General features: G+C 43.2%; 89 protein-coding genes, 1 tRNA gene and 1 pseudogene (1 of these 91 running past the window's edge). 41 read left to right on the top strand and 50 right to left on the bottom strand.

Features of this window, described 5'->3' with window-relative positions; translation table 11 throughout:
* Together AC1DO4_RS11440 and AC1DO4_RS11445 are read left to right on the top strand one after the other, a co-directional pair.
* Window positions 1-472, top strand: the 3' portion of a protein-coding gene (locus tag AC1DO4_RS11440; RefSeq protein WP_477415833.1) for a hypothetical protein. The gene continues 167 nt to the left of window position 1, outside the view; the window shows 472 of its 639 coding nt (coding positions 168-639); the start codon falls outside the window, past its left edge; the stop codon is at window positions 470-472.
* Between the two features lie 82 nt (window positions 473-554).
* Window positions 555-1,355 (top strand): hypothetical protein, encoded by an 801-nt coding sequence (locus AC1DO4_RS11445; RefSeq protein WP_477415835.1) that lies wholly within the window; start codon window positions 555-557, stop codon window positions 1,353-1,355.
* 356 nt (window positions 1,356-1,711) lie between these two features.
* Here the strand turns inward: AC1DO4_RS11445 and AC1DO4_RS11450 are convergent, their stop codons facing one another.
* The 3 genes from AC1DO4_RS11450 to AC1DO4_RS11460 all read right to left on the bottom strand — a co-directional run bounded on the left by AC1DO4_RS11450 (window position 1,712) and on the right by AC1DO4_RS11460 (window position 3,737).
* Window positions 1,712-2,473: a LytR/AlgR family response regulator transcription factor gene (locus tag AC1DO4_RS11450; RefSeq protein WP_477415837.1), complete on the bottom strand. Its 762-nt coding sequence runs from the start codon at window positions 2,471-2,473 to the stop codon at window positions 1,712-1,714.
* On the bottom strand, window positions 2,454-3,473 hold the full coding sequence (locus tag AC1DO4_RS11455) for a sensor histidine kinase (protein ID WP_477415839.1): 1,020 nt from the start codon (window positions 3,471-3,473) through the stop codon (window positions 2,454-2,456). The genes AC1DO4_RS11450 and AC1DO4_RS11455 overlap by 20 nt, the downstream gene beginning before the upstream one ends.
* A 114-nt stretch (window positions 3,474-3,587) precedes the next feature.
* Complete coding sequence (locus tag AC1DO4_RS11460; protein ID WP_477415841.1) at window positions 3,588-3,737, bottom strand: hypothetical protein; 150 nt, start codon at window positions 3,735-3,737, stop codon at window positions 3,588-3,590.
* A 129-nt stretch (window positions 3,738-3,866) separates the two neighbouring features.
* Between AC1DO4_RS11460 and AC1DO4_RS11465 the strand changes: the two genes are divergently transcribed.
* The 5 genes from AC1DO4_RS11465 (at window position 3,867) to AC1DO4_RS11485 (ending at window position 6,594) form a co-directional block, all read left to right on the top strand.
* Window positions 3,867-4,667 carry a DUF1223 domain-containing protein gene (locus AC1DO4_RS11465; RefSeq protein ID WP_477415843.1) on the top strand — a complete coding sequence of 267 codons (801 nt, stop codon included), beginning with the start codon at window positions 3,867-3,869 and terminating at the stop codon, window positions 4,665-4,667.
* Window positions 4,668-4,675: 8 nt separating this feature from the next.
* The gene (locus tag AC1DO4_RS11470; RefSeq protein ID WP_477415845.1) at window positions 4,676-4,864 is read left to right on the top strand and encodes a hypothetical protein; all 189 of its coding nucleotides are present in this window, start codon (window positions 4,676-4,678) and stop codon (window positions 4,862-4,864) included.
* Window positions 4,865-4,986: 122 nt separating this feature from the next.
* Complete coding sequence (locus AC1DO4_RS11475) at window positions 4,987-5,214, top strand: OsmC family protein (RefSeq protein WP_477415847.1); 228 nt, start codon at window positions 4,987-4,989, stop codon at window positions 5,212-5,214.
* Window positions 5,211-5,444, top strand: a complete 234-nt coding sequence (locus AC1DO4_RS11480; RefSeq protein WP_477415849.1) for an OsmC family protein — start codon at window positions 5,211-5,213, stop codon at window positions 5,442-5,444. Before AC1DO4_RS11475 ends, AC1DO4_RS11480 begins: the two co-directional genes overlap by 4 nt.
* A 103-nt stretch (window positions 5,445-5,547) precedes the next feature.
* A complete protein-coding gene (locus AC1DO4_RS11485; RefSeq protein WP_477415851.1) occupies window positions 5,548-6,594 on the top strand; it encodes an alpha/beta fold hydrolase in 1,047 nt (348 codons plus the stop codon).
* A gap of 196 nt (window positions 6,595-6,790) precedes the next feature.
* Here the strand turns inward: AC1DO4_RS11485 and AC1DO4_RS11490 are convergent, their stop codons facing one another.
* From AC1DO4_RS11490 to AC1DO4_RS11500, 3 genes are all read right to left on the bottom strand, one after another.
* Entirely contained in the window at window positions 6,791-9,379 is a 2,589-nt protein-coding gene (locus AC1DO4_RS11490; protein ID WP_477415853.1) for a TonB-dependent receptor, read from the bottom strand.
* Window positions 9,380-9,482: 103 nt separating this feature from the next.
* Window positions 9,483-9,827: a winged helix-turn-helix domain-containing protein gene (locus AC1DO4_RS11495; protein ID WP_477402112.1), complete on the bottom strand. Its 345-nt coding sequence runs from the start codon at window positions 9,825-9,827 to the stop codon at window positions 9,483-9,485.
* A gap of 137 nt (window positions 9,828-9,964) precedes the next feature.
* A complete protein-coding gene (locus tag AC1DO4_RS11500) occupies window positions 9,965-10,297 on the bottom strand; it encodes a hypothetical protein (protein ID WP_477415855.1) in 333 nt (110 codons plus the stop codon).
* Between the two features lie 388 nt (window positions 10,298-10,685).
* On the opposite strand from AC1DO4_RS11500, the gene AC1DO4_RS11505 reads away from it, so the two are divergent.
* Window positions 10,686-12,170 (top strand): aldehyde dehydrogenase (NADP(+)), encoded by a 1,485-nt coding sequence (locus AC1DO4_RS11505; protein ID WP_477415857.1) that lies wholly within the window; start codon window positions 10,686-10,688, stop codon window positions 12,168-12,170.
* A 157-nt stretch (window positions 12,171-12,327) separates the two neighbouring features.
* Here AC1DO4_RS11505 and AC1DO4_RS11510 read toward each other — a convergent pair whose 3' ends face one another.
* The 3 genes from AC1DO4_RS11510 to AC1DO4_RS11520 form a co-directional block, all read right to left on the bottom strand.
* On the bottom strand, window positions 12,328-12,714 hold the full coding sequence (locus AC1DO4_RS11510) for a VOC family protein (RefSeq protein WP_477415859.1): 387 nt from the start codon (window positions 12,712-12,714) through the stop codon (window positions 12,328-12,330).
* A 105-nt stretch (window positions 12,715-12,819) separates the two neighbouring features.
* The gene (locus AC1DO4_RS11515; protein ID WP_477415861.1) at window positions 12,820-13,434 is read right to left on the bottom strand and encodes a Crp/Fnr family transcriptional regulator; all 615 of its coding nucleotides are present in this window, start codon (window positions 13,432-13,434) and stop codon (window positions 12,820-12,822) included.
* 497 nt (window positions 13,435-13,931) lie between these two features.
* Window positions 13,932-15,923, bottom strand: a complete 1,992-nt coding sequence (locus tag AC1DO4_RS11520) for an alpha-L-arabinofuranosidase C-terminal domain-containing protein (RefSeq protein WP_477415863.1) — start codon at window positions 15,921-15,923, stop codon at window positions 13,932-13,934.
* A 958-nt stretch (window positions 15,924-16,881) separates the two neighbouring features.
* On the opposite strand from AC1DO4_RS11520, the pseudogene AC1DO4_RS11525 reads away from it, so the two are divergent.
* The 3 genes and pseudogenes from AC1DO4_RS11525 to AC1DO4_RS11535 form a co-directional block, all read left to right on the top strand.
* Window positions 16,882-17,388: pseudogene (locus AC1DO4_RS11525) on the top strand (Ig-like domain-containing protein); the annotation flags it as partial.
* 45 nt (window positions 17,389-17,433) lie between these two features.
* The gene (locus AC1DO4_RS11530) at window positions 17,434-18,060 is read left to right on the top strand and encodes a fibrobacter succinogenes major paralogous domain-containing protein (RefSeq protein WP_477415989.1); all 627 of its coding nucleotides are present in this window, start codon (window positions 17,434-17,436) and stop codon (window positions 18,058-18,060) included.
* A gap of 246 nt (window positions 18,061-18,306) precedes the next feature.
* Complete coding sequence (locus AC1DO4_RS11535; RefSeq protein WP_477415865.1) at window positions 18,307-19,185, top strand: TIR domain-containing protein; 879 nt, start codon at window positions 18,307-18,309, stop codon at window positions 19,183-19,185.
* A 175-nt stretch (window positions 19,186-19,360) separates the two neighbouring features.
* Here AC1DO4_RS11535 and AC1DO4_RS11540 read toward each other — a convergent pair whose 3' ends face one another.
* Together AC1DO4_RS11540 and AC1DO4_RS11545 are read right to left on the bottom strand one after the other, a co-directional pair.
* Window positions 19,361-20,401, bottom strand: coding sequence for a hypothetical protein (locus tag AC1DO4_RS11540; protein ID WP_477415867.1), 1,041 nt, complete (start codon window positions 20,399-20,401; stop codon window positions 19,361-19,363).
* A gap of 383 nt (window positions 20,402-20,784) precedes the next feature.
* A complete protein-coding gene (locus tag AC1DO4_RS11545) occupies window positions 20,785-22,803 on the bottom strand; it encodes a M13 family metallopeptidase (protein ID WP_477415869.1) in 2,019 nt (672 codons plus the stop codon).
* Between the two features lie 138 nt (window positions 22,804-22,941).
* Between AC1DO4_RS11545 and AC1DO4_RS11550 the strand changes: the two genes are divergently transcribed.
* Window positions 22,942-23,124, top strand: coding sequence for a hypothetical protein (locus AC1DO4_RS11550; RefSeq protein ID WP_477415871.1), 183 nt, complete (start codon window positions 22,942-22,944; stop codon window positions 23,122-23,124).
* A gap of 270 nt (window positions 23,125-23,394) precedes the next feature.
* Complete coding sequence (locus AC1DO4_RS11555) at window positions 23,395-23,811, top strand: acyl-CoA thioesterase (RefSeq protein ID WP_477415873.1); 417 nt, start codon at window positions 23,395-23,397, stop codon at window positions 23,809-23,811.
* Window positions 23,812-24,770: 959 nt separating this feature from the next.
* On the opposite strand, the gene AC1DO4_RS11560 is transcribed toward AC1DO4_RS11555, so the two are convergent.
* The 4 genes from AC1DO4_RS11560 to AC1DO4_RS11575 all read right to left on the bottom strand — a co-directional run bounded on the left by AC1DO4_RS11560 (window position 24,771) and on the right by AC1DO4_RS11575 (window position 29,746).
* Entirely contained in the window at window positions 24,771-24,983 is a 213-nt protein-coding gene (locus AC1DO4_RS11560) for a hypothetical protein (RefSeq protein ID WP_477415875.1), read from the bottom strand.
* Window positions 24,984-25,654: 671 nt separating this feature from the next.
* Window positions 25,655-27,058, bottom strand: a complete 1,404-nt coding sequence (locus tag AC1DO4_RS11565) for an aminopeptidase P family protein (protein ID WP_477415877.1) — start codon at window positions 27,056-27,058, stop codon at window positions 25,655-25,657.
* A 194-nt stretch (window positions 27,059-27,252) separates the two neighbouring features.
* Window positions 27,253-28,740 (bottom strand): 1-hydroxycarotenoid 3,4-desaturase CrtD, encoded by a 1,488-nt coding sequence (crtD, locus tag AC1DO4_RS11570; RefSeq protein WP_477415879.1) that lies wholly within the window; start codon window positions 28,738-28,740, stop codon window positions 27,253-27,255.
* Window positions 28,733-29,746, bottom strand: a complete 1,014-nt coding sequence (locus AC1DO4_RS11575) for a dipeptide epimerase (RefSeq protein WP_477415881.1) — start codon at window positions 29,744-29,746, stop codon at window positions 28,733-28,735. Before AC1DO4_RS11575 ends, crtD begins: the two co-directional genes overlap by 8 nt.
* Before the next feature lie 27 nt (window positions 29,747-29,773).
* Between AC1DO4_RS11575 and AC1DO4_RS11580 the strand changes: the two genes are divergently transcribed.
* Window positions 29,774-30,790 carry a hypothetical protein gene (locus AC1DO4_RS11580; protein ID WP_477415883.1) on the top strand — a complete coding sequence of 339 codons (1,017 nt, stop codon included), beginning with the start codon at window positions 29,774-29,776 and terminating at the stop codon, window positions 30,788-30,790.
* Here the strand turns inward: AC1DO4_RS11580 and AC1DO4_RS11585 are convergent.
* The 4 genes from AC1DO4_RS11585 to AC1DO4_RS11600 form a co-directional block, all read right to left on the bottom strand.
* Window positions 30,759-31,388 (bottom strand): rhomboid family intramembrane serine protease, encoded by a 630-nt coding sequence (locus tag AC1DO4_RS11585; RefSeq protein ID WP_477415885.1) that lies wholly within the window; start codon window positions 31,386-31,388, stop codon window positions 30,759-30,761. The genes AC1DO4_RS11580 and AC1DO4_RS11585 overlap by 32 nt on opposite strands.
* Window position 31,389: 1 nt before the next feature.
* On the bottom strand, window positions 31,390-33,135 hold the full coding sequence (locus AC1DO4_RS11590; protein ID WP_477415887.1) for a M14 family zinc carboxypeptidase: 1,746 nt from the start codon (window positions 33,133-33,135) through the stop codon (window positions 31,390-31,392).
* Window positions 33,136-33,263: 128 nt separating this feature from the next.
* Window positions 33,264-33,620 carry an MmcQ/YjbR family DNA-binding protein gene (locus AC1DO4_RS11595; RefSeq protein ID WP_477415889.1) on the bottom strand — a complete coding sequence of 119 codons (357 nt, stop codon included), beginning with the start codon at window positions 33,618-33,620 and terminating at the stop codon, window positions 33,264-33,266.
* Window positions 33,617-34,384: a hypothetical protein gene (locus AC1DO4_RS11600; RefSeq protein WP_477415891.1), complete on the bottom strand. Its 768-nt coding sequence runs from the start codon at window positions 34,382-34,384 to the stop codon at window positions 33,617-33,619. Before AC1DO4_RS11600 ends, AC1DO4_RS11595 begins: the two co-directional genes overlap by 4 nt.
* Window positions 34,385-34,463: 79 nt before the next feature.
* On the opposite strand from AC1DO4_RS11600, the gene pepT reads away from it, so the two are divergent.
* The 3 genes from pepT to AC1DO4_RS11615 all read left to right on the top strand — a co-directional run bounded on the left by pepT (window position 34,464) and on the right by AC1DO4_RS11615 (window position 36,908).
* Entirely contained in the window at window positions 34,464-35,714 is a 1,251-nt protein-coding gene (gene pepT, locus AC1DO4_RS11605) for a peptidase T (protein ID WP_477415893.1), read from the top strand.
* Between the two features lie 69 nt (window positions 35,715-35,783).
* Window positions 35,784-36,278, top strand: coding sequence for an N-acetyltransferase family protein (locus AC1DO4_RS11610; RefSeq protein ID WP_477415895.1), 495 nt, complete (start codon window positions 35,784-35,786; stop codon window positions 36,276-36,278).
* 102 nt (window positions 36,279-36,380) lie between these two features.
* Window positions 36,381-36,908, top strand: coding sequence for a DinB family protein (locus AC1DO4_RS11615; RefSeq protein WP_477415897.1), 528 nt, complete (start codon window positions 36,381-36,383; stop codon window positions 36,906-36,908).
* Window positions 36,909-37,067: 159 nt separating this feature from the next.
* Here AC1DO4_RS11615 and AC1DO4_RS11620 read toward each other — a convergent pair whose 3' ends face one another.
* The gene (locus AC1DO4_RS11620) at window positions 37,068-38,726 is read right to left on the bottom strand and encodes a dihydrolipoamide acetyltransferase family protein (protein WP_477415899.1); all 1,659 of its coding nucleotides are present in this window, start codon (window positions 38,724-38,726) and stop codon (window positions 37,068-37,070) included.
* 45 nt (window positions 38,727-38,771) lie between these two features.
* Window positions 38,772-39,767, bottom strand: a complete 996-nt coding sequence (gene pdhA, locus AC1DO4_RS11625; RefSeq protein WP_477415901.1) for a pyruvate dehydrogenase (acetyl-transferring) E1 component subunit alpha — start codon at window positions 39,765-39,767, stop codon at window positions 38,772-38,774.
* 505 nt (window positions 39,768-40,272) lie between these two features.
* Between pdhA and AC1DO4_RS11630 the strand changes: the two genes are divergently transcribed.
* Window positions 40,273-40,857 carry a C40 family peptidase gene (locus AC1DO4_RS11630; RefSeq protein ID WP_477415903.1) on the top strand — a complete coding sequence of 195 codons (585 nt, stop codon included), beginning with the start codon at window positions 40,273-40,275 and terminating at the stop codon, window positions 40,855-40,857.
* Between the two features lie 101 nt (window positions 40,858-40,958).
* A complete protein-coding gene (locus tag AC1DO4_RS11635; protein ID WP_477415905.1) occupies window positions 40,959-42,053 on the top strand; it encodes a CapA family protein in 1,095 nt (364 codons plus the stop codon).
* Window positions 42,054-42,127: 74 nt separating this feature from the next.
* Here the strand turns inward: AC1DO4_RS11635 and AC1DO4_RS11640 are convergent, their stop codons facing one another.
* The 3 genes from AC1DO4_RS11640 to rlmD all read right to left on the bottom strand — a co-directional run bounded on the left by AC1DO4_RS11640 (window position 42,128) and on the right by rlmD (window position 44,705).
* Window positions 42,128-42,637 (bottom strand): phosphoribosyltransferase family protein, encoded by a 510-nt coding sequence (locus tag AC1DO4_RS11640; RefSeq protein WP_477415907.1) that lies wholly within the window; start codon window positions 42,635-42,637, stop codon window positions 42,128-42,130.
* 133 nt (window positions 42,638-42,770) lie between these two features.
* Window positions 42,771-43,172 (bottom strand): hypothetical protein, encoded by a 402-nt coding sequence (locus AC1DO4_RS11645; RefSeq protein ID WP_477415909.1) that lies wholly within the window; start codon window positions 43,170-43,172, stop codon window positions 42,771-42,773.
* A gap of 129 nt (window positions 43,173-43,301) precedes the next feature.
* Window positions 43,302-44,705, bottom strand: a complete 1,404-nt coding sequence (gene rlmD / locus AC1DO4_RS11650; RefSeq protein WP_477415911.1) for a 23S rRNA (uracil(1939)-C(5))-methyltransferase RlmD — start codon at window positions 44,703-44,705, stop codon at window positions 43,302-43,304.
* A gap of 629 nt (window positions 44,706-45,334) precedes the next feature.
* On the opposite strand from rlmD, the gene AC1DO4_RS11655 reads away from it, so the two are divergent.
* The gene (locus AC1DO4_RS11655) at window positions 45,335-45,613 is read left to right on the top strand and encodes a hypothetical protein (RefSeq protein ID WP_477415913.1); all 279 of its coding nucleotides are present in this window, start codon (window positions 45,335-45,337) and stop codon (window positions 45,611-45,613) included.
* Here the strand turns inward: AC1DO4_RS11655 and AC1DO4_RS11660 are convergent.
* The 4 genes from AC1DO4_RS11660 to kbl all read right to left on the bottom strand — a co-directional run bounded on the left by AC1DO4_RS11660 (window position 45,610) and on the right by kbl (window position 48,901).
* Window positions 45,610-46,191, bottom strand: coding sequence for a TetR/AcrR family transcriptional regulator (locus AC1DO4_RS11660; protein ID WP_295718190.1), 582 nt, complete (start codon window positions 46,189-46,191; stop codon window positions 45,610-45,612). The genes AC1DO4_RS11655 and AC1DO4_RS11660 overlap by 4 nt on opposite strands.
* 3 nt (window positions 46,192-46,194) lie before the next feature.
* Window positions 46,195-46,608: a Rieske (2Fe-2S) protein gene (locus AC1DO4_RS11665; RefSeq protein WP_477400765.1), complete on the bottom strand. Its 414-nt coding sequence runs from the start codon at window positions 46,606-46,608 to the stop codon at window positions 46,195-46,197.
* Complete coding sequence (gene pheS / locus AC1DO4_RS11670) at window positions 46,605-47,639, bottom strand: phenylalanine--tRNA ligase subunit alpha (protein WP_477415915.1); 1,035 nt, start codon at window positions 47,637-47,639, stop codon at window positions 46,605-46,607. The genes AC1DO4_RS11665 and pheS overlap by 4 nt, the downstream gene beginning before the upstream one ends.
* A gap of 71 nt (window positions 47,640-47,710) precedes the next feature.
* Entirely contained in the window at window positions 47,711-48,901 is a 1,191-nt protein-coding gene (gene kbl, locus AC1DO4_RS11675; RefSeq protein ID WP_477415917.1) for a glycine C-acetyltransferase, read from the bottom strand.
* A gap of 132 nt (window positions 48,902-49,033) precedes the next feature.
* Between kbl and AC1DO4_RS11680 the strand changes: the two genes are divergently transcribed.
* The 8 genes from AC1DO4_RS11680 to AC1DO4_RS11715 all read left to right on the top strand — a co-directional run bounded on the left by AC1DO4_RS11680 (window position 49,034) and on the right by AC1DO4_RS11715 (window position 64,699).
* Entirely contained in the window at window positions 49,034-51,514 is a 2,481-nt protein-coding gene (locus tag AC1DO4_RS11680; RefSeq protein ID WP_477415919.1) for a DUF5686 family protein, read from the top strand.
* Window positions 51,515-51,837: 323 nt separating this feature from the next.
* Window positions 51,838-52,797 carry an oxygen-dependent tRNA uridine(34) hydroxylase TrhO gene (trhO, locus tag AC1DO4_RS11685; protein ID WP_477415921.1) on the top strand — a complete coding sequence of 320 codons (960 nt, stop codon included), beginning with the start codon at window positions 51,838-51,840 and terminating at the stop codon, window positions 52,795-52,797.
* Between the two features lie 187 nt (window positions 52,798-52,984).
* Window positions 52,985-55,879: a ligand-binding sensor domain-containing protein gene (locus AC1DO4_RS11690; protein ID WP_477415923.1), complete on the top strand. Its 2,895-nt coding sequence runs from the start codon at window positions 52,985-52,987 to the stop codon at window positions 55,877-55,879.
* Window positions 55,880-56,139: 260 nt separating this feature from the next.
* Entirely contained in the window at window positions 56,140-59,166 is a 3,027-nt protein-coding gene (locus tag AC1DO4_RS11695) for a SusC/RagA family TonB-linked outer membrane protein (RefSeq protein WP_477415925.1), read from the top strand.
* 11 nt (window positions 59,167-59,177) lie between these two features.
* Window positions 59,178-60,662 carry a RagB/SusD family nutrient uptake outer membrane protein gene (locus tag AC1DO4_RS11700; protein ID WP_477415927.1) on the top strand — a complete coding sequence of 495 codons (1,485 nt, stop codon included), beginning with the start codon at window positions 59,178-59,180 and terminating at the stop codon, window positions 60,660-60,662.
* 19 nt (window positions 60,663-60,681) lie between these two features.
* Complete coding sequence (locus AC1DO4_RS11705) at window positions 60,682-61,557, top strand: LamG domain-containing protein (RefSeq protein WP_477415929.1); 876 nt, start codon at window positions 60,682-60,684, stop codon at window positions 61,555-61,557.
* Between the two features lie 94 nt (window positions 61,558-61,651).
* Window positions 61,652-63,322: a glucoamylase family protein gene (locus AC1DO4_RS11710; RefSeq protein ID WP_477415931.1), complete on the top strand. Its 1,671-nt coding sequence runs from the start codon at window positions 61,652-61,654 to the stop codon at window positions 63,320-63,322.
* A 21-nt stretch (window positions 63,323-63,343) separates the two neighbouring features.
* A complete protein-coding gene (locus AC1DO4_RS11715) occupies window positions 63,344-64,699 on the top strand; it encodes a glucoamylase family protein (protein ID WP_477415933.1) in 1,356 nt (451 codons plus the stop codon).
* A gap of 79 nt (window positions 64,700-64,778) precedes the next feature.
* On the opposite strand, the gene AC1DO4_RS11720 is transcribed toward AC1DO4_RS11715, so the two are convergent.
* From AC1DO4_RS11720 to AC1DO4_RS11740, 5 genes are all read right to left on the bottom strand, one after another.
* The gene (locus tag AC1DO4_RS11720) at window positions 64,779-65,762 is read right to left on the bottom strand and encodes a hypothetical protein (RefSeq protein ID WP_477415935.1); all 984 of its coding nucleotides are present in this window, start codon (window positions 65,760-65,762) and stop codon (window positions 64,779-64,781) included.
* A gap of 80 nt (window positions 65,763-65,842) precedes the next feature.
* A complete protein-coding gene (locus AC1DO4_RS11725; RefSeq protein ID WP_477415937.1) occupies window positions 65,843-66,058 on the bottom strand; it encodes a DUF2442 domain-containing protein in 216 nt (71 codons plus the stop codon).
* 95 nt (window positions 66,059-66,153) lie between these two features.
* Complete coding sequence (locus AC1DO4_RS11730) at window positions 66,154-66,879, bottom strand: YebC/PmpR family DNA-binding transcriptional regulator (protein ID WP_477400747.1); 726 nt, start codon at window positions 66,877-66,879, stop codon at window positions 66,154-66,156.
* A gap of 130 nt (window positions 66,880-67,009) precedes the next feature.
* Window positions 67,010-67,960 carry an NAD-dependent epimerase/dehydratase family protein gene (locus tag AC1DO4_RS11735; RefSeq protein WP_477415939.1) on the bottom strand — a complete coding sequence of 317 codons (951 nt, stop codon included), beginning with the start codon at window positions 67,958-67,960 and terminating at the stop codon, window positions 67,010-67,012.
* A gap of 880 nt (window positions 67,961-68,840) precedes the next feature.
* Window positions 68,841-69,257: a hypothetical protein gene (locus tag AC1DO4_RS11740; RefSeq protein WP_477415941.1), complete on the bottom strand. Its 417-nt coding sequence runs from the start codon at window positions 69,255-69,257 to the stop codon at window positions 68,841-68,843.
* A 907-nt stretch (window positions 69,258-70,164) separates the two neighbouring features.
* On the opposite strand from AC1DO4_RS11740, the gene AC1DO4_RS11745 reads away from it, so the two are divergent.
* The 3 genes from AC1DO4_RS11745 (at window position 70,165) to AC1DO4_RS11755 (ending at window position 73,049) form a co-directional block, all read left to right on the top strand.
* Window positions 70,165-71,172, top strand: a complete 1,008-nt coding sequence (locus tag AC1DO4_RS11745; RefSeq protein WP_477400744.1) for an aspartate-semialdehyde dehydrogenase — start codon at window positions 70,165-70,167, stop codon at window positions 71,170-71,172.
* A gap of 179 nt (window positions 71,173-71,351) precedes the next feature.
* A complete protein-coding gene (locus tag AC1DO4_RS11750; protein ID WP_477400743.1) occupies window positions 71,352-72,137 on the top strand; it encodes a hypothetical protein in 786 nt (261 codons plus the stop codon).
* Window positions 72,138-72,146: 9 nt separating this feature from the next.
* Entirely contained in the window at window positions 72,147-73,049 is a 903-nt protein-coding gene (locus AC1DO4_RS11755) for a LysR substrate-binding domain-containing protein (protein ID WP_477415943.1), read from the top strand.
* Window positions 73,050-73,166: 117 nt separating this feature from the next.
* On the opposite strand, the gene AC1DO4_RS11760 is transcribed toward AC1DO4_RS11755, so the two are convergent.
* The 5 genes from AC1DO4_RS11760 to AC1DO4_RS11780 all read right to left on the bottom strand — a co-directional run bounded on the left by AC1DO4_RS11760 (window position 73,167) and on the right by AC1DO4_RS11780 (window position 80,610).
* A complete protein-coding gene (locus AC1DO4_RS11760; RefSeq protein ID WP_477415945.1) occupies window positions 73,167-75,431 on the bottom strand; it encodes a Tex family protein in 2,265 nt (754 codons plus the stop codon).
* A gap of 140 nt (window positions 75,432-75,571) precedes the next feature.
* Complete coding sequence (locus tag AC1DO4_RS11765; protein WP_477415947.1) at window positions 75,572-76,384, bottom strand: hypothetical protein; 813 nt, start codon at window positions 76,382-76,384, stop codon at window positions 75,572-75,574.
* A 57-nt stretch (window positions 76,385-76,441) separates the two neighbouring features.
* Complete coding sequence (locus AC1DO4_RS11770; protein WP_477415949.1) at window positions 76,442-77,218, bottom strand: GDSL-type esterase/lipase family protein; 777 nt, start codon at window positions 77,216-77,218, stop codon at window positions 76,442-76,444.
* An 11-nt stretch (window positions 77,219-77,229) separates the two neighbouring features.
* Entirely contained in the window at window positions 77,230-78,411 is a 1,182-nt protein-coding gene (locus AC1DO4_RS11775; protein ID WP_477415951.1) for a DmpA family aminopeptidase, read from the bottom strand.
* 78 nt (window positions 78,412-78,489) lie between these two features.
* Window positions 78,490-80,610, bottom strand: coding sequence for a prolyl oligopeptidase family serine peptidase (locus AC1DO4_RS11780; RefSeq protein WP_477415953.1), 2,121 nt, complete (start codon window positions 80,608-80,610; stop codon window positions 78,490-78,492).
* Between the two features lie 315 nt (window positions 80,611-80,925).
* On the opposite strand from AC1DO4_RS11780, the gene AC1DO4_RS11785 reads away from it, so the two are divergent.
* Window positions 80,926-81,681, top strand: coding sequence for a hypothetical protein (locus AC1DO4_RS11785; protein ID WP_477415955.1), 756 nt, complete (start codon window positions 80,926-80,928; stop codon window positions 81,679-81,681).
* A 227-nt stretch (window positions 81,682-81,908) separates the two neighbouring features.
* Here the strand turns inward: AC1DO4_RS11785 and AC1DO4_RS11790 are convergent, their stop codons facing one another.
* A complete protein-coding gene (locus tag AC1DO4_RS11790; protein WP_477415957.1) occupies window positions 81,909-82,127 on the bottom strand; it encodes a hypothetical protein in 219 nt (72 codons plus the stop codon).
* Window positions 82,128-82,314: 187 nt separating this feature from the next.
* On the opposite strand from AC1DO4_RS11790, the gene AC1DO4_RS11795 reads away from it, so the two are divergent.
* The 3 genes from AC1DO4_RS11795 (at window position 82,315) to AC1DO4_RS11805 (ending at window position 85,199) form a co-directional block, all read left to right on the top strand.
* On the top strand, window positions 82,315-83,082 hold the full coding sequence (locus AC1DO4_RS11795; protein WP_477415959.1) for a UDP-2,3-diacylglucosamine diphosphatase: 768 nt from the start codon (window positions 82,315-82,317) through the stop codon (window positions 83,080-83,082).
* Window positions 83,083-83,280: 198 nt separating this feature from the next.
* Window positions 83,281-84,354: a peptide chain release factor 1 gene (gene prfA / locus AC1DO4_RS11800; protein WP_477400731.1), complete on the top strand. Its 1,074-nt coding sequence runs from the start codon at window positions 83,281-83,283 to the stop codon at window positions 84,352-84,354.
* Window positions 84,355-84,503: 149 nt separating this feature from the next.
* Window positions 84,504-85,199 (top strand): sulfite oxidase-like oxidoreductase, encoded by a 696-nt coding sequence (locus AC1DO4_RS11805; RefSeq protein WP_477415961.1) that lies wholly within the window; start codon window positions 84,504-84,506, stop codon window positions 85,197-85,199.
* 51 nt (window positions 85,200-85,250) lie between these two features.
* On the opposite strand, the gene AC1DO4_RS11810 is transcribed toward AC1DO4_RS11805, so the two are convergent.
* From AC1DO4_RS11810 to AC1DO4_RS11825, 4 genes are all read right to left on the bottom strand, one after another.
* Complete coding sequence (locus tag AC1DO4_RS11810; protein ID WP_477415963.1) at window positions 85,251-85,760, bottom strand: hypothetical protein; 510 nt, start codon at window positions 85,758-85,760, stop codon at window positions 85,251-85,253.
* A gap of 378 nt (window positions 85,761-86,138) precedes the next feature.
* A complete protein-coding gene (locus tag AC1DO4_RS11815; RefSeq protein ID WP_310504195.1) occupies window positions 86,139-86,357 on the bottom strand; it encodes a zinc ribbon domain-containing protein YjdM in 219 nt (72 codons plus the stop codon).
* 111 nt (window positions 86,358-86,468) lie between these two features.
* Window positions 86,469-87,452 carry a pyruvate dehydrogenase complex E1 component subunit beta gene (locus tag AC1DO4_RS11820; protein WP_477415965.1) on the bottom strand — a complete coding sequence of 328 codons (984 nt, stop codon included), beginning with the start codon at window positions 87,450-87,452 and terminating at the stop codon, window positions 86,469-86,471.
* Window positions 87,453-87,761: 309 nt separating this feature from the next.
* Window positions 87,762-88,316: a hypothetical protein gene (locus AC1DO4_RS11825; RefSeq protein WP_477415967.1), complete on the bottom strand. Its 555-nt coding sequence runs from the start codon at window positions 88,314-88,316 to the stop codon at window positions 87,762-87,764.
* Window positions 88,317-88,514: 198 nt separating this feature from the next.
* Between AC1DO4_RS11825 and AC1DO4_RS11830 the strand changes: the two genes are divergently transcribed.
* The 3 genes from AC1DO4_RS11830 (at window position 88,515) to AC1DO4_RS11840 (ending at window position 90,638) form a co-directional block, all read left to right on the top strand.
* A complete protein-coding gene (locus AC1DO4_RS11830; protein WP_477415969.1) occupies window positions 88,515-89,444 on the top strand; it encodes an NAD(P)-dependent oxidoreductase in 930 nt (309 codons plus the stop codon).
* 240 nt (window positions 89,445-89,684) lie between these two features.
* The gene (greA, locus tag AC1DO4_RS11835) at window positions 89,685-90,158 is read left to right on the top strand and encodes a transcription elongation factor GreA (RefSeq protein ID WP_477415971.1); all 474 of its coding nucleotides are present in this window, start codon (window positions 89,685-89,687) and stop codon (window positions 90,156-90,158) included.
* An 87-nt stretch (window positions 90,159-90,245) separates the two neighbouring features.
* Window positions 90,246-90,638: an HIT family protein gene (locus AC1DO4_RS11840; protein ID WP_477415991.1), complete on the top strand. Its 393-nt coding sequence runs from the start codon at window positions 90,246-90,248 to the stop codon at window positions 90,636-90,638.
* Between the two features lie 73 nt (window positions 90,639-90,711).
* Here AC1DO4_RS11840 and ruvC read toward each other — a convergent pair whose 3' ends face one another.
* The 4 genes from ruvC to AC1DO4_RS11860 are packed head-to-tail and all read right to left on the bottom strand — an operon-like array spanning window position 90,712 to window position 95,845.
* A complete protein-coding gene (ruvC, locus tag AC1DO4_RS11845) occupies window positions 90,712-91,293 on the bottom strand; it encodes a crossover junction endodeoxyribonuclease RuvC (protein ID WP_477415973.1) in 582 nt (193 codons plus the stop codon).
* A gap of 19 nt (window positions 91,294-91,312) precedes the next feature.
* Window positions 91,313-91,951 carry a leucyl/phenylalanyl-tRNA--protein transferase gene (aat, locus tag AC1DO4_RS11850; RefSeq protein WP_477415975.1) on the bottom strand — a complete coding sequence of 213 codons (639 nt, stop codon included), beginning with the start codon at window positions 91,949-91,951 and terminating at the stop codon, window positions 91,313-91,315.
* Window positions 91,952-91,962: 11 nt separating this feature from the next.
* On the bottom strand, window positions 91,963-93,903 hold the full coding sequence (locus AC1DO4_RS11855; protein ID WP_477415977.1) for a DUF3857 domain-containing protein: 1,941 nt from the start codon (window positions 93,901-93,903) through the stop codon (window positions 91,963-91,965).
* Between the two features lie 7 nt (window positions 93,904-93,910).
* Window positions 93,911-95,845, bottom strand: a complete 1,935-nt coding sequence (locus AC1DO4_RS11860) for a DUF3857 domain-containing protein (protein ID WP_477415979.1) — start codon at window positions 95,843-95,845, stop codon at window positions 93,911-93,913.
* A 236-nt stretch (window positions 95,846-96,081) separates the two neighbouring features.
* On the opposite strand from AC1DO4_RS11860, the gene hflX reads away from it, so the two are divergent.
* Window positions 96,082-97,266: a GTPase HflX gene (gene hflX / locus AC1DO4_RS11865; protein ID WP_477415981.1), complete on the top strand. Its 1,185-nt coding sequence runs from the start codon at window positions 96,082-96,084 to the stop codon at window positions 97,264-97,266.
* A 19-nt stretch (window positions 97,267-97,285) separates the two neighbouring features.
* On the opposite strand, the gene AC1DO4_RS11870 is transcribed toward hflX, so the two are convergent.
* On the bottom strand, window positions 97,286-98,884 hold the full coding sequence (locus AC1DO4_RS11870; protein WP_477415983.1) for an FAD-dependent monooxygenase: 1,599 nt from the start codon (window positions 98,882-98,884) through the stop codon (window positions 97,286-97,288).
* Window positions 98,885-98,887: 3 nt separating this feature from the next.
* Window positions 98,888-99,598 carry an SAM-dependent methyltransferase gene (locus AC1DO4_RS11875; RefSeq protein WP_477415985.1) on the bottom strand — a complete coding sequence of 237 codons (711 nt, stop codon included), beginning with the start codon at window positions 99,596-99,598 and terminating at the stop codon, window positions 98,888-98,890.
* 56 nt (window positions 99,599-99,654) lie between these two features.
* Here AC1DO4_RS11875 and AC1DO4_RS11880 point away from each other — a divergent pair, with 56 nt between their 5' ends.
* Entirely contained in the window at window positions 99,655-100,371 is a 717-nt protein-coding gene (locus tag AC1DO4_RS11880; RefSeq protein ID WP_477403196.1) for a hypothetical protein, read from the top strand.
* A gap of 171 nt (window positions 100,372-100,542) precedes the next feature.
* Here AC1DO4_RS11880 and AC1DO4_RS11885 read toward each other — a convergent pair whose 3' ends face one another.
* Window positions 100,543-101,019 (bottom strand): Lrp/AsnC ligand binding domain-containing protein, encoded by a 477-nt coding sequence (locus AC1DO4_RS11885; RefSeq protein ID WP_076373882.1) that lies wholly within the window; start codon window positions 101,017-101,019, stop codon window positions 100,543-100,545.
* Between the two features lie 154 nt (window positions 101,020-101,173).
* On the opposite strand from AC1DO4_RS11885, the gene AC1DO4_RS11890 reads away from it, so the two are divergent.
* A tRNA-Asp gene (locus AC1DO4_RS11890) sits at window positions 101,174-101,285 on the top strand.
* Window positions 101,286-101,738: the final 453 nt, after the last annotated feature.

Here is a 101,738-nt window from a genome sequence, read left to right on the forward strand (position 1 = left end):
CCTGCCGCCTGCACCCGCTGTTCAAATGCCGGTTTTGGCCGCAATTGCCACAACAGCACCGCTAATAAATGCCCCCGGCCAGCCGGTTATATTGGATGCTGATGCCGGATTGCCCGAAATTCCATTGCCTTCCGCGCCTGATGCCCCGCCACTGCCAAAGCAATCTTCCCAGGACGCACAGGTTTCACCTATTGCTGACCTGCCTGTTCCGCCATCGCCGGAATTGCCTGCTTTTCCTGCTGAGCCAAAACCTTCAAAACAAACAACAGTTGTAAACGGGCTTATACCTGTAATGCCGGATGTGATCAGTCCGCTTACTATTTCACTGCCCACTGGTGGCGTCCTCATTGCCTGGCCAACACCCGGCATTCCGGAAAATATAAGTTTTAAGCTGGTAATACCGGCAGGATCAAAGGCCATTAAACCTCGCGGTAAAGGCGTAAAAAAAGTAAAATCTAAATTAATAAAATAAACCGGCTTTAATTATGAGTCGGAACAGTAATCATGGCATAATGTCAAAATATACCAGCAGGCATTATAACAATAGCACTAAAATGAAAACTACCCCAGGCGGTTTAAAACATATATTAATTATAATGTTGACGTTTATCAGCAGTGTTACCTGTGCGCAGATCAGATTTAAAGCGGGGGACGAATTTCAAAGACAGGTAATTACAAAATCAAATTGTGTGTTGCAGCGCGGCAGCCAAACGCTGCACGTTGGTTCGGTTTCAATTGTTGTAAAAACTTACAAAGTAGCCGATGCTTCTGAAAATGGAGCTTTTTTTATAATTACAACAAATAAGCTTATCGACACTATAAATGCAATGGACCAAAATTTGGTATACAGTTCGGGTAAACCGGCCGACCCGAATTCGGCTATCCAGGTTGGTTTGCAGAAGATGGTAAATGCCCCATCATCGGTTTCGGTGAATAATAAAGGAGAAATATTGCGTTTAAAGCGTTCAGTAACTGTAAACGACACGTTGTTGTCATTCACCGGGATACAGCCAGAGCGTTTATTGCCAGGTACTACCTTACAATTCATGGTGAATTTTCCGGTAAACCCAACGCTAAAAAAGGGATATTCATGGACAGATACCACACCATTAGCCGAAACCAACTATACAATTTATGCTATAAACGGCCGCACAACTACAATAACATACAAAACATCTGTTTTGGGTGGTAATTTAAATAGCCGCATTAACGGATCAATATTAATAGATAACAATACCGGTATTATTTTAAAACGCTATTCACAAAGCGTTTCTACCGGGTACGAAATGGTAAATGGCATAGTTTACACGGCAACCCGCAGATCGGCCATTACCGAGGTGAGCACTAAAAAATAAAAGTAAATATCCGCCAAACATAGCGTACAAATTTCAACGACGTATTCAAGAGTCGGTTAAAGCCCCTAAGCCGAGATGGCATAGACCTTCGCTTCCCAGGGAAAAATCGGTTCCCGCCCGGCCCATTCCGGCGGCACCATCCTGTCTTGCGAAATTTCTTTCCAATGTTTACCATCAGGCAATAAGGGCCAATTGTTTACGCGGTATTCTGCGTTTGGATTTCCCGCATCGGGTGTGCCATAATCCGAAAAGTTAGCTACTACAACAACAAAATCACCGGTGCCGGTATCTCCCCGTTTTTTGCAATTTAAATGCTCCGTTCGCTTTAAGCCGTAATATTCATCCCCTTTTTGTTGCTACCTGTTTTCGAGCCAGCTTAAAAAAACGCTTGTCTTTTCTTTTCCAATCAATAACTTATCGGGACTGGGGATAACAAGCTTAACAAATAACTTCCGGGCAAAATAATGTTCAACTTCCTTAATAGCGCTAAAATTAACGAGGTATTGCCTGTTTAGCCTGAAAAATTGTTTGGGAGATAACAGATCCTGTACCTGGTCAAGCGATTGCGTAATGGCATATTCCTGCTCCTGGAAGGTCATGATGGTAGCAGAATCATTCCTGATATAGATAAAGGCTATATTATCTGTTTGTACAGTACTGTATTTATTATGCTTAAAAACTAAAAAGCTTTTTTTGCCCTCATCCTGGCCAATCATTTTTAATAGCCCGTTCAGGTCGGGCGGCGTATTTTGCTGGAAAAAATTTTTAAAGTTTTCCACCTTCGTAAAAGCATCCTGTAATTCTTCTTTCGAAAAAGGCTTTAGTAAATAGTCAATCCCGTTGGCCTTAATAGCGTCCATTGCGTATTCGCCATATGCAGTACAAAACACTATGGGGCAATGAATTTTAACTGCCTTAAATATCTCGAAGCACAAACCATCAGAAAGCTGGATATCCATAAAGATAAGGTCGGGCTCTTCATTTTGTGACAGATAATTAACTGCGCCTTCAATGCTTTGTAACTGTGCCATGATTTGAGCTGCAGGCCTGAGTTTGGAGATCAGGTTTGCCAGCGACTTTGCTGCTTTTAGCTCGTCTTCAATAATGAGGATTTTCATGAATGATTGGGAGTTTTATGGTAAACAATGTTTCGCTGGCCTGGATTTCGATTTTTTTATTTAAAAGATGAATATAGCGCTGGTTGATGTTTTCGAGTCCCATTCCCATAGAAGCCTCGGGGGTTCTTTTCAGCTGAAGCCTGTTTTCAACAACCAGGAAATCTTTGTTTGAATACAGGCTGATACGCAACGGATAATCTAACGACACCACATTGTGCTTAATGGCATTCTCCACCAGGAGCTGCAGCGTAAAAGGTGGTATAAGCGATTGATAATGATCCGGGCTGATATTGATAAAAAGATCGATACCATCCTCAAAACGCGCCTTTAGCAGGAAAACGTAGGCATTAAGTATTTCCAGTTCTTCGGCAAGTTTTATCAGGTCCTGCTTTCGGCTTTCCAGCGTGAACCTGTAAAAATCCGAGAGCTTTAAAATAAAATCTACCGTATGTGTATCATCGCTCTCAACCATATATTTTAAAGTGTTTAAACTATTAAACAAAAAGTGTGGATTTACCTGCTGCTTAAGCAATTCATACTGCGCGCCCAGGTTATCTGATTTAGTTCGTTCCAGTTCAATACCTACCTGCTGGTTTTGGTAACTCTGGTACGCCATATTTAAAAACATATAAAACATAATGTTTACCAGGATACCCCTTACTTCGAACATGAGCATTACCGGGCCAAAATTTAAACGCGAGAGCAGGAATTGCTGTATGCAGGCTAAAATAAACATCACCACTATACCAAAAAACAAGCCTTTTATTAGCCGTGTGATGGAAAAACCATTGGCAACATCCCTTGAAGTATAGGCCGGAAGCGTAATAATATTATAATACCATATAAAAACCGCGAATAAAAATGTTACGATTGAATCGACAAGTGCCTCGTAAGGATTAAAATGATGCTCGGCAATTTTGGGTACCGAGGTAAGCACACCCAGGAAAAAGGAGCTTAACCAGATTATTTTATTGGAAATTTTAAATGATTTCTTGTTCATACTGCAGATTAAATGTAGCATTTTAATAATTGTTAGCCAGGTTGACATTGCAGATATGCAAATAGCATACAATATCCTGGTACCGTCGCTAAATTAAGATACAGGAACCGTCATTCAGCACATGAAATAGCCGAAATAGGCAATATTATACCTGGGGCGGGCATTTTGAGCTATGGTATTGCTCTGTAACACCGATACCCCTGTAGCCGCACATCCCTGGTCTGTTTGAGTCGCTCTTGCCGCGTGTTTCTGAGCCGGATTCATGACACGTATGGTTGTCCGCTTCAGCGTCCGATTTACCTGGCTCCCCGGGGGTTATGTCCAACCCAACCAGTTTGAGCTAACCGAACGTCCGCTTTCAAAATAGTTTTGTGGTACAAATCAAAAAGAAAAATGAAATCTATCAGAATGTTAGCAATTGCTACAGGATTTATTATCAGCGTCTTATCCGTCATGGCCTTTATGGGTGAGGATAAGACCCCGACTAAAAAAAATACAGCGAAGACTGCCGGAAATGGTTTCGTGGTATTGGAGCTGTTTACATCAGAAGGCTGTTCAAGCTGCCCGCCTGCAGATGAGCTGCTGGCCAAAATACAGCAGGAAGCACAGGGCAAAGCTGTTTATTTACTGGCATACCATGTGGATTACTGGAATCGCCTGGGCTGGAAAGATATTTTTAGCAGCGCAGATTTTTCGAAAAGGCAAATGCAGTACGGGCACTGGCTTAGCGCACAGATTTATACACCACAGGTTGTTGTAAACGGAACGGCAGAATTTGTAGGCTCGGATGAGCCGGCGCTTCGCAACGCCATCTCAAATCAACAGGCAATTAAACCTTCTGCAAGCCTGGCACTCCAGGCCCGCCAGGAGGGAGAAAAGCTTATAATACAATACCAGTCAGGCAAGGGCCTTAAGGATATTAGTTTACTTGTGGCAATCGTACAAAAAGCCGCTCAAAGTAAAGTAGAACGTGGTGAAAACGCCGGTCACACACTCTCTCATGTACAAATAGTCCGCAAAATACAGCGTGCCGCGCTTGATGCCACCGGAACCGGCAGTAGCACCCTCATATTGCCAAAAGAGTTCAACGCTCAAAACTGGGAAGTATTAGGGCTGATACAAAACCAAACCAACGGCGAAATTTTAGCCGCCACCCGGGCCAGTTTCAACACCGCAACAGGTACAGCAAAATAATAAGCATCATGAACACTCTTAGCAAATACGGGCAAAACAGGTTAATTATCGGCCTGATATCGTTACTGTCGATGTCGTTTCTTGCAAGCGCTCCTTTTGAAAGTAACCCACAGGATTGCCAGATGATCAGCGCGATAAAAAGGAAGAACAAGAACTCTGCACAGCGTTCAAATCTTTACGCTAACCAGGATGTATAATTCGGCTTTAAAAATGTCTAACTCAGGATCAATCTGGCCAACTTAAGCCATTTGATGATAGGCCGCAGGGCAATACAGCAGTACTTTTGACTAACAATAAAAACAATTTTAAAAATAAAACAATGGAAAATAACAAAATAGGAGATGCATCAGCAATCGCCACAACTCAAACCGAAAAAGTATTATACACAGGTAAAACCCACACTACAGGTGGCCGCGATGGCGGCTCGTCACGCAGCTCTGATGACCGTTTGGACATTAAGCTTTCTGTTCCCGGCACCCAGGGCAGCGGCACCAATCCAGAGCAACTGCTTGCCGCTGGCTGGTCGGCCTGTTTATTGGCGCAATGAAAATTGCAGCCGGTAAAATGAACGTAAGGTTCCCCGCCGATGGGGCTGTTGACACCGAAGTAGATTTGGTTTCAACCGGCGATGCTTACTCCCTCCAGGCTCGCCTCAACATAAACCTGCCGGGTATTGAACGTGAAATTGCCCAGGCCCTGGCAGATGCTGCTCACCAGACATGTCCGTATTCTAAAGCTACACGGGGCAACATCGCCGTTGAGATTAACGTGATCTAAGCCGCCCCTTTTATAAAAACAGCCCAACCGTGTTTACCGGGCAGGCTGTTTTTAACCATGAAGAGTGATAAAATATTAATGGAAATTGAATAAATAGAAATATATGTCAGAAGAACTCAAATATGATCGCCGCCGCTTTTTGGGGGCCGCGGCCATCGCCATCGCTGCAGGTCCGCTTGTTATGCTCGGTTCTGCCAGCGCAAAACCCAACCAGGTAAACACGGCAGAAACAACCGTTGTTAAACGCAGTGCAAGTACCTCATTTAGTACGCTGAAGCAAATAGATGCAGGTGTTTTAAATGTTGGATATGCCGAAGCCGGTCCGGCTAATGGCCCGGTTGTAATTTTGCTGCACGGCTGGCCTTATGATATTCACAGCTTTGCAGATGTTGCTCCTTTGCTGGCAGCCAAAGGTTACAGAGTGATCATTCCTTATCTGCGGGGTTTTGGGACTACCCGTTTTCTTTCAGACAAAACATTTCGAAACGGCCAGCAATCTGTAATTGCTGCCGATATCATCGCTTTAATGGATGCGCTTAAAATCCCAAAAGCAATCATTGCGGGTTTTGACTGGGGAGCGCGTACGGCCAACATTATGGCAGCACTTTGGCCCCAACGCTGCAAGGCGCTTGTTGCTGTGAGTGGCTACCTTATTGTCAATCGTATAAAAAATTTACAGCCATTGCCGCCAAAGGCCGAGCTGGGCTGGTGGTACCAGTATTACTTTGCCACCGAACGCGGTCGCACGGGTTATGATGCCAACCGCCACGATTTTAACAAACTCATCTGGAAGAATGCGTCACCAAAATGGGATTTCGATGATGCAACTTTCGATCGCTCTGCAGCATCATTCAACAACCCGGATCATGTTGACATCGTGATCCACAATTATCGCTGGCGGCTGAGTCTTGCTGAAGGCGATCCCCGATACGATCAACTGGAGAAAAAACTTGCCGAAGGCCCTGTCATCACCGTACCTACAATTACCATTAGCAGTGATTTTGACGGTACAGCCGCAGACGGGACTTCCTATGCCAAAAAATTCGCGGGCAAATATTCGCACCAGATCTTAAATGGCATAGGTCACAATGTGCCTCAGGAGGCCCCGCAGGCATTTGCTAATGCTATTGTGGAAGTAGATGGTTATTGATGTTAAATAAAAGCTAAAAGCAGAATGCACAAAGCAAAAAGTCAATGCTTTGATTATTATTCAGGCCAGATTGATTTATGTGAAATTATTTAACAGACTTAATATAATAAACTTCCCAGGCTATCCGGATAGCATAAAATTGGGCTCAAATGAGTTAAGACAGATAGCGTCCTAAAAATCACATATGAACCCAATTTTACTTTATATTCAGGGTGAGCGTAGTATAGTAGAAACCGCCTATAGCTGGTCCGCCTAAATACGAGTAATAGTATTTATTGGTTAAATTACTTGCCCCAATTTTAACGTTAAGCCCGGTTTTCATGAAATCGTAATTAACCTGCGCATCAATAGTACCGTAAGCCTGCACATTACCATTAACTAAAAACGACTGCCAGTAAAAACCACTTTGCCATTTATAGGTAGCATTAAACCCGAAATTGCCTATTACCCGGTTACCCCCGAATGAATAATTGGTAATCCATTGCGGGGTATTAAAGCCATCCTCCAAAGCATCCTCATTGGCAGTACGTTGTAGTTTGGCGTAGGATACATTGCCCGACAGGATAAACTTTTGCCATATTTTATACTGCAAGCCCAAACTTCCGCCAATGTTGTAAACTGTACTCTGCGAGTTTGTCCAGGCGCGGTAGCGGGCTTGTTTGGTTTTGTCGTTAAGGTAATACGGGATGGAATCTGGTTTTTGGGTATTAGGTACGTTGATCTCAATCTGCCCGATGAAATTGTTATACCTGTTGTAGTAAAAATCAGCATCCACACTTAAATCGCCCTCAAAAAACAGGGATTTATAGCCTGCCTCAAACGAATTGATATGCTCGGGCTGCAAATAGGTGTAAGTATTTTTTTTAAGCAGGCCTTTCTCCTTTTCAATGGCCGCGCCGGTAGTGCTCCCCGCATTGAAATCATTTTTTACAGCCGCCTGGAAAGCATCGATAGAGGTACGGATATATGAGTTTTCAAAAACCCCGCTCGATACCACCCTTAAACCACCTACCCGTTTTACCCCACCGCTGTTTACATTGGAGAAGGCCTCAAAAAGGCTCGGGAAACGGTAGCCGCTTTGGTACGACACCCTGAAATTTTGTTCGGGTACAGGCGAATAAACCGCGGTAAAGCGTGGGTTTAATTTCAGGCTGAAATAATCGTTCCTGTCGGCGCGCAGGGTGGCAGATAGTTTTAGTTCATGATCAAAAAATTCTTTGGCAACCTGTACAAAACCACCGGTTTTGCTGTAATCAATATTGCTGTACTCTTTACCCTTCACATAATTAATAAAGTAGTTACCATCCGGATGAATAATGTAGGTACGGTGATCGAAGCCGGCTAACAGATCGAGCCCGGTTTCTTTTTTAAAGGTTGATGAAATGGCATTGGAGATATCAACCTGCCCTTCTACATGCCACATATCATCCTTTACCCGCAGGGCCGAACCAACATCCCAGTTATTGATGTCGGCCAACTTATCAAGCGTTGCTTTAAAAGCTGCTGTTCCGGGTTGGTACCTGCCTGCATCTGCCAGCTGGCGGGCCTGTTGCAAAGCCTGCTGTACCGTTGCTCCGCCGGTTGTTGCGGTATTAAAGCCTTTGGTAAAATCGGCATACCAGGTATTATCATCTTTATAGTTACGATCTTCGTTTTCGGCGGCCGAACGAAGGTTGTATGATTTGCCCGTGTTCTCGCTCGTCCAATAAGCACGTACCTGGTAAATATTGTTTTTTAGTTCGAGCGCGTGTTGCTGTAAAATGTAGCCCGATAGCCTGAAACGGTTTGCGCGCTGGTAAACGTTATCCAAATCGGCAAAGCGATAAGTATAGGTAAGGCGTGTGTTATCATTTATTTTATAAGCCAGGCCCACATCAACTTTCACGTTGTGCAAATTGTAGCTGGTTACATCCTTTTCGGCATAACCGGTACGGGCAATGGAGTATTGCTTACCACCAAGGGTAACCGTTTTCCTGTCAGATGATTCATTGCCGTAACCATTTACCGGGTCGTAGCCAGGATTATCCGGCCCCCCGGGAATGCCTAATTTAGCATTTGCAGCTGCGTTCAGGTCGGTGCGGTTATCGGCAATCCAATCGTAGCCAGTGGTATAGGTTCCGTTTATTTTAAAGGCGAATTTTTTGGAGATCGCTTTCGCCAGCCTAAAACTGGTTTCTGAAAATAATTTGGTCGAGGTTTCAGAATCGCCAATGTGGTTGATGCCCGTTTTTTGCTGAATGCTGACCCCCTGGCTGGTAAAGGGGTCTTTAGTGATAAAATTAGCCAGGCCGTTAATGGCATTGAGGCCATATAAAGCCGAAGCCGTACCGGGGATGATCTCCACACTTTCGATATCCAGGTCGCTGGGGCCCATGGCATCGCCAATTGGTGCGCCTATATGCGGAGCCTGGTTATCAACCCCATCAACCAGTTGGGTAAAGCGTACGTTGGTGGTATTGGCAAAACCCCGGGTGTTAATTATCCGGAAACCAAGGCTCGGGGTTATCAGTTGCACACCTTTTACATTCTCCAGCGCATCAAAAAATGATGGTGCTGCCGACCGTTTAAAATCAGCTGCAGTTATTTTTTCGATACTTATCGGCGACCGTAAAATACTTTCGCTGATGCGTGATGCAGATACCACAACCTCGTTAAGCTCCTGCTTTTTTATCTGTGCAGTATCGTTTTTTTTGGCAACCGTATCTTTTGCTTTTTTGCTGCCCTGCGCAAACAGGTAGCTGCAAGCTAACAACATCAATAATAATAAGTAATAGTTTTTATGCATGCGGCTGCAAGATACAATTCGTTATGCTTTTATTTATATAACGATAAATAAAAAACAAACCGATTTGTTTTACCGGTTTATGGAATTGCGCTTATTTGATCAATCAGACCTGGATAAGTGAACTATTTTCTTTTAAAAACTCCTGGAACTTTTGCTGAAACAATTTAAACTGTTCAATAGCTTTAAGGCCTTTTTCGGTAAGCTCGGCGCTACCGCCTCCTTTACCGCCCCGGTGCGAAATAACCACCGGCGACCCAAAATGCTCATTCATATAACTGATCATTTCCCAGGCCTGCCTGTACGACATTTTCATTTGTAAAGCCGCCTGTCTTAATGAACCCGATTGCTGAATGCGCTCCAGCAGCTCTACCCGGCCACGACCTAATAACTTACCATCAGGCGTTTCAAACCAAATCCTGCCGTTTAAACTCAATGCTTTGTCTACCATATTATAAATTACAACTAAACATTGCACAAATATATCATTAACAAAGCAGCAAAATTCATTTCACAAAAAAGCGCCCCCTCATTTTAAAAAGGAAGCGCAATCGGTTATTTTAAAACCACAAAAGGGGTAATGCTTTATTAGGTCCTCGGTCTTTTAGGGTTAAATGCAACCAGGTAATTAAGGTCCTCGGTTACAGCCCCGCCACGTCCATCATTCCTGGGTTCTTCTTTATGGAACGTCTGGTTAAGTCGTGCTTTGATAGTGTGAAACACCTGCAACAAAATTTCCGGCCCTACTTTGGCGGCTATAGTTGGATAATAATCTTTCTGGATCTTTATTCTTTCAGTATTGGTTACCATGCTCAGCTCCCAGCTGTCCTCTCCCTTAAAGCCAAATTCTTTGGCGGTGTTCAGCAGGTCGTACATATACATGCGGGTTTCGGTTTCAATGGATTGTTTAGCGACTATCATATGAATTTTTTTACGGTTACTGCAGCCTGTAAAAGGCTGATATTATGTTAAAGCTTAACTATCACCGTATTATAAAATGGCAACGCTTAAGGTATGCGGTATTTGCTTGGGATGGAATTTCCTAAAGGTAACTTTAATTTACCAGAAATAAGTATATATTAAATATTAATTAAAAAAGGCTGTTCATAGATCGAAAGGTCATAGCCGAACTTGTTTCGGCACGCTATGAAGCCGAAAACAAGTTCGGCACAACCTGGAAGGACTACAAAAAAGACAAAATCCTGTTACTACCAGATAGAAAATACCCACAGCTTTCGGCTCACTTTAGATATATTTGCTTAAACATATTAACGGATCAAACCGTTCTTAATCCAAACAAATATCTGCTATGGCAAATAACTTTAAAGAAGCGAGCGTTGAAGAAATAAACCAGGTAATGCTGCAATCGCAGGCAGCGTTTGAGGCTTACCAAAAAACAAGCATCGAAGAAAAAAGCCTGTTTCTGGAGGCAATCGCCACCGAAATTGAAGCTTTGGGCGATGCCTTACTTCAAAAAGCATCCGAAGAAACTAACCTGCCAATCCCGCGCCTGGCCGGCGAACGCGCACGTACAACAGGCCAGTTGCGCATGTTTGCAACCATGCTGCGCGAAGGCAGCTGGGTAGAAGCAAGTATCGATACCGCCATCCCCGACAGGGCTCCGCTCCCCAAACCCGATCTACGCAAAATGTTGATCCCGCTGGGGCCGGTGGTTGTTTTTGGCGCCAGTAATTTCCCCTTCGCTTATTCAACCGCGGGTGGCGATACCGCAAGCGCTTTGGCAGCAGGCTGCCCGGTAGTAGTAAAAGCACACCCTGCACATGCCGAAACATCCGAAATGGTATACAGCGCCATCAAAAAAGCTATTGCAGGCAGCAATATGCCGCAGTTTGTTTTTCAGCATGTGCATGGCACTTCGTTCGAGAGCGGTAAGGCTTTAGTTCAGGCACCGGATACAGCAGCCGTGGGCTTTACCGGCTCAACCGTAGGCGGCAAAGCTTTATATGATTATTCCTCGCAACGCAAAAACCCTATCCCGGTATTTTCTGAGATGGGCAGCATAAACCCGGTTATATTTTTACCCGATACATTAAATAAAAACGCGGCTAACCTTGCCGCACAATATGCCGGTTCCATTACCTTGGGTATGGGCCAGTTTTGCACCAATCCCGGCCTGATGATAGCCATCGAAAGCGACGGGCTTTACAGCTTCCTGGATGGCCTGGGCAAAGGTATTGAGGCCGTGCAGCCTGCAAAAATGCTGCATGCCGGTATCCATTCGGCATACCAAAAAAAGAGCCATGCCGCCCTTGAGCAGGATGGTGTAAAAGTGATACAACAATCGGCCACCGCGACCAGTGATATTGAGGCCCTGCCAACCGTTGCTTTGGTTAGCGGCGAAACATTTTTGGATAACCCTTTATTGCACGAAGAAGTTTTTGGTCCATACTCTTTAATGGTGAGCTGCAAAGATGAGCAGGAGCTGATCAAAGTATTAAAATCAGTATCGGGTCAGCTAACCACAACGGTGATGGGTACCGATGAGGATTTTGCAGGCCATGCAAGTCTGCTGCAATTACTTCCGTCTGTTGCCGGCCGCATCCTGTTTAATGGTGTACCAACGGGTGTCGAAGTTTGCCACAGTATGGTACACGGTGGCCCTTATCCGGCTACAACCGATAGCCGCTTTACCGCGGTAGGCACTAATGCCGTAAAACGCTGGGTACGCCCGGTATGTTATCAAAACTGCCCGGATAGTTTGTTGCCTTTGGCCCTGCAAAATGCTAACCCAACAGGGATTTGGCGATTGGTAGATAATGAGTGGAAGAAGTAATTTCATCGCTTTATAAGCAATGACGTGATTGCAAAAACTTACGAAGTTTCAAAAACTTCGTAAGTTTGGTCATAAACGTCATCGCGTCATTTTCCCTTCAGTGTTTCGCGAAATTTTATCTCTCGTATCACGGTATTTCACAGCCTCATCAACCCACTCACTTTTTGTTATACCATTGAATATATTCAAGTACATTATGATCGGGGTCCGAAAAATACACCCAGGTTTCTTCATTTTCGATAGTTAACGGACCTCTTAAAATTTGAATATTCATTAATTCAAGGCTCGTAAGGGCCGCTTTCATATCGTCAACTTCCATACACAGGTGTGGGCAGTATGGTTTTTTCAATGGTCCAGGTTCATAATTGTTAGTTAAATCCTTTATCAGTTCAATCCTAACGTCTCCAGACGAAATAAAGGCATATTCCTCCTGCTCATCTTCGTTTATGGCCCTATGATTTAAGCCGAAACCTAATTTTTCGGTATAAAAAGCTATCGCGCCATCCATATTTTTCACCTGTAAGGCTGCATGATCAAGTTTCATAACGTTAGTATTATGTTTAAATAATTGCACAGGTCAAATATGGAAACAGAAAAATTATCCCGTGTTCAATTATTTTAATATTTAACGTTAAAATAGTTGAACGGATTAACTGTTTCTCCTGATCATGCTTAAAAATACCGGTGTAATACCCAGGTAAGATGCTATGTGTTTTTGAGGCATGCGGTTTTCAATAGCCGGGTATTTTTTACGCATTGCCTCGTACCGCTGAGCGCCGTCCATTGAAATAGCGCTCAAAAGCCGCTCGTTTTGTGCTATATTAAAATTCTGGTTCAAAATCCTCCAGAATCTTTCAAAAACCGGGAAATCCTTATATAGCTGGTCGATACTTTTTTTGTCGATCTGCAATACGATAGACAATTCCTGCGCGATAATATTTATGGAGGAAGGGGTTTCCCGGAGAAAGCTTTTGGTATCCGAAATCCACCAATCCTCCATAGCAAAATTGAGGGTATGCTGGTTTCCCTTGTCGTCTATAAAAAAAGATCTGAGGAACCCCTTCACTACAAAAAATTCATACTTACATACATCTCCTTCCTGCAATAAATACTGCCTCGGCAAAATTTTCCGAACTGTCATCAATGAGCAAAAATGCTCCTGTTCAATCGCCGAAATTGGTATTCTTTTCAGCAAATGAGCTATTATAAATGCATCAATTTCCTTCCTGTTCAAAATATAAAAGTTAGCGTATTGGTTTATCATTGGTAAATCTATAAATAAACCGTCATTGCGAGGTACGAAGCAATCCCGAACTGTACAGGGTCGTGAACTATGCACAACGGGTGTTGGGTTTTAACGTTATGCAGTTGTAAATGACAACATCGGCCCGCTCAATTGCCGCGGGAGGGCTGTTACTTTGTCTTGAAACAAAGTAACCAAGACCGAACGCAGTGAGATAATGAGCCCCAATAAAAAACAAATAACAAGCGAATAATTCAAGTCAGCAGGAATGCTTCTTTGCCGCACGGGGCCTTTGCCCTGCAAAACGGGCAGAACCACGGGTGGCGAATTTTGCCCCGCCCGCTCTTGCCTCCTACGCAAAATTAGCTAATTCCCTTTGCCCACGCACCGCTCAGCATCGTTCTGCCCGTTTTCGCCCGAAGCTGCCCTGCCGACACTTCGGGGAAAACGAAAGCTTTTGATTCCTAAATAATTGAAACAAATAACCCGCCGTCATTATCTCGGAGGCTAAAAGAGCATTAATTTCCTTTTAAACTGATGCGTATCACACTTAAAGAATAAGGCGGTACGGCGTAACTGCCCAGTTGCGCTACACTGATTTCAGCGTGTGACGGCACTATATTTTGGGGTTGATCGATGGTGTTTTTGTCAGTAGGCTGGCCTTGCAGCACATCAATTGCAGCCTTAGCGGCTACCACGCCGAGGCCAGACAGATTTGCACTGGCAGTTACAGCCTGCGGACCGGCATTAACTATTTTTAAAATAATATCGCCGGTTTTGCTGTTTTGCACGCATGAGGCAGCCAGGGTTGAGTCGGTGGGGGCGCCGGGCTGGTTAAATGATACTATACCGGGAATATACGCATCGCCCTGGTTAACGGAGAATAATTGCTGAACATAGTAATTTACTGTAGGCGCCAGGGTTTTGTTATTAAAATAAATGAGGTTGGGGTTCCAGGAAGTATGTTTAAGATTGGCAAGCAGCGGCGCGTAGGATGCCATTTGCACAATATCGCCATTACGTTCAAGGCTGGTCATAAAAGCGGCTTCCGAAAGCGCGTTGATAAGGTTGTTACCCCTGGATGCATATTCGCCGATATATACTTTTGATTTTGGCCTGCGGTAGCTGTCATACCGGTTATTGTTTTTCAGAAACCATTCGGGGTTTTCGTAAAAGTGTTCATCAACAACGGGCACCGATAACTGGTCGGCAAACTTCCATCCAAGATCATAATCTTCGCCCGAGGGTGCGGGACCTACCGTCCCCACGATGGTAATTTCGGGATGTCTTGCGCGTACTGCATCGTATATCATTTTAAAGCGGTCCCTGAAATCATTGGTTTGCTTATCCTCGTTGCCAATACCCACATACTGCAGGTTAAAAGGTTTTGGATGGCCTGCTGCCGCCCTTTTAGCACCCCAAACCGAGGTGGCAGGTCCGTTGGCATATTCTATCAGGTCGAGCACATCCTGGATATAGCTTTTCATTTCGGTCAAAGGGATTCCTTTTTGGCCAGTTCCCCCTATTCGCCAGGTTCCGCCCGAATTTTGGCAGCTTACCCCGGCCGCCACTACAGGCAGCGGTTTGGCGCCAATATCCTCGCAAAATCTAAAATATTCGTAAAAGCCCAGACCGGTGCTTTGATGGTAGTTCCAGATGTTGCGCTGTTGTAGGCGCTGCTCAACAGGGCCTATGGTATTTTTCCAGCGGTATATGTTATTAACGCCATCGCCGTGTACCAGGCAGCCACCCGGAAAACGGAGAAACTTAGGCTCAAGACCGGCTATGGCCTGGGCAAGGTCGGCCCGCAGCCCGTTTGGCTGGTTTTTAAAGGTATTATGCGGAAACAGCGAGACTTCGTCGATAGCCAATACCGAACGCTGCCTGCCAAGCACCGTAAGCCTTGCCGAATCGGCGCTTTCTGTGGCGGTAATAGTTCCTGTATACTTTTTCCACGCGCCGGCCTGGGTCTGGAATGAAAATGTACCATATACCGCGCCCTTGTCTCCGCACAGTTGCACTTGCATGCCAACAGGTTTGGCCGATATTTGCCTTACGTAGATAGAGAAATCATATTTTTGGCCTGCTTTGATGCTGATACCATCGTAACCGGCATTGGTAATGCCCACACCCTGCTGCCCGGCATCGTCGATATTCAGCAGCACATAGTGCGGGTTATTGGGGTGCACGGGTTTAGCTGTTTCTACAGATATTGTACCGTAGCCATAGCCCTCGGTAGTATACTCCCAGGCGGTTAGCGGGTTCCATGTTTTCCTGTCGCTCGCGCTGTACTCAAATGAACTGTTCTGAATAAGTTCGGCGTAAAGGCCGCCATCGGCCGCGTAGCTCAGGTCCTCAAAAAACACTCCGAAAAGATTCTTACTAATGGGTTTTGCGGCAGGGATTTTCGCCTTTTGAACACCTAAAACGGAGCTACCCTGGCCATGGGCCAAATCAGCAACAAACAACATCGCCAGGCATAGTGCCGGCAAAACACGCTTAACAGACATCAGGTTTAATTTTTTGAGGTTAATAATTAATAATTGTTTTTTTAACAATTATTAACAAATATATATCTTTTTAATAAAAATAAAAATTTGTTATTCTTTTTGGGGCCCAATCTCGTGGTATGGCTAACGCATTTCGATATCATTATAATTGTTTTTTTGACAATTATAAACAGGTGTTAAATAACCGGAGTAACATTATGTAGTTGTAATTGAAAACATCGGCCCGCTCAGTTGCCGCGGGAGGGCTGTTACTTTTGTCGCCACAAAAGTAACCAAAAAGGCTGTCAGCAGGAATGCTTCTTTGCCGCACGGGCCTTTGCCCTGCAAAACGGGCAGAACCACGGGTGGCGAATTTTGCACTGCCCGCCCCTGCCTCCTACGCAAAATTAGCTAATTCCCTTTGCCCACACACAGTCCACCATCGTTCTGCCCGTTTTCGCCCGAAGCTGCCCTGCTGACACTTTGGGGAAAATGAAAGCTTTTGATTCCTAAATAATAAATAAACCCTCATTGCAGGCGGCCACACAACACCTTTCGCCAAGGGGGGCGGTAATTATCACCGCATCACTTTCAAAAGTTAACAACAGTTGAAAGAAAAAAATTATATACACACGCAATATCTTTATCTTCGCACAAAATATTGTTAATGAAACCTTTATCACATACCTGCCTTATCTTATTTATTGCCATACTGGCCGGCTGCTCCAAAAGCGCCGAAAAAGTAAACTTTACCGACATTTCGGTAAAAACCAACTTTGCCGCAGGCCTTCCCGCGCCAACTTTAACAGCGTTCACTATTCCCAATAAAAAAACAACAGATGTGCCTTTTTTACCTCCTTATCCAAAAAGCAACAGTACAGGGGTATTCACTTTCAAAAGCCGTAACCCAAATGTGGCTGTTACCGTAAGTAGTTATAAAATAGTGATTAAGGGGCCGGGCACCTGTACCATTGTAGCTATGCAAGCTGCAACCGCCAACTTCAGGGCCGACTCCATACAAACAACTTTTACTGTAACCGGCTTAGCTAAGCCAACTATTACCGGTTTTACCGTGCCAAACAAAAAACTGGGCGATCCTTCTTTCACGCTTGTTAAACCAGCAAGTAACAGTACAGGCGCGTTTACTTATAAAAGCAGTAATCCGGCCGTAGCAACAGTCTCGGGTAATACGGTAACTATTAAAAGAGCCGGAAACAGCACTATAACCGCTGTGCAGGCGGCAACCAGCACTTATAAAGCCGATTCGGTACAGGCAACGCTCATTGTGCTTGCCAAAGCAGCAACCCCAACACTTTCAAATTTCACGGTGCCGGGTAAGTACCCCGGCGACGCACCTTTTACATTGATAAAGCCCAATAGCAACAGTGCCGGTACATTTACTTATACCAGCAGTAATACAGCTGTAGCTACCATATCGGGCACTACGGTTACTATTAAGGCTAAAGGACAAACTACCATAATCGCCACGCAGGCAGCCAATGGCAATTACACGGCAGGAAGCATCAGCGCGGTGTTAACCGTTACAGTTCGCCCTGCTACGGGTACCGTTACCGATGTTGATGGCAATGTTTATCGTACCATAAAAATTGGCACGCAAACCTGGATGATAGAAAACCTTAAAGTAACGCATTACAGTGATGGTACCCCGGTACCTAACGTAACCAACGACAACACCTGGAAAGGACTATCAACCGGGGCTTATTGCAATTACAAAAATGACGCGGCCACAGGTAAAATTTACGGCAAACTATATAACTGGTATGCCGTAACCAACCTGCACCAGCTTGCGCCTGCCGGCTGGCATATCCCTACCGATGCGGAGTGGAACACCCTGTATACCTACATTGGCGGCACCCGCGAGAGTGGCCCAAAAATACAGGAGCAAGGCACAACCCACTGGACAGCCAACACCGGCGCTACCAACAGCACCCTGTTTACAGGCCTGCCCGGCGGCGCCCGTGATTTTGATGCATTCAGTGGTGTTTTTACAGATCTGGGATACGACGGAAAATGGTGGAGCACAACCCGAACCGGCAACGCTAACGCCATATATATGGACCTGTATGTAAAAGGTTATTTTGAACGCCATGACGACCTTAAATACTACGGCTACTCGGTAAGGTGTATAAAAAACTAATAAACATCATTGCCTCCGTTGGGTGCACGTGCCGCATTTGCCCGGTGGAGTAAAACCCATTGTTAGCGCAGGTCTTGTGTCGGGACAGGAGCGGTAGCAGACCTGTGCTTACGATGGGTTTACAAAAGTCACAAGTGATCCTCCCGCTTGCAGCCGCACAACACTTGCGCCAAGGGGGGCTTAAATCAAAAAAAATCGACGAAATATCATTTATTTATTAAGTTTGTTTTGACCTAGCCCATAAAAATGACCAAGAGCAGAACTTCTTCCAACCAAGAATCAGCAAAAATTTCAAGCCTGACAGTAAAAAAGGATTTTTTTGAGGAACAATTAAAATCTAGAATACTTATTGGTGACCAGCTGTTTAACAGAATTATACAGACAGCCCCTGAAATAGAAACTCTTAGAGATGACTACTATGATTGGAATGATTATAATAATGAATTATTGAAAGTATCGTTTGATAATCCGGAAAACGAATATCGAAAAAGCTACGCCACTGCTACGGAGAAATATATTTATATTCCTTTCAATACCCCCCAAGATGAGTTAAACGATTTAAAGAACGATATTAAAATAAAAAAAACTAATCTTGAAAGGCTAATATCCAAATTGCCGCTCATCAATTCAAAAATCATAGAATCTAACTTGCCGATACATAACAATCGCGAGAAACACTCTGAAAACAAAAAAATCTTCATCGTACACGGTCAAAACAATGAAAAAAAATTGGAGACTTTTAATTTATTAAAAGCACTAGAGTTAGAGCCCATAATTTTACATGAGCAGCCTAACGGTGGTAGGACGATCATAGAAAAATTTGAAGAATACTCCGATGTTGGTTACGCAATTATTCTACTTACTGACGACGACGAAGGAAAATCAAAAAAAGAAGATGACTATAAATTAAGAGCGAGACAAAATGTAATACTTGAGTTAGGTTTCTTTATTGGAAAACTAGGAAGGTCGAGAGTTTGTGCATTGTACATTGATAAAGTTGATTTACCCAATGACATTTCTGGACTAGTATATATTCCCCTTGATTCGAGCGGAGCTTGGAAATTTGCCTTGGCAAAAGAGCTTAAATCGGCTGGATACAATATCAACGCAAATAATTTATTGTAATTATACAATAAGGTGCTTATCTTCAGAGCCGTGTTTCGCATTAATTGCAATCCGTTTTTAGCGCAGGTCTTGTGTCGAGCCATTTGAACGATGGCTGACTGTGTTTTACAACATATTTGTCATAAAGTTACAAGTGATCTTTCCCGCAGCCACACAACACTTGCGCCAAGGAAGGTTACTTTTTGGATTTACTTAAGCGCCAAAGTAGATACTCTGGGATATCCTTTAACTGCGCGATAGCACTTTGGTACTCCGTTTCATTTTTTATGAAACCAACGGTACCTAAGCCAAATGAAATGAACTGTGACATTGATGCTGCAAGCCCCGTCTGCGCAAGGGATATCAGACCCAGCCCGACAGCGCCAACCGTTGCACCGGCGACTTTCAATTTATGCATATTTGCTATCTGATTAAACTTTCTACTGATCTGATCAAGTTTTGGCTGTATAGTGTCACGCCTGAATTCAGCAGCAGTAACATCGCCCGAACCTAACAATTTCATATAGGCTTTTGTCTGTACTCTGAAAGAAGACAAGATATCCCCCTCATCTTCAATTATTTTAGCAAAATCACTAATGCTTGTCCCAGAAAGAAAAGGCAATAATATGTCAGCCACCTGCCGATGCTGGTCGATGCTGCTTTTTCTATCAAAAATAGGATAAGAAGACTGATCATGATTATCGACCATTGCCCGCCACTCGTCGGGAGCCCCGTTTGCATCAGCCGGGTGGATTAAAACCCGGTTCTTGTCATCCATAATAACAATAATCTTTTCCGGCCTGATTATAATCTTTCCGGCTTCGATCAAGGGAGACAATTCATTAAAAGTATCTTCCAACAATTCCTCTGAAATACTTCCATAACCGCCGAAAAGCTTACTCTTTGGCAACTGTTTTTTTAAGAGGCGGAGATACCCCGGATCGCCAGTAACGTTATGTCCCATCTTTTCTGGATGGAAAGTATATAGGAAATGTTTAGGATGGTAAGGATAGACCGAGGTAAAATCAGAAAGCAGGACAGACATCTTAACCAGTTCGTAGTGATCTTTGCTTTCCGCTTTAACCCGAATTTCCGTCTTTAAACCATCGTATTGATGGAACCAATCCAGAAACTCTTTTTCCTTTGTCTGGAAATGGGGACTGAAATCGTGTGAATTCTGTAATACTAATTCGTGCAACTTCCGGCCGATCAAAGCTGGTTCTTTCAATATCGTCATATTTTAGTTTGTATGTTGTTCAGGGTAAGTAAAGATACGGCAGCTACTAGCTTGATTGGCAGGATGAATATAGATTTAGTTTATCATAAAATCAATCCCGTGAGCGCTTCTGAACGCTACCGCAAGGGTGCCCCCTTGTGGTCGGCATACTAAGTATTGAATATACAAATCCAAGATGTTTAATTCTACCCTTTGCTCCCGCTGCCGCAAGGGTCGTCCCTTGTGGCCCGCTGTACAGAGACACTTTACAGAGCATACGTACAGGGCACCCGCTGATAAGTATACACTATAATAAGTAGCTTACTCTGCCGCGATGTATAGGTCCACTGGAGCTTTTGCGCGTAGTTGGCTAATTTTGAAAAAATGATCTTCGGGCCACCTCCCTACCAAATCTTAACCCTCTGCTCTTCCGCTTTATAATTTTTATCACCAGGCTGCACGTTAAATGCTTTATAAAACGGCGCGAAATTCATCAATGGCCCATTTACCCGCCACATGGCCGGCGAATGCGGGTTGGTGTTTACGTAGGTGCGCAGGAACTCATCTCTTGTTTTTACCCTCCAGATGCGTGCAACAGATAAAAAGAAACGTTGATCTGGCGTAAACCCATCAATTTTTTCAGCGCCTTTTCCCTGTTCCGTCATTTTAAATGCGTCGTAGGCAATAGCGATGCCGCCATTATCGGCAGTGTTTTCGCCCAGGGTAAGCGCCCCCTTTATATGTACTGTATCTAAAACTGTAAACGAGCCATATAAATTAGCTACCTGTTTTGTTTTCTCCCTAAACTTTTGATAGTCTTCCTTTGTCCACCAGTTTTTTACGTTACCGTTCTTATCAAACTGCGCGCCCTGGTCGTCAAAGGCGTGCGTCATTTCGTGGCCAATTACCATCCCTATGCCCCCGTAATTGATAGCATCATCTGCCGAAAAGTCGAAATAAGGAAATTGCAGGATACCCGCCGGGAAAACAACCTCATTAAACGACGGATTGTAATAAGCGGTAACCGTAGATGGCGTTGTGCCCCATTCTGTTTTGTCAACCGGCTTGTTCAGTTTGGCTAATTGAAATTGATAGTCGTTTTGTTTAAGCCACAGGATATTTTCAAAGTATTTGGTCCGGTTTATCTGCACCTTATCGTAATTACGCCATTTATCCGGGTAGCCTAATTTTTTGGTGATGGCGTATAATTTTTCTTTGGCTTTTTGTTTGGTGCTGTCGCTCATCCAATCCAGGTGATTGATCCTGTTTTCGAAAGATTTTTGCAGGTTGTTTACCAATACCAGCACACGTTTTTTTGCATCCTCGTTAAAATATCGTTTTACATACAATTGCCCCAAAGCCTGCCCCAAATAATTATCGACGTTTTGAGTCATGATCTGCCTGCGGGTTTTTTGTATGGCCTGCCCGTTTAACACTTTATTAAATTCAAATGAGGCATCTACAAATGGCTTACTCAATATTTCGGCGTAGTTTTGGAGGGTGGCGGCTTTTAAATAAATTTTCCAGTTGGTTATGGATACTGATTTCAACAGTCCATTTAACTTATCGTAATAAGCGGGCTGGCCCATATCAACCGAGTCGGTTGTTGCACCCAGTTCGGCAAGCAATGTCGGCCAGCCGATATTAGCTTGTGTTTTGCTGATGGATGCAATGGCTACCTTATGGTAATTTGCATTAACATCCCTTAATTCGATATTTGTTTTATGCGATGCTGCATTTTGTTGCTCGATGCTGTAAGCAATAGCTGCATTTTTTGTGGCGGTAGCAGGACTGCTCCCGGTTAACTGAAACAGGGTGCCTAAGTATTTTTTATAGGCCTGCTGGATGCCGACCGTAGATGAATCTGTTTTAAAATAATAATCCCTTTCAGGTAAACCAATGCCGGTTTGCGAAACATGGGCAATATTGATGCTGCTGTTTTTGTTATCCGGGTAAATATCAAAGCCAATAATGAGTCCGTTCCCGGCTTTTAATTGCGCCGCTACAAATTTGATGAGTGAGGGTACGTCGGCGATGGCATCAATTTGTGCCAGTATTGGTTTAATGGGCTGGTATCCGCGTTGGTTAATAGTTAGGGTATCCATGCCCGAAGCGTAAAAATCGCCTACCTTCTGGTCAATGCTTCCCATAGGGTTCTTAGTTTTTGAAACACTATCCAGGATGTTTTGCAGCAGTTGCTTTTGCGGAATGTTCATGAAACTATACGAACCCACGCCTGATTGGTCGGCGGCAATTTTTGCGGTATCGTACCAGCGCCCGTTAACAAAGCGAAAGAAATTATCGCCGGGTTTTATTAGGGAGTCGATTCCGGCAACGTCAACGAACCCTTTTTTGTGATCGTCCTGATATTTCCAGGCGCCCAAAACGATTAACGCTACACACAGATAAAATACTTTATTCATAAACAGTCAATTTGCTTAAAGGTAATAATTTAGCAATATGTAGCAGAATGAAACTTTGAAGTTGTAATATCTTACAACAAAATAATTATCACTAACTTTATAATGCAAATGAAAATTGCTGTTGTATAAAATATTGATATGGAGAGACTTACTATAGAATTAACCAATCAAAAGGCTTACAAAATTTTGAAAGACCTTGAAGAACTTAATATCATTAAGCTGATAAAAAAGCCTTCTACCTTATCTTCGTTGCGCCAAAAAATCCAAACCAAAATGAGCAATGAAGAGATTGATAAGCAACTTCACAATCTTCGTAGCTGAAAGCATACGTATATTAAAGAATTTACCCGGCCCGGATGTTCCATACACCGGGCTTTTTAGCACCCCAATTTCGCGTAAGTGATTGTACCGGATACCGGCCAAGTGGCTAAGGCCTGTGTAGTATGAGGGGAAAGCACGACCCCGCTTCTACCGGCGGGGGTACGCCCTGTTTAGATGTGAGATATGAGATTTGAGACATGAGACAAAAATGGTGGGCACCATACAGCAGATTGGTATATATTTGCCTGCTACCTGTTAAAATAGACTACAATGGAATACTCAAAAACTTACGTTGCAAAGGAAGAGCACATAGATGTGCAGGAAATTATGGATGGCTTATACTATCCGTTTTATATGGAATACTGCCGGCATGATTATATCAGGGAAGTGCTGGGTTTTGATTTTGAAACCGAGGCTAAAAACGGTGTTCATATGGTGCTATCAAACTACAGCATCAGTTTTTTACGGTCATTAAAAAAAGGCGATGAATTTTCGGTTACCTGCACTTTATATACTGATAAGGCAGGCCTGCCCAAACTACACTTCAAACAGTCCATCATTTTTAATAATAAGGTAATGACCAAAGCCGTATTCACCGGCACCTGCGTACCCGCAACCGGCGGACGGCCTTACCTGCCTGCATCAATACTCGAGAAAATTAAAGACGCTCCTGTAATGGAGGGGTAGATTTGAGATGTGAGATTTGAGACATGTATGTTAAACATCTTTTAGATTCTATTGGTATTTAAAACCTGTTGTCATTTCGAACGAACAGAGGTGTTTTCCCCTAAACCGTCAGCAGACAAGCTTCGGGCGAAAACGGGCAAAACGATGCGGGGCTGTGCGGCTGCAGGGCATAGGAAGTTTTTGCATGTGCGGGGATATGCGGGCAAGGGCAAAATAATTCCAGCCCAGGTTTTGCCCGTTTTGCAGGGCAGAGGCCCAGAGCGCAAAGAAGCATTTCTGCTGACTTGAATTTTTTGGTCCTTTTTGTTTCAAGACAAAAAGGACTAGGCCCTCCCGCGGCCATGAGCGGGACGATGTTGTCGATTACTACAAAGTAAAGTAAGCACCCAAATAGCTGCTCTGTACAGTTTGGGATTGCTTCGTTCCTCGCAATGACGGTGGTTGTTGGGTTCTAAAACCAACGCGTCATTACCGTTTTTTCCAGCATAATTCGCGGGTGCTTCGTTCCTCATAAGCGCTCGTTTTCCCCTAAACCGTCAGCAGACAAGCTTCGGGCGAAAACGGGCAAAACAATGCGGAGCTGTGCGGCTGCAGGGCATAGGAAGTTTTTGCATGTGCGTGGATATGCGGGCAAGGGCAAAATAATTCCAGCCCTGGTTTTGCCCGTTTTGCAGAGCAGAGGCCTGTGCGGCAAAGAAGCATTTCTGCCGACTTGATTTTTTTGGTCCTTTTTGTATCAAGACAAAAAGGACTAGGCCCACCCGCGGCCATGAGCGGGCCGATGTTGTCCGTTACAACAAAATGAAGTTAGCACCCAAATAGCGGCTCTGTACAGTTGGGGATTGCTTCGTACCTCGCAATGACGGTGGTTGTTGTTAGGTTCTAAAACCAACGCGTCATTACTGTTTTTTCCAGCATAATTCGCGGGTGCTTCGTTTCTCATAAGCGCTCGTTTTCCCCTAAACCGTCAGCAGACAAGCTTCGGGCGAAAACGGGCAAAACAATGCGGGGCTGTGCGGCTGCAGGGCATAGGAAGTTTTTGCATGTGCGTGGACTAAGCGCACCGGGGCAAAATAATTCCAGCCCAGGTTTTGCCCGTTTTGCAGGGCAGAGGCCTGTGCGGCAAAGAAGCATTTCTGCTGACTTGATTTTTTTGGTCCTTTTTGTATCAAGACAAAAAGGACTAGGCCCACCCGCGGCCATGAGCGAGCCGATGTTGTCGATTACCACAAAAGTAATTTAGCACCCAAATAGCTGCTCTGTACAGTTGGGGACTGCTTCGTGCCTCGCAATGACGGCAGTTGAGGTTGGTTATGTTAACACGAAAAATCCAGACTTGTGAAGTGGCTCTGCACAGTTTGGGATTGCTTCGTTCCTCGCAATGACGGTGGTTGTTGGGTTCTAAAACCAACGCGTCATCTCTGTTTCTTCCAGTATAGTTCGCGGGTGCTTCGTTCCTTATAAGCTCTCGTTTTCCCCTAAACCGTCAGCAGACAAGCTTCGGGCGAAAACGGGCAAAACGATGTGGGGCTGTGCGGCTGCAGGGCATAGGAAGTTTTTGCACGTGCGTGGACTAAGCGCACCGGGGCAAAATAATTCCAGCCCAGGTTTTGCCCGTTTTGCAGGGCAGAGGCCCCGAGCGCAAAGAAGCATTTCTGCTGACAGCCCTTTTGGTTACTTTTGTGGCGACAAAAGTAACTAGGCCCTCCCGCGGCCATGAGCGGGACGATGTTATCGATTACCACAAAGTAATTTAGCACCCAAATAGCGGCTCTGTACAGTTGGGGATTGCTTCGTGCCTCGCAATGACGGTGGTTGTTAGGCACATCGTTGTTGGGCCAGTTTATCCCTTCAACCCTTCTATTTCCTTCAAACTCTTTGGCAAATACTTACCCAGCAGGTGACTGCCGGTGTCGGTTATCAAAAAGTTGTCCTCGATACGGATGCCGCCGAAATCGCGGTAGGTGTTCAGTACGTCGTAGTTGATGAAGTCGGCGTATTTCTTTTCGGCCTGCCAGCGGTCTATCAGTTCGGGGATAATGTAGATACCCGGTTCGATGGTGAGCACGTAGCCGGCTTCCAGCTCGCGACCGAGGCGCAGGGATTTAAGGCCGAAAACGGTGGTTTCTTTTTTAAGGGTATCGGTGTAGCCAACGTAGGGTTCGCCAAGGTCTTCCATATCGTGGGTATCCATGCCCAGCATGTGGCCCAGTCCGCACTGAAAAAACATGGTATGCGCGCCTGCGGCAACCGCCTCTGCCGCATCGCCTTTCATGATGCCCGCCTGACTTAGGCCTTCAACCAGTTTCTGGCAGGCTGTAAGGTGAATGTCCTTGTACCGCACACCCGGTTTCAGCATGCTGATGGCGTGGTCCATGGAGTTTAATACCACTTCGTACAATTCGCTTTGACGGGCGGTAAACCTGCTGCCAACCGGAACGGTACGGGTAAGGTCGCCGCCATAATGCATGGCATTTTCGGCGCCTATATCGCAAAGCAGCATCTGGCCGTCCTGCAGGGTGTGCCCGTAGTAATGGGTATGCAGGGTTTCGCCCCTGGGCGTTATAATGGCGGGGTAACCCAGGCGCGAGTCGGCTGCTATGGCTACTTCATTTGCCTTAGCCACCAGCTCGTAACCTTTAATGCCGGGGCGGGTGTTTTTAATAACGGCCAGCTGCATATCCACGCTTGTGGATACCGCTTTTTCCATTTCAGCAATTTCCAGGGGAGTTTTGATCACCCGCTGGGCAATTACCGCTTTTATAAGTTTAACAGAAACATGGTCGGCCACGTCCTGCAGACTAACATTGAGCCAGGCGGCCAGTTTAATTTTATTTTCGGGGCGGTAAGGCGGCAGTATATGCGCCTTGCGACCGGTGGTTTGCGCTTTGTGGATGTAATGAGTTACTTCATCATACGGGCGGGTTTTGGCAACGCCAACCATGGCGGCCATTTGGCTAACGGTGGGCAGTACGCCGGTCCAGATGATGTCGTCGATACTGAGCTCGTTACCGAAGATGACCTCTTCGCCGGTATCGGTATCGATGATGGCTGCCAGCCCGGCAACATCCAGCCCGAAGTAGTACAGGAAGCTGCTATCCTGGCGGTAGCTGAAATGATTATCCTTATAGTTCATGCTGCTTTCCTCGTTGCCCAGGAGCAGGATAAGGCCATCATTGGCCATGCTGTTTTTTAGTACCTGCCGCCTATCGGCATAAACCTGCTTATCGAATAGTTGAAGATTCATGGCGCAAATATAAGCCCCCCGGACTCCTGAAAGGAGAGTTTTGATTGGATATTTTTTAACAAAAGCAGGGGCACTTCTTAAAGTGCAAAAAATCTCGATTTTTCTCGATTTTTTCTGGATAAATCCCCTATTTTTCCCGTTTTTTTTGTGCTTTTTCCCCTATAAATCTGCATTTTTTTTCTCAAAAACGGCCTTTAAGAAGTTTTAGGGGCGTTTTCGCTAATCCAGCCGCTCACAATTTTTGCCGAGAGCAAACAAAGCGGAATCCCACCGCCCGGATGAACACTCCCCCCGCAGAAATACAAATTTTTAATTTTGGACGACCGGTTGGCATGCCTCAAAAATGCCGCGAACCGGCTGTTGCTGCTGTTGCCATAAAGCGCCCCCTGATATGATGAAGTTTTACTTTCGATACCCCGCGGATCGAGGATACTTTCGGATACAATGAGCCGGCCGATATCGTCGCCCAAAATGCGGGTAAGCTTTTTGAGGATGTTTTCGCGGGCTGCGGCTATTAGGCTATCCCAATCCTGCCCGGTGTTGGCAGGCACATTGATCATGGTGAACCAGTTTTCGCAGCCTTCGGGGGCATCATCGGTTTTATATTTCGAGCTGATATTGAGGTAGATAGTGGGATCATCAAAGAGATTCTTGTCTTTCCAGATGTGGTCAAACTCGGCCTTATAATCAATACTGAAAAATATGTTGTGCAGGTCGAGCTCCGGAAACTGCCTGTTGATACCCCAGTAAAATATCAATGCCGAACTGCTGCGCTCCTGCCCCAGGATCTTTTTGGGGAACAAATGCCCGTGCCCCTTTAATAGTTTATGATAGGTAAACCAAACATCCATGTTGGAAACAACCAGGTCGCCGGTTACTATGCCGCCGTTAACGTTCAAGCCAATCAGCTGCCGGTTGTTTACCAATATCTGCAAAACAGGCGTGTTGAAATGGAATTTTACATCCAACGATTTTGCCAGCATTACCAAACTTGTAATAATGCTGTACATGCCCCCCTCTGGAAAGTATGCGCCAAAGTGCTGCTCCAAATGTGGGATTACGTTAAGCGTTGCCGGTGCCTCGTAAGGGCTTGAGCCATTGTAAGTTGCATAGCGATCATAAAACTGCACCAGCCGTTCGTCCTTAAAAAAACCTTCATTAGCCTTATGCATGGTCTTGAATGCATCTATCTTTGAAAAGCTGAAAACAGACTTTATAGTATCCAGGTCCAAATAAGTTTTAAGCCTGTGCAACGACTTCTCCAGGAAAACATGGCTGGTAACCCTGTAAATATCAGCGCTTTTGGCCAGGTATTTTTTTATAGACCCCGCAGGTTCGCCCGTATTTTTATTTACCTCTTCGGCAAACAGATCGGCATCTGCAAAGGCATTTAGCTTTGTGCCGTCTTCGTAAAAGTATTGGCATACTTTATCAAGCTTTCGGTACTTAAAAAAATCGGAAGGGGTTTTTCCGGCAAGCGTAAACAGCTCATCAACATAAGCCGGCATGGTGAACAAGCTCGGCCCGGCATCAAACCTAAAGCCATCCTGTTCAAATTCAGATAGTTTACCGCCGGGACAAGTGTTCGCCTCAAAAACTTCAACCTGGTGTCCCTGTACCGCAAGCCTTATCGCTGTCGCGATGCCTGCAATACCCGCGCCGATGATTAAAGCCTTAGGCATTGCGTATTCCCAATCCCGGGTCGTTATTCAATATATACTTACCATCGGCAAAACCGGGCATCTGGTATGGGTTATTGCTTACCAAAAATGGTCCGTCCAGGTCAACCCAATCGCATTGCGGAGCTAAAGCCAAACCAGCTAAAGCGGCGCAGCTGGTTTCTGTCATACAGCCTATCATAATCTGCAGTCCAAGTTCACGTGCTTTGGTTATCATCCGCTTTGCCTCGTACATCCCTGCCGATTTCATGAGTTTGATGTTTATGCCGGTATACACGCCATTGGCTTTTTCCACGTCCTCAAAACGCTGTACAGCCTCGTCGCCTATAATAGGAATAGGGCTACGCTCCGTGAGCCAGGCATTGCTGTCGGGGTCGGTTTTAAGCATAGGCTGCTCTATAAGCTGCACGCCTTGCTCCTGCAGCCAGTAAGTCATATCCAGGCTTTGCTGCAGGTCCGTCCATCCCTGGTTGGCATCAACATATAAAGGCACGTCGGTAACCGAGCGTATGGTATTAATGAGCTCTTTATCCGTATCCCTGCCAAGCTTCACCTTTATCACTTTAAAACCTTCGGCCTCCTTTACTTTTTTGATGATCATTTCGGGCGTATCAATGCCGATGGTGAAACTGGTTATCGGCATCAGGGAGGGGTTGCTACCTAATAATTGCCAGCAGGACTGTTGCTTTATTTTACCAGCCAGGTCATACAGGGCAATATCGATGGCGGCTTTTATTGCCGGGTTGCCGGGGGCAATGCTATCCAAATAGCTGATTATCGACCCAAAATCAAATGGATAGCCGAACTGATTGATATCAACCTTACTCAAAAACTCGGTTGCGCTTTGGTGACTTTCGCCCATATAGGGCACCATAGATGCTTCACCGTAACCGGTATAGCCTTCGTGTTTTAGCTGCACCAGCATAACCGGGGTTGTGGTGCGCGAAAACTTAGCTATGGTAAAAGCGTGCTTTAATTGCAGTTCGAAGGGTTGATATGTCAGTTCCATGTTAAAAACCAAAGCTAAAAGTTTAGAATGAAATTCGTGCTTATCTTTGCGGCCATGCCGGCACAAATTTATTCACCGTTTGAGAGTTTTAATTTCAGTAACAGCAAATGCTTCCTTACGGGAGAGGCTTTAAATTCTGAAGAAGAAAAGATCCAGGTTTTTCCGCAATGGCTCATGAGCCGTTACAAGCTGGAAGATCAGCCCTTTAAACTGCTTGATGAAAGCATGGCCACCTACAAGGACCTAAAACTACCTTGCAGCGCCATTGTGAACGAGCAATATCTTGAACCGCTTGAAGCAGAAATAGCCGCGGCCTTTGAAACCGGCTACGATGCAGTAAAAGAACTTGATGAGTTGAAATTGTTTCAGTGGGCAGGCAAACTGCTTTATGGGATCATTTTTAACGAGATCCAGGCTGGCATACGGCAGCAGCACGCGCAGGGTGAAGAGTTTAATATTTCGCAGTCCATCATCCATAAGTTCAGCAACCTGCATTTAATGCTGCAAACTCTTAACCTGCCTATCGAACTGGATGGCTTTAAGCCCTTTAGCCTGAATTTATTTAAGGTGGATAATGCGGATGATGTGTTTGGCTATCGCGATGAGGTCAACACCCTCACATTTTCTTTAAGAATAAAAGATTTTGGATTGATCATTTGCCTGCAGGATAATGGTGCTAATAGCAGCTATCATAAAAAAATGCTGGAAAAAATAAAAGGCCATACCCTGCACCCCATCCAGTTTGAAGAAGTGAACGGCCGTTTTTTCTACTCGGCGTACCTGTTTAACCGCCTGCCCGAGTACAATATTATGCCAGTTGGCGATACTATTTATATAGAGGCTATGCCCCTACGTGGCACCAGCAGCAAGCCATTGTTTGACGACTGGGTAAATAAAATTTATGGCCAGGTATTGGAAAACTTCTGGAAAAACTGGGGCTTCCTGCTGTTAGAGATCATCAAAAACCCCGAAAAACCCATGAGCTTTTTGTTTAACGCCGAGGGTGATTTTATTACTGCAGCAACGATTGAACTTTCCCGGTAATTTGCTGAAAAAAGAAAGGTACAATACCTGGATGAAACAGGATAGTGATCATCAAACCGCTAAGCGCGCCGTAAAAGTGAGCATCGTGGTTAATGTTATCGCGTGAATATTTAGTTGCATAGCTGCAATATACGAGGTACAAGACACCAAATACAACCGCATAAATTGGTATGGGTAAAGGCAGTATCATCATTTTATCAAGTGGATTATACAATATCGCGCTAAAAACTATGGCGCTTACCGCACCTGATGCACCAAGGCTATAGTAGCTGTAATTTTCCTTATGTTTTATTACCGATGGCATGTCGCTTAATATCAGGCTTAAAACGTACAATACCCCAAACTGCCAATGCCCCAATACAGGCTCCAGCTGAAAGGCGAAAAAGTAGTACGACATCATGTTAAAAAACAGGTGCATCCAGTCTTTATGAATTAACCCGCTGGTGATGATGGTATAAATATAACGCCCGCGCGAAACGTTGTAAGGATGCAGCATCAGCCTGCCATACAGGTTTTGATTACCAAAAGCGATTAACGAGGTAATAATAGTTATTACAAATATTATTGAAGCCACGGGGGCCAGTGTAAGATATTCCATATTATTTAAGATCGAGTTTGAGATTGGTTAAAAGGCGGCCTACCGGGTAGCGCATATATGTTTTTTCGAAGTATGGCGAATTACGGTACACAAAGAAAAGCTGAGCCTGGGCACTATTGGCCAACTGCGGGTCTTTAGCTTTGGCATCGTCCAGTTTTTGCTTCAAGGCCGGATCTTTTTTTAACAGATCGGCAGCTTTATCTTCAAAAACGTAATCAGAAAAGTATTCCTTTTCGCCCAGCACCGAATCAAAAAAATTCCAGGCAAAAAATGAATCTATACCCTGCGGCTCCAGTGTTTCCACAATATAGCGGTTTATAGGTTGATTGGTAGATACAACGAAATCACCCGCATAAAATTTTACAGCCATATCAACCGGGTTTAACTGTACGCTGTTATGCAGGTAATGGCCCTCAAACGGGCGGGTTGGCGTTTTAATATCGCCAAAGTAATACATTTGCAAGGTAAGCGTAGTGTCATGCGCCAATTGCTGCATTTTTACACCGTTTAGTTTAAACAGGTCTATCACTTTACCCCATGCCTGCGGAATCACGTAGGCAACGGGTTTATCAGCCGTTATTGTAATTTTATAGGTATTATAAAACTTAATCACCCTGGTATAGGGCTTACCCCTATCGTAATATAAACGCTTAAGCCCGCTTACTTCGCTGGTTTTGCAACCTGCTTCATAACCTTTAAAGGTAATGGTATCTACCTTTTGCATATCCACCTCCCATTTAAGGGCAAATGTTTTTTGCCGTGCAACTGCTGCATCTGCTTTCTGCTTTAGCTCACCAATTAGTTTGGCATCGCGCTGGCTAATATCAATAAGATGCTGCATAAAATCATAAGTGGCATATACCCTTTTATCAAATGCTTTCAACATATGCGTTTCGGTAATATAGCTGATGATGTTATGCTGAGCGGTAAAGCCGGTTGCAAACCGCGGCGTTTCCAAAAAGCTAACGATACCAGAATCCGGCAAACCTTCTTCGCCTGCACCATAAGGTATCATCTCGTAGCCGCTTTTTTTCATATGACTGTACAGGTAGGGCGTAAGTATTTTAGTGGTATAATCTGCCAGTATAGGGGTTTGTTTGTCCTTTTGGGTTTCTATCAGCGTCATTACATACTGGTAATCGGCACCGTCGCTGGTATGGTTATCCAGGAAAATCTCGGGTTTCCAGGTGGTTAATATTTGCGTAAAAGCAAGCGCGTTGCGGCTATCGGCCTTTATAAAATCGCGGTTCAGGTCGAGGTTGCGGTAATTACCCCTGAAACCATAGGCCACCGGCCCGTTTTGGCTTACCCGGCTTTGGCCGCGATTAAGGTTACCGTCGATATTGTAAAGTGCTATAAAGCAAAGCACAACATCTTTAGGTACCTCGTTCTTTTTTAGCAGATCGCGTACCAGCATCATACTGGCATCAATGCCTTCCGGCTCGCCGGGGTGGATGCCGTTATTGATAAGCAGCACCCGCTTGTCCTGTTTTTTTATCAATGCCGGATCAAAAACCCTGTCTTTTGAAAGTACAATCAACGTCAAAGGTTTGCCTGCGTCGGTAGCACCATAATTGATCATTTTCATTTGCTGCGGGTACAGCTTGCTGAGCTTTTGGTAATAGCTAATTACCTCAGCATAAGTAGCAGTATAGTTTTTATCCTTACTTAACTCAAATGGCGTAAGCTGGGCTTTTGCAATTATACAGATGAAAAAGAAAACTATAGCTGATAAAAATGCTCTCATGAAATTGCTTTGGATCAAAGATAGAGCCAAGAGATTAGAATCAAGAGATAAGATTTAGAAAAATTCTGTTACAAACCCGCAGTATCGATCATTATAGTAGAAAAATCCTGATTTATCGATTTTGCTTCTTATCCTAATCCGGCAATCTCAGCCTGCACTTTTTTGGGCAGGCTTTTTACCACCTGCTCATAAGAGTGGTCTATCATTTCGCAAAGCTGTTTACGGGTTAATGAGCCATCCATGTAAACGGTATTCCAAAGTTTTTTATTCATGTGGTAGCCAGGGATTACTTCGGTATAGCGTTCGCGCAGGTCAACGGCCAATTCAGGGTCGCATTTTACGTTAAAACGATTACCCGCTGTAAGGCCTATCAACAGGAATATTTTATCGCCTACTTTAAAAACCAAAGTATCTTCTCCAAAGGGGAAACCCTCTGTTGTACCTGGTTTTTGCAGGCAATAATCACGTAATTCTTCTATGTTCAATATTGAAATTTCCTGATAAGTTTGTTGTATGATGTTAGATGAGTATAAAAGTTATACTTTATACCTACTGATACAAATACATACTGGTCAAGTGCATTGTTTTTGTATTTCGAGACCGGATCGTTATAGCCATCAAGCCCTTCTCCAATATCATAGTAATGTTGTATGCCAATGTCAATTCCATAACGGGGCATATTATAGTCATCATAAATTTTAAATTCATAACCAAACCTAAGAGGGATAATGAGGTTAAATCCTTTATCTTTTCCGCGAAAGCCTTCAGCAGACCCGGGATCTGGAAAAACATGTACATCATTTTCCGGGAATCGGTTATAGCGCTCAATCCTGGTTATTTTATTATATATGAACCCAATACCTGTACCCACGTAAAAGTTTTTAATTTTATCTAAAAACCAACTATCCGAGTAATCAATTATTTCGCCGGCCTGCAGGTCGGCATGAAAGTTCAACGAAATGTAGGAATTGGTAAAATACCTGCCAGACGCGTCTTCCGCACGAGTTGGACCACCGCCCGAAAAGGTTCCTTTTTGCAGTTCGAGAACGATGGGCAGGAATGGGCTATAATTGTAAACAAGATTAAAATTAAACGCAGGGTGATAATCCTGCTTTTTAAGATCGGCCTCCGCTTTGCCATAGCTTGCACCTGCGGCTATGCCAAATTCGTAATAGTTATATCCACTTTGTGCCTTAACCGTAACAGCACCTGAGCAAGCCAAAACAAAAAACAGAATATATTTTTTCAATGTTAAATTTTAATCAATATTTACAAATGGCAACCAACCGGATTTATTACCGGTCATAAAAATTTTACTAATATAGCTTATGAGTTTTAATTCGCCGCTAAATTTTACAGTAACAGAACGCTTTTTGCGTTATGTTACCATTGATACGCAATCTGACCCTGCTTCGGTTACATTTCCCTCAACAGAAAAACAAAAAAACTTAAGCAGGCTGTTAGTTGATGAGTTGCTGGCAATAGGTGTTACCGATGCCCATTTAGATGAGTTTGGATATGTATACGCTACCGTTCCCTCAAATACCCATAAACCTGTGCCTGTAATTTGTTTTTGCTCGCATGTGGATACGGCGCCCGATTGCAGTGGGGCTAATGTAAAGCCCATTGTTCATCAAAATTACCAGGGGCAGGATATTATTTTGCCGGATGATACTGCACAGATTATCAAACTGGCCGACCACCCCAACCTTAAAAATCAGGTAGGCCATGATGTGATCACCGCCAGCGGCCTTACTTTATTGGGAGCCGATAACAAAGCCGGAGTAGCCGAAATTATGGATGCCTGTTACCAGCTGATAAACCATCCGGAAATAAAACATGGCGACATCCGCATATTATTCACCCCCGATGAAGAGGTGGGCCATGGTGTTGATCATGTGGATATTGCCAAACTGGGGGCCTATGCTGGCTATACCATTGATGGCGAAAGCGCCGGGAACATGGAAAATGAAACATTCTCTGCCGATGGTGCAAGACTGACCGTACAGGGTGTAAGCGCTCATCCCGGCTTTGCTAAAGGCAAAATGGAAAGCGCCATAAAAATTGCAGGAGAGATCATCGCGGCTTTGCCAGATGAGTTATCGCCCGAGCATACCGAAGAAATGGAGGGTTTTGTACACCCGGTAAGTATAGAAGGACATGTTGAAACCGCCGGCATTGATTTTATTATCCGCGATTTTGACGAGGATAATTTAAAAGTCCATGCAGATGTGATCCGTAAAACGGCAGATGAAGTATTGAAACGCTATCCAAATTCTGCTTATACTTTAGTCACCAGCCAGCAGTACCGTAATATGAAAAATATACTGCAACAGCACCCAGAGATAGTTGACAATGCCATGGAAGCCATTAACAGAACCGGCCTGACTGCCAAATTATGCAGCATCCGGGGCGGCACAGATGGTTCAAGACTATCGTTCATGGGTTTACCCTGCCCTAATATATTTGCAGGCGAGCACGCCTTTCATAGTAAGCAGGAATGGGTATCGGTACAGGATATGCAAAAGGCGGTAGAGACCATCCTACACCTTTGCATGATCTGGGAAGAAAAAGCATAATAAGCTTAAAGCAGAATGCACAAAGCTTAAAGCCAATCAACTTATTTGAGATTAACAGACAATAAAAAAATGTATACTATAAGGAAGGCCACAGTTAACGATGTTGACACCATATTGCAAATAGCCGATACCACCTGGTGGGAAGCATATTCGCCTATATTGGAGAAAGAACAAATAGAATTTATGCTGAATGAAATTTATTCGGCAGATAAGATCAGTAAACAGGTGGCGGAAGACCTGCAGACTTACCTGCTATTAGAAGAGAAGGGGATACCCGTTGCTTTTGCCGCCTATTCGCCACGCGAGGAAAATGCAGATATTTTTAAGCTTCACAAGCTGTACTGCCTGCCGCAAACCCAGGGCAAGGGCTACGGTAAAATACTAATTAACGCAGTAGCGCAAAAAACCAAAGATGCAGGAAAGCACATTTTGGAACTTAATGTGAACAGAAGTAATAAGGCCCTGAATTTTTACGGGAAGATGGGCTTTGCAATTGCTTATGAAGAGGATATCGCTATAGGGCCATATTGGATGAATGATTACGTGATGCGGAAGGAACTATAAGCCTAAAATTCATTTGTCGCAAATCGCCCTCGAAAAAGTCTTTATTGCCACCCAACCAGGTATTTACTTTTGCCGATATTTGAGTCAATAAAAACCAACGAGATGAAAGATCAATCACAAACAAGCGCTTTACCACAACCCTTAGCTGTTCAGTTTGAATCTACCGCTGATGAATTTATGCAGGTAATAACATCCATTAAACAGGATGAGATTAACCGCATCCCATTTGAGGGAAGCTGGACGGCAGGACAAGTGATTGAACATATCAGACTATCGGTTTTGGGTACAATATCAATAATAAATGCCGCGGTTAAAACAACAGAAAGAAGCCCGGATAAATTTGCCAAAGCAATAAAAGACCTGTTTTTAGATTTTGATGCCAAATACCCTACTGCACCCATGCTGGTCCCTGCCGATAAACACTATGACAAGAATGTTTTAATGACAGAACTGGCATCAGTTTTTAAAGAATTACAAGAAAATATACAAACCAAAGATCTGACAGATACCTGTGTTGCTTCCGAATTTACCGGCATAGGTTACCTTACCCGGCTGGAATGGATTACTGTCGCCATTTATCATACACAAAGGCATGTGCATCAATTGAAGGAGATTATCGGGAAGCTTTAAGCTGTTAAGGCAATCACTATAAACAATTCTTTTTGTCGCCGTTAAGCGTAACAATGGATTTTAGTGTAAATAAAAAAGAGCGATAAGTATAAACCCATCGCTCTTTGTCTTTTATCTTTTGTCCTTTGTCTATCGTCTATTAGTCCTTAATCCAAAGACTTATATCAACAACCTTACCGGTTCTTCCAGTAATGATTTTAGCGTTTGCAGGAAGGCTGCGGCCGTTGCGCCATCAACCACACGGTGATCTGCGCTTAGCGTAACCTTCATAATGTTGCCTGGTACCACAGCGCCATTTTTAACAACCGGAACCGCTTGTATTCCGCTTACAGCAAGGATACAGGCATTTGGCGTATTAATAATAGCAGTAAACTCATCAACACCAAACATACCTAAGTTTGATATGGTGAAGGTTGAACCTTCCATTTCGGCAGGCTGTAATTTTTTAGCTTTCGCTTTGCCGGCAAATTCTTTCACTTCAACCGAGATGTGGCTTAATGATTTACCATCAGCAAATTTAATAACCGGTACCAGCAAACCTTCGTCAACAGCAACCGCAACACCAATGTGGATATGTTCGTTGGTGCGAATCTTATCGCCCATAAATGCCGAATTAATAGCAGGGTGTTGTTTTAAGGCAACTGCGCATGCTTTTAATACAAAATCATTAAACGATATTTTAACCGGGGCCACATCATTGATGCGGGTACGGGCTGCAATAGCCTGGTCCATATCGATGCTCATGGTTACGTAAAAATGCGGTGCGGTAAATAAGCTTTCGCTTAAACGGCGGCTTATTGCTTTACGCATTTGTGTAACCGGCCTTTCGCTGAATTTTTCTTCGCCTGTGTAAGTTGGCAAAACAACAGGAGCTTTTGCAGCTGGTGCAGAAGCGGGAGCAGCGGTTGCCGGTGCGCTTTCTGCAGCTGGTTTTGCACCTGGTGTATAATCTTCAATATCCTTTTTAATGATACGGCCGCCTTCTGCGCTGCCTTTTACATCATTAAGGTTAATGCCTTTATCTTTAGCAATTTTACGCGCAAGTGGCGATGCTTTAACACGGCTGTCATCTGCAGATGATGAAGCAACAGGGGCAGCATCAGTGCTTGCCGCTTTGGCTTCTGGTGCAGCTTCTTCTGCAGGCGCGGCAGCTGGGGCATCGCCTGTATCCTGCAATAACGGCGTAATATCGGTACCTTCTTTTCCTACAATGGCTATAATGCCATTTACAGGAGCGGCCTCGCCTTCTTTAGGGCCAATATATAAAAGTGTACCCGCTTCGTAACCCACAACTTCCATAGTAGCCTTATCGGTTTCCACATCAGCTAATGAGTCGTCAGATTTTACTTTATCACCAACTTTAAAGTTCCATTTATTGATAACGCCCTCGGTCATGGTATCGCTAAGCGCAGGCATACGTATTACAGTAGCCGGTATGCTTGAAAGGTCAACCTTTGGCGCAGCAGTAGCGGCAGGTTTTTTATCAGCAACCGGTGCCGCTTCCTTAGCCGGTGTTGCTTCTTTAGCCGGCGCAGCAGATTCTCCTGCACCATCGGCAAGGGCTGCTTTGTAATCTTCACCATCTTTACCTAAAACGGCAATTACAGCATCAACCGGAACGGCGCTACCTTCTTCAACACCTATATATAATAAGGTGCCATCCTGGTACGATTCAAAATCCATGGTAGCTTTATCAGTTTCAATCTCGGCCAATACATCGCCGGATTTTACTTTATCGCCAACTTTCTTATGCCATTTCGCCAATACCCCTTCGGTCATGGTATCGCTCATTTTAGGCATTCTAACTACTTCGGCCATATACTATTTATATGTGTTATAAAAAATTTGGTATAAATATAACGGTTAGTCCCTAATGTAAGGGTAATCGCTTTGAACGTAAACGTCGGTATATAATTCAGAAGCCTCCGGCCATGGTGATTCTTCGGCAAACTTAACCGATTCATCAACCAATACTTTTACCCTTGCATCAACTTCTTCAAACCATTTCTCGTCGGCATAAGCTTTTTCAACAATAGCCTGGCGGGTTATTTCAATCGGATCTTTTGCTTTGTAGCTTTCCAATTCCTCTTTAGTGCGGTATTTTTGAGGATCGGACATAGAGTGACCCTTATAACGATAAGTACGCATTTCCAGGAATGTAGGGCCTTCGCCGGCACGTGCACGTGAAATAGCCTCATCCATTGCTACGTGTACTGCGGCAGGGTCCATACCATCAACAGCTGATGAGGGGATACCATAAGGTAAGCCCAATTTATAAATATCAGTTTGGATAGTAGTACGGGCCACAGAAGTACCCATGGCATAACCATTGTTTTCGCAAACAAAAATTACGGGCAGTTTCCAAAGCGCAGCCATATTAAAGGTTTCGGTAAGTGCACCCTGGCGCACCGCTCCATCGCCCATATAGGCTATGTTCACAAACTCAGTTCCCTTATATTGCTCGGCAAAAGCGATACCTGCACCCATTGGCACCTGTCCGCCAACTATACCGTGGCCACCGTAAAAGTGTTTTTCTTTATCAAACATGTGCATTGATCCACCTTTGCCTTTTGAGCATCCGGTTGCTTTACCATATAACTCGGCCATGATGGCATTTGGTGTTACCCCTTTTGCCAAAGCATGCGCGTGATCGCGGTAAGCGGTGATCATACTGTCTTCCTGTTTCATTACAGACATGGCTCCGGCCAGCACGGCCTCTTGCCCAATATACAAGTGGCAAAAGCCCCTGATCTTTTGTTGTCCGTATAGTTGTCCTGCTTTTTCCTCGAACTTACGCATCAACAGCATTTGTTCGTACCACATCAGGTAAGTGTCCTTTGTTATTTCGATTGAACTCATGTAATTAAACAATCTTTTTCTTGGAGTAAAGCGCAAATCTAATTATATCCTTTAAATTATCGAAACCGCAACCAATTTGTTATGCAGATTTATTTTTTATTTTATATTAGGATGTTTTATAAGCATTATAACGCCTGTTTTGCTTGTTTAACCAAACTTTATAATGCTATTTTACGGTTTTACAAAAGCATTTCGACCAATTTTCTGCGTCCGAACCGTCAAAAAGACATGATTGTCCTTAATTTCAGACTTTTTTTTACACCAATCCTGTAATAAATAATACATTAAGAATCGCGCCTCACAACATTATGTAATCGTTCTTCGTAATAGTAACAGCGTTAAATTAATAAGATTTTTAGTTGAGCGTGTTTATTTATATTTTTTGAAAAAAAAGTGCGTTTTATTTGCAAATTTAAAAAATATGGATAGTTTTGTATTCAACGATAGACAAAGTGTCTAATTTAATAAACAATTTGTTGACCCTATCAACAATTCAACTGATTAAATGAAGAAATTTGCCCTGGCTATTGCCCTTATTTTCACTGTTTTAGCTTCGCAAGCTCAAACAAAAAATGTTACAAGTGTTGCTGAGGATAAAACCGATGAACAGGACGGTTTAGCAAAAACATACTTATCTCAAATTATGGGTGTCGCGTTATCCGCAACCTCAAACATGAAACTTTTTCACTTTGTTTATGATTGGATTGGTACCCCCTACCACTTTGGTGGCAGCTCCAGAAAAGGTATCGATTGCTCGGCATTTACCAAAGAATTATACAGCGAGGTTTTTAACCTTGATATCAAAAGAAATTCACGCGATATTTTCAGCATGGTTAATCCTGTTAACAAGGATGAGCTTAAAGAAGGCGACCTGGTTTTCTTTAAAATACATAGCCGCAGGATATCGCACGTAGGTATTTACCTTGGTGGCGGCAGATTTGCACATGCATCATCAAGGGGCGTAGCTATCAGCAGCCTTGATGACGAATACTATAGCCGCTATTTTTACAGGGGAGGCCGCATGCTTGCTTCGTTTAAAGATGAGTTGAGCAATACCCCTGCAACCAACGACGAAGAGGATAATAATTAAAAGAAATTCAATTAAATACCTAAATTAGTCCTTTCATGAACATGAAGGGACTTTTTTTTTCCGCACGATTTTTTTTATTGCCTATAACCTTTTGCACTGCAATGTTTTTTCAAGCCTGTGAAAACCCCGCGCTTATTAAACATCGCCTGGCGCGGCATAAGGAGAAGGCGGTGATAACCCAACCAATAAAAATCATTCCTGTTCGGCCCGATTCATTATGCATTGCCGCAGTAGGTGATATTATGCTGGGCACATCATACCCAGACAGCACTACCCTGCCGCCAGACAGTGCCATCAATAGCTTTAGAGCCGTAAAACCTGAATTGAAAGGTGCAGATGTAATATTTGGCAACCTGGAAGGCTCGCTGCTTAATAATGGCGATCCTGCGCATTTTAAATTACACCAAAAAAGCAAGGCCTTCCTGTTTCGGATGCCTACTAAATATGCCTCGGTTTTAAAAGATGCCGGCTTTAATGTACTTAGCTTAGCCAACAATCATATTAACGATTTTGACGTAAACGGTCGCAAAAGCACCATTCAAACGCTGGATAGCCTGGGCATTAATCATGCGGGACTGCTGGTTAAACCTTCAACCGTTTTTCAATTGAATGGCGTTAAATATGGCTTTTGCTCATTTGCTCCCAATGCAAACACGGTACCAATACTCGATCTGAAAGGCGCGGCCCGCATCATCAGCGAATTGAAACAACGTTGTGATGTCGTTATTGTATCTTTTCATGGCGGCGGCGAGGGTGTTGATTTTGAGCATGTGCCCTGTGCAATGGAAAGCTACATTAATGAAAAACGGGGCGATGTGCATGCTTTTGCGCATAATGCTATTGATGCAGGGGCCGATCTGATCCTTGGCAATGGGCCTCATGTTAACCGCGCTATAGAACTTTATAATAACCGGCTGATTGCTTATAGCCTTGGTAATTTTTGCACCTATCGTTGTGTAAGCGTGGCCGGTATTTGCGGCCTGGCGCCTATGCTGAAAGTATATGTAAATAAAAAAGGCGAGTTTTTGAAAGGCCGGATTTTATCGTTCAGGCAAGCCCATGATACCGGACTGGTTAAGGACACCCTGAACCGGGCAGCTATAAGGATCAGGACACTTACCGAATCAGATTTTCCGGGGAGCGGGTTGAGCATTTCTGATGAGGGAGAGATAGCGGCAACAGTACCGGCAACATAATAGCTTTGGTACTAAAGCCGCAAAGTTTTTGACAATTGTACTGCATTAACCTTCGTAAAAGAAAGTTAATGCTATTACCTCAAATAAACCGCATCCTCTTCGCCCTCTTCATCAAGCACAACATCAACATGCTCTTTAATTACCGTGGATAAAGCCATGCCTGCAAAATCGGTTGTTACAGGGAAGCTTTTGTGGTTACGATCTACCAATACTGCTGTACGCAATTTTTTGAGGGGTACATCCAGGAAAACACCAAAGCCATACGCAAGGGTTTTACCGCTATTGAGCACATCATCTACCAGGATCACTACTTTGTTACTGCACTCCGTTACATCAAAATTAATTTTGGCCTGCAGGCTGCTGCTTTGCTTATCCAGTTCAATAGATAACAGTTTACAGCTAAAGGGAGCTATTTCTTCAAGAATGGCTTTCAGCCTTTTGGCAATGTGGTTACCACTGGGCATAATGCCGGCTATCATTATTTCTTCTTCGTCGAAATTATCTTCCAGTATCTGGTAAGCAATACGGTCGAGCTTTTGCTGTATCTGTTGCTGGTTTAATATCAGGAGTTTTTTTTCAGACATGTGGATTAATTGTTGTAATGTTTGAAGGTTGGAACGTTGTAATGTTACTTTTATGCGATGTAAATATACAAGTCCGTTTTAACGTTTTGCAAAGTAACCTTTCAACTTTGCAACATTAAAACTTTGCGACAGCTTATTTTTTATACGGAACGTAAACAAAATTTGCTCCCTCCGGCACTACCACAAACACGCACATAAATTCATTAGGGTTTTTATAGCTGTTGATGAAACGGTCTTTTAATTCGGGCTTAATTACACCACGTTCGGTGAATTCTTCAAGCGTTGAAGCGTGGATGCTCCAATCCGAATTAAGATCATGCCTGTCAAGTATCAATTCTCCTAATTTGAGTTCGTGCTGGTGGGCGATGAAAATGGGATATGAAGATAAACCTTCCATCATGATCTCGATAGCTACCTCATGAATAGAATCCGTAAAAAATTTAAGATCTCGCTCCAGGCTCAGTAACGGACTGTTCTTTGCCGCTTCCTGGCTGTCTTTATTATTACCTTCGTTTAACAGGTCTTCGGGTTGCATACGTTAGAAAATTCTAAATGATAAACTCTAAATCCAGAAAGGGAAAACTCCAGGCAGATAAGCTCTAATTCCAAAAAGAGTCTTTTGTCCTTTATCCTTGCTCCTTTTTCTTTCTGTCCTTCCTCTCCGCTACCTCAATACCAACAGCACAACATTCTCTACATGCTGTGTATGCGGAAACATATCAACGGGTTGTATTTTTACTGTGTCGTATTTTTCTTTTAATACAAGCAAATCCCGGGCCTGTGTAGCTGCATTACAGCTTACATAAACTATTTTTGGGGCCTCAATTTCCATCAGGCGGGCAACTACATCCGGATGCATGCCTGCACGCGGCGGATCGGTAATGATCACATCAGGCTTGCCATGTTCGATTACAAAATCCGCCACCAGCACATCCTTCATATCGCCGGCATAAAATTTTGTATTGGTGATATTGTTAATGGCCGAGTTTATTTTGGCATCTTCAATAGCTGTAGGCACATACTCCACACCAATAACTTCGCGTACATCCCCTGCTATGAAGTTGGCAATGGTACCGGCGCCGGTGTACAGGTCGTAAACCAGTTCATCCCCGGTGAAACCTGCAAAATCACGGGTTATTTCATACAGGCGCAAGGCCTGGATACTGTTGGTTTGGTAAAATGATTTTGGACCGATACGGAATTTTATACCATTCATTTCCTCATGGATAAATTCGGGGCCTTTAAAGGCTATTACGTCCTGGTCAAAAATAGTATCGTTCTTTTTTTGGTTAATGATGTATAGCAGTGAAGTAATCTCTGGAAAACCTGCATCTATAAAGCTCATCAGCTTGTTCACCTCATCTTCGCTCACATACGCAAAAACCACAATTACCATCACCTCGCCTGTTGATGAGGTACGTACAATAAGGTTACGCAAAGCGCCATGGTGATTGCGCAGATTATAAAAAGAATAGCCTTGTTCTATCACAAAATCGCGGATGCTGTTACGCAGATCATTTGATGGTTCGGCCTGCAGGTAGCAGTGTTTTACATCAAGTATTTTATCAAAACGGCCGGGGATATGAAAGCCCAGCGCATTCATATTGAGCGTTTCGTCCTCCTTGTTCTCGCCATCATACAACCAGCGTTTATCACTAAAGGTGTACTCCAGTTTGTTACGGTAATAACGGTCGGCCGGGGAAGGAATAATATCCATGATACCGTCGACATCAATTTTGGCAATGCGACCAAGCGCGTCTGCGACAGATTTTTGTTTGAATTTTAACTGCGCCTCATAGGTCATGTGTTGCCATTTACAGCCCCCACAGGTACCAAAATGTTCGCAGAAAGGATCGGTACGGTACTCCGATGGTTGTTTTAGTTGGGTGATTTTTGCCTCACCAAAATTCTTTTTGCTGCGGTAAACCTGCACATCAGCAACATCGCCGGGGATTGCTTTATCAACAAAAAGCACAAAGTCATCTGCCTTGCCTACCCCTTTACCCTCTTCGGCAATATCAATTATCCGAACGTCTTCAAAAAACTTCTGTTTCGCAACTTTATTCATCAGGCTGCAAAGTTATGCAAAAAAGCATAATCAGGAAGCACGATACAACAATCAAGGTGTTAACATACAAAAGGCGGCATGCTGTTATTGCTAAGCAAACAAGCTTAACAGGTAACTTATTATACCCTTTGTTGCTTTTTCCTCAACCTCGAACTCCTCATCTATCTGGTCAGAAAAATCTGTTAGTTCACGACTCATGGCATTTTGGATTTACTATGCAAACATAGCAAATAACATACTAAAAACCAATATGGTATATGGTATTTTTGAAAATAAATTTCTTTCTCACTTTTTCACTTAGAACACTTGAAGGAAGTGTCCTAAGTGAAACATGAGCGCGTTGCTATTGGCGATGATTAATGTCTGTCCCAGTTTATCTTCCGCGAGAAATACATTAATATACCAAGTTCAATTCTTTCACAGAAGAATAAAAAAATTTTTGAATCACAAAGTCAATGAAGAAATAAAATTAATGATTCGAATATCACGCGTAATGTTCTATATCTTTATAGATGACCACGCAGGAACAAATATATAATTGGTTAATAGTCGGCCTTCAACAGTCACCGACGAGATTTTCGGAGGTGTTTTATTACGATAGACGCGACAATCAGTTTTTTTCGATTTTAATGACTGATTACCTTTTGTTTGACAAAAATGGAGAGTTAGCCGGAGATATAGTCACCAACTATTCACAAAACACATTAACTCTGCTTACAGACAGAATAAGGAGAGTCAATATTGATAACAGGGTAATTGGTGTTCCCCGGCTTGGCGATACCGAAGGCGATTATCTGGAGCAGGTGGATACCTTTTTAAATCTAAATTCAATTAATATAGAAGCTTCAACCATTTGGGATGTAGAGGAAAGCGGCACTATAAGTTTTAAAATAGATGAAAAGCTTTAAACCGCAATAGCAGCCTTTACCAAATAAGGAAGAATCTCTTTTTGAAAAGAAACAAAGTTCTTACGTACATCTGAATCACTCACCGAAGTAAACGCGAAGCTGAACACTATGCTTTTACTGCATTTAATTAAAAACCGCAATCGCTGGTGGTAGGTTTCATGCTTGCGGATACCCGGCAGTTGGATAAATGAAGCCATTAACATTTCTTCCAGCTCGTTGGATAAGTTCTTTAAAAAATCCTGGGAGTTGGTTGATTCGCGAATGAAATCCCAACCTATAAATTCGTTGCAAACGGTGTACGACAGGCGACAGGTTTTCATGATGAGGTTATTGAGGTGAGCCTCTTCATCCATATCGGGCGTGTTACTTTGAACCAGGTCATCAACACTGGCTTTAATATAGTCCATTAGCAAAATATGCAGTACGGCCTCTTTACTATCAAAGTATTTATAGATAGTGGCCTTTGCAATTTTTGCTTTTTTGGCAATTTCGTTAACACTGGTTTTATGGTAACCGAATTTACGGAATAGATCTTGAGCTGCCCGCTTTATACTGTCTTTTATTTTATCGGCTTCCATGAATTAGTTGGATACGGTTATCGTATAATTATAATAACTTACAATATAGCTCCTTAATGCTTTAGTTGCCGGGGCCTTTACAGGCGTTCCATCGCTCAGCGAAAACATTGATCCGCTGCATGGATCAGTTACTGTAAAGCCGGAGGCATCAAGTGTTACGGCGCATTTTTTTTCGGGCTGATAGCTGCTGCAACGATCATAGGCAACATACCCGCCGGTTGCTGTACGGTAAATAATTAACCCGGCAACACCATAACCGCTTATAAAAACCACACCGCCGGCACTGTTAAGCGCCGATAGGCTGGGATCATTTATTGCCCTCGAGAAATTCACCGGTACACTGGGTACATAGTCTGTAGCTTTGCCGCATGAAAAATAGCATAAGCTAATGAATGCTATCATCAGCAGCCTTCTCATAGCATCTCGGTTGTAAACTGCTTCAGGAAGCGCACATCATTTTCTGAGAACAGGCGCAAATCGCGAATAACGTATTTAAGATTGGCAATTCGTTCCATACCCATACCAAACGCAAAACCAGTAAATTTCTTACTATCTATACCGCAGTTTTCCAAAACATTCGGATCAACCATACCGCAACCCAATATTTCAACCCAGCCGCTGTATTTACACATGTTACAGCCAGATCCTTTGCAAATGGTACAGGATATGTCCATCTCGGCAGATGGCTCAGTAAACGGAAAATACGATGGGCGGAAACGCACCCTGGTGCCTTCGCCGTAAAGCTCCTGCACAAAGTGATAAAGCGTTTGTTTCAGATCGGCGAAGGATACGTTTTCATCAACATACAAACCTTCTACCTGGTGAAAAAAGCAATGAGCACGTGCCGAAATGGCCTCGTTACGGTAAACCCTGCCGGGCATAATAGCCCTGAATGGTGGTTTGCCATGCTCCATCATCCTCACCTGTACCGATGAGGTGTGGGTACGCAAAGCGATATCATCCTTTCCGTTGTTCTTTTTAATAAAAAAGGTGTCCTGCATATCGCGCGCAGGGTGTTCTTCGGGGAAGTTCAGTGCCGAAAAGTTATGCCAGTCGTCTTCAATCTCTGGTCCTTCTGCAACAACAAAGCCCAGGCGCTTAAATATATCGATGATCTCGTTACGTACCAATGATAAAGGGTGACGCGAGCCAACAGTGAAGCCATCGCCAGGCAAAGTCAAATCGATATCCAGGTCTTTAGCTTGCGGACCAGCGTCAAAACCGTCCTTTAATTCCGTATATTTTGCCTCGGCCAGTTGCTTAAACTGGTTAAGTACCTTTCCAAAGGTCCGTTTTTCTTCGGGGCCGACATTTTTAAACTGCTCAAACAAGTCTTTGATAATTCCCTTGGTGCCTAAAAACTTTATCCTGAACGTTTCCAATTCATCGGCATTCACCGGTGAAAAGGCGTTGATCTCGGCAGTATATTGATCTATTTGAGCTTGCATTATTTTCCTTAACTATTATTAAACAGGCAAGCATGAATAAATCATGCTTGCAATAAGATGCAAATATAAAATTATTTAATCACTCCCAATTCCTTACCTACTTTGGTAAATGCCGCTATAGCTTTATCCAAATGATGCATATCATGTGCTGCGGAAATCTGAACACGGATGCGGGCCTTACCCTGCGGAACTACCGGGTAGTAAAAGCCGATCACATAAATGCCTTCTTCCAGCATTTTAGCGGCAAACTCCTGGGCCAGCTTGGCTTCGTAAAGCATAACCGGTACAATTGGATGCACTCCCGGTTTTATATCAAATCCGGCTTCCGTCATTTTTTGGCGGAAGTATTGGGTATTACTTTCCAGTTTATCGCGCAGCTCGGTAGTTTCACTCAGCATATCCAAAACAGCTATTGAAGCGCCGGCGATAGATGGAGCAAGCGTGTTGGAGAAAAGGTACGGACGTGAACGCTGGCGCAGCATATCAATAATCTCTTTACGGCCGGATGTAAATCCTCCCGATGCACCGCCCAAGGCCTTACCCAGGGTGCCGGTAATAATGTCAATTTTACCCATCACATTATGATGCTCATGGGTACCCCTCCCGGTTTTACCCATAAAGCCCGAGCAATGACTTTCGTCAATCATCACCAGGGCATTGTATTGTTCGGCTAAAGCACAGATCTTATCAAGTTGTGCAATGGTGCCATCCATACTAAAGGCGCCATCTGTTACTATGATACGGTGACGGCAGCCTTCGGTAGCTTTAAGCTTTTCTTCAAGATCGGCCATATCATCATGCTTGTAGCGCTGGCGCTGGGCCTTGCAAAGGCGTACACCATCTATAATGGAAGCATGGTTCAGCTCATCAGATATTATAGCATCCTGTTCGTTAAACAATGGTTCAAAAACACCGCCATTAGCATCAAATGCGGCGGCGTAAAGTATGGTATCTTCGGTACCTAAAAATTCGGCTATCTTTTTTTCAAGCTCCTTATGTATATCCTGTGTGCCGCAGATGAAACGTACAGATGATAAACCGTAACCATGGGTATCCATTGCATCCTTAGCTGCCTGTATCACTTTAGGATTAGCAGATAGGCCAAGATAATTGTTAGCGCAAAAGTTAATCACTTCTTTGCCGCCCTGTACAGTTATATCTGCGCCCTGTGGGGATGTAATAATGCGTTCTTTTTTATATAACCCCGCATTTTCAATGGCTTCAAGTTCCTGCTGTAAAACCGGCTGTAATGTATTATACATAGTATGTAATGTTAAAGGCAGCAAAATTAAGCATTCACATGCATTTGAAATGCCTAATGAGGTCTAAATATTAAATAGCCTCTTTAGATAAAACATTTTAGAGGCAAAAAGTATTCTTATTAAAGAAAGATTATGAAAAGAAACTTACTGCTGATTGTCACTATTTTATGCGCTCTTAATACTACAGCACAGCAATATCTGTTGTCCGGGCAGATAACTGATCAAAAAAACAACGTAATTCCATTTACTTCAGTATACATTCGCAATTCAACCTATGGTACTACAGCTAATGAAAACGGATTGTACCAGTTTAAGCTTTCGCCCGGCACCTATAATTTAACTTACCGTTCTGTTGGCTTTAATGAAAAGGTAGTAACAGTTACTATAACAGATCATGATGAAACCTTGAATGTGCAAATGGATGACGAGGTTTTTGGAACAGCAAGGGTAGCTGCCATTTATCGCAAAAACCGCGATGCTGCTGATACCATCATGAAACAAGTGATAAAAAAGCGAAAATACTACCTGGACGAAGCGGCTTCGTACTCCTGCGCGGTTTATATAAAAGGAGTGCAAAAACTGTTGAGTGCACCTAAATCCCTGTTATCAAAAGAGGTTATCAATACGCTTGATCTGGATTCCATAGGTCGCGGCATTCTTTATCAGCAGGAATCATTATCGGAATATAATTTTCAAAGGCCTGATAAGATAAAGGAAATTACAATTGCCAACCGAACAGCTGGTATTAACACTGCTTTTAGTTATAATAAGGCATCCGATCTGCAGGTGAATTTTTATAATAATGTGTTTACCATAAACGGTTTAAGTACCCGTGGCTTTGTATCGCCCCTGGCATCAAATGCATTAACATTTTATAGGTATAAGCTATTGGGTGTATCAAATGAGAATGGCCGCGTTATTGATAAAATACAGGTAATCCCACGCCGCAGCCATGGCCAGTATTTCCAGGGCGATATTTATATTGTAGAGGGCGACTGGCGTTTATACGGTGCCGATTTGTACCTGGCCAATGGCATAAATAGCCTCAACCTGATAGATACTTTACATATCAGCCAGCAATATGTAGCCATTACCGATAGCGTTTGGATGCCATCGGCAGTGCAATACAACTTTAAGGGAGCTGTTTTTGGGTTTAAATTTGGCGGATATTACCTGGCGATTTATAACAGCTATAAAATCAACCCCACTTTCCCGGACCATTTTTTTTCCGGTGAAGTATTAAAGATTGATACTGCCGCAAATTCAAAAAAGGAAGATTACTGGGCATCTGTTCGCCCCGTTCCTTTAACCACAAGGGAAGCCCGGGATTATCAAAAGAAAGATAGCGTTGCGGCTTATCAGTTAACAGATCGCTACTTAGATTCCATTCAACATACCAAAAACCATATCAACTATCCGGGCTATTTAATATTTGGCTACTATGCCAGTAGCCGCAGCGAGAAGGATTCGCTATATGTTTATCCTTTTTTGCAAACCTTTTATTACAACACTGTTGAGGGCTTTGGCATAAATGCTAAGGTAAGATATACCAAAAAGCTGGACGATTTCCGCTCGCTAAGTATAACGCCGAACTTGCGGTACGGATTTGTAAACAAAATTTTGAGTGCCAATGTTTACTCGGAATATAAGAATGATCCTTTTCACAATGCTAAGTTTTTCATGAGCCTTGGCAACGATATTCTTGATTTAAATAACGTAGGCACCAGGTCGCTATACTTTAATACCCTGAGTACCCTCTTAAGCGAAAATAATTATGTTAAGTATTACCGCACCCATTATGGCCAGTTTGGATACCAGCGCGAGGTTACCAATGGGGTATTACTTAGCGGAAATCTGTCTTATGCCAGCCGGAGCCAGCTTTACAATACCTCATACGCCCACATTAAAGATGTTAAAAACAGGGAATATACGTCAAACAATCCGCTGGCCCCGCCGGGCACGCCAGCCGATGACCATTCCTTTTTATTTCCACAGAACCAGGCACTTACCTTTAGCACCTCGGCAACTTTTACGTTCGACCAGCGATATGCTACCCGGCCAACCGGCAAGTTTAACCTGCCCTCAAAATACCCTGCGCTCACCGTAAATTACCGCAAAGGCATCAAAGGGGTATTTGGTTCGGATGTTAATTATGACTTTACTTCTGTTGATGTTTCGCAATACAAAATCAGGGTGGGGTTAACCGGCTTTTCAGCTTTCAAGCTCACTGCAGGAGGCTTCTTTAATGATAAAACCCTGTATTATATGGATTACAACCACTTTTTAGGTAACCAGGGTACTACCTTTGATCCTACCTATGTGGGCAGTTTCCACTTTTTACCTTTTTATACATATAGTACCAACGGTGCTTTCCTCGAAGCTCATTTCCAGCACAACTTTGCCGGATCCATATTTAATAAGATCCCCATACTGAGAAAGGCCAAGCTGGAAGAGATCATCGGGGCTAATTACCTTACTACCAAAAACAACCGCAATTACCAGGAATATTATGTGGGCGTACAACGCCTTATTTTCAGGGTTGATTATGGTATATCCTACGCCGGCAATAAAAAATACATCCAGGGGTTCAGGATCTTTTACGGCATAAGGTAAAGGTGAAAGGATAAAGGTAAAAGGCGAAAGGTTATTACATATAATAATCAGGCGTTCGCTTTTTTATATGGATCCATTTACCAAAACATGCCGAACACCTTGTCTCAAAAACATTCCGAAAGCACACCTTCGGCAATCCTAAACATAACCTTTACCCTACCTTATCGCCATATAAACTTTCACCCTTAGTGCACCATTCACCAACCTATAAAAACCTTTTGCCTTTTACCTTTATCCTTTCACCTCAAAACGCTTTTACCTTTCCGCTCAAAATCATATCTTTGCACTTCATTTAACACTGTTTGCAGCAGTATCAATGGTTTATGGCAATATATAACACACTACTGTACTATTGTTATTCAACAATAGCCGATGCGGAGCAATTTGCTGCCGATCATTTAAATTTTTGTAAAAGTTTAGGTTTAACCGGTCGCATTATTGTAGCTACCGAGGGGCTTAACGGTACCGTATCCGGCACCGCCGAAGCTTGCAAAACCTATATGGATACCGTACACGCCGATGAGCGTTTCGCAGGCATCGACTTTAAGATTGATGAAGTTGCCGAGCCATCATTTGTAAAAATGCACTGCCGTTATAAAGCCGAGATCGTATACTCGGGCCTACGCGACCCTAACGTGATTAATCCGCAGCAACAAACCGGCAAACACCTGGAGCCAAAAGAATTTATGGCGATGAAGGACCGCGACGATGTGGTTGTTTTGGATGTTCGCTCCAACTATGAGCACTCCTTAGGGAAGTTCAAAAACGCGGTAACGCTTGATATAGAAAACTTCAGGGATTTCCCGGCGATGATTAACGAGCTGGCCAAATACAAGGATAAAAAGATCCTGACCTATTGCACCGGCGGCATTAAATGCGAAAAAGCATCGGCCTTGTTATTGCACGAAGGTTTCCCCGAAGTATACCAACTGCATGGCGGCATTATTAAATATGGCAAGGAAGCAGGGGGCCAGGATTTTGAAGGCAAATGCTATGTGTTTGATAACCGCCTGTCTGTCGATGTAAACAGCGTAAACCCAATGGTGATCTCCACCTGCCGTAATTGCGGCCAAACTACGCCTAAAATGATCAACTGCGCCAACCCCGAGTGCAATGAGCATTTTACCCAATGCGATGAATGCGGAACCAAAATGGAAGGCTGCTGCAGCGATGCCTGCCAAAGCCATCCGCGCAAAAGGGTTTATGACGGTACTGGTTACTACGTAAAAGTTCCGCAGCCGGTAAATACAGCGAAAAGGAAAAACGAGGGATTGCCGGTATAGCGCGTCAATTGCGAGAGGTAAAATCCGAAAATTCCGAAGGCTGGAATAACGTTTTGAAACAGTATATCCTATACCCAAAGCTTTCTGCCTTAAGCTTTTCGCTTTTTGCTAATCTTTTATTTCTCCAATTCAAAGCTTAATTTCGTAAAATTGGTTTGCTTTACAAGCTGATACCATTTTATATCCCATGCGTAGATCCCTGCTCACTGTTATATCCCTGTTTTGTATCATTGCCCTTAATGCCGGCGCGGTTGATATAAAAAGCATAGGGGTGCCTTATGTACAAAACTACACCAAGGCCATGTACCAGTCGGGCAATCAAAACTGGAGTGTAACGCGCGATGAGCATGGCATTATGTATTTTGGCAATGCCGAAGGCTTACTTGCTTTTGATGGCAAATACTGGCAGCAGCACCATATGCCCAATTCCCTTATCGTTCGGTCGGTATCCGCCGATGGCAGGGGTAAAGTGTACGTTGGCGCTTATGGCGAATTTGGTTACTGGGCCAATGATAAAAAAGGTTTTTTAAAATACAATTCGCTTGTAAGCCTGGTTCCCAAAAAATACCGGCCAATAAACGAGGAGATCTGGAAAATATATGTTGACGGCGGCAGGGTGATCTTCCAATCGTTTGGATCTATCTACATTTACGCCAAAGGGAAAATTGATGTTATAAAGGGGCCGAGTCCCTACCTGTTTTTATTTAAGGCTGGCAAACGCTTTTTTATTGAGCAGGTATCCGCCGGCTTATTCGAGCTTATAAACAATCATTTGGTGTATGTTGCGGGCAGTAATATTTTAGGCCCCAGCGGGGTACTTTCTATACTGCCATTTCAAAAAGACAGGTATATTATAGGCACCGCCCAAAACGGATTGTTTATTTATGATGGCCAAACCATAAAACCATGGGCAAACCAGGCTAACGATTTTTTAAAAACATACCAGCTTAATAACGGGGCAAAAATTGCCGGTAAGTATTTTGCTTATGGCACTATTTTAAATGGTATTGTGGTGATTGATACTGCTGGTAATGTAATACAGCACATCAATAAATCAAGCGGGTTACAAAACAACACTGTTTTAAGCTTGTATACCGATAGCGAACAAAACCTTTGGGCCGGTTTGGATAACGGCATCGACAGGATAGAGGTAAACTCGCCACTGTATTTTTATTTCGATAAAACCGGCAGGTTTGGCACCGTTTATTCCAGCATCATATTTAATAAAAAAATCTACCTCGGTACCAACCAGGGCTTATTTTACAGCGACTGGATAGCCGATAACAACAGTAAACTTTTCCAATCATTTGATTTTAAACTCATCCCCGGCTCACAGGGCCAGGTATGGGAACTTACCCTGCAGGATGGCCGTTTGCTTTGCGGCCACAATGATGGAACCTACCAGGTAAATGGCAATATTATCACCAAAATATCGGCAACAACCGGCGGGTGGACCACAAAAAAACTAAGCCAGGATAAACTTATCCAGGGAACCTATACCGGTTTGGTGATCTTCAAAAAAGATGCTGCCGGTAACTGGCTCTTTGATCATAAGGTAGAAGGTTTTGGGGAGCCATCGCGCTATGTGGAGCAGGATAACAAAGGGCAAATTTGGGTGAGCCATGCCTATAAGGGCATTTATAAAGTAACGCTGAGTGCTGATCTGAAAAAGGTAACCTCCAAAGTGTATTATGATAGCAAATACGGCTTGCCGGGCAGCTTTAACGTAAACGTGTTTGATCTTGATAACCGCGTTGTGTTCTCCTCAGATTCGGGTTTTTTTATTTATGACGACATTACCGACCGCTTTTTTAAATACACCCAGCTCAACAAAAAGCTGGGCACCTTTGCCACTTCAAGCAAAATCATAAAGGCCATTGGCAAAAAATACTGGTTCATTAACCAGGGCCGTGTAGCCCTGGCCGATTTTTCGGCACCGGGCCGGTTAAGTATTGATACCAATCGCTTCAGCATCCTTACCGGGCAAATGGTGCAACATTACGAAACCATAAACCGCATCAATAACTCAACCTACCTCATCAGTATTGATGATGGTTTTGTGATATTGAATGATGAAGACGCGCTTTTACCAAATAAAATAAACATTCCGCAGGTATTGATCCGCCAGGTAGAAAACATTACCGATAAAGTTTTTGCCATCAGCGAAAACAGCCATGACCTTAGCGATACCGGTATTCCCTATACGCAAAACAACATCCGCATCTCGTATTCGCTGCCCTATTATAAACAGGCAAAAATTAAATTCCAGTACTACCTGGAAGGCTACTCCCGGCAATGGAGCGACTGGACGCAACAAAGTCAGAAAGAATTTACCAACCTTGACCAGGGCACCTATCACTTTAAAGTACGCGCCAAAATCAATGATCAAAATGTATCACAAATAACTACGTTAACCTTTGTTATTCTACCGCCATGGTACGCAGGCAAGCTGGCTATGGTATTTTATGCTTTGTTGCTGGTACTCTCCTATTACCTGGTAAGGTATTATTACCGCCTTAAATTGAGGCGTCATCAGCACCGCATTCACCAAAAGTTGCAGCATGAAAAAGAGGAGTTTTTAAAGCAGGAAGCCATTGCCAGCGAACAGCATATCATCAACATAAAAAACGAACAGTTACAGGCCGATCTTGCCGGTAAAAGCCGTGAGCTGGCCAACTCGGCCATGAATTTGGTTTACAAGAACGAATTGCTGCAAAAAATAAGCGAAGAAATAGCACATTTAAAAGATACTACCGGCCAAAAACTGGCCGACGATCAGCTGCGCCGAATCCAAAAAGTGATAGATGAAGGGATGAACGATGAGCGCGACTGGAACATATTTGAAAAGAGTTTTAACGAAGCCCATGAAAACTTTTTCAAAAAACTGAAATCCGGTCATCCCGACCTTGTACCAAACGACCTTAAACTATGCGCATACCTGCGCATGAATATGAGCAGTAAAGAAATGGCATCCCTTTTAAACATCTCTCTCCGGGGCGTTGAAATAAGGCGCTATCGGCTGCGTAAAAAGCTCAACCTGGAGCACGATAAAAACCTGGTGGAGTTTCTCATCGAGCTATAATACTACATCATTACCTCTCATAGCCCCTTATAAACATGCCTTACTGCGCTCTAAAGTTGTAGTATATAAGCTACACGTTAAAATGGTTTAAATTTCAGTATATCAAATAGTTAACAAAATAAAAAACACATTTTGAGAAAGCGTGTTAAGATTGATGTATTAATGTTGAGTTAATTTTTTTGATTTAACTGTAATATCTGCACAGCTTTGTAAACTAATAAACCAATTATTTCTAACACGTTTTTATTTAATTAACCACTATGAAAAGAATTTTTACTATTTCAGGGGTGATGTTATTGTTCTTATTTTCCGTTACTGCCGCGTTTGCTCAAAACGTAACAGTAAAGGGTAAAGTAACTGATGCTGCAAACGGCGAAGCCCTAATAGGCGTATCTGTTTTAGTGAAGGGAACAACTACAGGTACCCAAACAGATGTTAATGGTGCCTTTACCATTAGCGCTGCCGGTACAACTACCTTAACTTTCGCTTATATAGGGTATGCCTCAAAAGAAGTTCCTGTAAACGGACAAACATCGATTGATGTACATCTGCAATCGCAAACCAACGAGCTACAGCAGGTTGTTGTAGTTGGTTACGGTACGCAGCGCAAGCTTGATGTAACCGGTTCGGTGGCAACAGTAAAAGGTGCCGATATTTCAAAACAGGCTTCAAACAACGCGCTGAGCGGCTTACAGGGTAAGGTAGCCGGCGTACAGATCACCAACAGCGGTTCTCCGGGTTCATCTCCTGCCGTTAGCATCCGCGGTTTAGGAACCGTTTATGGAAATGTAAGCCCATTATTTGTTGTTGACGGCGTTTGGTATAATGATATCAGCTTTTTAAATCCACAGGATATTGAAAGTGTAAGTATTCTTAAAGATGCGTCAAGCACAGCCATTTATGGTATCCGTGCAGCCAATGGTGTAATTTTAATAGGGACCAAAAGAGGCGTAAAAGGCAAACCGGTATTTAACTACAACGGCTACGCAGGCTGGCAATCAGTTACCAACCAGGTAAAAATGGCCAACGCAACGGAGTATGCCACCGCTATTAATGAGCTGTATACTTACAACAATATAACGCCCGTGCTATTTAGCGACCCCGCAAGTTTTGGAAAAGGGACTGACTGGTATGCGCAGATATTGCAAAATGCATTTGTAACCAACCATGAAGGCTCCATAAGCGGCGGTACCGATAAATATACTTATAACTATTCGTTTGGCTATCTTGACCAGGATGGTTTGGCCAAAACAAATAATTACAAACGCTATACCGCGCATTTATCAAATGATTTTAAAATTACAAAGGCTTTAAAATTTGGATACACGGCAAGCGGATTGATAGGTAAGTCAAAAGATATCAATGGCGGTATTTTTCACCAGCTATTTGGTGTAGCGCCTACATTACCTGTTTACTACAAAGATGGCGCTTACGGCGACCCTAATGATTACCATACAGGTGACGGCAACAACTATAACCCGCAGGCAACCTTGGATTTTTTCAATCAGCGTTCAAAAAATTACAGAATTACTTATAATGCCTACGCCGAACTGTCATTTTTAAAGAACTTTAAATTCAGATCGAGCTATGGCGGCGATAACGGCCGTGCCGAAGTAAGAGCGTACTCTCCAATATACTACGCTACGCTGGCCCAAAAAAGCACCTCATCTAATTTGGATGTAAACCAAACAGATACCCGCAACTGGATCTGGGAAAACACCCTGACCTATGATATTAAAATAAAAGATCATAAGTTAACTGCTTTGTTAGGCTATAGCGCACAGGATAACCGCACTTTTGAAAACGATGCACATGCGCAAAATGTTCCTTACAAAAGCAGCGGGAACCTGATAACTTCTTTTCCTGATACAGCTAAGGTAACCTACTATGCCGATCCTGCAAGGCAGGCGCACACCCGCGCATTATCGCAATTTGCCCGTGTTAATTATTCATTTAAAGATAAATATTTGCTGAATGCATCAATTCGCCGTGATGGGGCATCACAGTTTTATGGAGACCATACCTATGGTTACTTTCCATCGGTTGGTGCCGGTTGGGTAATTACCAACGAAGACTTCATGAAGGATCAGCATATATTTGATAATTTGAAACTTCGCGGTAGCTGGGGTAAAGTGGGGAATTCGGTAGTACCTATCAATCCAACAGTACAAACCATCGCATCCGATCCCTACCTCACCGCAATTTTTGGTAACCCGCAAACAACCAATCCGGGATCAAGCATAAATACGGTTGTACCTCCAACCATTGTTTGGGAAAAGGCAGTAGCTACCGATTTTGGTATAGAAGGGTCTGTATTAAATCACAGGTTATCATTCGAGGCCGATTACTACAACAGGGAAACACAGGACGCCATATTTTCTATCCCTATCCCCTCATCTCTGGGTACAAACAGCAGCTCTATCATAGCTAACCAGGCCAGTATCCAAAACAGGGGGTTTGAGTTTTTACTGAGCTGGAAAAATCAGGCATCAAAAGATTTCTCCTATAGTGTAAGTGCCAATGTTGGTATAAATACCAACAAGGTATTAAGTGTTCTAAGTGGTAAAAACCCTATTTACCAGGGCGGTAACGGAATTGCCAACGGTGCTTTAGCCACGCGTACTGTGGTAGGCCAGCCAATTGGCGAATTTTATGGCTACCAGGTAACCGGCATTTTCCAAACACCTGCCGAAGTGGCTGCATCAAAACAAAAAACCGCGCAACCTGGCGATTTCATTTACCAGGATACCAATAAAGATGGCCAAATAGATACCAAAGACCGCGTAGTATTAGGTAGCCCGCTGCCTAAATATAACTATGGCATCAATACCTCGTTTACTTACAAACAATTTGACCTGACTTTAGATTTCCAGGGCGTTGCCGATGTAAGCGTATATAACGCCAATATTGCCTACCGTTTTGGTAATGAAAACTTTACTAAAGATTTTTATGATCACCGCTGGCATGGCGCAGGTACATCAACCACCTATCCATCTGTAAATGTGGGCTCTACAGCAAACTCCGCCCCCAATTCATTTTACGTTGAAAGCGGTGCGTATTTCAGGATGAGGAATGCACAGTTGGGTTACACATTACCGTCGAGCCTGTTAAGCAAATGGAAAATACAAAAAGTAAGGCTTTTTGCTAATGCTCAAAACGCACTTACCTTTTTCGGTTACAAAGGCTTCACCCCTGAAGTTGGCGGTGGCGTAGGCAGCATGGGTATCGATGCAAGCGTGTATCCATTGTATGCAACCTATAATTTTGGTGTTAACGTTACTTTTTAATCAAAATAAAGATGAAGAACAGTAAAAACTTTTTCTTGCAAAAGGCCCTCATTTTAGGCTTTGTTGCATCTATCATAACATTTCAAAGCTGTAAAAAAAGCTTTCTAAATGTCAATCCGGCCGGCACTACAGCAGCCACACAATTTTGGAAAACTCAGGCCGATGCTACTGCGGCAGTAAATGCCATGTATGCTAATCTGCACGAATGGAAGAATATAGCTTTTGCCCCTATCGCCGTTGAAAGCATGGGATCTGATGATGTGGAAAAAGGCAGTAGCCCTACCGATGCTACCTACCTGAACAATTTCCATAACTTTTCGGCAACAGCCGGGGAAGGGCAAATTGCCGATTTTTGGGCTGGCGAGTATCAAACCATCAATTTTGCCAACCAGATATTGGGTAATGTACCTAACATAACCATGGACGATGCATTAAAAGCAAGATACCTTGCCGAAGCTAAATTCATCAGGGCTTATGCCTATTTCAGGCTGGTAAGAGCTTACGGCGATGTACCTTTGCGTTTAAGTTTACCCAAAAGCCCCACTGAGTATAACCTGCCTCGTACAGCCAAAACACAGGTATATGCTGCAATTGAAACCGATTTAACCGATGCCGCAGCGGTATTACCTCAAACCTACGGTTCGGCTGATGTTGGTCGTATAACTAAAGGCGCTGCATTAACCCTACATGCAAAAGTAGCGATGTATCAAAAGAAATGGAGCGATGTGGTAACTTATACCACACAGGTAATGGGCATGGGCTATTCGCTATATCCTGATTATGAGCAATTGTTCAGAACTACGCATAAAAATAACCAGGAATCGATATTTGAGGTACAGTGTATGCTGATCCCCAATAATGCTGCTGCTTCCAATTCACAATACTCACAGGTACAAGGCGTTCGCGGTTCAACCGGTGGCGGCTGGGGCTTCAATGTTCCGAGCGCTGATTTGGCCGCCGCATATGAAACCGGCGATCCGCGCAGGGATGCCACTATCATCTTCAGGGGCGAAACTACACCCGAAGGCGATGCCATACCTGCCAACGGTGATAATCCTATGTACAACCAAAAATCATATGTGCCTTTCGGCCTATATGTATCTGGCTTTAACGAAGGCTGCCAGCAAAACAAAATTGTGTTGCGTTATGCCGAAGTATTGCTGATGAATGCCGAAGCTAATAATGAGCTTGGTAATTCAGCAGCCGCTTTAGCTCCGTTAGAAGTGGTTCGCGCAAGGGCAAGAGGCGCCAATATCGCTATCCTGCCTAAAATTACCACCACAGATCAGGCTGCTTTACGTGCCGCTATTTATAAAGAAAGAAGAATTGAATTTGCTATGGAGTTTGATCGTTATTTTGATGTTATACGCCAGGGAAGAGGCTTAGAAGTTTTTGGTTCAAGGGGTTGGAAAGCAGGCAAAAACGAAGTTTGGCCGGTACCTCAAAACGAGATTGACCTGAGTGCGGGTATTTTAACCCAAAACCCTAATTATTAATTATCAAAATTCAATAACGATGAAAGCATTTAAAAACTCACTTACAGTTGCGCTTCTGGTGGGCGTAGCTGCAAGCTTCACCATATCATCATGCAAAAAAGGTTTTGATCCTAAAACTTACGCCCCATCAAAACCATTACCAACATTTGGCGGGTATAGCAGTACAAAAGATATTGAACCTGCAAGCTTAGTAGCCTATTATCCATTCAACAGCAACCTTGCCGATAGTTTATCGGGAGCTACAGGTGTTGGAGCCGGAACAAGCTTTACTAAAGGATTAACAGGCCAGGGATTAAAGGGAGCCGATAAATCATACGTACTATATGATACACCTGCGGGGATCAAATCTTCTAAAAGTTTTACCGCAAGCGTTTGGGTAAATATGCCGCAAAATACTTCTGCAACAGGGCTTATCGATCTTCAAAACGATCAGCCTGGGGGAGCCGGATTTTGGGGTAGCCTTGCTATATTTTTTGATAACGGCGGCACATCATCAACCGGGGTACTTAAAGTGCATGCATTTAACAAAAGCGGCAGCTCAACAGGAATAGATGGATGGGAAGGCGGATATACCGTAGCAGATCCCTGGAATACATGGATAAATGTTACCGTAACTTTTGACGCAGACGCCTCTACAATTTATGTGTATTACAATGGCGCTCTTGCAGGTAAAAACACAGTTACGGGCTTTGCTCCTTTGGATTGGACCAATGCCAAAAAATTGGTTTTTGGTACTTTGCAGTTTCAAACCACCCCATCGCTTACTGCCAATACCGGCGCGCAGGATTGGGCCGGTTACGTAACCGGAACATTAGATCAGATAAGGTTTTATAACAAATCTCTTTCTGCCTCACAGGTTTTAGCTTTATATAACCTGGAAAAAGCAGGAAGATAATTGGTTGATTGATTTGGGTTGTTCCGGGTAAAACCGGGCACCCATTTTTTTCAAGATATAATTTAACCGGAATTTATTAACGTCGGGTTTGTGCATGAGGAATTTTAAAAATTGTTTGGTCTGGGGCTTAATTATCATACTTTTTGCCTGTGGCAAAGGATCAAAAACCACCCCACCACCTGTTACACCACCGGTTTCCTCATTCAGCTTTAATGCATTAAAAGTGAACGGAAAAAACAATGGGTTTAAGTATGTGAATGTTAATGCCAAACCGGCAATTGCCATTACGTTTTCAACCCCGCTTAACCGTACATCAATAGCCGGTAGCATTAGTATAAGCAGCAAGGCCGGTGCAACGGCTACCTACAATACTACCTACCAAAACAGCGATAGCACGGTGGTAATTACCCCAACGGGTTTCTCGCCCATCACGCAGTACACCCTGAATGTTACTACAGCGCTAAAATCAGTAAAGGGCGGCAGCCTGCAATCGGCATTGGCTGTGCAGCTTACCACGGCTATCGATAGTACAAAAAAATTCGGCACCATAACCGATGATCAACTTTTAGACCTGGTGGAGAAACAAACCCTGAAATACTTTTATGATTTTGGCCACCCCACCAGCGGCCTCGCACGCGAACGCAATTCATCGGGTGATGTGGTAACCACCGGTGGCTCGGGTTTTGGCATTATGGCTATTGTCGCGGGCATTAACCGTGGTTTTATCTCCCGTGCCAATGGTTTAGCACGGATGCAAAAGATTGTTGGCTTTTTAAATACCAAAGCTCAAAAGTTCCATGGTGCTTTTCCGCATTGGCTTAATGGCGCTACCGGTGCTGTTGTACCATTCAGCGCGCAGGATAATGGCGCCGACCTGGTAGAAACCTCCTACCTGGTGCAGGGTCTGCTAACCGCGCGCCAGTATTTTAGCGGCGCCGGCACAGATGAAACCCAGCTGCGTACCGATATCAATACTTTATGGAACGGTGTAGAGTGGGACTGGTTTCGCCAAAACAGTCAAAACGTTTTATACTGGCACTGGAGCCCCGACCAAAACTGGGCTATCAATATGAAAATTACCGGCTGGAATGAAGCATTGATAGTTTATGTTCTGGGAGCAGCGTCAACAACCCATGTCATACCCAAAACAGTTTATGACCAGGGATGGGCAAATAACGGCGGCATTAAAAACGGCAATACTTATTATGGCGTTACCTTACCGCTTGGCCCGGCGCAGGGCGGCCCGATGTTTTTTGCGCATTATTCGTTCTTAGGTATCAACCCCAAAGGCTTAACCGATGCCTATGCCAACTACGAAACACAGAACAAGGCACACGTCAACATCAATTATAATTACTGCGTTGCCAACCCGCAGGCCAATGGCGGCTACAGTGCCGATTGCTGGGGACTAACCGCAAGCGATATTGAAGGCGGCTATACAGCAAGCTCGCCAACTAACGATGTTGGGGTAATTGCGCCTACCGCGGCGATAGCATCTTTGCCTTATACGCCAACACAATCTATGGCGGCCTTAAGATTTTTTTACTACACGCTTGGCGATAAATTATGGGGACAATATGGCTTTTACGATGCTTTTAACTTAACCAACCCATGGTTTGCAGATTCATACCTGGCAATTGACCAGGGACCAATTGTGGTAATGATAGAAAACTACCGCACCGGCCTGCTCTGGAACCTGTTTATGAGTGCACCGGAAGTAAAAACCGGCATGAAAAACTTAGGATTCAGCAGTCCTAACCTATAAATTTTAATAACGATATTCTACATGAAAAAAATTATAATAACCCCCATTTTGCTGATGCTTGCTCTGTGTTGCTTTGCACAAAAGCAATCAAAAACCACAACGGCAGATGGCATTAAACCAGTAGGCATTATAAAAAACCTTAGCGATAGCGCATTACTTGATGTGGTGCAACGCCAAACGTTCCGCTATTTCTGGGATTTTGGTCACCCTGTAAGCGGCCTGGCCCGCGAGCGCAGCAACAAGTCATTTGATTATGGCGATGAAGTTGTAACAACCGGAGGATCGGGCTTTGGCATAATGGCGCTCATTGTTGCCGATAGCCGTAAATGGATCACCCATGAGCAGGCTGTTGACAGGATGGTGAAGATGGTTAACTTTTTGTTTAAGGCCAGCTCGTTCCATGGCGCTTTCCCCCACTGGATGAATGGCGAAACCGGCAAAGTAATCCCGTTTGGGCGTAAGGATGATGGGGGCGATATTGTGGAATCGGCCTATTTATTCCAGGGGCTGATCTGCGCAAAACAATACTTTGCCGCCAACAATCCTAAAGAGCGGCGCATCCGCGATGTGATCAGCTGGATGTGGGGCGAAATGGAATGGAACTGGTACACCCGCGAAGGTCGTGACGCCCTTTACTGGCACTGGAGCTCCAACAATGGCTGGGCCATGAATTTCCCTATCCATGGCTTTAATGAATGCCTTATAACGTACGTGCTGGCTGCATCTGCGGATAGATACCCGGTAAGCGCCGATGTTTACCACAGGGGTTGGGCGCAAAGCGATTTCTTCAAAAACGGCAAAACTTTTTACGGTTATAAATTGCCGCTGGGTTTTGATTTTGGCGGACCGCTTTTCTTTTCGCAATACTCGTTTATGGGCTTAAATCCAAAAGGGTTGAAAGACCAATATGCCGATTACTGGGAGCAGAACAAAAACCATACACTCATTAACTACGCCTACTGTGTTGATAACCCTAAAAAGTTTAAAGGCTACGGCGAAAACTGCTGGGGACTTACCGCCAGCGATAACTTTGAAGGTTACAATGCACATTCGCCAACAAACGATCTTGGGGTAATAACGCCAACAGCGGCATTATCTGCATTTCCATACACACCGGAACAATCCATGAAAGCCCTGCGCCATTTTTATTACGACCTGGGCGATAAGATCTGGGGCGAATACGGCTTTACCGATGCTTTCAGCGAATCGCATAACTGGTATGGAAAATCATATTTGGCTATAGACCAGGGGCCAATTGTGGTAATGATAGAAAACTACCGTACCGGCCTGCTCTGGAAACTTTTCATGAGCAGCCCCGATGTACAAAACGGCCTAAACAAACTTGGTTTTGAAAGCCCGGCAATCGCAAAGAAATAACACGATTTAGGGATTTTTTAGGATTTACAAGATGCTGTGCAGTCGTTCAACTAAGTTGGGCGACTGTTTTTAATTTACACTACTCCTGTTCCGGCTTTTTAGGCAGGGTTTTCATATTGAACTTTGGCTTGTAGACCGGTTTAGCAACGGGAGTTTCTTCAGCCGGCTTTATTTCAGTTGATTCCGCCGATGGAGCAATTTGCTCCTCCTTTTCCGCGGATTTTTCCTCCGCCTCAACAGTTTTGGGCTTCATCATCGCGGCGTTAAAGCGCGGTTTAAAGGCAGGTTTCGCAGCTGGGATTTCTGCTGTTGGAGTGCCTGAGGGCTCTGTAGGTTCCTCCTGTTTCTCTTCTGCGGATGATTCCTCAACAACCGGTTTTGGTTTCACCATAGCGGCGTTAAAGCGCGGTTTAAAAGCAGGCTTTGTAACAGGCGTTTCTGCCGGTGGGGTAGTCGTTTCTTTTACCTCGGCCTTTTCCTCAACAGCATCAGTGCTTTCTGCAGGTTTAGGTTTTACCATAGCAGCGTTAAAACGCGGTTTAAAAGCAGGCTTTGTAACAGGCGTTTCTGCCGATGGAGTAGTTGTTTCTTTTACTTCCGGCTTTTCCTCAACAGCATCGGTACTTTCTGCAGGTTTAGGTTTCACCATTGCCGGATTAAAACGCGGTTTAAAGGCAGGCTTTGCAGGTATATTCTCAACAGGTTGTTTATCCTCTTCGGCCTTAACCTCTTCCGGTTTTTCCTCCACGGGTTTAGGTATAGCTGCCGCCCTGAATTTTGGTGTAAAACCAATTTTTGGTGATGGCGTTACCGGTTCTGTCAAACTATCGGTAATAGTTTGTTCGGCAAGAGGGTTTGCAATGGCAACCTTTTCGGTTTTTATTTCCTGCGGAACAGGGAACCTCCGCCTTAGTTTATTGAACCAGTATTTCTTGGAATGGTCGAAACTCTTCTCTCCCATCTGCTCAAAGTGATCTTTAAATTCAGAAAACAACGATCCCTCAGCCGCTTGTAAAGCCGCCAGGTCAATCCTTTTCTTTTTAAAAAACTCTTCGAAAACCATTTAATTAGATTTGAGACGTGAGATATGAGATATGAGATAAAACCATTCCGGTCTCAAATCTCATATCTCACATCCCATATCTATGTTGCCACATCCACATCCAGCTGATTAAAATGGATGCCTTTATCTGTTTGTTTCCAGTCTGCACGCTCCTCGTCGGTAGCGTTCATCAGTTTGGGGAACCACTCCAGCGGGAAGGCCTGTTGCTTGCCATCAGCTTTTTCAACAAAAAGCAAGCCATTGGCAAAGGTTACCTTTACTTTCTTTTCTTCCTTACGTGAACTGAATAGTGGCATTTGGCCCCCTCTAAATCTCCCCCGGAAGGGGAGACTTTTGTTTTAATGTCTATTTTTTTATAGCCCTCCCTTCCGGGGAGGGTTGGGTGGGGCTTTTACTCCGCCATATTATGGTACACCGCCTGTACATCGTCATCTTCTTCAAGGCGATCTATCAGTTTCATGATCTCGGTAACCTGTTCTTCTGTTACTTCATGAAATGATTGCGGCACACGCTCCAGCTTGGCTGATTTTACTTCAACACCTAATTCCTCCAGTGCTTTTTGCATTTTACCAAAATCTTCAAAGGCAGTATGTATAACGCCAATATCGTTACCCTCTTCATCAGCTTCAACAAACAGGTCTTCCAGGCCGGCATCTATCAGTTCAAACTCCAGTTCTTCCAGGTCGCGCTCGCCGGGTTCAAATGTAAAAACAGATTTACGGGTAAAAATAAAATCCAATGACCCGGTTTTACCCAACGAGCCACCATATTTTGTAAAGTAACTGCGCACGTTGGCAACAGTACGGTTGGTATTATCGGTAGCGGTTTCAACCAAAACAGCAACACCATAAGGTGCATAACCTTCGTAAACCAGTTCTTCGTAATCTTTTTCGTCGCGGCTTGTGGCCCTTTTAATGGCAGCTTCCACGCGGTCTTTAGGCATGTTAACAGCCTTGGAGTTTTGCACAGCTGTACGCAAGCGCGAATTGGTGGTAATATCGCCGCCACCGGCTTTTACAGCCATCACAATTTCTTTCCCTAAACGGGTAAACTGCACTGCCATTTTAGCCCAGCGCTTAAACTTTCTCTCTTTGCGGAATTCAAATGCTCTTCCCATAACTTTTTATTTGTCCATCGTCCATGGACGATAGACCATAGACTCAGCGAATATAATTTGTTTTTTGTATAAGTTTTGCAAAACAACAAAGGTAAAACCTTTATGCTTTCGCCTTTAATCTTTTATACCTCTATATTACCTTTTTCAAATTCTCCAGCATATCTGCAGTCATTTTTGGCAATTCGTATTCCAGTTTCCATCCCCAGTCCTGCTGCGCACGGCTATCGTCAATTGATTTTGGCCAGCTATCGGCAATGGCCTGGCGCGGGTCGCTTTCAACATAACCCATCTCGAAAGCGGGAATATGTTTTTTGACCTCATCGGCCAGCTGCGCCGGGGTAAAGCTTATTCCGGCCAGGTTGTACGATGATCGGATCTTAACCTGCTCAGCGGGTGCATCCATCAAACTGATGGTGGCCCTAATGGCATCTTCCATATACATCATTGGCAAGGCAGTATCTGCAGAAAGAAAACTTTCATATTTACCTTTTTTTAACGCTTCATGAAATATATGCACGGCATAATCGGTAGTTCCGCCACCGGGTGATGCCTTCCAGCCAATTAGGCCAGGGTAACGAATACTCCGTACATCAACACCGTATTTGGTATAATAATATTCGCACCAGCGTTCGCCTGCCAGTTTACTGAAACCATAAACCGTGTTTGGGTCCATTACACAATATTGCGGTGTATTAAACTGCGGCGAATGCGGACCAAAAACAGCTATCGAGCTTGGCCAAAAAACCCTGCCGGTTTTAAATTCAACAGCAAAATCAAGTACGTGAATAAGGCCGGTCATGTTCAGATCCCAGGCCATTTTAGGTTTTTGCTCGCCTACGGCCGATAATATGGCTGCCAGCAGGTAAACCTGCGTTGGGCGATGTTTATCAAAAATATGGTGCAGGTTATGCTTATCCAGCACATTTACAATTTCATAAGGGCCGCTATTTCGTATGGCATAAGTTGGGTCGTTAATGTCGGATGCTATTACATTTTCAGCTCCGTGAATGCCCCTTAAAGCCATTACCAGTTCGGTACCAATCTGACCATTGGCGCCAATCACTAAAATTTTTTCGGTCATCAACTTTTAGTTTTGGCAAAGGTAGGAATTTGGGTGAAAAGTTGATGGTTGATTGGTGAGTAGTTCAGGGAAATCGCTTTTAAGTATCTATCATATTTTTTGGCTAAAGCCCTAACTTATTTCTGTCAATTTAACCGTTGGCTGAAGCCCACCGGCAATGATTTAAGGACTGATCCCGTTTAAGGTAGCTAAAAGTTCATTGCCGTCCCATTTATGGGACGGTAGCGAAGGAATAAAAAGCGGCTTCAGCCAAAATTTGCCATGCAGATATTTTAAAAGCGATTTCCCTGGCGAAACGGTGTTTGGTGGCAAAATACAGCCCTTATTGCTTCCTGTTGAGCATCACATGCGCCTCCCGCCAGACAGGTGAGATTTGCATGTGGGAGACGCATGTGATGCGTCTCTACAAAAAACGGCATTAATTATCGGCCCAAAGCGTCCGTTTGTCCGTCCGTTCCCGGGTGACCATGTTTTGCGGACGCTTTGCGGACACCCCTATCTATAATAAGATTTCGATCATTCCCTTGATTTTAAAAATAAACTTTATTCTTTATTTTAAAGACTTTTCTGTATATTTGAAAGGGTGTTGTATGTTTTTATACAAAGCCATGTGTCCGCAAGATGTCCTATACATGGGCTTCTCCGGACGGACGGACAGACGAACGGAAAGGTACTCAATCCTGTCCGCAAGGTGTCCGCAAATGTCTCACTCCCCTTTGCGGACGGACACCCAACCCAACCAACATATTCTACAGGCAGTATGCATCCGTACACAGTCAAGGTCATATATATATACACTTATATATATAGGCTATTGGATAAGTATTTTTAAAAAACGCGGAAATTTTTTAATTTATATCAGCAAAAAAAAATGAGGCAGCTATTCAATTATTTTATTTAGCATACCGCTTGCTATACTTCGCAGTGTAATTATGTTTATAGATATTGCAATAATGTAAAATGCAAGAAAAAATAATGGGGCATAGTATTCACCCTCGTGTATTAAGATAATTGATACCGCAGCTAATATAAACGCAGGTACCAACAAGCTTTTGTACCAGGTAAAGGTTATTAATGCCTCCTTATTTAATAAGCTAATTTCAAATTTACCGCCATCTAATCGTTTCACTGCCTCAAAATTCCATATTAGTTCCCAGGGATCATCATCAAATTCAACAGTGCTATCGGTTACGTTGTTAACCCTGTATTTACCATCATCTAACAGCGATACTATTTTGCCGGTTATAATTTGAGGGTCGAGGTTGGTTGATTGGCTTATTTTAAACTTTAATTTCATTTGCGGTAAGGGTAAGGCGAAGTTAAAAAAGATAGTATTATTAAAAAACAGCATTAATATATCTTTCACCTTTGGGGTATAAGCCTGTCCGTCCGTCCGCAGGTGTCCAACACTTCAGAACGGACGGACACCTGCACGTTGATTTGCCTTGCAAAAAGCCCCAAATCCGAACTCCCAAACGGCGAAGCCCTCAACGCAGTTAATCCCAATTCCGAAATCTAACACAGGGTGTCCGTCCGTCCACAGGTGCAACACTTCCGGACGGACGGACACCTGCATGTTGATTTGCCTTGCAAAAATCCCCAAATCCGAACTCCCAAACGGCGAAGCCCTCAACGCAGTTAATCCGAAATCTAACACGGGTGTCCGTCCGTCTGCAGGTGCAGCACTTCCGGACGGACGGACACGTGCATGATCAAATTCCAAATCATTAACGGACCTAACAGGAAATCGCTTTTAAAATTAAAAGCCAGCAGGAGGCACCTACGGAGCCATGCTTTTGGGTTTTCTTGCGCTATAAACACGCGACTCCCGTGGAGTCAATGACACACACCTCAACCATTTCCAACTCCAGCGGAGTTATGTGTTTATAGTGAAAAGTGCCTTGACCCTGGCTCCGTAGCTGCCTCCTTTTTAAAAGCAATTTCCCTGGTGAGTAGTTGATTAAGTTGGGATGTGTTTGAAAAGTGTTCCCATGTAAATAGTTTTCAGGTCACGCAGTTCAGGATATAAGCCACAATCCATTTCACCTACCCCTCACCTGATTAACGATTTACTAAAAACCTACTATTTCGGTAGATTATCCAAAAAATTATGCATCTTTGAAGTTTAATATTTTATTACATAACAAATTAACTCAAAATGAACCTCCAAAGGAGCTCATTACATTTAAAAACAAATTAACACAATGAAAGTCGCAGTAGTAGGTGCTACAGGATTAGTAGGCACCAAAATGTTGCAGGTTCTTGCAGAACGCAACTTCCCCGTTACAGAATTAATTCCCGTAGCTTCAGAGAAAAGTATTGGTAAAGAAATTACTTTTAAGGGTAAGCAGTTTAAGGTAGTTTCTGTTGAGGATGCGATTAAGATGAAGCCGGATGTAGCTATTTTCAGCGCCGGCGGAAGCACTTCATTACAACAAGCTCCGCTGTTTGCAGCAGCCGGTACAACCGTTATTGATAATTCATCAGCATGGCGCATGGACCCAACCAAAAAACTGGTTGTACCCGAAGTGAATGCCGATGTACTGACTGCCGATGATAAGATCATCGCCAACCCAAATTGCTCAACCATACAAATGGTAGTGGCCTTAAAACCGCTTCACGATAAATATAAAATTAAAAGGGTGGTTGTTTCAACCTACCAATCGGTAACCGGTACGGGTGTTAAAGCTGTCGACCAGTTATTTAACGAGCGTAAAGGCATCGATGGACCAAAGGTATACCCTTACACTATCGATTTAAATGTTATCCCGCAGATTGACGTTTTCACCGAAAATGGTTACACCAAAGAGGAAATGAAAATGATCCTGGAAACCAAAAAGATCATGGGCGATGACAGCATCAGGGTAACTGCTACTACTGTGCGTATCCCGGTTATGGGTGGTCACTCCGAATCGGTGAACATTGAGTTTGTAAATGATTTCGATTTGGGCGAAGTAAGAGAACTATTGGCTAACTCGCCAGGCATTGTGGTGGTTGATGATACCGCCAACCTGAAATATCCTATGCCGCTTGACGCGCACGATAAAGACGAAGTTTTTGTTGGCCGCCTGCGTCGCGACGAAAGCCAGGACAATACCTTAAACTGCTGGATAGTATCTGATAACCTGCGTAAAGGCGCGGCTACCAATGCTGTACAGATTGCAGAATACCTGGCTGCCAAGCATTTGATTGGTCAGCCGGTTGAGGCGTAGTCGCAGTTAACCTATTTTTAGATATACAAGCCCTGTGATGAAAATTGCAGGGCTTTATTTTTTCAAAAAAAATAGAAGTCCGCAAATATTTTGAAAAGACAAAAGAAAAATAAGTCAGTTTAGTTATAAAATTTAACTATTATTTACCACTTATAGCATTTTTTACTAACTTGTAAACGATGAAAGCCTTTAAGCTATTTGTTGTTTTCTGTTGTTGCTGTTTTATCACAGCAAATTTATATGCTCAGGAAGGTGTCAATCCGGATGCTATTGAGAATGACCTCCTCAGGGTTTTTAAAAGAGTAAATTATTATGGCGCTCACAAAAAAGAGTGGAAAGCCATTGATTCCCTCAAAAAAATGAATAGCATATTCGCTTACAAGCTTAAGTACTATACCGCTAAATATCCATATACCATCCACCTGAATTTTACCGCGCTAAAAAAGGAGCGCCTGGTTATAGCCACCGCTGCAGATGGCCTGTTCCGTACATATTCATGGGATACCAACCTGGGTGCTAACGGGTATGATTTTGATAACGTATTGCAATACAGCGTTAAGGGAAAAACCTTTTCCTTGTTAAAAATGGATCCGCCGGGCAAGGAGGCTTACTGGTATCCTAAAATATACACCTTTGCCGCTAACAATAAAACGTATTACTTAGCGGTATATAATTCCATTCTTTCGGCCACTAAAGCCGCGCAGGGCATCCGGGCCTTTGCCATCGAAAACGGTGTATTAAACGGGCGGGTACCGATGGTAAAAACCCCTACAGCAGTATTAAGCAGGCTATATTACGAATACAGCCTGCAATCGGTAGCCGACTGGGAAGCCTTCCCAAGTATATATTTTGATAAAGAAACTAAAACTATCCATACCCCCCTGGTTGATTACAGCGGCAAAATGACCCATAAACTTATTACCTATAAATTTACCGGAAGGTTTTTTGAGAAGGTAAAGAATTAACTTAGCGGAATGATATCCTTCGCCCACCGTGTTTTTATGGAAGTTGCTGCCAATTTGAGTTTCTCAAAAGCGGCGCAGGTACTGTTTGTAACCCAGCCAGCCATCAGCAAGCACATTAAAGCGCTGGAAGATCAGTATAAAGTACCCTTGTTTGAGCGTAAGGGCAACAGCATCCTGCTCACCGAAGCCGGCAGCAAACTTAACGAATACCTGCAGCAAGCCACCGAGATTGAGCGAAAAATAGAATATGACCTATCGGTATTAAGCAACCTATCGCAGGCTGCCGGGCATTTGCGTTTAGGGGCCAGTACTACTATCGCGCTTTATATATTGCCATCTATACTCTCAGGTTTTCAGCGGGAGTACGCCAATGTGGATGTACAATTGGTTAACCGCAATTCTGAATATATCCTGAACGCCCTGCTTAATCACGAGGTGGATATTGGCATCATCGAAGTAGATAATAAACTCACCACGGTATCCTACAAGCCATTCATGAGCGATGAGGTGATCCCGGTATGCTCGGCTAAAAGTCAGCTCGCGGGCAAATCATTAACCTTAAAACAATTTGTAAAAATACCATTGGCCGTAAGGGAGCGCGGTTCGGGCACGTTGAACGCCGTACTGAAATCGCTATCAGCATTACATATAAAACCGGCGGACCTATCGGTAAAGATCCGCCTCGGCGGCACCGAAGCCCTCAAAAATTTCCTGCTGGCCGATCAGTGTTTAGGCTTTATGCCCCGTCCATCCATCATCCGCCAGCTGGCCGAGGGTGATTTGGTAGAGGTGCCCATTGAAGGCTTAAAGATCACCCGCGATTTCTTCTTCATCCGCCGTAAGGGTACAGAAGATTACGGGTTAACGAGCAATTTTATCAATTTTGCATTGCAGCATATTGAGGCTAAGTGATCGCTATAAGAACCGTGTTTGAGGAACGAAGCAATCGCGAAACTTTGCATATCCGCTCTGTATCGCATGCGATTGCTTCGTGCCTTGTACGGCGCGTGGAGACGGTGAGACCAATCCCTACTTAAATTTATTCTTCAAAGCCGCCAGTTTTATTGCAATATCCGTTTCAGGAGCCTCCTGGGGCCGCTTATTAAATGATGGCTTGTTGACAACCGGCCTTCTATCTTCATTTCTTCTTTCGGATGGATTGCTTTTATCATTTTCTTTCATTGATAGCGCAATACGCTTGCGGTTTACATCAACTTCGGTAACAGTAACCTCTACTTTTTGATGCACCTTCAGCACTTCATTGGGATCTTTAATAAAGCGGTTGGTGATCTGGCTTAAATGTACAAGGCCATCCTGGTGTACGCCGATATCAACAAAAGCACCAAAATTGGTAATGTTGGTTACTATGCCAGGGAGCTTCATTCCCACTTTCAGATCGCCAATAGCGTTTACGCCGTCGGTAAAACTGAAAGCCTCAAACTGCTCACGCGGGTCGCGGCCCGGTTTGGCAAGTTCGGCCATGATATCATTCAGCGTAGGCAAACCAACCGTTTCTGATGTGTATTTCTGCAATGGGATACTCCTACGGATAGCGGCATCGCCCATCAGGTCCTTCACCGTACATTTCATGTCTTTGGCTATTTGCTCCAATAAGCTGTAACGCTCCGGGTGTACCGCGCTGGAATCGAGCGGATTTTCAGCATGATGGATTCTTAAGAAACCCGCTGCCTGCTCAAAAGCTTTTTCGCCCAGGCGGGGAACTTTTTTAAGCTGATCACGGCGTTTAAAAGCACCGTTCTGATCGCGGTACTCCACAATATTTTGCGCTAATTGCGGCCCAAGGCCCGATACATAAGCCAGTATCTGTTTAGATGCTGTGTTCAACTCCACACCTACAGCATTTACGCAACTCATCACAGTATCATCTAATGATGTTTGCAATTTATTCTGATCCACATCGTGCTGGTACTGACCTACACCGATTGACTTCGGGTCGATTTTTACCAACTCGGCCAATGGATCCATCAACCTTCTGCCGATAGAAACCGCACCTCTCACTGTTATATCTTTATCTGGAAACTCCTCCCTTGCCACATCAGATGCAGAATAAATAGAAGCCCCGCTTTCGTTCACCATAACTATGGCTACTCCTGGCAGGTTAAGGTTGCGCACAAACAACTCCGTTTCGCGGCCTGCGGTGCCATTGCCTATGGCAATAGCTTCGATATTATATTTTTCGAACAAGTGTTGTACTGTTTTCTCAGCCTCTCTTGCCTGGCCTGCACCCGTATGCGGATAGATGGCCGTATTCTCCAACAGTTTACCCTGTTCATCCAAACAAACCAGCTTGCAGCCTGTACGAAAGCCGGGATCAATGGCCATTACGCGTTTTTGACCAAGCGGCGCACCTAACAAAAGCTGGCGGGCGTTTTCGGCAAAAACACGGATAGCCTCTTCATCTGCTTTCTTTTTGGTAAGCAGGCGCACCTCTGTTTCCATAGATGGTTTCAGCAGGCGCTTATAGCCATCAGCAATGGCTTGTTTTACCTGGTCGGCAGATGGATTGCTGGCTTTAACAAAGCTATCTTCCAGTGCAGCAATAGCCTCCTCTTCGGCGGGTTTAATATCCAGCCAAAGGATCTCCTCTTTTTCGCCGCGGCGCATAGCCAGGATACGATGTGATGGAGCCGACTTTACAGGCTCGGTCCAATCAAAATAGTCTTTATATTTAATCCCCTCCTGCTCTTTACCGTCGATAACTTTTGATTGAAATGTTCCTTTCTCCACAAACAATTCACGGATGCGGGTACGTACTTCTGCATTTTCGCTTACTGTTTCGGCAATAATATCCCTTGCACCAGCCAATGCCTCCTCTATACTGTTTACGCCTTTTTCGGCATCAATAAATACAGCGGCTTCGGTTTGCAAATCAGCTTTGCGTTGCTCCAGCAGCAGATCGGCCAATGGCTGAAGGCCTTTTTCGCGGGCAGTGGTAGCACGGGTTTTACGTTTTGGGCGATAAGGCAGGTAAATATCCTCCAGCGTAACCATGGTTTCGGCTTCATTGATCTGCTTTTCCAATTCTGGAGTTAATTTGCCCATATCGGTAAGCGATTTCAGGATGGCCTCACGGCGTTTATCCAGGTCGCGCAGTTGTTGTGCCCTGTCGCGGATCTCGGCAACCTGCACTTCATCAAGCGTGCCGGTAACCTCTTTGCGGTAACGGGAAATAAACGGAACGGTTGCGCCTTCATCAAGCAAAGCAAGGGTTGCGCTTACCTGTTTCTCTGAAATAGAAAGCTCTGCAGCTATTTTTTTAGAATGAGATATCATACATCAAATTTCGGACTGCGAAGTTGAGAAGAATACCTTTACAATTCAAAAAAAGATTGTTAACAATTGCGAGGGGGGATACGAGGTGAAGGGCTAAAGTCGAAAGGTAAAAGGTAGCTGTGTGTGTGGCGGTCTTTAAATTATTTACCCGACACCAATAGATTAGAAGCAGCATTTACGCTGCATCTTTGATATTTTACATAAGCCGCCACAGCCCGGCTCCTGATTTTTTGATGTGATTCATTTTGAATATAACCGGTAATGGCATCATGTAAAGTATAAGCCTCGGGACACATGAGGCCGGTAGTCCAAACCAATGGATAAGCCTTAGCCTGATCAATAAAACTGCCAAAATATTTTTTACTAATACATGCCAGTATAATACAATCTCTTGTTTTACCGTCGACATTTTTGAAATTATTGGGCAGCTTAAAATTCATCAACCCATCATGGCCTATATAGGCCAATAGCTGTGCATTACCGCCAATACCTATAACCTGTTTATTATAATGCACAGTATCCTTTAACTGCCCGGCACAGCAGTATAAAAAATCTTCGGTAGTTTTTTCAATAGCCCGGCCATCCCAGGCATCGGCAACAAGGTAAACTTTTTGAGAACGATGTCGAAAGATCAGTCGCTCCATTATCATTTTTCCGGTCTTTTGACTTTTTACCAATTGCCACTCTTTACTTTTTTTAAAGTAAGTACGTACGCCATTATCGCAGCCCCAATACAAATTAGTCTCCGGATCCTGTCCGTTTCCAATTTTAGGAGGTACCGGAACAATACCCTGGTATTTATTATCACATAAAGCAACAAACACATGAATAACTTTAATTGACGGATCTGTATAAGCAATATTTTTAAGCTGTGATTTTGAAATCTTAATACTATCAGCTCCGGCTTGTTTTGATGGTGCAGATTGACAGGCTGTAAGTATTAAACAGGCCATAATAGCATAAATGCAACAGTGCTTAAAATAATTCATGCTATTTAATTAAACCCATTATTAAAAATTATCCTTCACCACCCTATTGATCGCCTTGCCCCAAAACTCGCCTAAAGCAATTGCACCTTGTTTATTAGGATGCAGGTAAAATATTCCCTGTTTTCCATTTTCCGGGATCAGATCTGTTAAGTGATGTTTCCTGAAATATTTAAAGGCCTTTTTATCGCCAACAAAAACATGTTTAGGGTTTGTAGTTGAGTAGCTTGCTGCCAGGCTATCAATTTTAGGGATATAACTTTGCAGCCGGGTTAAACCTTCCTGCAAATACTTCGCACCGTTTTGAGTATTAGGACTATACCATATGGGGTGCTGCAATATGATAATGGCTTTTGGAAAATCAGCCAGCAGTTTATCAATAATGGTTTTTACATTCTGGATATAATTTTCGGGCGATACCGGTGCGCCGCGTGGGCCTTGTATCGCGCTGTCGTTAGTACCCAGTTTAACCGAAAAGATCAGTAATGCCTCTTTGTCTGTAAAAGCATTGGCTGCTGTTTCAACTTTGGTAAATGTATCGCCTGCACCGGGCAAAAAGTTGAGTGTGGTATAACCGCTGTGGCCCTGGTTACTAAACTCAACTGTTCCCAAATTTTCTTGTTTACGTAAATAAGCAACGGCGGTAGCCGGAGGTGCATCGGTTGCAGCATTGGGCAATTGTACGCCTTGTGTTATACTGTTGCCGATAAAAACAATATTGAGGTTTGGCTTTCCATCCTGGGCAAAAGAGGATAAAATACTGAATAACAGTATTGTAGCAGATAAAAAATATTGTTTCATATAGCCTCTTGTTACTTCACCACATTATATTTTTTTAATACCCTTATTACGGCATCGTGCGGCAGGCCGTAAGCCTTGTTACCGTTAATACCCTCCATGGTATCTGCGGCAACCATAGCGTTGATAATAGCCTCTTCAACAGATTGCACGGTTGCCTCATACAGGGGGTTCATCTGGTCGTTAGCCAACATTTCGGCCTGGGTATTGTCTTTCCTGCTAAAAACTGCAGGGTTAGCCGTGGAGAACGCCAGAAATATATCTCCCGAACCGTTTTCGCCACGCCCGCCAACTTTTCCAACCCCTAAAGCAACCCGTTCGGACAGTCTTTTTAACTGGTGGGGCAACAGGGGTGCGTCTGTAGCCAATATCACAATGATGCTTCCATCGCCCTCCTGGTGTTTGGATTGCGGAGCTGCCTTTATCTCGTAATTAAGCGTGTCTTTCAATTCACGCCCTACGGGTGCACCTGCAATGGTCAGGTTCTTTTTCCGGCCAAAGTTTGACTGCACCAGTACGCCCAAAGTATAGGATTTGCCGTTAATATTGATCACTCTTGATGCTGTACCGGTGCCACCTTTAAACCCCAGGCACATCATGCCAGTACCACCGCCAATATTGCCTTCTTTTACCGGCCCACCAGTGGCGTTGTTGAGCGCTTCAAAGGCATTACTTTCCTTTACCTGGAAACCATAAATATCATTTAACCCGCCATCGTAGGTTTCGGCTACTACAGGGTAGGTGTACCAATATTGTTCATTGCCATACCAGTTTTTATCAACAAACCATTTCAATACAGCATCACGCACCACACCCACACTATTGGTGTTAGTAATCATCACCGGTGTTTCCAGGAAGCCCGATTCGGTTAGCCAGGTAGTTCCGGTCATTTCGCCGTTGCCGTTAAGGGTATACCAGTTGGCAAACACCGGGCGATGGTTTACTTTCCCGTTAGGAAAAATAGCAGTTACACCGGTACGCACCGGCCCCTTGCCAATAACGTTTTTCCCCGAACCCGAAATAATAGTGCTGTAACCTACCTCCACCCCGGCCACATCGGTAATGGCATTGTTTTTACCGGGTGTGCCTTCAAAAGGGATCCCGATATCGCGCGCCCTGGGTTTTTGGGCGAAAGAACCAATGGCCATAAAAGTTAATATTATTGCAGCAAAGTAACGGGAATAGCGGCTTGCCATAATTATCGATTTAGTTTGATAAATATGCGATAAATTTCGACATATCAGGCCCTTAATTCTAAAATTCAAGTACACTACTCACCACTTCACGCCCATATTCCAAAACATAAAGGCCCATTTATCAACCTGGCCGCTTATAACCTGTGCGGTTGACTGGCCTGCGCCGTGCCCGGCATTTGTTTCAATCCGGATAAGCACGGGCTCGGCCCCTTTCTGGTATTCCTGCATACGCGAACCAAATTTAAAAGAGTGGGCAGGCACTACCCGGTCGTCATGATCGGCAGTGGTAACCATTGTTGCAGGGTATTCCCGTGGCTGTAACGCATGGTATGGCGAATACTTATACAGGTATTCAAACATTTCTTTTGAATCTTCCGCTGTTCCGTAATCATAACTCCAGCCGGCACCGGCTGTAAACTTGTTATAACGCAGCATATCCAAAACGCCCACAGCTGGGAAAGCTACCTTAAACAAATCGGGCCGCTGTGTAAGCATAGCGCCAATAAGCAATCCCCCGTTTGAGCCACCAGAAATAGCCAAACGCTCTTTTGAAGTGTATTTGTTTTTGATTAGATATTCGGCAGCGGCAATAAAATCATCAAACACGTTTTGTTTTTTCATTTTAATCCCCTTGCGGTGCCAGGTTTCGCCATACTCGCCGCCGCCACGCAAGTTGGGTACAGCATAGATACCGCCATGCTCCAGCAGGATAATATTTGATGTACTGAATGCCGGGGTTAGGCTTACACCAAAACCTCCATAAGCATATAGTAATGTAGGGCTTTCGCCATTAAGTACTGTGCCCTTTTTGTAGGTAATGATCATCGGGATCTTTGTTTTATCCTTCGATGTATAAAACACCTGTCTGGATTCGTACAGTTCAGGATCAAACTTTACCCCCGATTTTTTGTAGACGGTTGATTGCCCGCTTGCGATATCAAGCTTAAAAATTGTTGGCGGGTACACGTAGCTGGTAAACGTGTAATAGGTTTCTTTTTCTTCCTTTTTAGCTCCAAAACCCGCCGCAGTACCTACTGATGGCAGGGTGATAGTACGCTCCAGCTTTCCGTCCATATCATATTGCTGTACAAGTGAAGTGGCATCTTTTAAATATTCGGCGAAGATTTTTCCACCCGCCGTACTGGCGCTTAATACATTCTTTGTTTCGGGGATAAGGTTTTTCCAGTGGGTAATGGTAGGGGTCTCCGCATCCACCGTAACAATTTTAAAGTTTGGCGAATAAATATTAGTGATGATGTACAACTTGCCGCCCACATTATCCAATACCGAATGCTGGTTATCAAAATTATCAACCACGTTCACAATCTGGCTGCCCGGTTTGCTCAAATCCTGAATGTAAAGCTCATTCCCGGTGGTTGATGTAGCCGCACTGATCACCAAAAAGCGTTCATCCTCGGTAAGGTAAGCACCTATATACCTCCGGGGTGTTTTATCGCCGCCAAAAATGAGTTTATCGGTGCTCTGCGGTGTACCCAGTTTATGATAGTACAATTTATGATATTGTGTAAGCCCCGATAGCTGGCTGCCTGCCTTGGGTTTATCATAACTGCTGTAATAAAAACCATCAGTACCTCTCCAGGCAAGGCCGCTGAATTTTACGTCGACAAGCGTATCGCCCACCATACTTTTATCACTTGTTTTTACCACAATCACCTTGCGCCAGTCTGATCCCCCTTCCGAGACCTGGTAGGCGGCCAGGTCGCCGTTTTTTGTAAAGTCTATCCCCTGTAATGATGTTGTGCCATCGGCCGAGAATTTGTTGGGATCCAAAAATATTTCGGGGGTGCTGTTATCACCCAGCTGGCGGTATAATACAGATTGACTTTGAAGCCCGTCATTCTTATAAAAGTAGGTGTATTTACCTTCTTTAAACGGGGCGCTGTACTTTTCGTAGTTCCATAGCAGCTCCAGGCGTTTGCGCATTTCTTCGCGATAAGGGATCTGTTGCAGGTAGCCTTGGGTAACTTTATTTTCTTCTTTTACCCATGCTTTAGTATCGCCAGCCTGGTCGTTTTCCAGCCAGCGATAGGGGTCGGGCACCTGGGTGCCAAAATAAGTATCAATGGTATCAACCTTTTTTGTTTGGGGGTATAACAGTGCTTTAATATTCATTTGTTGTGCGTAGGTATAGCTGCAAAATAAAACAGCTAATGCAAATAAACAGGTTGTTTTTTTCATCGGGATTTAAATTACAGGGAACTAAAGATAGGGATTTGAGCCAAATGCCAGCAAATGATTAAGTCAATAAAGGTTAAAAGTTGTTAATTTTGCCCATTTCTGCCATTTAATTGAGCGGGGCAAGCTATATTAGCAGCCGTAATTAAAATGAGGCATCTGCTGATGCTTTTGCCGGTTGGCATGTATAATTATTTATTGGCGACTGGTTTTTTATTATCAGTACGGGTAATGATAATAATGCATTTTTTTACACGTTTGCTAAACCAAATAACAAGGGCAAAAGCAAACCTTATTTATTATTAGGACTATTAAAACATGAAACAAACTTTTACACTTTTTGCTGCAGCTTTTTGTATGCTGATAGCGCTTAACTCAAAAGCCCAGGATATTAAAGAGGATGATGATGTGGCTCCCGAAAAATCTAAAAGCTATATAAGTTTAGGTGCAGGTTTGTCGAAACCATTTGGTGCATTTAAAGTAGCTGACTATAGCAATCCGAAAGCTGGTTTTGCAAAAAAAGGTATAGTTTATTCTATAGACGGTGCTCATTACTTTTTTAAGCGTGTAGCTTTAGGCTACACCGTAAGCTACCAGGACCAGGGAAACTTAACTTATGATGATGATGCAAAACTTTCACAAGGATACACAGACGATTATATAGCCGATGGCTCGATAGTTACTGCCAACAAACGCTACAGAAGCCTTAACGTTTTATTGGGGCCACAATACACTTTGGTATGGCATGCTTTTTCCTTTGATTTCAGGGCATCGGCCGGGGCAATAAAAAGCTTTGCAACACCACAGGTAGCGGTACAGATACAAGGAGTAGATGCTCAAACCGGAGAGTTTATTCAGCAAAGTTCAAATAAATTCGCATTTGCTTATGGTGGTAGTGCAGCCATCCGCTTAAACACCGGCGCTGGCTGGGGTTTATTTTTAAAGGGAAATTACATTAACTCAACCGGACCAAAAATCACTTACACCGGCCGTACACTTGTACGTGGCCGCACGGTTGCTAAACAGCCAATCACCGAGGGCCAAATGTTGTTTGGCTTGTACAAAGAATTTTAATTGAAACACTAATTGCACGAATTTTGCGAATTACAAAATGATTAGATTGGATCTATCCCATTTAAGAATTCGTGAAATTCGATCAATTGTCGCCCGCTTTCAAGTATTCGAGCCTCTTATTAAAATTCGTGAAATTCGATTCAATTGTAGCCCGCCTGCAAGTATTCGTGCCCTATTAAAATTCGTGAAATTCGATTCAATTATAGCCAGCCTGCAAGCATTCGTGTTTATTGATTTTTATCCGGAGCCGGGGCTATATCGTCATCAAGATTTAAAGTAAAAGCGGCCTCCGAGGCCCGGGTTGCGGCATCAATACCGGCAGTATCGGCAATATCCTTGTCCAGGCGTTCATTACCTGTATCCTTGCCTTCATTCTGTTCATATTCATTACCGGGATCTTTTTCATCCTGGCTATCATCAAGATTTGGATTTTCGGGAAGTGGCATAATTTCTATTGTTTAATATATGATTTATAACCCTGAAGATAGCCCGTTGTTTGCTTGTATCCCCAAATAATCTGTGCAGATGAGGTATATTTTCAGTTGTATGTTTTAATATTTTCCCCTTTCCCCCTTCGCCGGTTGGGCTGAGGTTGATTTTTTCCTTTCATCGTTTAAGTGTATTTTTGCAGGTATGCCAACCCGTAACAAACTTTATTTTGCTTCTGATTTTCATTTAGGTACCGGCGGGTACGCTGCCAGCCGCGAACGCGAAGACAGGATAGTACGCTGGCTGGATACCATAAAAGCCGATGCCGCCGAACTGTTTTTAATGGGCGATGTATTTGATTTTTGGTTTGAATATAAAACTGTAGTACCCAAAGGATACATCCGTTTTTTGGGCAAACTGGCCGAACTTACCGACGCCGGCGTAAAGCTTTATTTTTTTAAGGGCAACCACGATATGTGGATGTTTGATTATTTTAAAAACGAGCTTGGTGCAACCATCATCAGTGATGAATTAGTTATTGAACGTAATGGGAAAAAGCTTTTTCTTCATCATGGCGATGGACTTGGACCAGGCGACCGGTTTTACAAGGTTTTAAAAAACTTTTTCCGCAGCGGTTTTTGTCAATGGCTATTTGCCAGGGTGCATCCTAATTTAGGTGTTGGCATAGCCAATTATTGGTCAACCCATAGCCGCATAAGCAATCAGAAAAAAGAAAACCCTAAACCCGGAGAACAGGAATGGCTGGTTAGCTTTTGCCGGGAGGAATTGAAGGCGAACTATTACGACTATCTTATTTTCGGCCACCGCCATTTACCGCTGGATATACAGCTTACACCCCAAACCCGGTACATTAATCTGGGCGAATGGGTGAACTACTACACCTACGCCGTGTTTGATGGCAATGAGCTTAAGCTGGAATATTTTGAAAAGCAAACGGTTAATAGTCAATAAAAGTTTTTGACAATCGACTATAATCGACCGACTTACTATTTCAGCAGAACTTACAATCCCCTGAAAAAATATATGCACTAAAATGCGTATTTTTGTGCGTTTTTTGAAGCAAGCCTATAAACCGACCGAAACGTGACGCATTTCTTAGCCGGACCATCACCCAGGATAGCTGCTTCGATTAGCTATTGAAAACAAATTATGTTAGAGAAATTAGAACTGATATATCAACGCTGGAAAAACGTTGAAGGTGAATTGAGCAATCCTGAAGTTATGCAGGACATGAAGCGCTATGCCCAGCTGAATAAAGAATATAAAGACCTGGCCAAGATTGTTGATGAGTACAACATTTATCGCAACATCATGAGCAATATTGACAGCAACAAAGAAATTCTGGCTACCGAAAAGGATGAAGAATTTCGTGAAATGGCAAAATCTGAACTTGACGAGCTGCTAACCCAGCAGGAGGAAAAAGAAGAGCAGATCCGCTTGATGCTGATCCCCAAAGATCCGGAGGATTCTAAAAATGCCCTTGTGGAGATCCGTGGCGGAACAGGTGGTGATGAAGCAGCTTTGTTTGCCGGCGATCTTTACCGCATGTACATGCGCTATTGCGAAAAGCGTGGCTGGAAAACCGAACTGGTTGATTATACCGAAGGTACAAGTGGTGGCTACAAAGAAATTGTATTCAACGTAAACGCCGAGGATGCTTATGGTACTTTAAAATATGAATCGGGCGTGCACCGCGTACAGCGCGTGCCGGATACCGAAACGCAGGGCCGTGTGCATACTTCTGCCGCATCTGTTGTGGTATTGCCCGAGGTTGATGAGTTTGATATTGATTTGCAGGTGAGCGATATCCGTAAGGATCTTTTCTGCGCCTCGGGCCCGGGCGGACAATCGGTGAATACCACCTATTCGGCCGTGAGGTTAACTCACATCCCTACGGGCATTGTGGCACAATGCCAGGATCAAAAATCGCAGTTAAAAAATTACGATAAAGCCCTGCAGGTATTACGTTCAAGGGTTTACGAAATGGAGCTGCAAAAGCACCTCGAAGAAACATCAAAAAAACGTAAAACCATGGTTTCCACCGGTGACAGATCGGCCAAGGTACGTACTTATAATTATCCCCAGGGCCGCTTAACCGAGCACCGTATAGGGTTAACCATATACAACCTGCCCGGCGTATTAAACGGCGATCTGCAGGAAATAATGGAAGCATTACAATTTGCAGAGAATGCAGAAAAGCTTAAAGAAGGAACTGTTGTTTAAGCAAAAGGTTTAAAGCTAAAAACAGAAAGCTTTTTTCCAAAAATTTATATCAAAGGCTTTGAGCATTATGCTTAAAGCCTTTGCTTTTACCCAAAAAAAGCTTTCTGCCTTCAGCTTTGTGCTTTAAGCTTTTTTGTACCTTTAATACCATGGAAGAATCTGAAAAACTTGATCGTATTATCGAGGCCCGGATGAAACTTAAGGCCCGGTTTGAGGAAAAGATGAAGCTTACGCCTTCTGTTGCTGATGAGACACCACGCGGATCGGGCAAGATAAACAGGCATGGCATGCCGGTTGTTCCAATTGGGCAAACCATCACAACAAAATGGCCCGTGCTTGATCTGGGTTATCAACCCAATATACCTACCGATCGCTGGCGGCTCACTATAGATGGCGCCGTTGAAAACCCGGTAAAGCTCTCCTGGAAACAGTTTATGAATTTGCCGCAAACCAAAGACACATCAGATTTTCATTGTGTTACTACATGGTCAAAACTGGATATGCCATGGAAGGGAGTGAGCCTGCTTGACCTTGCCGCATTGGTGCATCCTCATGAAAATGCTACCCACATCATGTGCTATGGATATGATACCTACACCACCAATATTTCGCTTGAGGAAGCCTTAAAACCCGATGTGTTATTGGTGCATACTTTTGAAGGGCAACCTTTACCAATTGAGCATGGCGGACCAGTACGTATGATAACCCCGCAGCTATATGCCTGGAAAGGCTCCAAATGGATAAAGCGCATTGAGTTTTTAACCGAAAACCAATTAGGCTTTTGGGAAGACCGAGGTTACTCAAACACTGCCTACCCCTGGCGTAACGACAGATATAGCGATTAGCTGAAAGCTTAGGGTTAAAAGCCCTAAGCTTCGTCAAAAGGCCTTTAGCCTTTATGGCTTCCCGGTTATTTTTGCAGATTGCTCAAGTTCGCTTGCCACCGCATCATCAAAATACAGGCGGAATATTACCCAGTCATTTTTAGGTTTGTAAAACATAAATGTAAACCTTAGCGGCTGTGTTTGGTGTTTTACAAGGTAGCTGTAAAGTACAAAACTGTTTGATGCCTTACGCTGCGCAATTAAATCTTTACCAAGATAAGGCCCCATTACACTGCGCGTGGTATCTATTTTAGTTATCAATTTTATCAGGCTGTTGGTATCAATAAGCGGGTTGGTTTTAAAAATATCCAACATCGCTTTTGTGGTGCTTTCCTTATCATAGCTTTTAAAAAATCTATCTATCAGGATAACCGGTGTAATAATCCCTGCTGCCGGTGCTTTAACTGCGGTTTCAGCCTTTACTACTGGTGGTGTGGTTTGGGCAAAGGCGCTACCGTAAATAGCTGATGTTAATAAGATGAAAGAAAAGGGCTTTAAGCCTTTTAAAAGGAGATTTCGCATGCTCATGGTGTTTGTGTGCCTAAAATAGGGAAATTATGCAAGATGGCGTATATCATCCAATCTAAAAATACGGTTCCTGATGTTAAACCCGTTAAAATTTACAAAGATTATTTTGACGATTAATGATGTGCGATTTACTTTGCTATCCGTTGCTTTGTCAAAAACACAGAAGCTGCCACTATCAAAACTAAAAACAATACTGATGATATAGAAGCCGCTACTATGCCAACAGTATTATGCGTAGTAATACTAATACTGTTGAAATTTATGCTCAGCATCACTAAAAAAAGAGGCAGGTAAATAGCTATTAATGCCCGCCGCTGTTTTGTGATGATCTAAATTATTGATATTTAGATTAAAAATCAAATAGCATAGCGGCTATCTTTTTTTCAAAAATTCGGTTTTTAGTACAATGCTCATGCCGTCAATTTTGCAATCCACTTCTTTATCATCATCGGTAAGGCGAATCTTTTTTACCAGTGTGCCTTGTTTGAGGGTGACACCGCCACCTTTAACTTTTAAGCTTTTAATCAGCGTTACCGAATCGCCATCATTAAGAATGTTGCCGTTGCTATCTTTTACGTTTGATGTTTCCATTGTAGGTTATATAAAAATAAAGAGCCCGGTACTTAATACAGGGCTCTTTGCATATTTAAATTTAAAGGCGACAAGAAATCCTGTCAATCCTAAAACCGTGTAATCGTGTTATTATTTAGTAACGTACATTACCTCTTTAACTGCTTTAATAACCCTTTCCGGATTTGGCAGGTATTCCTGTATTAAAGTTGGCGCATAAGGCAATGGCACATCGCCACCCATAATACGCAGAATAGGCGCATCAAGATAATCAAAGGCGTCTTTTTGTACTTTAAAAGCAACTTCGGTAGCTATCGAACCTAAAGGCCAGCTTTCCTCAATAATCACTAAACGGTTTGTTTTTCTAACCGAATTGATAACAGTTGCATAATCAATAGGGCGTACAGTGCGTAAGTCGATCACTTCGGCATTGATACCTTCTTTTGCCAGTTCGGCAGCAGCGGCAATAACTACTTTCATGATCTTACCAAAACCTACCAACGTTACATCAGTGCCTTCGGTTACTACTTTAGCTTTACCTATTTCAATATAGTAGGTTTCTTCAGGCACTTCGCCTTTATCGCCGTACATTAATTCTGATTCCATGAAGATAACCGGATCAGGATCAAGTATCGCTGATTTTAATAAGCCTTTTGCATCGTATGGGTTTGATGGAACTATCACTTTTAAACCAGGGCAGTTGGCATACCAGTTCTCGAAACACTGGCTGTGCTGTGAGCTAAGCATACCTGCGTTACCGGTTGGGCCGCGAAAAACGATTGGCACAGAAAACTGGCCACCGCTCATCGACATGATCTTGGCCGCGCCGTTGATGATCTGATCGATAGCTACTAACGAAAAGTTAAAAGTCATGAACTCGATGATAGGGCGCAATCCATTCATAGCCGAGCCTATGCCTATACCGGCAAAGCCTAATTCAGAGATGGGCGTATCAATAACGCGTTTTGCACCAAATTCATCCAGCATACCCTGGCTTACTTTATAGGCTCCGTTGTATTCAGCAACTTCTTCACCCATCAGGTATATCTTATCGTCGCTGCGCATTTCTTCGACCATGGCCTCTCTTAGCGCTTCTCTGAATTGTATTTCTCTCATTATATTATATAAAATGACGTTTTTTGCGACCGCAAATATAAACACTAATGTGTGAAATGCAATTACAGCCCATGTACTTTACATTTTTAACGCATATATTTTACAAAATGTAGTTGCATTGGTAGCTTAAACCCCGTCACAATGAAATTCCCGTCAATAAAAACAATTGCCAATGTTTTTTATCTACCTTAAAACGTTATCCTTTTGAGCTGATATTTGCTTTGATTGGCACAATAGCCGGCACAGTTGAAGTTGAACTGCGCCACGGAAGCTTCCGGCATGTATCTAAATAAAACAGATGCCGAAACCTTAACTCAACTGTATAACCAGTGGTTCACCTTGCATTTCTTTAACCGATTTGGCCATCCGTTTAATAAACAGGTAATTGGTGGTGCCGCCAATTACAGCACCTACCACAGGCACTAACCTTTCGGCGGTGCGTACACCTAAATTCAGGATTATCTTTTCGGCAATGCCCTCCATCATGGTTTTGGTTAGGGCTACGCCTGTTTCTACCTTAAATGAAATAGCAACCAATTTCATAAACTCTTCAAAGCCCATCTGGTAACTGCCCCTGTTATAGTACATAATAGCCATAGTAACCCTGAATTGCTGGGTTATCAAGTTCAGCACATCAACGGGCATGCCTATTACCATGGTTAAAACACCGCCGCTGCCGGATATAGCGCCTGTACCGGCCGCCATGATGGCACATTGGTTAATAAATTTATCTAAACCAAGCTTATCAACGCCGTTTTTGATCTTGAATTGATCTATATGATCAAATACTTGTTTAAATCCATCGTGCGAGAGCTGTTCAGAGTAGCGTCTTATATCGGTGCCTGCTTTTTTTAATGATACCATTGGATTATTGAGTTAAATGTAACGGGTATAAATCCTTATAAACTTATCCATGCTATTCCCGTGCCAGTTTATTTGGTTGTCAAATGTGGCAGGTTATTAGTCGGTATTATGTAATTAAGTTATAGGTATAAACAGGTAATTACATAACTATCATGGCTGTTTCGTAAATTTGTGCTTCATAAAAAATTTTAAGTTCAGTTGAAAAATAACATTCTTATTGTTGATGATGTACACCCCATTTTTATGGAGCAGGCCGAAGCCAGGGGATACCAATGCGATTACAGGCCCACAATAAAAACCGAAGAAGCTTTGCAGATCATTGGCAATTACGCCGGGTTGGTTATCCGCTCCAAATTTTTGGTTGATAAAAAAGTAATTGATGCAGCCACCAGCCTGCGTTTTGTTTGCCGGGCAGGTGCCGGCATGGATAATATCGACGAAGCTTATGCCATAGAGAAAGGCGTTACCCTTATAAATGCGCCCGAAGGCAACTCTGATGCTGTAGGTGAGCATGCCATAGGCTTATTACTTTCCCTGATGAACAACCTTAACCGGGGCAACGCCGAGATCAGGGCGGGCAAATGGGATCGTGAAGGGAACCGGGGTTATGAGCTAAAAGGTAAAACGGTGGGTATTATAGGCTATGGCCATATGGGGCGTAGCTTTGCCCGTAAATTAGCCGGTTTCCAGGTTGACGTAATTGCTTATGATAAATACAAAACCGACTTTAGCGACAAATATGTCCGTGAGGTAAGCATGGAACAAATAGTTAAAAATAGCGATGTGCTTAGCCTGCATATTCCCCTCACACCAGAAACCAACGGACTGGTGGATGACGAATACCTGTTCCATTTTAAAAAGCCCATATTTTTCATTAATACCTCCCGGGGTAAAACGGCCAAAGTAAGCGCTGTGCTGAATGCCATTAAACAAGGCAAAATTTTAGGCGCCGGACTGGATGTACTGGAAGTGGAAAAATTCCCTGCCCTTACCGAACAAGCCTGGTTTGAGGAACTGCGACAAAGTGATAAGGTTATACTTAGCCCTCACGTTGCCGGCTGGACGTTTGACTCGTACCGAAAGATTAGTGAAGTAATGGCCGAGAAGCTGATTAATTTGATTGATTGAAAAATAAATAAGTGCCTGCAGCTTAACCAATCTAATTCAATCAACCATTCACTGCTCTCCATCAAAAAAATTTGGATATTAAAACTTAAATCACTTATCTTCGTTAAATACACAAACAAGACTATGTAGGCATGCCCATATAGTCTTGTTTGTTTTTATAGTCATTGCGTCCTTCTTAAAAAAGGGAGGGCGGTTTTTTTTGGATAACCATTAGGATAAACAATAATTAATTTACGTGTTATGGCAGAGGTATCATACTTTACCAAAGAAGGTTTAGAGAAATTAAAAGAAGAATTACAAAAGTTAAAAACAACCGGACGGTCGGACATATCAAAGGCTATTGCCGAAGCCCGCGATAAAGGCGACTTATCAGAAAACGCGGAATACGATGCTGCAAAAGAAGCCCAGGGGCTTCACGAGGCTAAAATATCCCAGATGCAGGAAACACTGGCAAATGCCCGTTTATTGGATGAATCTAAACTGGATTTATCAAAGGTGCTTGCCTTATCGATAGTAAAAATAAAGAACCTGAAAAACGGCGCCACTATGAGCTACCAGCTGGTAGCAGAAAGCGAAGCCGATATGAAAACAGGTAAAATATCTGTAGCATCGCCTATTGCAAAAGGCTTGCTGGGCAAAAGAGTAGGCGAAAAAATTGAGATCACGGTACCGGCCGGAAAAATTGAATTTGAGATCCTGGAAGTGTCCAGGTAGTTTTAATTTACGAATTTGAAGATTTGATAATTTGAAAATGGTTGAAAAGCTATTAATTCTCAAATTTTCAAACTGTTTAATCAATAGATAATGACCATCTTTTCAAAAATTCTCGCAGGCGAGATTCCGGCACACGTTGTGGCCGAGAGTAATGAGTTTCTGGCTTTTTTAGATATTAGTCCGCTGGCCGAAGGGCATGTGCTGGTGATCCCTAAAAAAGAGGTCGACTATATTTTCGACCTGGATGATGAAACCTATACTGGCCTGCAAATCTTCGCTAAGATAGTGGCAACAGCTATTAAAAAAGCCATTCCCTGCAAAAAGGTTGGTGTAGCGGTTATTGGCCTTGAGGTGCCCCATGCCCATATCCACCTTATCCCTATGAACCAGGTGAATGATCTTAACTTCGCCCGCCCTAAATTGAGCTTTACCAACGAGGAGCTAAGCGCTACCAAGGATAAGATAAAAGCAGCATTTTAAATTTGAGAATTTGAAGATTTGAAAATTGATTGATTCATTTTCAAATCTTCAAATAAACACATTTTCACATTCCCTAAACTACCCTCTTCGCGTTATCTTTCACAAATGTATCCCACCCGGAATATGATTTTTTACTGCCCGGGCCGGACCTACTCCCGGTGGTCATCCTCTGAAAAGAGTGACATACAGCAACAGCCAGGCCATCGGTAGCATCTAAAAAGTCGGGCGTTTCTTTAAAGGTGAGTAAGTTTTGCAGCATGGCGGCTACCTGCTCTTTGGTGGCATTGCCATTACCGGTTATTGATTGCTTTATTTTACGGGGAGCATATTCTGTAATATCCAGATTGCGTGATAGCGCAGCAGCTATAGCCACCCCCTGCGCCCTACCCAGTTTAAGCATTACCTGGATATTTTTGCCATAAAAGGGCGCCTCAATAGCCAGGCAATCTGGGTGGTAGTTATCAATAAGGGCAACGGTTTTTTCAAAAATGCGCTGCAGCTTCAGCATATGGTCGTCCAGCTTCTCCATTTTTACAACACCAAGGGCAATAAGTTCTATTTTAGGACCRGTTTCCTTAACCAATCCGTATCCCATAACTGCTGTACCGGGGTCGATGCCTAAAATTATCCTCTCTTTTGTGTTAGCCTGTTGCATACCCTTCAAAGTTAACCAATCAAAGCAAACTATTGTGCAAAACGGCTATATATTGCTCCCGGCTTATCATCCTTGCCCCCATTGATTCCAGGTGACCGGTATGTACCTGACAGTCTATCAATTTAAACCGATTGGTTTCGCACAGGTAGATCAGTGCTGCTTTTGATGCATTGCTAACGCGGCTAAACATGCTTTCGCCACAAAAAACTGCGCCAACCCACATGCCGTATAAGCCACCTACCAACTTGTTTTGCTCCCACACTTCAACGGAATGGGCGTAGCCATCTTTATGAAGTTTAATGTATGCAGTCTGCATTTCATCAGTTATCCAGGTACCATCCTGGCCTTCACGCGGGGCTATTGAACAAGCTTTTATCACTTCGGCAAAGCAGGTATTGGTGGTAACCCTGAACTTACCAGAGCGCAGCACCTGCCGCATTGATTTAGAGATCTTCAACTCCTGTGGATAAAGCACAAAACGCTCATGCGGCGAATACCAAAGGATAGGCGTATCATCACTATACCAGGGGAAAATTCCATTTTGATATGCTAATAATAAACGATCGGTCGATAGGTCGCCGCCTACAGCCAAAAGCCCGTCTGGTTCGGCCAGCTCAGGCTCAGGAAATAGTAAACGTTCATCAAGCCTGAATATCATCAGGGGCAAATTTAAGCTTTGCGGCGTATCACCAGTTTTTTATTTTGCGCTTTGGCAACAGCGTCCATATAAACCTGCATTTCGGTGTATTTGGCAGCGGGGATAATATAATCGCTAAGATTAAACTTAGCAGTACTTATCACCTGGTTTTTGGAAGCATCATAAGCAAATTTTACATCATAGGTGCCATAGCTAAATTTTAAGCTTTGGCTGGTTGGCAGCGTTTCTACTTCAAAACCGGCAGGAAGGTCAATTGTGGTTATGCATGATTTTTGTAATGGCATGTCGAAATAAAAATCATTTTTCCTCTTTTCCTCAATTGGCACTGTGTTTTGCCAAAGGGAAAATACGCCCGGCCTATAAAATTGCTTATCTCCTGTGGCTATGTCGCAAAACTTATCATACTCCAGGATGATATCCACTTCTTTAATGCCCTCCTTATCTGTTGCAGGTTTAAAATCAAATACAGACGGTTGCTTCATATGCAGATCGCGTATGATATATTCTTTTTGCTCATCTGTTTTTAAAGCGGCAACCCCTATATAACCAGACCGGTATATCCCTGTACTAAATATTTTTAACTGTGCTTTAGCTCCGCCATCGGCATCCAGCACAATATGAACTTCACTATTAAACTGGTTATCGACAGCTAAGCTTCGGGGCGTATTTATTAGCCTGCCTCCATTTTCGGTAATTATTAAAGCCTTAGTATTCTGTGTAGATGGATCTAACTTTCCAAAGGGCCTTGTATTGCTTGTGCACTCGAGCCAGGTAGTATCATTTTTAAAAGGGATACACAAAACAGCATGATTAAATGTGTTGGCCGGAAAAGTGGCATCAATAGGCTCGCTATTACTGGCAGACCTGATGATGGTATAATAAGAATCAATATTAACGGCTTTGAGCAATGCACGCATATAGTTAGACAAGGCTTTACAATCGCCGTACTTTTTCTGGTCCACAAAGGTTGCAGGGAAAGGTTTATACCCGCCAATACCCAATTGAATGCCTACATACCTCATGCTTTTTTGCATGTAGTTATACAAAAAGCGGGCTTTATCTTTATCCGTTTTAATGGAGTCAGTCATCTTTTTTATCTCTGCTGTACGCTCGGGGCTTAATATACACACATCACCATTTAGCGATTTAATCCAGTTACCAAAAGACTGCCAGCTACTAAAATCACCAGGGTAACCATAGCAATCAAATGAGCTTGCAGCAAAAGAAATTTTTGGTAAAATAGTCCAGGCTAAAACATGCTCTTCTTTTTTAATTGCTTTCAAATTTTGAACCTTCCACAAATAGCTATCTAAACCATCGGCATTCTTTTTTTCGGGTTTGATCTTTGTGTTGGTATTTTTAAACCGAAGGCCAACTGAGGGACCAAATGAAATTTTATAAGACGAAAACTGAACAGATTGCTCAACCTGATTCTGAATATACCAACTATCTAAACCTATAAAACTACTTTCATCTTCTTCATAAATTTTCTCAATTGTAATTGGATAGGCCGCGATAGCATGCCTTACAGCCAGAAATCTTTCGTTTGTAACCATGGTTTCATCATCAGCGGCAGAGCCGTCATACATATCGCTTTTACGATATTTTTTTATTTGCTTACCAGATGCATCAAAAATATTCATCTCGATATCACTATAAGAATCATATTTTTTATTGTAACCCATCTCCAATATGGCTTCACTATCGTCCTTTTCGTTTAGAATAGTTACAATGCTATGATGTTTCAGGATCATTTTCCCCGGGCCTTTTACAATTACCTCTTCACTTGAGTACCTCAGCACCGAATTTGCATCCTCCTTCAAAGAATCAGGAATGGTTGCTGCGATATATAAATCTTTAGGAATATTTTTATCCTGGCTATAACCTTTACTGTATAGCGCACATAAGGCCGTTGCAATGAGCAGCAGCCTGGTATAATATTTAATAAACATAGTTTTATCAGCCTTTTTTAAGTACAATCTGTTCGTTAAGCATATCGTACATCTTTTTACAAAACTCACGGAACTCGGGATAATTCTCCTTAAAGTACAACGACTTTTTATGATCAATACTAAAGCGCACCATTATTGACCCATCCTGTTCGGCAACAAAGCGTTTAAAAGTAACTGTACCATCAGGGATGGCCATGCTTATGCTTTTAGGCATCGCGTCAATTTTGTACCCTGCAGGAATTTTAAAAATGCCTGTTATGGCGTAATTATCGCGGTAGCCAAAATCAATATCTGTAAAGCGGTTTTCGGCCAAAAACGGGTTTGTTTTAAGGCCGGTAAACAGGTTTGAATTAAAGTAAATATAATTATCATCGCTCCCCGTTAAATCGAGGTTAAAGTTGAGTTTTTGGCGTAACGGCAGGGTGTCAACATCCAGGTTTTCAAAAGTCAGCGAGGATATTTTAAGGCTATTGTTATCTTCTCTCAAAAAGTCGTTATACTTTTTTTCGCCGTCGGTTTTGTACTTTTTAGTATAGTACATTTTGTTGTAGCTAAAGCTGCTAATGTCGGCACTGCCGTTCATTTTACCATCGGGCTTTATTTCGGCATTTAGCAAAACAACCTGGCGTACAGGTTCTGGTTCCTGTAAAAACGAAAGGTCATATATCTTGTTCGCGTCATCAATGTAAAAGCCAAATGAGTTTAAAAAGGTACGGGGCACCTTGTTGTAAAGATTGTATTTACTGGTAGCATCAAGTGCATAATATTTAGCACTATCAACCGGTATATATGCTATCATACTGTTAAATTGATAAACGCTTGGGTAGCTTGGGTTTATGCGACCATTATCGCGCGTGCTTACCATCATCGGATAAACTGTGAGTCCCGATTTTTTTAGTAAGTGGTAAAGCACTATGTTTATTTCGGCTGAGTTGCCTACCTTTTTTTCCCATGCCTTTGGCGTACCATCGGTACTGTTAATGTCATAAACATCATTCCACTTTATAGTATTTTTAACCTCATTAAAAACATAAGCAATTTTTTCATCATCGGTTTTAAGAGCCTTTGCTTTGCTAATAATTAGTTCTTCGCCCGTAAGTTTCCTGTTTAGCTGACCGCCAAAATCCTCATTATTTATCCTGTTTTCGCCAACTTTTTTCCACGAGTCCTGGAAGTTAGGATAGAAATAGCCGGGTATGCGTATACTTAGCAGTTGGAAAAGTATGCGCTCAGAATTATCATTACGGGCATCCATGTAGGGCTCATCTTTTAACGATGGAATGTTGGCCATAGCCTCGATATGGGTATTTGACGAACTTGTTTTATCAACTACATATGGCAAATGTAAGTTTGGCAACCTTTTATAGGTTAAAATATCCGGTATGTTGGTATCCAGTTCGCTATACCTCGTAGGCAGGTCGCTTTGAAAATACCAGTCGGGGAAACTGCTTACAGAGGCGCTGGTCAGCCTGTATTTATATTCAATTATACAGCCTGGTTTTACATTTGGGAATGAGAAAACAATTGCCGAGTAGTACTTATCCACAGCTTCGGTGAATATCTGTTTTTTATCAACCTTAATAATTTCAACCGCTCCATTGGTTAAATTAATGGTTTGCGCCTGCAGGCCGGTTATATATTGAGAGCGGTTGTTGCTATAAAACTTTATGCGGATGTTGGCCTCATCTTTACCGTTATCATTAAAAATTTTAATGCGCGTATGCCTGTCGGTATTGATATTGTATTGGGTATCAAAATAAGTATCGCCTTTATCAAAAAGAATTTCGGCGTTGGCGTCCGGCTCAAAGTCGCATTTTGTCATTTCAAGATCGGCTTTATCTACTTTGCCAAAAGATTGAGCAGTGGGTACTGGGGTAGTAGTTTGGGCACCTACAGAAAGGCCCAGGGTCCCTAAAAATAGCAGGGTAAAAAGTTTGTTCATTGCTGATAAGGTTTAATCAGCACGAATATAATAATTAGGTAAATGATTATTATAAAATAAATAAAACTATTTCTGAGGTTATTTGTGTCAATCCTTCAACACCCATTATTAACCAATTTTATAATTTTTTATACCCGCCGGTTTTTTAATTACATTATACATGTTATTTTGGCATAAAGTGCCCCGGTTTGTGTATATATTAGTAAACTGGCACTTTGATTGATAAACCATAGTTAATGAAGCAAAAATTTTATGATACTGCTGTGAAGCAGGAAAAAGCTATTTTGGTTGGCGTGATGACACCTCACGTAACCGATGAGCAGGAAAAAGAGTTTTTAGAGGAACTGGAGTTTTTGGTGGCCACAGCCGGTGGCGAAACCGTAAAAAGCTTTACCCAGAAACTGCAACGACCGGATAGGGCAACGTTTGTAGGCTCGGGCAAGCTGGAGGATATTAAAGCCTTTGTAATAGAAGAGGAAATTGACATGGTTGTTTTTGATGATGAACTATCACCGTCACAACTGCGCAATATTGAAAACGAATTACAGGTAAAAATATTAGACCGTAATAACCTGATACTGGATATTTTTGCAAACCGTGCGCAAACCGCGCAGGCTAAAAGCCAGGTTGAGCTGGCCCAGCTGCAATACTTATTACCCCGCCTTACCCGTTTATGGACCCACCTTGAGCGCCAAAAGGGTGGTATTGGTATGCGTGGCCCGGGTGAATCGCAAATTGAGACTGACAGGCGTTTGATCCTGAATAAAATATCGCTGCTAAAAGAAAAACTAAAGCAGATTGATAAGCAAAACGAAACGCAACGCAAAAACCGTAATCAAATGGTGCGTGCGGCTTTGGTTGGGTATACCAACGTAGGCAAATCAACCATTATGAATATGATCTCCAAATCGGAGGTTTTTGCCGAGAATAAGCTATTTGCAACGCTTGATACCACGGTACGTAAAGTAGTTATTGAAAATGTGCCATTCCTGCTGTCTGATACGGTTGGGTTTATTCGTAAACTACCGCATCATTTGGTCGAGTGTTTTAAATCGACCCTTGATGAAGTGCGCGAGGCCGATATTTTGGTTCATGTTGTTGATGTTTCGCACCCCAATTTTGAAGATCAGATTCGTACGGTTAACGAAACGCTGAAAGATATTGGCGCTATTGATAAAAAGATGATCACGGTATTTAACAAAATAGATGCCTTTAAACCCGAGCAACATCAATTGGAACAGCAGGCCGAACCTCTTACCCTTGATGATTTTAAACATAGCTGGATGGCCAAAAACAACAGCCCTGCCATATTTATATCGGCCACAAAAAAAGAAAATGTAGATGAATTCAGAAGTTTGCTTTATGAAGAAGTAAAAGCTATACATACAGAAAGATATCCGTATGATCAGCTGCTTTATTGAGACTAAAACTCAGTAACTGTTAAGCTTGGTTAAAGCCCACAACATTCTGCAAATAATTATCCATCATATCAATGTCAATAACGTCGTTGATAAAACCGATATGCATATCCGGGCGGATGATAAGTGCTTTTTTTTGTTTTTCCCTAATCTCAAAGGCATCAAACACCTGTTGGTTTTTGGCAGAAGGAGGCAGGTAAAAAAAGTTGAGATTAGATGGGTATTTCTGTGTGATCCACTTGGCAAGCGTAAACAGGTCTATCTCCTGTAGTTTGCCAAGGGCTATTATCGTAAAGCCGGGTTTGCTGCACCATTCGTGCAGATCGGTTTCCTTTTGTTTTTTTTCATCAAACACTTTAAGGTATGGTAGCCTGTCGCCCGCTTTTATTTGGGTAGCATTACTCAGGTGCAGGTTGATCTGGCTTTCACGGTAATCTATTCCTATTTGCGAAACACGTATAAAAAATGCTTTTCTTAAATCGGGTTTATTCCAAACAGTTTTCAATACCGTTGGGAGCAGCCATCTCTTAAACAACCCCACAAACCAATTGCGGGATAGAATCATTTTAAAAACGCGGTCGGTAGTATTAAGCAGAGTTTTGGCTACGGGCATGCGTTCTTTGGCGTAACTGTCCAAAACCGATTCCTTTAGTTGATTATTCACCACGCCGGCGAGTTTCCAGGCTAAATTATAAGCATCCTGCAAGCCTGTGTTCATTCCCTGGCCGCCAACCGGTGAGTGGATATGGGCTGCATCGCCCACCAAAAAACAATTTTGCGACCGGAATTTATCTGCCATGCGGTGGTGCAGGCGGTAATCGGTGAACCAATTGACCTGTTCAACCCGGATATCCTGCCCGGTTATCTTATTAAGGAAGGGCAACATCTCTTCTATCTGTAAATCCGTTTTTCCATCAAATTCATCGGGCAGGTTACCAACAATACGGTAGCACTGTTCCTCGGGCATAGGGAAAAAACCGGCAAAGCCTTTTTTGGCCATGAACAGATTTACCCTATCGCCAAGGTCATTCCCAATCTTAACATCGGCTAAATAAAATTTATGCTGATAGGTATCACCACTAAAAGGTATTTGTAATTGTTTGCGTACAGCACTATGCGCGCCATCGGCACCTATTAACCAATCACAGGTAAGTCTTTGTTTCCCGTCCCCGGCCTGTAGCTCAACAATTGTCCCGGATGCATTTTGTTCGACGCTTAACAGCGAAGTATTCCAGTAAACCGGGCAGCAATTGAGGGTTAAAAAATCGAGCAGCAGGCGCTCGTTCTTACTTTGCTGGTACATTATAATATAAGGGAAAGCGGTTTGCCCTTCGCCTACATTATCCAGCGAAAGTTGGACACTTTCTTTTCCTTCCTGGTTAAATATTACCCCGTTGGCTTGCTTTCCTCCTTCAATTATCTTGTCGATAACACCCATCTGCCGATAAATTTCCAGCGAACGGGCCTGCACCGCCAACGCTTTTGATTGATTGGTTGGGCCTTGTCTGCTATCAATTATTACGGGCTGTACACCATAACGCAATAGCTGGGCTGCCATCATTAATCCTGACGGACCGGCTCCTACTATCAATACGCTGGTATGCTGCTGCGTAATGGTCATTATTTAGCCATGATAAAGTAAAAAAATAGTTGGGCGTTTGTGCAGTTCAGGCACTTTCTTCTGCCAATCCATGATAGTTTTAGTTTGCACAAATTCGGTAGTAGCGGTAAGATCGCAGGCAATGCAAAGTTTTGTTTTGGGACTGGCTGTTTTCAGGATCTCTTCAAGCAACGGATTGTTGCGAAAAGGTGTTTCAATAAATATCTGTGTCTGATCGAGCCGGGTGGCCAGGCCTTCCAGTTCTTTGATCTTTTTACTGCGCAGCACCTTATCAATTGGCAGGTAACCATTAAAGGTAAAGCTTTGCCCATTAAACCCTGAAGCCATTAGCGCCAGCAAAATAGAACTTGGACCAACCAAGGGCACTACTTTTATACCCATACGATGGGCTTTATCAATAATTTCTGCGCCAGGGTCGGCTATGCCGGGGCAACCGGCTTCGCTCATCAGGCCAACATCATTACCAGCCTGCAGCCCCTTAAAAAAATCGGCAGTGCCCATATCACGATTATACTTGCCATAATCATGAATTACGAGCTCATTTTGCGGGGTTTTCAATCCGGCCTCTTTTAAAAACTTACGGGCGGTTTTTTCATTCTCTACAATATATTCCTTAATACTATTAATAGTATCAACCAAATAAGGTGTAAATGACTTGGCAGCCGCTTCTTCGGCAAGAGGTACAGGGATTAAATAAAGGGTTCCATAGGGCATATTGCAAAGTTGGTGTTTTTTGTTTAATTTAAGCTATTGAAAGGAGCGTGAAAATTATGAAACCATTAGGTGTTAACTGGTTTATTGAGGGGTATATTGATTTTGAGCATAAAAAGTATCTCCTGCTTAACTATTTACAGGAAATTAACCGCCACTTTGATAAAAGCCGGTTATACCCTAACCTTGCCGACCTGATCTTCCACTATAATAACCTGGTAGATTTTAAAAAAAATAAAACGCTGATGCAGCAGGCCTTTCCGCAACGGTTAACCCAGGCGGATATTGATGCTGTAAAGCTTACCTACCAAAAAATTATCAGGGACGATCAAAGCATGCAGGAGATAGAGCAGATCATCTCCTATGCTATGTCCAAAATGAACCCGGCTATCCAAACAGGTAAAGAAATTTATGACTTTGTAGAGCGCCACCTCAATATAGATCCGATAGGTATTATACCGCTGATGCCATATCATGGCTACTTTTCGTTACGTAACGGCAAGGAACGCACAAGCTGGATCTATGAATACCAGATCACCATTTTTGAGGGAAAGGATGATAAGTACCGGGGCATTCACGTAAGTTTTATCGACACTTATGAGCATAGCATTGTCAATACGCCCGAAGCTATTAAACTGAATTTAATAAACCGCAATAAGTTTATGCCCAACCCGGCGGTATATTATGTACATAGTGATATCACTTTCCCGTTGGAGCAAACGTTGCTGCCGGTGGCTAAAAGGAGTTTGGTGAAGTATATTTCGAAAGCAGCGTAATTTCTGACCCGGAATTTATCGTTTTTTTAACTACGATAATTTTCGAAGCTCGCTTTTAATTAATTTTTTAATGCGACAAATTCAGGCTCAGGCACAAAAAAGACCATTACCCTAAGCCTAAACTTAGCATAACAGCCCATTTTAAAAAATCATCAAAATCTTAAGTACCGTTTACTCCAAGGTAATCTGCCTCCTTATACTTTCTTCAAGCGAAATGAAGGTTTCTGTACGTTGAATGCCTTTTACGCCCTGGATCTGCTCGTTTAATACTTCGCGCAGGTGCGTGGTGTCATGGCATACAATTTTGGCAAAAATACTCCATTCGCCGGTGGTATAATGCAGCTCAACTATCTCTTTTATAGTTTTTAGCTGCTTAACGGCTTCATTATATTGCGAGCCTTTTTCCAGGTAGATACCCAAAAAAGCTGTAATATCGTACCCTAATTTTTGCGGATCTACCTCTAAGCTGGCTCCCTTTATTACACCCATCTCTTCCAACTTTTTCATCCGCACGTGTATGGTTCCGCCAGAAACTATTAACTCTTTAGCTATCTCAGTGTATGGAGTGGTAGCATTTTTCATCAATATTGATAAAATCTGGATATCGAGATTATCAATTTCTAAATTTTGAGCTTTTCTGTGGGACATAAATTTGAATATCTATATTGAAATACAAGTTTAATTAAAATTTGAATAAAAATAAAATATTTTTGTTGAAATATTTGCAAGGAATTGATAGGTCTATTAGATTTGTATCATAGCAAACGACAAAATGCTTATCGTTCTTTAACAAGAAAAATAATGTTGGGTGGTGAAATTTTTGGCAGACACACCTCCTTGTCCCGGTGGCGGAGATCATAGAAAACCCGAAGCGGGCTAACTACTCTGTGGAGGTTCGAATCCTTCCCCAACAGCAAATCCATGAAAGACGGGATTTATATAATGTAGGATGGTGAAATTTTTGGCAGACACACCTCCTTGTCGCGGTGGCGGAGAAATTGGGAAACTTTCAGCAATGAAAATAACCACTCCGTGGAGGTTCGACTCCTTCTCCTACAGCTCTTCTCATAATTTAGGTTTATAATTGGTTAGTAAAGGCCCCTGCCCATCAGGGGCTTTGCTGTTTTTATAGGTTTTTTTTCGGGAGCAACGGCTTTTGGAGCAAGGAATAAGGATTACCACGATTTTTGACTAAATTGTATGGCAATTTTTCTCACCACTCACCACTCACCACTCACCACTCACCACTCACCACTCACCACTCACCACTCACCACTCACCACTCACCACTCACCACTCACCACTCACCACTCACCACTCACCACTCACCACTCACCACTCACCACTCACCACTCACCACTCACCAC

It is taken from the genome of Mucilaginibacter sp. P5_A6, from assembly GCF_056400585.1.

Bases quoted from the DNA above. Each gene is read 5' to 3' on its own strand.
- AC1DO4_RS11445 (WP_477415835.1), top strand. From the start codon at position 555: ATGAAAACTACCCCAGGCGGTTTAAAACATATATTAATTATAATGTTG.
- AC1DO4_RS11450 (WP_477415837.1), bottom strand. From the start codon at position 2,473: ATGAAAATCCTCATTATTGAAGACGAGCTAAAAGCAGCAAAGTCGCTG.
- AC1DO4_RS11455 (WP_477415839.1), bottom strand. From the start codon at position 3,473: ATGAACAAGAAATCATTTAAAATTTCCAATAAAATAATCTGGTTAAGC.
- AC1DO4_RS11460 (WP_477415841.1), bottom strand. From the start codon at position 3,737: ATGAATCCGGCTCAGAAACACGCGGCAAGAGCGACTCAAACAGACCAG.
- AC1DO4_RS11465 (WP_477415843.1), top strand. From the start codon at position 3,867: ATGAAATCTATCAGAATGTTAGCAATTGCTACAGGATTTATTATCAGC.
- AC1DO4_RS11470 (WP_477415845.1), top strand. From the start codon at position 4,676: ATGAACACTCTTAGCAAATACGGGCAAAACAGGTTAATTATCGGCCTG.
- AC1DO4_RS11475 (WP_477415847.1), top strand. From the start codon at position 4,987: ATGGAAAATAACAAAATAGGAGATGCATCAGCAATCGCCACAACTCAA.
- AC1DO4_RS11480 (WP_477415849.1), top strand. From the start codon at position 5,211: ATGAAAATTGCAGCCGGTAAAATGAACGTAAGGTTCCCCGCCGATGGG.
- AC1DO4_RS11485 (WP_477415851.1), top strand. From the start codon at position 5,548: ATGTCAGAAGAACTCAAATATGATCGCCGCCGCTTTTTGGGGGCCGCG.
- AC1DO4_RS11490 (WP_477415853.1), bottom strand. From the start codon at position 9,379: ATGCATAAAAACTATTACTTATTATTATTGATGTTGTTAGCTTGCAGC.
- AC1DO4_RS11495 (WP_477402112.1), bottom strand. From the start codon at position 9,827: ATGGTAGACAAAGCATTGAGTTTAAACGGCAGGATTTGGTTTGAAACG.
- AC1DO4_RS11500 (WP_477415855.1), bottom strand. From the start codon at position 10,297: ATGATAGTCGCTAAACAATCCATTGAAACCGAAACCCGCATGTATATG.
- AC1DO4_RS11505 (WP_477415857.1), top strand. From the start codon at position 10,686: ATGGCAAATAACTTTAAAGAAGCGAGCGTTGAAGAAATAAACCAGGTA.
- AC1DO4_RS11510 (WP_477415859.1), bottom strand. From the start codon at position 12,714: ATGAAACTTGATCATGCAGCCTTACAGGTGAAAAATATGGATGGCGCG.
- AC1DO4_RS11515 (WP_477415861.1), bottom strand. From the start codon at position 13,434: ATGATAAACCAATACGCTAACTTTTATATTTTGAACAGGAAGGAAATT.
- AC1DO4_RS11520 (WP_477415863.1), bottom strand. From the start codon at position 15,923: ATGTCTGTTAAGCGTGTTTTGCCGGCACTATGCCTGGCGATGTTGTTT.
- AC1DO4_RS11535 (WP_477415865.1), top strand. From the start codon at position 18,307: ATGACCAAGAGCAGAACTTCTTCCAACCAAGAATCAGCAAAAATTTCA.
- AC1DO4_RS11540 (WP_477415867.1), bottom strand. From the start codon at position 20,401: ATGACGATATTGAAAGAACCAGCTTTGATCGGCCGGAAGTTGCACGAA.
- AC1DO4_RS11545 (WP_477415869.1), bottom strand. From the start codon at position 22,803: ATGAATAAAGTATTTTATCTGTGTGTAGCGTTAATCGTTTTGGGCGCC.
- AC1DO4_RS11550 (WP_477415871.1), top strand. From the start codon at position 22,942: ATGGAGAGACTTACTATAGAATTAACCAATCAAAAGGCTTACAAAATT.
- AC1DO4_RS11555 (WP_477415873.1), top strand. From the start codon at position 23,395: ATGGAATACTCAAAAACTTACGTTGCAAAGGAAGAGCACATAGATGTG.
- AC1DO4_RS11565 (WP_477415877.1), bottom strand. From the start codon at position 27,058: ATGAATCTTCAACTATTCGATAAGCAGGTTTATGCCGATAGGCGGCAG.
- crtD (WP_477415879.1), bottom strand. From the start codon at position 28,740: ATGCCTAAGGCTTTAATCATCGGCGCGGGTATTGCAGGCATCGCGACA.
- AC1DO4_RS11575 (WP_477415881.1), bottom strand. From the start codon at position 29,746: ATGGAACTGACATATCAACCCTTCGAACTGCAATTAAAGCACGCTTTT.
- AC1DO4_RS11580 (WP_477415883.1), top strand. From the start codon at position 29,774: ATGAAATTCGTGCTTATCTTTGCGGCCATGCCGGCACAAATTTATTCA.
- AC1DO4_RS11585 (WP_477415885.1), bottom strand. From the start codon at position 31,388: ATGGAATATCTTACACTGGCCCCCGTGGCTTCAATAATATTTGTAATA.
- AC1DO4_RS11590 (WP_477415887.1), bottom strand. From the start codon at position 33,135: ATGAGAGCATTTTTATCAGCTATAGTTTTCTTTTTCATCTGTATAATT.
- pepT (WP_477415893.1), top strand. From the start codon at position 34,464: ATGAGTTTTAATTCGCCGCTAAATTTTACAGTAACAGAACGCTTTTTG.
- AC1DO4_RS11610 (WP_477415895.1), top strand. From the start codon at position 35,784: ATGTATACTATAAGGAAGGCCACAGTTAACGATGTTGACACCATATTG.
- AC1DO4_RS11615 (WP_477415897.1), top strand. From the start codon at position 36,381: ATGAAAGATCAATCACAAACAAGCGCTTTACCACAACCCTTAGCTGTT.
- AC1DO4_RS11620 (WP_477415899.1), bottom strand. From the start codon at position 38,726: ATGGCCGAAGTAGTTAGAATGCCTAAAATGAGCGATACCATGACCGAA.
- pdhA (WP_477415901.1), bottom strand. From the start codon at position 39,767: ATGAGTTCAATCGAAATAACAAAGGACACTTACCTGATGTGGTACGAA.
- AC1DO4_RS11630 (WP_477415903.1), top strand. From the start codon at position 40,273: ATGAAGAAATTTGCCCTGGCTATTGCCCTTATTTTCACTGTTTTAGCT.
- AC1DO4_RS11635 (WP_477415905.1), top strand. From the start codon at position 40,959: ATGTTTTTTCAAGCCTGTGAAAACCCCGCGCTTATTAAACATCGCCTG.
- AC1DO4_RS11640 (WP_477415907.1), bottom strand. From the start codon at position 42,637: ATGTCTGAAAAAAAACTCCTGATATTAAACCAGCAACAGATACAGCAA.
- AC1DO4_RS11645 (WP_477415909.1), bottom strand. From the start codon at position 43,172: ATGCAACCCGAAGACCTGTTAAACGAAGGTAATAATAAAGACAGCCAG.
- rlmD (WP_477415911.1), bottom strand. From the start codon at position 44,705: ATGAATAAAGTTGCGAAACAGAAGTTTTTTGAAGACGTTCGGATAATT.
- AC1DO4_RS11655 (WP_477415913.1), top strand. From the start codon at position 45,335: ATGACTGATTACCTTTTGTTTGACAAAAATGGAGAGTTAGCCGGAGAT.
- AC1DO4_RS11660 (WP_295718190.1), bottom strand. From the start codon at position 46,191: ATGGAAGCCGATAAAATAAAAGACAGTATAAAGCGGGCAGCTCAAGAT.
- AC1DO4_RS11665 (WP_477400765.1), bottom strand. From the start codon at position 46,608: ATGAGAAGGCTGCTGATGATAGCATTCATTAGCTTATGCTATTTTTCA.
- pheS (WP_477415915.1), bottom strand. From the start codon at position 47,639: ATGCAAGCTCAAATAGATCAATATACTGCCGAGATCAACGCCTTTTCA.
- kbl (WP_477415917.1), bottom strand. From the start codon at position 48,901: ATGTATAATACATTACAGCCGGTTTTACAGCAGGAACTTGAAGCCATT.
- AC1DO4_RS11680 (WP_477415919.1), top strand. From the start codon at position 49,034: ATGAAAAGAAACTTACTGCTGATTGTCACTATTTTATGCGCTCTTAAT.
- trhO (WP_477415921.1), top strand. From the start codon at position 51,838: ATGGCAATATATAACACACTACTGTACTATTGTTATTCAACAATAGCC.
- AC1DO4_RS11690 (WP_477415923.1), top strand. From the start codon at position 52,985: ATGCGTAGATCCCTGCTCACTGTTATATCCCTGTTTTGTATCATTGCC.
- AC1DO4_RS11695 (WP_477415925.1), top strand. From the start codon at position 56,140: ATGAAAAGAATTTTTACTATTTCAGGGGTGATGTTATTGTTCTTATTT.
- AC1DO4_RS11700 (WP_477415927.1), top strand. From the start codon at position 59,178: ATGAAGAACAGTAAAAACTTTTTCTTGCAAAAGGCCCTCATTTTAGGC.
- AC1DO4_RS11705 (WP_477415929.1), top strand. From the start codon at position 60,682: ATGAAAGCATTTAAAAACTCACTTACAGTTGCGCTTCTGGTGGGCGTA.
- AC1DO4_RS11710 (WP_477415931.1), top strand. From the start codon at position 61,652: ATGAGGAATTTTAAAAATTGTTTGGTCTGGGGCTTAATTATCATACTT.
- AC1DO4_RS11715 (WP_477415933.1), top strand. From the start codon at position 63,344: ATGAAAAAAATTATAATAACCCCCATTTTGCTGATGCTTGCTCTGTGT.
- AC1DO4_RS11720 (WP_477415935.1), bottom strand. From the start codon at position 65,762: ATGGTTTTCGAAGAGTTTTTTAAAAAGAAAAGGATTGACCTGGCGGCT.
- AC1DO4_RS11725 (WP_477415937.1), bottom strand. From the start codon at position 66,058: ATGCCACTATTCAGTTCACGTAAGGAAGAAAAGAAAGTAAAGGTAACC.
- AC1DO4_RS11730 (WP_477400747.1), bottom strand. From the start codon at position 66,879: ATGGGAAGAGCATTTGAATTCCGCAAAGAGAGAAAGTTTAAGCGCTGG.
- AC1DO4_RS11735 (WP_477415939.1), bottom strand. From the start codon at position 67,960: ATGACCGAAAAAATTTTAGTGATTGGCGCCAATGGTCAGATTGGTACC.
- AC1DO4_RS11740 (WP_477415941.1), bottom strand. From the start codon at position 69,257: ATGAAATTAAAGTTTAAAATAAGCCAATCAACCAACCTCGACCCTCAA.
- AC1DO4_RS11745 (WP_477400744.1), top strand. From the start codon at position 70,165: ATGAAAGTCGCAGTAGTAGGTGCTACAGGATTAGTAGGCACCAAAATG.
- AC1DO4_RS11750 (WP_477400743.1), top strand. From the start codon at position 71,352: ATGAAAGCCTTTAAGCTATTTGTTGTTTTCTGTTGTTGCTGTTTTATC.
- AC1DO4_RS11755 (WP_477415943.1), top strand. From the start codon at position 72,147: ATGATATCCTTCGCCCACCGTGTTTTTATGGAAGTTGCTGCCAATTTG.
- AC1DO4_RS11760 (WP_477415945.1), bottom strand. From the start codon at position 75,431: ATGATATCTCATTCTAAAAAAATAGCTGCAGAGCTTTCTATTTCAGAG.
- AC1DO4_RS11765 (WP_477415947.1), bottom strand. From the start codon at position 76,384: ATGGCCTGTTTAATACTTACAGCCTGTCAATCTGCACCATCAAAACAA.
- AC1DO4_RS11770 (WP_477415949.1), bottom strand. From the start codon at position 77,218: ATGAAACAATATTTTTTATCTGCTACAATACTGTTATTCAGTATTTTA.
- AC1DO4_RS11775 (WP_477415951.1), bottom strand. From the start codon at position 78,411: ATGGCAAGCCGCTATTCCCGTTACTTTGCTGCAATAATATTAACTTTT.
- AC1DO4_RS11780 (WP_477415953.1), bottom strand. From the start codon at position 80,610: ATGAAAAAAACAACCTGTTTATTTGCATTAGCTGTTTTATTTTGCAGC.
- AC1DO4_RS11785 (WP_477415955.1), top strand. From the start codon at position 80,926: ATGAAACAAACTTTTACACTTTTTGCTGCAGCTTTTTGTATGCTGATA.
- AC1DO4_RS11790 (WP_477415957.1), bottom strand. From the start codon at position 82,127: ATGCCACTTCCCGAAAATCCAAATCTTGATGATAGCCAGGATGAAAAA.
- AC1DO4_RS11795 (WP_477415959.1), top strand. From the start codon at position 82,315: ATGCCAACCCGTAACAAACTTTATTTTGCTTCTGATTTTCATTTAGGT.
- prfA (WP_477400731.1), top strand. From the start codon at position 83,281: ATGTTAGAGAAATTAGAACTGATATATCAACGCTGGAAAAACGTTGAA.
- AC1DO4_RS11805 (WP_477415961.1), top strand. From the start codon at position 84,504: ATGGAAGAATCTGAAAAACTTGATCGTATTATCGAGGCCCGGATGAAA.
- AC1DO4_RS11810 (WP_477415963.1), bottom strand. From the start codon at position 85,760: ATGCGAAATCTCCTTTTAAAAGGCTTAAAGCCCTTTTCTTTCATCTTA.
- AC1DO4_RS11815 (WP_310504195.1), bottom strand. From the start codon at position 86,357: ATGGAAACATCAAACGTAAAAGATAGCAACGGCAACATTCTTAATGAT.
- AC1DO4_RS11820 (WP_477415965.1), bottom strand. From the start codon at position 87,452: ATGAGAGAAATACAATTCAGAGAAGCGCTAAGAGAGGCCATGGTCGAA.
- AC1DO4_RS11825 (WP_477415967.1), bottom strand. From the start codon at position 88,316: ATGGTATCATTAAAAAAAGCAGGCACCGATATAAGACGCTACTCTGAA.
- greA (WP_477415971.1), top strand. From the start codon at position 89,685: ATGGCAGAGGTATCATACTTTACCAAAGAAGGTTTAGAGAAATTAAAA.
- aat (WP_477415975.1), bottom strand. From the start codon at position 91,951: ATGATATTCAGGCTTGATGAACGTTTACTATTTCCTGAGCCTGAGCTG.
- AC1DO4_RS11855 (WP_477415977.1), bottom strand. From the start codon at position 93,903: ATGTTTATTAAATATTATACCAGGCTGCTGCTCATTGCAACGGCCTTA.
- AC1DO4_RS11860 (WP_477415979.1), bottom strand. From the start codon at position 95,845: ATGAACAAACTTTTTACCCTGCTATTTTTAGGGACCCTGGGCCTTTCT.
- hflX (WP_477415981.1), top strand. From the start codon at position 96,082: ATGAAGCAAAAATTTTATGATACTGCTGTGAAGCAGGAAAAAGCTATT.
- AC1DO4_RS11870 (WP_477415983.1), bottom strand. From the start codon at position 98,884: ATGACCATTACGCAGCAGCATACCAGCGTATTGATAGTAGGAGCCGGT.
- AC1DO4_RS11875 (WP_477415985.1), bottom strand. From the start codon at position 99,598: ATGCCCTATGGAACCCTTTATTTAATCCCTGTACCTCTTGCCGAAGAA.
- AC1DO4_RS11880 (WP_477403196.1), top strand. From the start codon at position 99,655: ATGAAACCATTAGGTGTTAACTGGTTTATTGAGGGGTATATTGATTTT.
- AC1DO4_RS11885 (WP_076373882.1), bottom strand. From the start codon at position 101,019: ATGTCCCACAGAAAAGCTCAAAATTTAGAAATTGATAATCTCGATATC.